Consider the following 115343-nt stretch of genomic DNA (forward strand, 5'->3'; position numbering starts at 1 on the left):
AAAGTCGAGTTGGTGATTGTGGGTTAAAATCAAATAGGCGGTATATGCTCGCGCCCGCTTGGCTTGTTCAACCGGCTCTTCGTCAACAATTTTTGTTACGTTGGCTGGTAACTGCTGTGGAAACACCTCCGCCCGACTGTCTATCCAGCGTATGCGAATCGGCAAGTGCGCTAAAACATTAACCAGCGCTTGGGCAACATGGCCAGCACCATAAATATCTAAATTCATGTGCTGCGACATCATGACTTCAAACATAATGACGGTAGCACCGCCGCAGCACTGGCCTAAATTTGCCCCTAAATGAAACTGCTCAGCCACTTGCACCGCTTCACCCTGCACAAGCAATTGGCGAGCTTTTTCAATAACTTTAAACTCCAAATGACCACCACCTAAGGTGTCGTAAATTTGCTCGCCAGTGATCACCATTTTGCTGCCTGATGCTCTTGGCGTTGAGCCAGAAGTACCAAGCACGGTCGCGATAACATAATCATTGCCCAAGCGACTTTGCTCGGCTATTGCCTCAGACCAACTTTGGTGATGGAAGCCTTGAAACGACTGGTTTAACGGGTGACTCACCGCTTGTTCATCATGCCCATAGTTACTTGAGTTGGAACTATTCATACGTCACCTCCTCGCCTTTTTTCTTAGCCTTTAGCGACTGGCTTTGCTGCGATTGGTTTAGTTGCGATTTATCTAGCTGCGATTGACTTGCATCAGTTTGACTAAATGCTTGCGCCGCCTGCACTGCCGCCAGCACTCGCTCAGGTGTTGCAGGAGTGTCTAGCCTTGGCTTACATTGGTAGTTAGCGACACTGCTCACCGCATCACGAATAGCACTCCAAACACTAATGGCGAGCATAAATGGTGGCTCACCCACCGCTTTTGAGCGAAACACCGACGTTTCTGGGTTCGCTGACTGATAAAGGCTAACATTAAATTCCGCAGGCGTGTCGCCAATCGCTGGGATTTTATAGGTCGCAGGGTTAAAACTGGCTAGTTGGCCTTGCTTATTCCAAACTAAATCTTCGGTGGTTAGCCAGCCCATACCTTGCACAAATGCCCCTTCAATCTGGCCAATATCCAAAGCTGGATTTAGTGAGTGACCAACATCGTGCAAAATATCGGCACGAGTGACGGTGTTTTCTCCGGTTAAGGTGTCGACCTCCACTTCCGTAAGCGCAACACCATGGGCGTAGTAGAAAAACGGGCGACCTTTGGCTTGTTCGCGATCGTAGTGAATTTTCGGTGTCGCGTAATAACCGGTCGATGACAGCGAAATACGATTTAAATACGCTAAGCCCGCCAATTCGTCAAAGCTCAGCTCACCTTTGTCGTGGTATACAGTGTTATCGCTAAAGCGGATACTGGCTTGCTCCACCAAAAAATGCTTAGCGATAAATTCAGTTAATCTCGCTTTAATGGTATTTGCGGCATTAAGCGCTGCCATACCATTTAAATCTGTACCGCTTGAGGCCGCCGTTGGCGAAGTATTCGGCACTTTGTCGGTACGTGTGGCAGTAATACCCACCTTGTCTAAATCAACACCAAAGGCATGTGCCACCACCTGCGCCACTTTAGTATTAAGCCCCTGCCCCATTTCAGTGCCGCCGTGATTTAGGTGAATCGAGCCATCGGAGTAAACATTTACTAAGGCACCGGCTTGATTTAAGTGCTGTACGGTAAATGAGATACCAAACTTTACGGGGGTTAATGCCAAACCTTTTTTGATGATCGGCGAGGTTTGGTTAAACGCTTTAATGTCTGCTTTACGCTGCCAATAATCGGCCTGCTGTTCAACCTGCTCAATCATATCAATCAATACATGCTGCTCAACTTCTTGATGATAAGGGGTGGTTGAGCGACCTTGCTGATACAAATTGGCTTTGCGCACAGTGAGTGGGTCTTTGCCCAGTGCTGCGGCAATATCATCGACAATTTGCTCTGCAACCATCATTCCCTGTGGCCCACCAAAGCCGCGAAAAGCGGTGTGGCTTACGGTATTCACTTTGCAGCGATTACCGCTAATTTTAGCCGCGGGATAATAATACGCGTTATCGGCATGGAACATGGCACGGTCAACAATGGCATCCGATAAATCAGGCGAATAGCCGCAGTATCCATTCACTTCAATATCTGCGCCCGCAATAACACCTTGCTCATCAAAGCCAACTTTATAGCGGTTAAAAAATGGATGACGTTTGCCAGTTAAACGAAAATCATCCGCCCTAGCCAAACGCAGTTTTACCGCGCAGTTTAAGTGATAACTGGCTAATGCAGCTAAACATGCCCAAGGCGCGGCTTGTGTTTCTTTACCGCCAAATGCCCCGCCCATTCGGCGCATTTCCACCGTGACAAAATGAAATGGCTGAGCCAATACTTTAGCAATTAAGTGCTGAACCTCAGTTGGGTGTTGGGTTGAACATTGAACAAATATACCACCATCACCATTGGGCTGTGCCATGGCTACTTGCCCTTCCAAGTAAAAGTGTTCTTGGCCGCCAATATGCATTTCACCGCTTATTTCATACTGTGCCTCAGCTATTGCCGCTTGAGCATCGCCTCTGGTCAGTGCATGCGGTGGTCTGACCCAGTTTTTATCAGCAATCGCCGTTTCAATGTTGGTTGTGGCCTCTTGCTCTTGAAAATCAAATTTCACTAAGCGAGCGGCTCGGCGTGCGGTTTCATAGCTGTCTGCAACCACCAGTAGCACTGGTTGGTGGTGAAACTCGATTTCATCGCTGGCGAGTAGTAAATCCCCTGCAAAAATAGGCCCGATATCAATTTTCCCCGGCACATCTTTGGCCGAGAATATGCGTTTAACGCCAGCTATAGCTTCCGCTTTGCTGGTATCAACGCCCTTAATGACGCCTTTAGTAAAAGGCGCTGTGACAGGGTAGGCGTGCAAGCAGCCGGCGGGCTCAGGGTTGTCGTCAATATAATTGGCAGAGCCACATACTTGCTTAATGGCACTATCATGATGTTTCGATTGGCCAATAGCACCGCGTTGACTATCTGAACGAGTGGTTTCAAAGTGACGCATGGGCAATCCTCGTTGCTGTGTTTTCTGATGGAGGTAGCGGCGCGGAATCTAGTGCCGCTTCATTGGCTGCGATCTTAGTAACAGCAATCGCCTGACAAAACTCAATACCGATACGGGTTAACAAGTTCTGGCTAACGGTTAAGCGATAATCGCTGCTGGCTCTAACATCTGACATTGGCGAGAAATCTTGCGCAACGACAGCACCCGCTTGTGTAAAGCTATCGGCAATATAAGGCTGGCCAATTAACGCTTGTTCAATGTGACTTGCCCGCGCAGGAACGGCAGCCATACCGCCCATGGCGCAACGTGCTGAGTTGATTTGTGTTTGTTCAACATTAAGGGTTACCGCTAGTACTAAACAAACAGTTGAAATATCATCCTCTAAACGTTTAGACACTTTGTGACAGGCGAGTTTCATTTCCGCTGCCCGCTTAGGCACAATCACTTTGGTAATTACTTCATCAGGCGCTAACACTGTTGTCCGGTAACCAGTAAAAAAGTCTTCTACCGCGATTGTTCTTGTGCCTTGGCTTGACTCCAGCTCCATGGTCGCATTAAGCGCAATCAGCAGCGGCGCGGGATCACCAATAGGCGAGGCATTACCTAAACTCCCTCCTAATGTGCCAGCACTGCGCACTTGCTTGGAGCCCAAGCGCTCAAATAACTCTTTCGCCTCTGGGTATTCGTGGCAAAAGGTATCAACAAACTGACGATAAGGCAGTGCCGCACCTATTTCTAAAGCGTCTTCAGTGATGTTCAATTGCGATAACTCGGCGGCTTGGCTAACCGAAATCACAATTTGAGGTTGTACAAGTTGCTGGCTTAGCTCTATCGCATAATCTGTTGCACCTGCCACCAACTGAGCTTCTGGATACTGTTTTTTTAGCGCGACCAGCTCAGCAGCCGTTTGTGGCAAATAGAAAAATCTTTGCCCATTTTTAGATAATTGGTTCTCAGTTAGCGAGCTGTCAGATAAAGGCGCACAAAGAAATGGCGTTGACTCACTGCTTTCCAAATGAAGCTCTATTTGCTCCATTTGGCTGTGCCATAGACGTTCAACTCTTGGGTATTGGTACATCTTCTCGGCAGCGTCCAGAATTGGACGATAGCCCGTACAACGGCATAAATTACCGCCCAAGGCGTGAATAACGGTTTGCTTGCCTGGGTAGTTTTCATGATTCAGATACAGCGCCATCAAGCTCATCACCACACCTGGGGTACAAAAGCCGCACTGAGAACCGTGGCATTCAACTAAGGCACGTTGCACAGGGTGCAGTTGCTCTAGCTTAGCTTCCACCAATGGCGATAGCTGTTCCGTTAACGCCTCGACGGTAACAATGTGCTTACCATGGGCATTACCCACTAATAATAAGCAGCTATTAATTGCCTGATATTGCCAAACACGCTCACCCGATGCGTTATTTACGTATTGGCCAGCTAATACCGTACACGCACCGCAATCACCTGTTGCGCACCCTTCTTTAGTGCCAGTTTTCCCCACTTTGGTGCGAAGCCAGTCCAAAACGGTGAGACTTGGTGCACATTCTTCCAGTGTTATTGGTGTGTCGTTAACTAAAAACCGAATCACATTATCTTCCTTCATTCTATCAAGCCCTTTATTTTCAGTGGCTTGTGATTATTTTTAATTTTTTTCAGAGCAAAACCTTCAAGAAAAAAATTAATTATTGGTCAAGTTATTGCACAACCCATACCAAACATGACCGATCGGTCAATATTAAGTATTAGGCAATTGACTAATTTTGCAAATCAGTCTGCTACTGGGTGTTAAACATGAAGAACGAGAATCGGCTATTAATGCAGGGAATTAGCAAACAATACCCTGGCTGCAAAGCTAATGACGATATTGAACTGCAAATAAAGCATGGTGAAATTCATGCCTTGCTCGGCGAAAACGGTGCTGGCAAAAGCACATTAATGAAAATTCTTTACGGTGTGGTCAAACCTGACCAAGGTGAAATTTTATGGAATGGTCGAGTAGCATCGATCAATGAACCTGCTGACGCGCGCGCTTTGGGTATCGGTATGGTGTTTCAACACTTTTCATTATTCGAAAGTTTAACCATCGCTGAAAACATTGCCTTAGCGCTCGGTGAGCAAGCGGGTCAACCGGCAACCCTTGCCAGCCGCATTAAAGCAACATCGGAGCAATATGGCATGCCACTCGATCCTGAGCGCCGCATTTCCACCTTATCAACAGGCGAGCGCCAGCGTGTTGAAATTGTCCGCTGTCTATTACTCGACATTCAGCTACTCATTTTAGATGAACCGACATCCGTACTAACGCCACAAGAAGTTCAAGCGCTTTTCAAAACGCTACGTCAACTAAAACAGCAAGGTTGTTCTGTACTCTTTATTAGCCACAAACTACATGAAGTTGCAGAGCTATGTGACAGCGCCACCATTTTACGCGCTGGCAAGGTCAGCGGGCATTGCTCCCCCAAACAAGAAACACCAGAAGCCATGGCCCGCATGATGGTGGGTGATGACACGCCGATCAGCAATGATAAGCAACGCGCCCAACTGAGCGCTGATGTTGAAGATTTTGTTAGCGTCAGCGAATTATCAACAACGCCTGAGGGCTTATTTGATATTGCCCTGCAAAACATCAACCTCAGTGTCAAACCTGGTGAAATAGTGGGTATTGCAGGCGTGGCGGGCAATGGTCAAGAAGAGCTATTGAAGGCGTTATCTGGTGAGCAAACTAACGCTAAATCTTCTGCCATTCGCTTTGGCAATCAAGTTGTTGATGCCATGTCTCCCCTTAAGCGCCGACGTTTGGGCCTTGCCTTTGTACCTGAAGATCGCTTGGGGCGAGGTGCCGTGCCAGAAATGGATTTATGCCAAAATGCCTTACTGACCAATTTTGACCATGGTTTAGTGGGTAAAGGGTTATTCGACAAAGGCTTACTGAAACAAAACAAGATCAAAGCACTCGCCAACAAGATTATCGACAAATACAAAGTGAAAGCCGCAGGTAACCATAACCAAGCAGTGAGCTTGTCTGGCGGTAATTTACAAAAATTTATTATCGGCCGTGAAATTGAACAAGCCCCTAAATTTTTATTGATGTCGCACCCTACATGGGGTGTGGATATTGGCGCTCAAGTTGCCATTCATCAAGCAATTATCAAGCTGCGTGATCAAGGCTGTGCGGTATTAGTGATTTCTGAAGACTTGGATGAGCTATACAAGATTTGCGATCGCCTTGGCGCCATTTGTGATGGCAAGCTCTCCCCTTTTCTGCCAACAGACGAAGTACCGCTACCTTTATTAGGCCGTTGGATGGCCGGAGATTTTGGCATGCCAACAGCAGCACAATCGGCAGCACACGTATCTGATGGCAAGGTTGTTCCTTTGCCAACCAAGCCACAAACTTCATCAGGAGCTAGTTTATGATCCGCCTAGAAGCCCGTGTTCAGCATTCTACTGTTTGGGGCTATAGTTCACCATTACTTGCCGTGCTGCTAACCCTGCTCACTGGCTATATTTTATTTGCCGCACTAGGCCAATCACCAAGTGAAGCCTTATACACCTTTTTTATCGCGCCAATTGCTGACTGGTATGGCATCAGCGAGTTGCTGGTTAAAACCATTCCTATTTTACTGTGCGCTTATGGCCTAGCGCTGTGTTTTCGGGCCTCGGTGTGGAATATAGGTGCCGAAGGCCAATTACTGATGGGCGGTGTCGCCGCTTCGGCGGTAGCAACCTTATTCGTGCATTCCGACAGTATTTGGGCCATGCCGTTAACGCTACTCGCTGGTATTGCAGGCGGCATAGGTTGGGCAGCGCTGGCCGCCTTTATGAAGTTGCGTTTAAACACCAATGAAATTCTTGTCACTATCATGATGAATTACATTGCGTTGAATATTTTGTTGTGGGCAGTGCATGGGCCACTTAAAGATCCGGATGGCTTTAACTTCCCTGAAAGCGCCTTGTTTGGCGACAGTACTTTATTACCTGTGTTATTTGCCGACACCCGATTGCACTTAGGTCTTGTGTTTTGTGCTATCGCGATGGCGCTTAGCTGGCTATTTATTAGTAAGAGTTTTCTGGGTTTTCAAACCCAAGTGTTAGGGCAAGATCCGTCGGCAGCAAAAATGGCCGGTTTTAACCAAACCAAGCTCGTCACCCTAGTGTTGTTAGTGTGCGGGGCCTTAGCAGGTTTAGCGGGTGCAGGCGAAGTGGCGGGGCCAATCGGTCAGCTAGTCCCGCAAATTTCACCTGGCTATGGTTATGCGGCCATTATTGTCGCGTTTTTAGGGCGCTTGCACCCAGTTGGCATAACCTTAGCTGGCCTGTTAATGGGGCTCATCTATATGGGTGGTGAAATGGCGCAAATTGAGCTTGGTCTGCCCAATGCTATCACCGGAATTTTTCAGGGACTTATGCTGTTTTTCTTACTGTCTTGCGATGTATTGATCCGCTATCGCGTCCGTTTTAAACGTTTTGACAAAAACAACAACGCAGGCAACACCTCATCTTCTCTTGCTCCACAAGCTCAGGAATAACCGTCATGGATATCGAACTAATTACCAATATTTTATATGCCACTATTCGCACTGGCACACCACTACTCTTGGTTGCTTTAGGTGAAATCATCTGTGAAAAGAGCGGCGTGCTGAACTTAGGCCAAGAGGGCATGATGCTACTCGGCGCCGTTGCCGGCTTTATTGCCATGTACCACAGCGACAGCTTTTTAATTGGCTTTGGCGCAGCGGCGCTGACGGGGGTGCTGATATCGCTCGCCTTTGCCTTTATTGCCCTGCATTTAAACGCTAGCCAAGTAGCCGCAGGCCTTGCCCTAACTATTTTAGCGACTGGCTTGTCGGCTTTTATCGGCGCCGATTACGAAGGTAAAACTGTGACCGCCTTACCTGCATTAACCATTGACGGTTTAGCTGCTATTCCATTGATTGGTAAAGCCCTGTTTGCACAAGATGCCATTGTCTATCTCAGTTGGGTATTAGTGATTCTTGCTTACCTTTTCTTTAAGCACCACAGAGCCGGGCTTGCTGTCCGTGCTGTAGGGGAAAACCCAAATGTTGCCAGTAACTTAGGCTTGCCAGTGATGAGTATTCGTTATTTAGCTGTGATGTTCGGCGGCGCGCTGGCCGGTATCGCTGGCGCCTACTTATCATTGGCTTACACCCCACTTTGGACGGAAAACATGACCGCAGGTCGCGGCTGGATTGCGCTGGCCTTAGTGGTATTCGCCAGTTGGCAAGTTGAGCGCGTTATGCTTGGTGCTTACCTGTTTGGCTTTGCCAGCATTATGCACTTAGTTGCACAAGGCTTAGGACTTTCAGTTGACGGTAATTTACTTGCCATGATGCCTTACCTTGCCACTTTAGTTGTGCTGATCATTCTCAGCAGAGACCCTCAAAAACTGCGGTTATTCGAGCCGATGTCGCTGGCTAAACCTTGGCATAAAGGTCACTAGCACTCCGCGCTGCTTAGCCCCAACGCAAAAAGCAAAACAGAACAGAACAGAAGAAAAAAGTTAAAGAACAAAAATTTCACTACAATGGAGCAGTAAAAATGAAAAAAGTGATGAAGAAGTTAGCCGTAGCCCTGAGCATTGGTATTGGGTTAAACGCCAGCTTAATGTCGAGCAGCGCTATGGCTGCAGACGACAACGTTAAAGTAGGCTTTGTTTATGTTAGCCCAACCGGAGAAGCAGGTTGGACATATACCCACGACGAAGCTCGCCTTTATTTAGAGGAAAAATTTGGCGACAAAATCGAAACTAGCTTTGTCGAAAATGTTGCCGAAGGCGCCGATGCACAGCGGGTGATCACTCAAATGGCGAAAAGTGGTCACGACTTAATCTTTACCACCTCATTTGGCTATATGAACCCAACGATTAAAGTGGCAAAGCGCTTTCCGAAAGTAAAATTTGAACATGCAACAGGTTATAAACGCGCTAAAAATGTTGGCACCTATTTCGACCGCATTTACGAAGCCCGCTACTTAACCGGTGTTATCGCTGGTCATATGAGTAAAACTGATACTATAGGTTATATCGGTGCGTTTCCGATTCCTGAAGTTGTACGTGGTATTAATGCCTTTACCTTAGGCCTACAATCGGTCAAACCCGATGCCAAAGTCAAAGTGGTTTGGGTAAATAGCTGGTTTGACCCAGGTAAAGAGCGCGAAGCTGCCGATAGCTTAATTGACCAAGGTGCCGATGTAATTACCCAACACACCGACTCACCTGCGCCATTACAAGCCGCTGAAGCCGCAGGGATTTACGCCATTGGCTACCATTCGGATATGAGTGAATACGGTAAAACTGCCCACTTAACTGCTGCGGTGCACAATTGGAAAGAGTTCTATGCTAAACGTGTGCAACAAGTGTTAGACGGCACATGGCAGTCAGAAGATGTGTGGCGTGGAATGGATGCGGATATGACTCAACTAGCGCCACTAAGCTCAGCGATTCCAGCTGATGTAAAAGCCAAAGTTCAAGCCTTATCAGCGCAAATCGCCGAAGGAAAACTGCACCCGTTTACAGGCCCTATTGTTAACCAACAAGGCCAAGAAATATTAGTTGATGGGCAAGTTATGGACGATAACGCATTGCGTAAGATGGATTACTATGTTGCTGGCGTTGAGGGCAAGTTAAAGTAGCGCTGCGCCCCTAACTAGATTCTTAGCTGCGCTACTAGCTGTGTTCATATTCATTGTGTTCATAATCTTTGAATTCTAGTGCAGCGAATCAGACTCAATAAAGCGGATAGGTCAATTGGCTTGTCCGCTTTTTTAATAGCCGCCCTTAGTTACAGCTAGTTACGGCTAAATGCTAACTAGACTTTGTAGTTGATATAGCTCGTAACTCATAGAGAAATCATTCAGTTACAATATTTTTGAGAATCCCTCTTCCGATAACCTTAATTAGCCTCTAGTCTATCCAACAGGAAAAATAACAAAGCTCAAGCTAATGAAACGGACACTGTTAGTACTAACCACCCTATTTTTAACCACTTGGCAAACGGATGCCTTTAGCGCTGAGCCGAGCACAGAACAAAAATCGACACTTGCCACATTGCCCTACCAATCTTTTGCGCAATCCAAACAAACCAAGCAGGTGTTTGATCAGCTAGTGCAGCAAGCAAGATCACCTTTTTCCCTTCCATTTGGCACTTCTATTGCCGTCATCAAAGGCGACCAAGTTATCTATCAAGGCAGTTTTGGTTATCAAGATATTGCTGCTGAACGTATCGTTGAGCCAAATACAAAATTTTATATCGCCTCTGTCACTAAACCCATATTTGCGTTGAATGCACTGCTTAGTGAACACCAAGGAGAGTTAAACACGAAAGCCACATTGGCAGCCTTATTTCCCACATTGAAATTCTCTCAAATAGACACGACTAAAGTTAATACGCAACATTTGTTATCGCATACCTCCGGCCTTGATGGTAATTCGATGGTGTGGCCGTTAGCCTATACAGGGCTCCATAATAGTGAGTTGAGGAAATTATTGATTGCTCAAGTTAGCGCCAGCACCGAAAGTCAGCTAGGAGAATTTGATTACACTAATCTTGGCTATACCATGCTAAGCCAATGGTATGAGCAAACACTTAAAACGCCATGGCAAGAATCACTTAACCGTCAAATATTCACGCCACTTAAAATGACAGCATCGAGCGCTACGCTTGCAGACAATCCTCCAAACAAAAAGCCCTACGCACTGCCTTACTCTAGCAGCGCGGCGATTCCTGAGCAGCCAATTTACTTAATGAAAACAGCGCAAACAATGCATGCGGCTGGCGGCGTAATTTCGAGTACGCAGGATTTAGCAAGATTTGTGATTGCTCAGCTAAATCAAGGACAAATTGATGGCCAGCAAGTATTTCCACCTGAGGTAATCAGTAAATCTCACCAACCGCTAGTGCAAGTCCCAAACCCTAAAAATAAACAGCGAGTTTTCAGTCGAGACGCTTATGGCTGGGGTTGGTATATAGGCAAGTACCAAGCAGGCGAGCAGACTTTCCAAGTGTTGCACCACAATGGAGGCTATCCAGGAGCTTCAGCACACCTTTCTTTTCTCCCTGAGCAAAACCTTGGCGTTGTTATACTCAATAACGAAGGGCGACTGGGAGATGCATTAAACAAGCATATTGCGGATGCCATTTACCGCTACTTACTCAGCGGTCATGCAGAAGAGCGCCTTGCAATTCTAAACGATTTACACACTAGCATTCAAAAACTGGCAAGCGCATTTAATGGTTTTGTCGATAAGGTCAGCACAACAAGACAAGCTCGGCAATCTCAGCCCTTAAAATTAACTTTGCCGTTAGCCAGCTATGCTGGTACATATCATCACCAATTAGCTGGTGACATTGAGATAAAAGTTAAGAAAAATCGGTTAAACGTCTCTTGGGGTATTCTTCACGCCAATGCTGAAGCTTATGACAAAGCCAATTCTGTACGTTTAGAGCTAGTGCCTGAAATGGGAAAAGTGATGCAATTTTCGGTTAACGATAAAAAGGTGAGCCAGCTAACTTTTGCCGATATGCAATTTACTAAAATCTAAGTTAAGCAAGGTTTACCTTGAGTAAAAGCAAAATGATATAGGGGAAAGTATTACACTTTCCCCAAATAAACATACATGCGTATATAAATGAACATCAAATGGAATCAGGCTGAAACCATTGCCATGCGACTTTATATGATTACATTAGCCTTGCTAATGCTCAGCTTTTCTTTTTAACTTTTATATTTTACTGAGCAGCCATATGGCGCAGTTACTTTTTTGTCGACTGGCTCGCCTGTCATCAAACTTCTCATGCTGACCTCAACATAGTTGGTTGCTTTGACAATATCTGCTGGATTTGCAGATTTAATACTGTCAATTGCACCTGCATAACGCAGCGTCCCCTTAGGGTCAATAATGTACATATGTGGTGTCGTTTTCGCGCCGTACAGCTTGCCGACATCACCACTTTCATCAAACAACACGTGACTTGGTGACGCCTTGCGATCTATCGTCAGCTCGTCGGCTTTGGTAGCACTGACATGACCTTGTTTACCGGGAGCTGATGAAATAATTGATAACCAGACCACACCTTGCTCAGTGTATTTACGCTGTAAGCCCTGCATATTGTCGCTTTCATAATGTTTTTTAACATACGGACACAAGTGATTAGTCCATTCCAATACCACATATTTACCAGCAAAGTCGGCTAACTTAACCGTTTCACCTTGCGTGTTGACTAATTGAAAGTCTGGCGCTGCGCTGTCAACCTTAATAGCAACTTTTGCAGCAGCATTAGCTGGCGCTAAAAACAACACCAGTGCTGAACATGTGATGGTCGCTACGAGTCGTTTTTTAATATTTTGCAAGTAGTTAAAGAGATACATAATTAAGTTCCTGTTGTGCTTGTTGTATTGCCGTAATTACAATATTAGGGGTTAAAATTTGTGGTAACACTTGCCCTTTCCCACCGCCCGCATAAACAACATACAAAGGCACACCAGAGCGCTGATACCGCGTTAAATAGGCCAAAATTTCACTGTTTTTGTTAGTCCAGTCACCGACTAGGTAATGCACAGTTTCTTGTGCGAGTGTTTGCCGCAAGTCACTATCGGTAAAAGCGACTTGCTCATTCACTTTGCAGGTAATACACCAATCTGCTGTCATATTGACCACCACAACTTGGCTAGTATTGCGCAATGCCGCTAATTTTTGTTCGCTAAATGGCTGCGCTATTTGTTCATATTTATTATTAGTGGATTCTGCTGAATGAGTACCAACTTGTTCGCTGCCTTGGTAACTCGCATAACTGGCGATAAAGAGTGCAACCACGACAGAGGCATAAGAAGTTTTGCCCGCCATTTTACTCGCCAGCCACAAGCACAATGCAAACAGCAACAAGCCTGACAGCAGCCATAATTGCCCTAAGCTATTGGTTTGCCCCAAAAACACCCAAAGCAGCCAAATCACTGTGGCGAGCATAGGAAACGCTAAGAACTGTTTAAAGGTTTCCATCCACGCACCGGGTTTTGGCAATAATGCGGCAAAACGAGGCGACAGGCTTAGCAGTGTCATCGGCAGTGCAAAACCCAATGCCAATGCAGTGAAAATCAATACGGTATGCACTGGTGGGCTGACCATCGCCACGCCTAAAGCAGTCGCCATAAAAGGTGCGGTACAAGGGGAAGCGACAATAACTGCCAATACACCGGTAAAAAACTGACTAGCAAAGCTATTACCTTGTGTAAGTTTTTGACCAATATCTGAGAAGCCCGAAAAGCCCAAGATACCTGCGCCATTTGGCACGACATCTAGCAGCATTAACGCGATAAAAACAAATAAGAAACACAGCGCCGCAATCACCAAAGGTTGTTGCAAATGAAAACCCCAGCCGATGGCCTCACCACTCGCTTTTAATACGAGAATTAAAGCGGCAAATAACCAAAAACTCACTAAAATACCAAGCAAATAGCTCCAATAATTGCCTGTTGGTGAGTGCTTTTGATGCTTGTCACTTGCGAGCGCTAACGCTTTAAGCGATAGTACAGGCAGCACGCATGGCATAATGTTGAGTATTAGACCGCCAATAAAGGCAAAGATAAGCATCAACCCAATGGAGGTATCCAGCTCACTCCCCATAGCAGGCACACCATCAAGCCCAGTTACAGAACCAACGACAGCCACATCATTCAACTTTGCCTTTACGTAAAAGCCTTTGGCACCGTCGGTTAGCAGAAAATTAACCGTTGCTTCAGAATTGCTAAAATAGTCCGACTTTTTTAACAACACATTGGCATCAGCATCATTTTCAGCCAGTAACCATTGCTGTTGGCTATTGTGCTGAATAAGATCGCTGCGAAACGGCAACAGTTGCCAATTTGATGCATAAGGCAAGCTAGTAGCCAAGGTTAAGTAGTCGTCGGTAATTTCATATTGCGCCGATAGCCAATTGGTATCTGGCAGTGTTGCCCGTGTTTTTGAGAATAGAGGCGCGTGGGGTGACAGCAACGATGGGTCATTCGCAGGTTTATCGCTAACAGGCAGCTCAATAGTCAGTGTTGCCCAACCGGGAATGCAGTCTTCCTTACAAACTAACCAAGACAAATCAGCGATAACTTTAACGGTTTCAGGCAGGTCGGCTGAATTTTTAATAGTAAATGGCACCATCAATAAAGTGTCAACGCTGTAGCCGTAATTTACTAAGTGAGCAACCGGTATTTGCTCAGGCATTGGCCACTGAATTTCGCCAAATTCAATCTCGGCATTGCTTTGCCATTGCACGCTTGGCGGTTCGCCGGAATCCCCTGCATTGCGCCAATAGGTATGCCACTCATCCTCAGGAGCAAGCAAAATTCCTAGCCATTGAGCATTAGCGTCGCTTGTCGCCCAAATACTTTTATATTCACTTAGCAGCGCAACTTGGATATGAGGTCCTTGAGCTGTACTCGATTCCGGTAGCTTGGCGATATTAAATCGTTGCTCAGCGGCGCTTGCTGGCAAGCTAGGTAGCGCAAAAGCAGCATTACTAATTACAGTAAAAGCCGCAATAAAAGCGAAACTAAAAACCAAGTTAAAGGTTAAGCGATTCATAAATTAACAAGCGCGAAGCAATAAAGACTATTGGTTAAATTTACACCATCATAGCCTACACCTTTACCCTAATTGAAGATCAAAATGAGCTGATTAGGCTGTCGCGCCGTAATCACGTAACGTAACTGCGAATTTGCACGTCTATTCAGACCGCATAAAGATAATCAGCGCACAACTAAGCAGAGCAAAACTAAAAAAACAAACTTCAAAATTAAGGTGAACATTATGCTCACAAAGTCACTAACTACAGCAGTACTTTTGCTTACCATAGCGCTGTCTCTAACTGCCATAAACGTAGTGGGCTTTGAAGTAGACAATCCAAAGCATGTAACGAAAAAAAGTACCGATACAAAACAATTCAGCGACTTTTTATGGCAAAAACGCCTGATATTGATCCATTCTGATACTCAACCACCACTAACGCCGTTTATGTGGGAACTTGACTACGAAAGCTTAACCGAGAGAAAACTTGCAATTTACGCGCTTATCAATGAACAAAGCTTTCAACTGCTCCCCAATACCGTAATGAGAAGAACACCAACAATGGATCAAGTATTGATGCAAAAACTAACAGAGCATCAAGTGATGGGCAGCAATAGCGCTATTTTGATTGGCTTAGACGGCGATGTAAAAGCGACATATCAATTAGCTAACTTGAGCTATGAACGCATTAAAGCACTGATTGACACTATGCCGATGCGACAAGCTAAATTGCGATAAAAATGCCATTCTCTTAGATATATGCAGTTGTTTATTTGTCCCTCTGATCTAAACACTGTTAATTCCCTTGAATAAAAGACAAGGTATCTAGTTATCGAGAACATCTTTAACAACATAAATCTAACTCGATAACTTTTCATTTACTCGACAATTAGCCGTTAACAACAAACAAAGTAGAAGTTAATCACACATGGAAAGTGTCTTTCCACTATAAAAGATAGCTAACCCACTAATTAGAAATAACTTTTCAAAATCTGTAGCTGACCAAATTGATGCAACTGACGAATTTACGCACAGCACTAGTGCAATTATTCTACAAATTGTGAGTTGATGATTATGCAAAGGTAGAAGTCAACACATGGTCAAGCAAGTTAACACGTTGTTTACAAAAGATTTTAAAATCGTTCCTAACCGATCGGTTCATGTTGGCTCAGGTGTTGCTCTGCTCATCAAAAGTAATGAAAACAAACTTTGATATTAAAAATAAAAAGGAACTACCATGAGCACTGAGTTACCTAGATTTGAACGTTTACCTATTGCCACGGCGATAATGGCGAGTTTAGCAGCAAGCTCGATACCTAGCGCCTATGCAGACAACTTAGATGATGACGCAGGGATCGAAGAAATTATCATCGTTGCGGAAAAGCGAAATGAAAGCCTGCAAGATGTATCACAAGCGGTAACCGCTGTGACAGGTGAAGATTTACTGGATAAAAATATTCTTTCATTTGTTGATCTTAGCGCTATTGCTCCCGGTGTCACCGTAGCGAAAAACGAAGGTTTTAAAACGATTATTTCAATTCGCGGTGTTGGTAATGAAGCTAACCAAAATATCGTCGCCAACCCTTCAGTTTCCTATCATATGGACGGTATTTATATCGCTTCACCTTTCGCCCTACAAACTGACTTTATTGATGTTGAGCTGATTGAGGTGCTGCGTGGTCCACAAGGCACTTTATTTGGTCAAAACTCGACAGGTGGTGCCATCAATGTGATCAGCAAGCGCCCTGAACTAGGCGAAACCAATGGTAAGTTTGACTATACCTTTGGCGAGCATAGCCTGAGCCAATTGCGTGGCTCTGTAAATATACCCATTGGCGATAGCGCCGCACTGCGCACCTCTGTATCTAAATACGATCGCGATGGTTTTTCAAAAAACGTACTTAATGGCCAAGACTTGGATGATGCCGATAACCTTACCATTAAAACCGATTTCTTCTGGCAAGCCACGGATAACACTAACCTTCGCTTGATTGGTCAATTCTTCGAAGCTGACAGCAATGGTGCGGCAATTAAAGGTATCGACGATCCGACACCCGGTGCGCGCAACCTAGCCCAAGATACTGAATCAAAATTCGAGTTAGACTCAAAACTTGTTGGCCTGATCGTAGAAAGTGATTTGGGCTTTGCGACTGCAAAATATTTAGGTAGCTGGCAAGAAGATGAAATTTTAGTGCAACGTGACAACGACCGCCACGCCTACAGCACGAACCCTGAATACACGATTAGCGCCTTCTTACCCGAAATTAATAATGTTGAAACTTTCACCCATGAAATTAACTTAATTTCCAATGATCCAGCTTTTGGCAAGCTCGATTGGATTGTTGGTGCCTTCTATTTGGATACTGATATCGAAGTGACCATACGTGAAGAGTTAGATGCTAATGGCAACGGCGTATTAGATGGCTATGTGCCATCTTTCCCAGACGTATTTGCCGGTGATGTCGGCTTTATTTCGGATGCCACGCCAAGTCGAGAATCGTTTTCAATATACGGTCAAACAACTTATAACTTCAACGACACGACACGCTTAATTACCGGTCTGCGCTATACCAAAGACGATGTTGAAAGTGCAGTTTCTAACTTCTTTGCGCCTGAACCTACGTTAATTGAGGCGTCGGTTGAAGAAGTAACAGGCCGAATTGCCGTCGAATTCGATATTAGCGATGATATTATGGTTTACGGCTCTTACACACGAGGCTTTAAACCGGGCGGCAGTAACTTAACCTTTGGTTTTGAACCTGGCGAATTCGACTTTATTAGCGGCGCTATTGATAACTCTGAACCTTTGGTATTCCCAACGTTTGAAAATGAAACGATTAACGCTTACGAGCTAGGGATTAAAGCCGAACTATTGGATAACCGACTGCGCACTAACTTAGCCACTTTCTTCTACGACTATCAAAACCTGCAATTCCAAGCAACCGATCCTAATGCCTTCCAAGGCGGTGTGGCGAATATTCCGGAAGCGGAAATTACCGGCTTAGAGTTAGAGTTGATTGCGCTACTTACCGACGATTTAATTTTAGACGTGAAAATGTCGGCGTTAGACTCAGAAATTACGCAAGATTACTTCGCCCTTGATAACGTGGTAGCCGATGGCCTAGGTTTTGTCCCTGGTGACGATGTACTGCGCTCTGAATTAGCTGAAAATGTTAAAGGCAATGAGCTTGCTAAAGCACCGGGTTTTACCATGGACGCTAGCCTAGAGTACACCACTAATATTGCTAGCCACGAATTCCGCTCGGTACTGCAATACACTTACCGCGGTGAATTTGAGCAACGAATTTTCAACAACCCGGCGATTGATCAAGTAGATGATTACGAGGTGGTTAACTTACGATTCTCACTTGATTTAGATGACGACACATGGGGCTTTGACTTGATGGCGACCAATGTTTTCGACAAAGATGGGGTCAACTCACGAATGTCTGATGTTTTTGGTGTTAACGCCACAGGTGAAGAGCTGATTGCGCCGCGCCAAGTGATGGCGAGAGTAAGATATAGTTTTTACTAAGCTGATAACGATTTAGCAAGATCAAAAATGCCTGCAATTGCAGGCATTTTTTATTGGGTTTTCTATCTTTTTATGCGGTTTCTGGGCGCTTTTAGGAGAAAAGTCTACGCAACTATTCGCTAAAAGCGTTTAACGCCTTGGTGTTTAAGGATTGGTATAGCACCGCTAAAGCGTTAATAACGTCACCGTCAATTACCGCTTCATCTGGGTGATGGCTAATACCACCGGGGCTGCGGATAAACAGCATACCCACTGGGCAAATATCGGCAATGGCCATGGCGTCATGACCAGCACCAGAAGGCAGCACAACAGCATAGTCAGTTACTTGCTGGCATGCCTTTGCGAATAACTGAATAATCTGATCATCACATTGCACCGCAGGGGCTGCATGCGTCCACTGCCAGTTTAGTGTTAACTGACGTTTTTCAGTAATACCAGACGCAGCTTGTTCAATATCAGTGACCAGCTTTGCCAGTGCACCATCTTCCTGCGCTCGTATATCAATGCTTAATTCGGTTAACCCTGCAATAACGTTAGTAGCCCCCGGCTTAGCAGCAATACTACCTATGGTCGCTACTTGCCCTTGTTGACTACTTTGTGCCGCTGATGTGGCCAACTGTTCAACAGCAAGCGTAAACTCTGCCGCAGCAGCAAGGCTGTCTTGGCGCAGGTTCATTGGCGTTGTCCCTGCGTGTCCCGCTTGCCCAATAAACTCAATAACCGCGCGTTTAGCACCAGCAATCGCGGAAACAACACCTAGTGGTTGCTGCTGTGCTTCCAATACTGGGCCTTGCTCGATATGGGCTTCCCAATAACCTATCACTTCTTCTGGTGATAGTGCTGCCTTTTGCTTTGCAGCACGCTCAGGATCTAAGCCAAAATCTAACATGGCTTGGCGCATATTGATGCCCTGCCTGTCTTCGAGCGCTAGCCAATTCGGATCAAACTGGCCAGCGAGTGCTTTTGAGCCAATTAAGGTTGTGGCAAAGCGTGTACCCTCTTCGTCGCAAAAACCGACAATATCGAGATGAAATGGCAAATTAAGCTTATTTTGCTGAGCTAAAGCTGCAACCTCAACCCCTAACATCACCCCTAAAATTCCGTCGTAGGAACCAGCATAGGGCACAGTATCTAAATGTGAGCCAATGATCAGGCGTTTAGCATTGGGGTTAGCACTGGTAAGTCTGCCCCATTGGTTACCAACCGCATCTTGCCATGTTTCCATCCCCGCTTCGCTCATCCACTTGGCAACTTGTTGATTGCACGCTTGGTGCTCAGGGGTTAAATACTGGCGTAAAATGCCATCGTCAAGCTCACTTATTTGGCTTAGTTGATGGCAACGCTCAATTGCGCGCAGGCCATATTGGCTGACGAGCTGCGTAGACAAATCATCCATTTACAACCTCTCCCTAGCTTTGCTGTCCATACCTTCGCTGTCCATGCCTTCTCTGCCCATGCCTTCTCTGTCCATGCCTTCTCTGTCCATGCCTTCTCTGTCCATGCCTTCACTGTCCATGGTAGTAGGCTAATGCAGCTAAAGTCGCTTCACCGCTCGGGCCTTTGTAACCATTAGCCTGCAAACAGGCATCTAAACAGGCGAGTGTTTGCAGTACCGCATCTTTACGAGCGTTATAGCCCATGGTGCCAATTCGCCAAATTTTGCCATGCAGTGGGCCAAAGGAAGTGCCAATTTCAATACCAAAATCATTAAGCATTTGGTTACGCACCTGATCGCCGTTGACTTCGCTAGGGATATAAACGCCGACCACGTTATTCATTTTGTAATTAATATCGCCGAAAACTTTTAACCCTAAAGCCTGCACACCAGCGAGCATAGCGTCGCCATGTAACTTGTGTCTGGCGACACACTCATCAACTCCTTCTTCTAAAACAATACGAGCACACTCAGAGGCACAATAAAGCATGCTGGTTGCTTCAGTGTGATGATTTAGGCGCTCTTCGCCCCAATAGTCCATGATCATACCCAGGTCAAAATAATTGGAGCGAATAAAGGGCTCAATGCCGTCTTGATGATCTGCTGTGCGAATACCAGCTTCGACTTTTTTGCGCTGGCGTATCCAGTCAACACACCTGTCACTGAGCGTAATGGGTGCAGAGCCAGAGGGCCCCCCCAAACACTTTTGTAACCCAACAGTTAGCGCATCCACTTGCCATTCATCAGCCGGTAAGTCATTACCGACAATTGATGCGGTAGCGTCACAATAAAACAATACGTCGTGCTGTTGGCAGATAGCGCCGATTTCACCCAGTGGTTGATTCATCGTTGTGGACGTGTCACCTTGCACCATGGCAAGCACACGTGGTTGCACCCGTTTAATCGCCGCTTCAATTTGCTCGGGTTGAAATACTTCGCCCCACGCCACTTCAATAGTATGTACGTCAGCTTGTGCGCGTGTCGCTATTTCTGCCAGCAAGTGACCAAAACGCCCCATAATCGGCACTAACACTTTATCGCCCGGTCTTAACATTGAAAGCAACGCCGACTCGATGCCTGCCCGTGAAGTACCGTCAATTAAAAACGTCCACTCGTTGTTGGTTTTAAATATTTGGCGATAACGCGCCATGGTTTCGTTCATAAACCCTGTCATCGCTGGGTCGTATTGACCAATTAGCTGTGCTGACATGGCTCTCAGTACCCTTGGGTCTGCGTTAATCGGCCCTGGGCCCATCAGCAAGCGCTGCGGCGGATTGAGTGTTTGTTTATCTGTCATTATCCTTCTCCTAGCTAATCCTAACTAAAGCTAGTTACCTAGCGCTTGCATTAACATACGAATACCGGTCAGCATTAACACCACAGCAAATGCGCGTTTTAACTGCTTTGGCTCAAGTTTACTGCCCAGTTTTACGCCAATAGGGGCACATAAAATAGTAAGCGGAATAATCAGCAGAAAAGCGGGAATATTGACTAGGCCAAAGGTGCCAAGTGGCGCATCCACTGGCGTTTGTGCAACCGCAAGTAAGGTTAATACACCCGGTAAGGCAATGATTAAACCAAATACTGCGGCAGTGCCAACGGCAACATGAGCGCGTACATTAAATGCCGACAGTAAAGGTACGCCAATGGTGCCACCGCCGATACCTATCATCACGGATAATCCCCCCACGGTTGAGGCCATAATCCCCTGCCCAAAGCGACCCGGTAGCTCATTTTTTAATGCTGGTGCACCCGCGCGAAACAGCATGTTTAGGCTCACCATAATCGCGATAGCTGCAAACATTACGGTTAGCGCCTGACCTTGCACATAGTGTGCGAACAAGCTGCCAACAATTGCCATGGCAAGGATAAAACCTGTCCAGTATTTAACGATATCAAGGTCAACATTACCTTTAGCGTAATGTGAACGAATAGAGGAAACTGAGGTTGGCACTATGGTCGCAAGCGAGGTTGCCGTTGCAATCATCATGGCTGATTCGGCACTAACCCCAAATCCTTGTAGTAAGAAATAAAGCACTGGCACAATAACAATGCCACCACCAACACCAAATAAGCCCGCTAATAAGCCAGCGAAAATCCCAGTCGCGACCAGCGCGATCATAATTGGCCATTGATTGGCCAATTCATTTAACAACTCTGTCATTTATTTTCCTAATTTTTACCTAATTCTTATCTATTTTTTATTACGTTATTCACTGGCTTGGCGAATCGGTGAAGCCGACAAGTGCAGCGCCATCTGAGCGGGGATCTGAAGCTGCGGCCAGCTCAGTGTCACTATCTAAAATTGCACCAGCATGACCCATCATTTCATTGTTATCGTCTACAGATTGCCATTTGTGTTTTAAGCGATCCAATTCAGTGCCTAGTTCTGAGGCTAGTGTCTGCTCCACTTTTAAGTTAGTACTGGTATCACCCCATGTGCGGCCTAACAACCAACGCGGCGCAGCAACGGCTTCACTAATGGTGCGATTTCGCCATGTATAATCGGTAAATACTTTTGCTTGAGTTTGCGGCTGACCTTCACCGCCCATAGTGCCATAAGCTAGTCGTCGACCGTCATGATAACGGGCAAAAGCTGGGTTTAGGGTGTGCGCAGGCTTCTTATTTGCCGCCAAACAGTTAGTGGTGGTGCTATCTAAAGAAAAACTAATACCACGGTTATTCCACGTAAAGCCACCGTCTTTCATCACAACGCCTGAGCCAAATTCCCAGTAAATACTTTGGATAAAGCTGACCATTTGACCACGTTGATCTCGCGCCGCTAGCCACACGGTATCACCGGGTGAAGCATTAAACGGCCAAGCTTCCGCTTTTGACATGGAAATATTATTCGCCAGTTCGCTAATTGCCGGGGTTTGCAATACTTGCTGATAAAGCGCTGTCACCGCATTAGGGTCTGCCCACAATTGCGGGCGTAAATGGAAGCTTTGCTTGGTAGCCTCAACAATTAAGTGCAACCAATCAACATCTTCACTCGCTTGACTGCGCAACTGATCAACAATCGATAATATAATCAAGGAGTGAATACCTTGTGTTGGCGCAGGCAGGTTATAACAATCAACCCCCTGTAAACTGGCTTTTAGCGGCGTGACCACTTGCGCTTGCGTCGCATTAATATCTGCCAACTTGATTTGACTGCCAGCAGCCGCCAAATCCGCAGCAAAGCTCTGTGCTAATTCTCCTTGATAAAATGCTTGTAAGCCATTTTTTGCAAGATATTCAAAGGTATTGGCTAACGCCGGGTTGGTGAAGTGTTCCCCTTGTTTTAACGCTAAGCCATTGGGTTCATATAGCGCTTTAAAGGCATCGTTGCGTTTATCAACCGCATATAGCTTATCGCTTGCCGTTTGTAAGCTCGTGGTGACCTCAAACCCAGAGCGCGCCGCTGCAATTGCCGGTGCCAGGATTTCACTCAGTGGCAACTTAGCATTTTCGTCAGCATTAAGCGCTGCTTGCCAGCCACTAATGGTGCCTGCTTGGGTAATCGCACTTAGCCCGCCGCGCTCTGGAATAGCATCAAACTCTTGGTAAACCGCTAAGTTTTGGCAAGCAGCGCCGCAGGCATCAATGGCAATTGGTGCATCGCTGCCTGGGTTGTCAATCAGCCAAAAACCATCGCCACCAATAGAGTTCATATGGGGATAAACGACGCTAATGGTCGCCGCTGCAGCAACCATAGCCTCGGTAGCTGTGCCACCTTGACGTAGAATCGACATGCCCGCTTCTGTTGCTGTTTTATGCGGGGCGGTAAACGCTATATTCTCTTTCATTGTTATTTCTCATATTTTAATGCTTTGCCAGCCAAGCAATTAAGCTCTGCGAAGCCTTAAGCTCAAAACCTTAAGCTAGTACCTTGAACTAGCTAGCTTGGCTGGCCTTACTTACTAAGATCGCAAGCAAGGTTAAGTAATGTTCGATCGTTATTGGCTGCCATAAGTAGCGAATAGCCATAAGGTGCTAACGACTCACTATCGTTTTGCTCAGATAAATTACTATCGATTGGTATAGATATATCAGGCAAATGCAACTGCGTAGCGCCAGACAATCCTGCCATGGCGGTTAGCGTAAGTATTTTTGCGCGCAACGCACTGGTGTCAGCGCCCAGCTTTGGGGCCACTGTAGGGGTTGTCGGTAAAAATAGCGCACTGGATGACGTTAGCTGTTGCATCAACTGTTGCCAACGTTGCTGCACCTGTTTAGCTTGCGCTTCTTCAGCTGCCGTTAGCGCTAGCGCCATTTCAAAGCGCGCACTTATTGCTGGTGCGAAATGGGTACTAAAATCAGGCGACAAACTTGTTAGCCATGGTTCATGTGTACGAGCGATTTCGCGCCCTTGTAAAATGCGAAAAACATCGGCAAGCTCGTTTAATATGCCTGTATCGCCAAGTTTAAATTCTTGGACTTTGGCAAAATAAGGGGAAATTTCATCTAACTTATTGCTCAGCGCGTTAGCTAGCTCTGGCTCAATCAAATCGAAAAGTGACTGACAAACCAATAACTTTTCCACTTTGTAAATAGGCTGCTTGGGCAGCAAAACATCGCCAACCTTTGCCAGTAGCTCTGCACTGTTGGTTAGCCAGCCTGTCGTATCAAATGCTGGTGCCAGTGGCAATAAACCCTGAGCGCTAATGACGCCATGACTTGGGCGAATGCAGAATAAACCACAATAGCTTGCGGGCACACGAATAGAGCCGCCTGTATCAGTACCTAAACCGATATCGGCTAAATCAGCCGCAACGGCTGCCGCAGAGCCCATGCTGGAGCCGCCACAGCTGTGACCTGCGAGTTTCGGGTTTTCCGCTGCACCGTAATGATGGTTATTTCCCTCTAGGCTATACGCTAGCTCGTCAGTATGCGTAAAGCCAACAAACTGACAGGCTTGCATCATCAACTTATTCACACTATCAGAAGTTTCTGTTGCCGCTAGCGCTTGTCGAAGCCACTCTGGATTACCAGCGCTATTTACATGCCCCTGAACCGTAAATAAGTCTTTGACCGCAAGGCGTAATCCAGCCAGCTTCCCTTTATCACGCGTTTGCCAATCTTTAGGGCCATGGTTGCAGAAAATTGCCGAATCCTGCTTCACTGTAATGCTATTCCTTTTATTTTTCTTTTAATGAACTTTTACCGCAGTGCTTATACCTGCAATTTGCTACCTGCTATCAGCTTAACGCGTTTAAGTTTGGTAGAAGTGGAGTAAAATAAATTATTAACTAGCTGGCCTTATTGGCCAGCCTAGCGTTTATATCGACTAAGTACTGCAAGTCTAGTGCCATAAAACGACATTCTTATCCGATCGGTCAGGATTAAGGGTGTAATGAAAATTTACCCTAAAACCCACTGAGAAAAAACAACCAATTTGAGTGTTTTTACTCACCAATTTGGTGCTTTTGCACCTTAATGATCAGATTTTTTGAAACTTGTCGTTTAAGAATAATGCCTAGCGTATAGGTCACAAGAGGATTTGATTTATGAAGGAAAGGGCTATATGAGCAACTAAAATGCAAAAGCGCCCACTAGTGGCGCTTTTGCATTTTTTTGAATTTGTTGAATTTTTATACCGAATCAGGCATTGCTAAACCAACGCCGTTAATAATGATTTTGGCAACAGAAGCGGTTATCTCATCAATATCACTTTCTTCGTATTCAAGCTTGTTTTGCAACAGCAAAACCTCTGCTTGGAAGTCGGCATAATATTGTGTGCTTGCCCAGATGGTAAACAATAAATGTACAGGGTTAACTGCCTGCATTTTACCGGCATCTATCCATGCTTGAAAAAGCTGACACTTAGCACGGAACCAAGGGCGGTTTTTATCTCGCATGTAATCTTGCAAACAAGGAGCGCCACGAAGGATCTCAGAAGCGAACAAACGAGATTGCATGGGTTGGTGTATCGATAAGGCAATTTTACTGCGAATATAGTGATACAACACTTGCGCCGGATCATCATCAACACTGGCGTTATCTAAGCCGATATTCCAGGTTTCAATAATGCCGTTGAGCACTTCTTCATAGAGGTTGTCTTTATTTTTAAAGTAATAGAGCACATTGGCTTTGGCTACCCCTGCTTCGCTGGCAATCATGCTCATGCTGGCACCGTCGTAACCTGATTGCGAAAACAGTTTTTCAGCAGCAGCGAGAATTAGCTGCTGATTCTTTAATCGAGTAACTTCCTTTTTATTTTGCTTTTCTCGAATTGTCATTATTAGCTTTGTATTCTCTTTTTTTTCTAAAATGTAGCGTTATTGCTCTTGCGTTCTTAACCATTTGGTCAAGCAAAATTCTCGCCATATTTAAATAGTATCATATATGTGGGATAAGTGATTGCCCACACGTAACATAAACACCATATAGGCCGATGCTAAAACGGCCCAAAAATGGGCCGCTTTTTCTAAATTTCACACTATCGAGTGCTACGCACCTTCGTTATGTAGGTCGATAATTGAATCGGCGTTTTTGTCCGTTTGCTCTTTGCTTTCGTTATTGCGCGCCGCATCTAACTTTTCCAAATAGCCTTGGTCAATATCATTGGTAATATATTTCCCATCGAATACTGAGGTCTCAAAACGCTTCACTTCTGGGTTAAAGGTACGAGCAGCCGCGACCAAGTCTTCAATATCTTGGAAGATCAGCTCGTCAGCACCGATAAGCTGACAAATATCGTCCACTTCACGACCATGAGCAATCAGCTCATTGGCACTTGGCATATCAATACCGTAAACATTCGGGAAACGAATTTCAGGGGCAGCTGAAGCAAAGTAAACCTTCTTTGCACCAGCAGCACGTGCCATTTCAATAATTTGCTCAGACGTTGTTCCACGTACTACAGAGTCATCTACCAATAAGACATTTTTGCCTTTAAATTCAGTGCCGATCGCGTTTAATTTGCGGCGCACTGACTTTTTACGCATTTCTTGGCCAGGCATAATAAAAGTACGGCCGATGTAACGGTTTTTCACAAAGCCTTGGCGATATGGGATGTCTAGTTGCTGTGCAATTTGCAGGGCGATATCACAAGAGGTTTCAGGAATAGGAATCACCACATCAATATCAAGGTCGTCCCATTCACGAGCAATTTTTTCACCCAGCTTTTTCCCCATTTCAACGCGGGTTGCATAAACCGACATTTTATCAATGGTTGAATCTGGGCGGGCAAAATACACAAACTCAAAAATACATGGGCTATAGGTTGGTGCGTCCGCACATTGCTGGCTATACATTTTACCGTCCTCGGTAAAGTAAATCGCTTCGCCTGGCGCAACGTCGCGAACAAACTCAAAATCACAAGCATCTAGTGCTACCGATTCTGAGGCAACCATGTACTCAACACCCTGCTCAGTTTCACGCTTACCAAAGACCAATGGACGAATACCGTTAGGGTCGCGAAATGCCACCATGCCGTGGCCAATGATCAATGCCACTGTCGCGTATGCACCGCGAATTCGTTTGTGAACATTGTTGACCGCTTGGAAAATATCTTCAGGAGTTAATTTTAACGCCTGAGATTGCGCTAATTCATGACCTAGAATGTTAAGTAATAATTCTGAATCTGAAGTGGTGTTAACGTGGCGGCGAGCTGTGTCAAATAGCCAAGTTTTTAGTTCGTCAAAGTTGGTGAGGTTACCGTTGTGGGCAAGAGCAATGCCGAAGGGAGAGTTAGCATAAAAGGGTTGGGCTTCTGAGGAACTTGAAGTGCCTGCGGTGGGGTAGCGAATATGCCCAATGCCGATGTTGCCTTGGAGTCGATGCATATGCCGTGTGTGAAACACATCCTTGACCAACCCATTTGCTTTTCGTAATCGAAACATATTGTCATTAATGGTGACAATACCAGCAGCATCCTGTCCCCGATGCTGCAACACCGTTAACCCATCATATAAAGACTGATTGACAGCTGAATTACCAACTATACCAACAATACCACACATAAACCTGTTCTCCGACGAGTGTGTTTTACCAAGTGAATTAAGTTAAAAAACTTGAAGATTGCTTGAGGTACTCAAAAAACCACTCTATCACTAAGGTAAACTCTGGGATCAGGGTCGAACTTTGCCACCACGGCGTAGACGACGAAGCCGTAAATGCGTCCATAAAGAACAACAAGGCACTGACAATTAACACCCCTCGCAATCCACCAAATGCCAAGCCAAGCACGCGATCAGTGCCAGACAAACCAGTTTTTTGCACCAGCTGACTAACAACATAATTGACTAAGGCACCAAGAATTAAGGTGGAAATAAAGAGAATAGCGATAGCTGCGGCGTTGCGCAGGAGGTGTTCAGAGATATTAGTGAGTAAGGCAGCGAGGTTAGGATAAAAAGAGCTGGCGATAAAGAAGGCGCCAATCCATACCACAAGTGAGATCGCTTCTTTAACAAATCCACGAACCAAACTAATTAAGGTTGATATGCCAATAATAGCTAGAATGGCATAGTCTATCCAAACCATATGCTGAGTAATCTCAAGAAATTAGTGGCGCGCATTCTAACAGATGAACACCAGTGATAATATATTTTTATTTATTTAACCTTAGGTTTGGATAAAAAATAGTGAGTCATCAATAAAAGCATACACTTAAATTTATCATTTCCTTCTAGCGAGAAATTTTTGCTGATATCAAGGAAAATTTGCGCGTCAATAGCTAGCCTATTGCAAGTAAATTTAACGCTGACAGCAGTAAAAATAGCCGCTAGAAGCACATTAGTTATCCAATTCTAAGGTTATTTAGTCACTTTAAATTTGGCAATTCTGCCTTGCACGCTGGTTAAGCTTTTCAACTTAGGGATGGCTTTTTCAAGCTCTGCTTTGTGCAAGTTAGGGCCAATAATCACTTTCGTCAATGTACCTTTTTGCGTTTTAATTGGCTGGGTAAAGGCGGTGTAACCAGCGCCTTTTAGTTTTGCCATTAAATCGTCGACATTCTTTTTATGTTTAAAGCTACCCAAGTGAATTACCCAAGCATATTGGTCTTTCTTCACTGGTGGCAATTTAGGCGTTGATCTAGGCATTTCTTTAGACACTGTCGAAGCATTCATCGCAATCTTAGCTTCTTTCTTGGCGGGCGTTGCTACCGTTGTGTTGTTTTTACTAACCTGCGACGTATTTGAATCACTCTCAATGCCGTTAGTAGCTTGCTCGGTATTTGCTGTATCTACGGTTGCCTGAGTTACTAGCTGATCATCTATCGGCTCTTCATCGCTAATACTCGGATTAGGTATTGCTGCCAGTTTTTCTTCAGGAAAGGCTTTATGTGCTATCGCACCCTCAAATTTTGGCGCTTGCGGGATCGCCTCAAAATCAGCCTGATAGCTTTCTTTCTCACCATCAAGAATATCCGGCAAGAAAATGATCAGTGCTGCTGCAACGATTATCGTGCCAACCAATCTATTTTGAAACGGGGTAGACAAGCGCAACTCCTCTGGCTAATTCAACAACTCTTATCGATTGTCTGCTTTTAATCAATCACCACTGCTTCGATTTAACCAACCAATAATGGTCTTATTTCAGCAACGGTAAAAAAGGAACCAAACACTAATACCAACTCATCGGCATTAGCCTTGTTTTTTGCCATTGTAAAGGCATGTTCAACATTGTCAAAACAATTACCTGTTAGAGCAAGTTCATCAACTAAGCTGTTGATTTCTTGAGCGCTTGCCGCTCTTGGGCCAGACAACGATGCAAAATACCAAGCACCAACACTTGTCGTCAGCTCTGCTAGTGTTGCACTAATATCTTTATCTTTTAACATACCAACCACAGCATGTACTTTGCTATAACCAAGGCGGTTAACCGTTTGCGCTAGATGTTTTGCCGCGTGAGGGTTATGCGCGACATCAAGCATAATATCGCCTTTGAAATCATCATCCTCCTTGCCCTTAAACACCTCTGTACGCCCTGCCACTTTGGTTTGTGCGATAACTTGATTGATCCGCCCAACATTAAGCTCGACATTTAGCTCTGTCAGCACCATTAGCCCTGTCGCAACATTATCTAGCGGAATATGTGGTAATTGCAGGTCGTCATAAACGCTGTCAGCGCTAATTTGCTGCCATCGCCAGCAGTTTTCCTGTTTGCTGATATCAAACGCGACACCTCGGGCAAGTAGCTCAGCGCCAATATCCTCGGCATGCTTAGCCACGGATACAGGCATATCAGGCTCACCAACAATCGCAGGTTTATTGCTGCGGAAAATGCCCGCTTTTTCAAAGCCAATGGCTTCGCGTGTGTTCCCCAAAAATGCTTGATGGTCTAAATCAACAGAAGTCACCACAGCAATATCGGCATCTATCATGTTAGTCGCATCAAGACGACCACCTAAACCAACTTCCAAAATAATGTAACTTGGCTGTTGTTGCTGCAAAATAAGCAAGCCCGCTAAAGTGGTAAACTCATAGTAAGTGAGGGAAATTTCCGCTCGTGCTTGCTCCACCGCGGTTAATGCTGCGATCCAAGGTTGATCGTCAACATCCACTTTATTGATGCGCAAACGCTCATTAAAGCGCTCGATATGCGGTGAAGAGTATACGGCGACTTGCTGTTGCAGACTCAGTAAGTAGTTCTCGATAAAGGCGCAAGTGGTTCCTTTGCCATTGGTGCCAGCAACGGTGATCACTTTGGCGAAGCTTAAATCGATGTTGAGGCGCTCGGCCACTTGGCTAATACGGGCAAGTCCAAGATCTATCTCTTGGTTGTGAATGGTTTCTAAATAACAAAGCCATTGCGACAACGACCAGTTATCACAATGGCTTTCAGATGATTTTATACTCATTATGTAACGCTATCAAAATCTGAGGTATTTCAATACCGCTACCTTAGCATGCCCTGCTGGCAAGTTGAATCAAGCTACAGAGCAAATCAGCTATTTAGTGTAATAGCGTTAGTAAAAAGCATCAGCAAAACAGTTTTTGTAAAACTACGAGTTACTCTGCTTCTGGTTCTTCTATTTTTGGCTGCTCTACAGAGCTACTATCAGCTTGCTCAAGGCTTGGCTGACCCGTAAATTTCGCCAGCATACGGCCCAGAGTTGCACGCATTTCACGGCGGTCAACAATCATGTCAATCGCGCCCTTCTCTAACAAGAACTCGCTGCGTTGGAATCCTTCAGGTAGCTTTTCGCGTACCGTTTGTTCGATAACACGCGGGCCTGCAAAACCAATTAGTGCTTTCGGCTCAGCAACGTTAATATCGCCTAGCATTGCTAAACTCGCCGAGACACCGCCCATGGTTGGGTCAGTCAGTACAGACACATAAGGCAAGCCTTTCTCACTCATTTTGGCCAACGCTGCACTGGTTTTCGCCATCTGCATTAATGAGAACAATGCCTCTTGCATTCGAGCACCGCCACTGGCAGAAAAACAAATCAACGGCAGGTTGTGCTCTAAACAGTATTCTGCAGCTTGCACAAAACGAGCACCAACAACAGATGCCATTGAACCGCCAAGGAAAGAGAATTCAAATGCGGCAGCAACAACAGGCATGCCATTAAGCTCACCACGCATTACCACTAAAGCATCTTTCTCACCGGTTGATTTTTGCGCCGATGAAATGCGATCTTTATAGCGCTTAGAGTCTTTAAACTTAAGAATATCTTGTGGCTCTAGCTCTGCACCAATTTCAACGCGCTCGCCTTGATCAAGGAAGCTTTCAATGCGTTTGCGCGCAGAGATGCGCATATGATGATCACACTTTGGACAAACAAACTGCTGACGTTCTACTTCAGCTTTATACAGTACGGCGTTACAAGCACTACATTTTGTCCACACGCCTTCTGGAATGTTTCTTTTTTGTGTTCCCTTTGCTTTTGGGAGAATCTTTTCTATCCAGCTCATAAATTAACTGTGCCTATTGCAATGAAATCAGGACGGTTGGTCGCACGGCATTTTGCCTATGCTGAGTTAACCGATAGTTAACCAATTTTGCACCAAGCGCCTATAAATAACTAGTGAATCGCAGGATTAAACCATAGAATCATGCAGATAGTTATAAAAAACTGGTCTGGTTTGTTAGACAAATAGCGGTTTTTATCCTAGCTAACGCTTGAATACGGTTTCGTGTACCAATAAAGCTCGCTTTAAGTGCTCGCCAGTAAGCAGTCCAGCAAGTAATAGTCCCGCAAGAAATAGTGGATATGGTTAATCTGGTAAAAAGAGTGGCCCAAGTGGGCGTTTTGGAATAGCAAACTGCTCTGGATAATCCACGTCCACAAAGTATAAGCCACCAGCATTTGCCGTCATGCCAGCGACACAACGATTTTTAGCCGCCAGTACTTCTGCTATCCAGTCGATGGTTTCTAAGCCGCGACCGACACGCATTAAACTACCGGCAATATTGCGAATCATATGATGCAGAAATGCATTGCCTTTTACGTCTAACACTAGAAAATCACCGACCCGCGTAACATTGCAATGGTACAAGGTACGCACGGGTGAATTGGCTTGACAATGTACAGTGCGGAACGAAGTAAAGTCATTCTCGCCAACCAATACTTGCGCCGCTTGATGCATCGCTTTTTCATCCAACGGGTGGTGACAAAAGGTAACACCAGTTGAAAGAATTGCTGGTCTAAATGGTGAGTTATTGATGACGTAGCGATAGCGTCTCGCGGTTGCGCTAAATCTGGCGTGAAAATCTTCATCGACTGATTTAACCCAACGCACAGCGATATCTTTTGGTAAGTTAGTATTCACCCCAAGCGTCCAAGCAACATCTTTTCGAGTTTTGCTTGTGTCAAAGTGAATCACTTGATTGGTGGCATTAACCCCAGTATCAGTGCGACCTGCACAAACGACTTCTATTGGTTCATCGGCGATACGTGACAACGCTTTTTCTAGTGTTTCTTGCACACTAGGTGAGTGATTCTGTTTTTGCCAACCACAATATTTTGTGCCGTCGTATTCTATACCGAGCGCGTACCGCATGCTTGCCTCCAAATAATTTGGCGCGCATTATCCTAGATTTAAAAGCTGATTGCCATAGTGGATAGCCCTTTGCCAAAGACATAAAAAAAGTCGCTTTTTATTAAGCGACTTTTTATGTCTTTGGCTGCCCCGCCTTAGATAAGGTTAATCAATTATTTGAGATTTTCCAACAATTGCTGCGCCTCGTATTGCTGTTGAGCATCACCATTATCAACGACATCCATTAGGATGACTTCAGCATTTTCATTGTCACCAATTTCTAAATAAACCTTAGCGAGATCTAATTTAGCGGCAATTCCGTTATCGTCGTCATCAACGTCAATATCATTCACGTCGTTGGTAAATTCTGGGAATTCACTTAAACCGACGTCGATATTAGTTTTTTGATATGGCTCACTCGAGCTTGGCTGCAAGCTGTCAGATAACAGAGAATCAACGGAAACAAAGTCATCGTCCTTATTTTCATTTGATTGTGACGTTTGACTTGTATCATCAAGCAGATCAATTTCTAACTCATTTTCCAGCTCATCTGCTAACGGGTTATCATGCGCTGAACTATCTTCAATCACAAGTTCATCACCAATATCTAACTCATCAGATAAATCAAAGCCACTGTCGTCATCAGATGATGTTGACTCTTCTTCAATGTTGGCCAGTAGTTCATCAAAGTCTAAGCTATCAAGCTCTTGTATATCGTCAATCTCATTCGCTTCAGTGACTTCTTCTCGCTCAGCTTCGCCTTCAGCTAACAAATCGGCAAGTACGTTGCTGTCAGTAAAGTCTGGCGATAATTCCACTGTCGCATCAACGTCTTTTTCGTCATTGAGCAATTCTGACAGGGTTGATTCATCAAAGTCAGTTGCTAAATCCGCAGTTATATCACCTTGGCTATCTTGCAATGCTTCAGTACTTTCGATGTCCAGCAAGTCATCAGTAGCTGCTTCAAGTTCTTTATCTAAATCAGAACGCTCAGTTTCTGCCGCTAAATCACTAGTTTCTATACCTGATAATAAGTCATCGCCAATATCTAGCTCATCGTCAGCTTGTTCTTCATCAAGATCCGCCTGAACATCGGCAATAAGGTTGTCGATATCAATGTCATCTGACATTTCATCTGCAGCTATTTCTGCTTCAGCTTGCACTTCAGGCTCTGTCACCTCTAGTTGAGCTTCATCAACCGTGTCATCAGTAGCAGAAGGCTCCGACATAGCATCAGTTTCACTTTCAGTATCAGCTTCATCGACAAGCATGTCGCTAAAGTCGGCATTTAAAAATGGTGCTACATACTCTTCGGTAAATGCCTCTATTTGCGCGTGATGTTCAGATAGCTCTTCTTCATCTGAATCTAACAATTGGTCGATATCAGCAGCATCGTTTACATCAATATTTTCTGACAATTGATCGGCCGCTAATTCAGCGTCGCCAGCATCAGAGTCTGCACCACTATCACCCGTTTCACCGTTGATGCTGTTAAGCAATGCATCAATATCGTCCGGATCGGTGATCTCCATATCACTGTCGTCAACTTGTGATACTTGCTGCGTCTCACTGTCGCCATTAATGCTATCTAAAAGCGCATCAATATCGTCTGGGTCGGTAACATCAGCGCCATCTGGAATTTCATCAGTAGCACTTGCCTCGGTCGCCGCTGGCGCATCGCCATTAATGCTATCTAAAAGTGCATCAATATCGTCAGGGTCGGTAACATCGGCGCCATCTGGAATCTCATCAGCAGCACTTGCCTCGGCCGCCGCTGGTGTATCGCCATTAATGCTGTCTAAAAGTGCATCAATATCGTCTGGGTCGGTAACATCGGCGCCATCTGGAATCTCATCAGCAGCACTCGCCTCGGTCGTTTCTGGTGCATCGTCATTGATACTATCTAAAAGCGCATCGATATCGTCTGGATCGGTAACATCAGCGCCGTCTGGAATCTCATCAGCAACACTTGCCTCGGTCGCTTCTGGCGTAACAGGTGCATCACCATTAATGCTATCTAAAAGCGCATCAATATCATCAGGGTCGGTAACATCAGCGCCATCTGGAATCTCATCAGCGGCACTTGCCTCCGGCGCAGCTGGTGCATCGTCATTGATACTATCTAAAAGCGCATCGATATCGTCTGGGTCTGTAACATCGGCGCCGTCTGGAATCTCATCAGCAGCACTTGCCTCCGGCGCAGCTGGTGCATCGGCATCAGCAACATCATCAGTCGCACCAGAAAGTAATGCGTCAAGGTCATCTTGTCCCAGTTCACCATCAGCTAACGGCTCACTATCTTCTTCTAGAGCAACTAGATCGTCAGCTTCATCTTCAGCTGAGCTTTCATCATCAGCGCCAAGCCCCGAAAGCAGATCGTCAAGATCACTTTGATCTAGTTGACCACCATCAAGTGCCTCGCCTTCCTCTTCTACCTTATTATCTGCGTCGCCATCCTCGCTACCATCATCACCCGAAAGCAGATCATCGAGCATGCTTTGATCGAGCTCACCACTTTCTAGCGGCTCACTTTCTTCTTCAACTTTTTCCAAGTCATCATCAAGCGAAATATCTTCTAGGTCATCTAGTTCATCTAGCTCATCGTCTAAATGAATAACTTCATCGCTTAAATCATCATCAAGCAAGTCATCACCAAGATCGTCGATATCGTCAGAGAATAAATCATCTGTTTCATCGTCCGACTCAGTTAGATCAATGGAAAGCTCATCATCAAGCGACAGCTCGCCATCAAGCGATAAGTCTTCCTCTATTGCTTCACTTGCTACTTCTGGCGCTGAAGCTTCTGGTGGCGTTGCTGGTTTTTCCAGCGTCATTTCTTCGACTGGTTGTTCTTTTGTTTGCTTTTTGCGGCCAATAAAGAAGGCAATTACGCCAGCGATTAATAGCGCTGGCAAAGTACCCATTAGCACTTTGAACCACAAGCTCGACATCCAATTTTGCTGCTCAAGCTCGGCTTGCTGCTTTTCTAGCAACAATTGGCGTTCGCGCTCTTCAGCTTTAGCTAACAACTCTTTTTGCAGCTGCAGCATACTATCCATTTGTGCCTTAACTTCTTGCCCTTTTGCCACTTCACCTTGCATTAAGGTTAATTGGTCATTGAAGTTGGCAAGTCGCTGACGCAGCGCCTCATTTTCTTGCAAAATCGCTTGAAGGCCATCAATCGAGTCTAAAACATCACGTTGAATAGTATCGAGTTTTTGACGCTGCTCGGTGTCATAGGTTTGTAGTTGTTGATTAATTTCGCCTTTAGCTGCGTCTAGATCTTTCTTTTTAACAACCAATTCTTCCGGTTTGATTGGCACCACTGGCTCAGCTTTTTTGGCAATTTTTCCTTGCCACTTTTTGTCGTCACTTACCGCACTATTTTTGGCGATATAAGGGTCAATCAGACGAATTTTTTCAATGGGTGGAACCAGTAAATACTGGCCATTAATTAAGTGATTACGGTTGTTATCTGCAAAGGCGTTTGGGTTCATCTCATACAAGGCTTGCATGACTTGATAAACCGTCACTGAAGGGTCTGGTCGGATCGCTAACGCGATTTTCCATAGTGTATCGCTGCTGGTTATAGGCCCATAGCGGTCATGAGGAAAAACATCTGTGCTTTTGGGCCCGCGAATTCGAATTCCGGCATCTTGTGCTGAAACCGAAGGCGTACTCGCCAATAAAAGTCCAACGATTAACACCTGCAATAAGCACAGGCTAAGTAAGCGCAGCATTAAGTCTTTCCTAATTATTCTAATAAATTGCCAAAAAACTGGCGGTTCCACCCAGCTAGAGCAAAGCAAAGTTTATTCCAAGTCTCGGCTAACGTCCATGCTAGCGATAAATAGATATGCGTAGCAAGCGGTAAAACCCTGTCCTTGATCAAGAAATTAATCACTTTCTACCAAGAACAGCGTAAATAAACGGCAACAAAAAAAGGGTTAACCGCTAATGTTAACGGCTAACCCCTCTATTTCTTTACGAATTTTTGTAATGTGTATTACAAGTATTCTTTAATTAATAACTCAGCAATTTGAATACTGTTTGTTGCCGCCCCTTTGCGCACATTATCTGCCACAACCCATAAGTTAATGCCATTCGGGTGGCTAATATCTTCGCGAATACGGCCAACAAAAGTTTCGTCTTTACCGCTCGCATCACCAATTTGTGTTGGGAAGTCTTGGTCGTCTTCACATAACACCACACCTGGTGCTTGGCTGAGTAAGGCTTTTACTTCTTCAGCTGAAGTTTGTGTGCGCGTTTCAATGTGAATAGCTTCGGCATGGCCATAGAATACTGGTACACGTACAGCGGTTGGGTTAACCAAAATATTTTCATCACCAAAAATCTTTTTAGTCTCCCACACCATTTTCATTTCTTCTTTGGTGTAACCATTATCTTGGAACACATCAATTTGCGGGATCACATTAAAGGCAATTTGACGTGAGAAGCTTTTACTTTCAACCGGCTTGCCACTTAACAGGTCAGCACATTGTTTGGCTAACTCATCCATTGCTTCCTTACCAGCACCAGAAACTGACTGATAAGTACAAACATTGATGCGATCAATACCAACAGCGTCCTGAATTGGTTTTAACGCCACCATCATCTGAATGGTTGAACAGTTAGGGTTAGCAATAATATTGCGGTTACGGTAATCAGCTAGTGCACCAGGGTTTACTTCTGGTACAACTAACGGAATGTCTGGTTCATAACGAAATTCTGACGTGTTATCAATCACGATGCAGCCTGCATCACCTGCCATTGGGGCATATTTTGCTGACGTAGCACCACCTGCTGAGAAGAAACCAATTTGCGCTTGGCTCCAATCAAAATTGTCAGCATCAAGCACTTCAATGCTTTCACCGTTAAATTCAATAAACTGACCAGCAGAGCGCGCACTCGCAAGTGGATAGAGTTTGTTTACGGGAAAGTCACGTTGTTCAAGAATTTCAATAATGGTTTTACCCACCAGTCCCGTTGCACCAAGTACACATACATCATATTTTTGCGCCATGCTATTTCTCTTCCTCTATCTTACGTTTATCTTATTTTTGCTAATATTTAGGCGTTATCAGTCAGCCTATTAAAGCCCAGTTGAACCAGCGTATTCAATGAGCTGTTTTCGCCTGAAATTGCCAACGAAGAAAATTCCCGACGTACTGGGTAATTTTTTCGGATATGGTCAAAGCCAAAGCGAGAGAGTTGTTGACGAAAGATGCCATCGTCACGCCTGACATCGTATACCATTTTTACCAACTGGTTTAGCAATATTTCATCAAATTCCTGATTTCTTTTTCCATCTGGATTTAATTTAACACTGCCAATATTTGGCTTAGGTAAAAAGTCGGCTAACTGCTTATTACCTTCAATTTCTAGCATTCGACATACTGCCTGATACAACATTTGTGTACCACGAGCTTTTCCTTCTAAGCTATAACCAGCAATATGGGCACTTGCTATATCAGCAAAAGGGATAAGGTCCTTTAACACATTTGGCTCGCCTTCCCAAACATCCATGACTAAGGTGAGCCCATGGCCTTGCTGTTTGAGAGCTAACAATGCTTGGTTATCAATCACCTCGCCACGACAAGCGTTAATAAGAATTTGCTGCTCGTTAAAAGCACGCAATTTTACTTCATCAAGCAAATGAAAGGTTGGGTGTTCGCCGCTGCGAGTCAGTGGCACGTGCAGTGACACAATATCGCAGGCTAACGCCTCGTCTAGCGAGACAAACTCACGATTATCGCCAGCATCCGCCAATAGTGGATCGCACAACTTATAACGAATCCCTAAAGCAGTAAGCTTTTCAGCAAGCCTAGAGCCGGTATTACCAGCCCCGACAATGCCAACCGATTTATCAGATAATGACAATTGGTAGCGCTCCGCCAGCACCACCAAGCTACTGATCACAAATTCCGCTACAGAAATAGCGTTGCAGCCAGGTGCCGATGAAAACTTAATGTCACGCTCAGCTAAGTACTTCTGATCAACATGGTCAACGCCAATTGTTGCTGTACCCACAAACTTTAATTGCTGGGCGTCAGCAAGCAATGCCTCATTCACTTTTGTGATCGAGCGAACAAGCAACACATCCGCATCAATCAACTGCTGAGCATTTAGCTCGCGGCCTTTAAATGGGACCAGTTGATGTTGCTCGCCACCAAGCTCGGAAAAAAACTCACGTGCGAACGGCATATTTTCATCGAAGAATATTTTCATAATTTGTCACAAGTACATTAAATACGATAATCGCGGCATTCTACCCCAAATAAAGTGGTTGCAGTTTGATTTAACTTGTTAATTCTTTTAACTAATCTACTAACTATGCACTATTGCGTTCACCTGCAATCAGAAGTAACGACTAAATTATTGTTTTTACTATTTTAAAAATAACAAACCCAAATTATTCAACATTTTTTTGCGCTTTAGACAGCGCTTTCTAATTTACTTTTTTATTATCTCAATCGTACTCAACCAAGGAGATAGAAATCATGTCAACAATCGACACAATCAAAGATAAAGTAAACCAAGCTGAAGAGTTAGCTCGCAAAATCTGGTTAGCTGGCATTGGTGCATACGGTAAAGGTTTTGACGAAGCGCAAGGCCAATATGAAAAGCTAAACACTGAAGCAACTAAAATGTTCAACGAACTTGTTGAAAAAGGTGAGAAGTTAGAAGCGGACGCTAAAGAAAAGTACAAAACCGAGAAAGAAAACGTTAAAACAAACGTTGAAACTCGCGTTAGCGAAGTACGTGCTAAGTTAGGCTTAGACAACGACGACACCAACAAAAAAATCGAAGAGCTTTCAGCTAAAATTGACACCTTAACAGAAGCGTTAGGTAAGCTTGAAAAGTAAATTTGTTTAAGAACTGACCGCCTAGGCGGTCAGTTCTTGTCATTTTAGGAGTCTAGTATGAGCAAAATAAAGGATTTAGAAAAAGCGAGTCGTCAAGCGCTTTACGCTACCGTTGGCGGTTACGCCAAAGGCTGGGAGTATATTTCCAACAAAGTGGCAGTAACCTTGGACGACACCAACAAGTTTGTAAATGACTTGATTGAAAGCGGCGAAAAAATCGAATCGGATTTAAAAGAGAAAGTTAAAAGCAACAACCAGCTTGACGAGAAAATTGCAAGCTTAAAAAGCAAGCTAGGCATTGATTCAGATGCTGATACAAAACTTGCTGAGTTAGAAGCAAAAGTTGATGCCTTGACTGAAGCTATCACTAAACTGGTCGACGCTCGTTTAGCAGAAGTCACCGCTGCACCGAAAACAACAACTAAAGCAGCAACTGCAAAAGCAACGCCTGCGCCAGCAACAAAAGAAGCTGCGACAAAAGCTGATGTAGAACCTGCTACAAAAGCAACTCCGCGTAAAACAACCGCGAGAAAGCCAGCTACTGCGAAAAAAGCAACCACAACCAAAAGAGCAACGCGAGCTTCAACCGCAAAAGCTAAACCGGTTACCGAATAGTAAACACATTACTATTTGAAAGCTTAGTAAATGCTAACGAAACTTGTTCTGCAGCTATGTATTACCGTAAGTTGTGTAACTAGATTGAAAATCAAGCGATTATGGCAAATTTATGGTCATTCACAGTGTCACCATTCAATGCCAATGGGGTGCAGTTTTGGGTAAATCAGCATTAATTTACTGAAATATTGTGCTAATCAGCAAGTGCAATATTGCCCAATATCCCCCTCTTTTTTATTTGTAGAAGTCCACGTCCAGCTCCCACTTAAGTTTTAGCCTTTTACAAAAGGTGACTGCTAGTCAGCAAAATAGACTTTAACCTAAAGTATCACCCATATTGCTAAATACTAATATTTCACCTCAATGATCTCCCGCTAAAGGTAGTTATGAGGTTTTATCCCATTGTTATCAGCAGATGGACATTACTGAAACGTCTACTTAATATACTGCTCTATCTTTATAGAAAGTTTGGCATTCATGGCCAATTACAGTCGTCTGACGTAAAGGTGACGTAACAATGTCGTATACAAAATAGGAATTTCTTAACAAGATAAAGCTCAAATCTTTTCTTGAGAGAAATAAAAAATGGAAATGAAGATTAACTCTGAAAAAGTTGTAAAAGAGAGAAAAGCTAGAGCTTGGAGCCAGCAACATTTGGCTGATGCAAGTGCCTTGAGTTTAAGAACGATTCAAAGAGTTGAAAATAATGGGACAGGTTCTCCTGAAACAATCAAAGCGTTGGCATCATGTTTAGAGATAAAGCTAAGTGAACTATTTCACTCAGAACCAGAAAAAACCAAAAGCTACTTCAAAGCGAAAGTTGCAGCGCTCTTATCACTTTTTGTAACGTTAGGAAGTGGCTTGTTCTTAACATCTGCGTCAATTGCCTCAGATATTTCTATCTCTGCAAAAGAAATGGAAGCTCTAACAAATGAAAGTATTCAAATATATCGTAATAATGTTGAGATCTTTGTTCCTAAAAACGTTCCTTTAACCGTTTCAACTGAGTCAATATGGGAAAATGAACTGGCTTCAGTTGCTGAAGGGAGTGTTGAGGTTAAGTTAGAAGACTTTACTGTACTTGCTAATAAAGCGATCATTGTGAAAATGGAAAAAGGCATCAGAATTACAACGGATTATGCAGAACAACATTTCCATAAAGCAGAGTAACATTCAGCAAGCAATGCATATGAGTTAAACGTGTGACAGTTGGCTGAAACTCATTTTTGCTCGGCAATTTTAGACAACTCATACTTAGAGCGTAACGCCTCTTTCCCACCAGCTATTGGCAGAAAATGTGACTGTCAGATTTAATTGAGTCCGATTAATCAAATCTGACAGTTCAAGTTAAGACGTAGTTAGGTTAAGCCTGCGGCGGCATGCTTGGCCTTTCACCGCCTTGATGACTCCAATGCAGGCGCAGTTTTTCCTGCTCTCTTAGTTGGTTTAGGTACCCTCTAAATGTTTTGCTGATCCGCGTGCTGCGCTCAATTAATGACAATTGTCGCCATGTCGCACGTTCTGCCATATGAGTAAGTGCGTCTATGCTTTCCACGGTTGGGTTCATCAGCAAGTGCTTTAAGTTAGCAATTTTACGGCCAGGCAGAATATTAATATCACCAACGTACTGCTGCTCTACTACCGATCTCACCTTGTGGATTGCCATTTTAGCGGTACGACCTGAAACCATGTTTTCAACCACGTCACAGGCATAAATACTATTAGTTTTAACCATATTCGCGACATGGCGCTTAGTCACCGCAAAAATCCCTTTACTATGCTGCTTAGTGCGCGGTAGGAATGGCACTGCTAGCGGGTTAATTTGGCTTACAATACTGTGATTCACACCGTACAAACGAGCTAACCGATTAAAGGGCATATCTGCCATTACCGAGCCGTCGGCAAACTTGCGATTAGGAATATAAGGCACAATTTCACCCGCGCGATTTTTGGCTTTTAATTGCACTGGTGAGAACAAAAATGGTACGGCACAAGAAGCACGCACAGCTTGGGTGATAATTGCATTGGGTGACGTACGAGCATTTAATAAGCGTGAATATTGATGCAAGTCAGCAGGTGAAACCGTCACGCTTACATGACGCCCTGTTTTTAAATAAGCTTCTTCAAACGTGGTTAAATCGAACAATTCAATTAACGCGTTTTCTAAGTTAGTGCTATCAAACAGCGAATCTTTTAAAAAGCCCTGCCATACGCCCCACTGATGAAAGCGCTCGTAAATAGACTCTGAAGTTAAAATATCGAGTAGTTCATCATCGGTACGCGTGGCGATTAGCGACGCCATAATCGAACCCGCACTAGCACCCGATATTACATTTGGCATTAAATTGTGTTCAGTTAGCGTGCGAATAACGCCGACATGAAAGAAGCCTAAGCTTGCACCACCACTTAACATTAAGCAGCTTTGGCCGTAGGCATGGGCGGTTTCTTCAAAAAATGCCAGTTTATCGTAGAAGTCGACCTCTTCATCCTTGGCATTGAAAATAAACTCCATCGCAGAGCATACTTCATCCAAAAACTCTTCAATCAAGACTTTAGTGCCAATGCGTGCAAAGCGATTAAGCTCAGGGTTGGCAATGTTGCCTAAATTTCCATGAATACCTTCATGCAAAATAAACATTAATCCCGCAGAGTCTTTTTTTGCTTTTGCATCACGAATACGATTAACCCTTTTGCGAATTAAGCTGTAATCGTAAAGCTTACACGTTTCTTCTGCGCGCCACTCATCAGCCCCAGATAGTCGGTCATGCTCTAGGCTGGCCTCTTTATATTCTTGGTAGGTTTTAGCGTTTGCAATGGCAACTTCAACTTCGTTTAACTTTCTATTAGCCATAATACTCATTCGATATCGCTCATCCGCTTGTTAGTTACCCCGAAGTAAACGCGAATTTTCTAGAAATAACCACCTAATATTGGTTATTTTTACTGCGTAATCAGGGCTTTCGTGTGTGTAACTGAAACAAATAAATCTTATTTATGTCATTAATACGATATAAATAAGCTTAAAAATCAGCCATTAACATTAAATTAACTTAATCTCTTAATCAAACTCGCATGTAACGACTGTTTTATAAAAAGTTATTTTTAATCTGTTGTTTTTTATTGATTTAAATCATGGTTGAATAAAATTAACCTACCTTAATTGCAATACTAATAGTGGATATAATATATTTTTCGTTGACACTTCACGGCTGAAGTGGTTATGTATTACTTTGTATTTTAAATATGTTTGCAGTCGCAGAGTCAGGATGTACAGCACTTAAGCATGGAATGGATCATTGAGCACCAATTACTTTTATTAATCCCTATTGTCAGTGCGATTGTTGGTTGGCTTACAAATTATCTCGCCGTCAAAATGATGTTTTACCCCATTCAGTTTGTCGGCATCAAAGCACCTTATCTTGGCTGGCAAGGCCTCATCCCACAAAAACGCAAAGAAATGGCGGAAATATCGGTAGATTTACTACTCGGTAAGTTACTGAGTGTTGAAGACCTAGTTTCTCGTCTAGAGCCAGATAAAATCAGCCAAGCAATAGAGCGACGCCTCAAGCAAGTGCTGAGAAAAATCATTAATGATGTGATGCAAGAATCAGCACCTAAGGTCTGGGCATCATTACCCGCACAAGGCAAAAATTTAGTCTACGCTCGCGTTGAAGCAGACATTCCCAACGTGGTTGAAAAGCTAGTCAGAGATTTTCAACACAACGCAACTGAAATCCTCGATATCAAAGAGTTAGTCGTTGATTACCTAATCGCCCACCCTGCCCTTATCAACGAAATATTTTTAACCGCTGGCAACAAAGAATTCCCTTTTATTATACGTTCAGGTTTGTATTTTGGCTTCCTGCTAGGCATTCCGACCATGGTGTGTTGGTACTTCTTCCAAGATTGGTGGATTTTACCGCTTGGTGGGCTGCTGGTCGGCTACCTGACTAACTGGATCGCCCTACAAATTATTTTTGAACCGAAAGATCCCATAAAAGTTGGTCCTTGGAATCTGCAAGGGATGTTTTTAAAGCGTCAAGATGAAGTTGCTAAAGTGTACTCACATCTTATTGAGCGCAAACTGATGAATTCGGAAAACATCATCAGTACTGTGCTTTATGGCTCTGGCGCAGAGCAACTTTGGGAACTTGTTGAACTGCATGTCAATGACGCCATAGAACGCTATGTTGCTATCGGCCAACCTTATATTGGTCTTGGCTTAGGTGCTGATAATTATTTCAAAATGAAAGCGCTCGCGGTAAAACGCATTTTTGATAGCTCAGAAAAATTCTTGCTTTATATGCACGATTACGCCGATTCGGCACTTAATATTGGCGATGATTTACGCGAGAAAATGCAGTCGTTGTCTCCTGCAGAATTTGAAAATGTGCTGCGTCCGGCATACAAGCAAGACGAGTGGAAATTGATTGTCACTGGCTCTGTGCTAGGGGGCTTAGCTGGCGTAATACAGCTGATGTATATTTTTATGCCAACATAACAATGTAAGCTTATGCTCAATAAAGGATTTTGACCAGGGTAAGCATAAAATAAGGGTTCTGATAATGGATAAAGAACAATGAAAACAGCAGAAAAAATTCTGCTGACCAGCCTAGAGCTATTTAACCAGCAAGGAGAAGCGAATGTCACCTGTGTCGACATCGCGCTTGAGTTGGATATTAGTCCTGGCAATTTGTACTACCATTTCCGTGGTAAGGAAGTGATTGTCAGCGCCCTGTTTGATATTTATCTCGCTAAAACGAGTAAAATATTAGTTTCTCCCAGTAGCGACAAACTCACCATTGAAAGCTTCTTTTATTACCTATACCAATTGTTAGAAAGCGGTAACATTTATCGATTCATCTACCGCAACCCAACCGATTTAATTCTGAAATACCCAGCTATTTCGCGTAATTTCAATAAACTACTTAAAAGCAAAGAACAGGCAGTGGCCGCCATTCTCGATCATTTTCAAGAGCAGCAAATTCTCCAAGCTACACCTGAGCAGCGACGATCGCTAACGCAATTAATCACACTTATTTTCACCCAATCGCAAAATTATTTTCACTTAACCAGCAAAGACGTGGCGATGGAAGACGCCAGTATGCAAAGTCTTGGTTGGATTTATCAAGCGATTGCGCCTTACTTAACACTAAATGAACAAGAACGCGCTGATGCCATTGCCGCGGTTAGTCGGCAGGCAGCAAACTCTAGTGATGAACAGCAAGGCGAAAATTTGTTAGAGAAGCTCGCCACTTCTTGACCTGCTATTGTCATTCGTTAGGCGCCAGGTGCACCGATGATGAAGGTGGCAACGATTAATCGGCAAATAAATAGCAATTAGTAAAAAAGTAATTGGCAAACAAAAAGCATGTAGTAAACCCATAACTAAGAGGAAGTTATTATGGCAAAAAGATTATCCTTACTAGATCGCTCGTTTTGGCTCACCGAGACAACTGATAACCCTAAACACGTCGCGTGTTTACAAATATTAACTAAGCCAGAAGGAGCTGCTGACGATTATTGTCAGCAGCTCGCCAATAAGTTGCGGCAGCACGATCAAGGGGTTGCCCCTTATAATCAACGGGTTATTGCATTTGGTCATATCGCGCTTAGGTTTAAAGCGGTAACCAGCCTTAACATGGAATACCACGTTAAGTTCCATCAAGTTGAGGATATCAAAGACAAAGTCGCGCTGCACAATTTTACCGCTAAGCTACACGAGCCTATGCTTGATCGCGATAAGCCGTTGTGGCAACTGCATATTATTGAAGCACCAGACAGTCAAGAGTTTGCCATTTACTTCAAAATTCATCATATGTATGGCGACGGCGCATCGCTGATCACTTGGTTACAAGCAGCATACCCCAAAAGTGCCGAGGAAGAATTTATTCCGTTTTGGGCAAAACCACGAGAATCTAAGCCAAGAGTGGCACAAAATCCATTTGCTGTAGCGATCAAAGCACTTTGGCTCAGTTTAGTGACAGTTGTAAACTTAGGCATTATTACCTTCTTCTTGCTGCTGAAGATCTTGCGAATAAACCCTGTTTACATGCCCATCCCGTTTGCGGGCACTAAAACCATGCTAACTGGCCAAGTTACTGCTGGCAGAGTGGTAGCCACCACCTATTTAGACTTTACTGAGGTCAAGAAGTTGGCTATTCAGCTCAGGGCATCTGTGAATGAGGTTTTCCTCTGTTGCTTTGATATTGGCGTCCATAAGTTCTTAAAAGATCATGGTCAGCAATTTGGTCGACCACTGATCACGCAAATGCCGATCAACTTGCGCCGCCCCGGAGAGGCCGCTGGTGGTAATAAAATTGCCATTTTGCCAGTACAGCTAGCTTATGGCCAAAAAGACCCATATCGACGCTTACGTCAAATTATTGAAAATCACAGCATAGTGAAAAAAGTAGCACGCCGTATCAACCCAGCAGCGCTCACGGCTTACACTATCGTAATTCAAGGGTTTGCGTTAGTTTTTGAAGCGTTAAAGCTGTCAGATTTGCATCGCCCCATTGGTAATATTCTGATTTCCAATGTACCAGGCCCAAGACAAGACCTTTACTTTGGTGGTAGTCGCGTTAATAACTTTTACCCAATCTCGGTGTTAACGCCGGGTGGTGGCGTTAACATTACGCTACTGACTTACCGCGATAAAGCAGAAATAGGTTTAGTATGCTCTGACAGAAAAATTAAATCTCTCGAGCCGCTTGCTAGCTATTTTCAGGAAGCATTTGAACTCTTATCAGACAGTGTTAGCAACCCTGAGTTAACCACTGATGATCTCGGCGAGTTAGCTAGATTTGGCTCACAATGCGTGATTGAAGACGAATTTCAGGACAACAAAGTGAATGTAGCCTAACGGACATGCTACACGCAAATAACGCGCCTTATGTGCGTGTTATTTTGCATCACTGGCGTTGAAACCAAACAGGCATTCAATTTACCACTTCCTCTATTTGAAAGGGTTAACTTAGGTTAACCCTTTTTTATACCTATAGAATTAATGAACTGACCAATTATGGGGTGGGAAAAAGGTTTATAAACACAGGCTTTATGCTCACTGTAAAACCTAAGTAACTGCACCTATATAGGCAAGCGTGATTTTTTGGTAACTAGTTAGTTGCTCTAATTTCAAAAATAACAACCTAGCTAATGAGCGTTTTAACCTGTCACTAAGATTAAGTAATAATGAAATGGGTATTAGGGCGTGTTGATCTTTCAGGGTTGTTTTTGCAGCAGTCTGTTTGGGTTTTATACAAGGCGGCATTTATGCAGTGTAGTCATTCTCCATAAATAAGTGCCAACACAGTAGAAAATTCAAACAGACGCTGCCCTGCGGGTTCATCTAAACGCCTCCTGCTCTTTGTTGCTCGCTTTTTACATAGAACGACTATGCGACAAAACGAGCGCCGCGATCAGAAAGCGTTTAGATTGAACAAAATTCAATCTCGAAAGATCAACACGCCCTAGTCTAAATGAAACTTAAACACTAAGTGCCCATCTTCAACTGCAATATGTTGACCGTATTCAGCAAATATCTGCTCTTCAAAGTCACTTTCATCAAGCTCGTAAAACCAGTCTTCTTGCTCTACTTTATCGACCAAGGTGTTTTCTATTTCTGGTTTATGATAGTCGAGCACTCGTTGCTTACTGCCTGACGAGTATAGACTTAAGTAATTCAACAGGTCGTTAGGCACAACGCCTTTAAGCAGCGAAAATGTTAATTGCACTGTACTTAGCAACAAGTACTTAAACGGCTTTGGCATAAACAAGGTCACTAAGTCTGTCGTTGAGCCAATAAAAGCATAATCATCGTTGACTAAGCGTATTTCAGCCAGTTGCATGTCTCGAATTCGTATCACACGCTCTTCGGTGTCGAAATAAGGCAACACACTGCCTGTGGCGACTAAATGGGCGCGATAAATATCACGCTGCGCGACACTAATACTCATGGCACAAAGTAGCTGAATGTGAAGCTTGTCTTGCGCTAAGGGCATCGTAAGCTCAGCATTAAGTATTGTCAGCTCTCCCTGACTATTAGCGAAAGGTAATGGGATGGTTTGTGGAAAGTTGGCAGCGAGCAACTCATTTAACTCTTCTTGGCTATAACGAGCCGCTTTAAGCCACTTAAAACGCATCGCGAGCTTAATGGCCAGCCGAGTGAAATAGAGTTTGCATTTCTGCCAATGAGTTTGTTGTTCCTGCACAGTCCAACCGCTATCGAAATAAAACTAACCTCATGATACTAAATCAATTTTGATTCGGATATCGACAATCGAGTGATTTTCGGTATTTCTCTAGAAACAGCGACAATACAAACAAGGGCCTGTGTAGTTTGCAATAAATGAACAGAGCAAAAACTGCGCTTAATTTTGAGGGGGCGTTATTGTTAAAAAGCCCCGTAACCCATAAGAATTGGGCTAACGGAGCTTACGTTACGGTTTAATATCAATCTTAAGAACTATAAAATAAGCGACTAAACCGATGCTACCTTCACAGGTAAAAAGCTAATCCACTTATGACTGATATTTTTTCATCACAAGTGTTGAGTTTGTACCACCAAAACCAAAGCTGTTTGACATCACTAAGTTCAGCTCTGCATCTTGCGCTTCAGTAACGATGTTCAAGCCTTGTGCTTCTTCATCTAGGTTGTTGACATTGATTGATGGTGCAACAAAGTTGTTTTCCATCATCAAGATTGAGTAAATAGCTTCGTGTACGCCAGCAGCGCCAAGTGCGTGGCCAGTCATGGCTTTAGTCGCACTGATCATCGGCGACTTTTCACCAAATACTTGTTGAATCGCACCTAGCTCTTTCACATCACCAACAGGCGTCGAAGTGCCATGGGTGTTTAAGTAATCAATATCACCTTCAACATCTTGCATTGCCATTTCCATACAACGCACAGCGCCTTCACCACTTGGTGCCACCATGTCGTAACCATCTGAAGTTGCGCCATAGCCAACAATTTCAGCATAAATATGGGCACCACGTGCTAATGCGTGTTCCAGCTCTTCTACAACGACCATACCGCCGCCACCTGAAATAACAAAGCCATCGCGATCGGCATCATAAGTGCGAGAAGCTTGCTCTGGTGTTTCGTTGTACTTGGTAGATAAAGCGCCCATACCATCAAACATCATGGCAAGTGACCAATCTACTTCTTCACCACCGCCCGCAAATACGATGTCTTGCTTACCTAACTGAATAAGCTCCATCGCATGACCAATACAGTGCGCTGATGTTGCACAAGCGGAACTAATTGAATAGTTCACACCAAGAATTTTGAACGGTGTTGCTAAACATGCAGAAATAGTACTCGACATGGTTTTAGGCACAGCATAAGGACCAACACGTTTTACGCCTTTTTCACGTAAAGTATCTGCTGACGAAACCACGTTTGCCGAAGATGCGCCACCAGAGCCCGCAACAATACCAGTGCGAATATTCGAAACTTGTTCTGGTGTTAATTTTGCGTCTTCAATGGCTTGATTCATTGCAATGTATGCGTAAGCAGAGGCATCGCCCATAAAACGCATCGCTTTGCGATCGATGTGGTCTTTTAAGGTAATTTCTGGTTTGCCCCAAACTTGGCTGCGCAAGCCAACTTCGGCAAAGCTTTCTGAGCGAGTAATACCAGAGCGCCCTGTTTTTAATGATGTTAAAACTTCCTTGGCGTCATTACCTATACTTGATACAACACCCAATCCTGTGATCACGACACGTTTCATTTATCTAAACCATAATAATTTGTAAAAACGGGCATATCATAGCGAGTTTTTTTACTCAGGCTGGTCTATCCAGTGTACAAATGTACGCTGAATTATTTTCAACCATGAATAACGCACCTGCTCGCCAATTCACCCAGCGTATTCCAGCATAATTCATCACTGGTGCATTGTCGCTGTTTTTGACAATGACTTTGGCTGTTGTTACGCGTTAAAATATTAATAAGATCGATTCATTCTCATTAGTTCCTGTGACCCAAGCTAGCAACCATCACAACGACAACGCGTCTAACGACTCACCCAAAGACTTTCAAAATATAACCTACCAAGACAATGGTGCCCCATATTCATTACAGTTTGACGATATTTATTTTGATACTGAATCTGGCTGCCAACAAAGTGAGCAAGTTTTCCTGCGTGGCAACCAAATTAGTGAGCGCCTACTAGGGACAAATACCCCATTAATTATTGGCGAAACAGGCTTTGGCACTGGCTTGAACTTTTTCCTAACTGCCGCAAAAATGCAGCAGTTAATCGCTAAACTTGGTGGAGATAAAGTTACAGATGTGCACTTTATTAGTGTTGAAAAATACCCGCTATCTAGTGAGAGTATCAAGCAAAGCTTAGCCATGTGGACTGATTTACAACCACTAATAGCTAAAGTGCTAGCCCAATACCCTGAGCGCCCGCAGCAACGCTGTGATATTTCGCTATTTAACGGCAAGCTAAAACTAACGGTTTTATTTGACGATGCAACGCAAGGTTTTGCCAAGCTAAAGCTAGCCAAACACGCCAAAATAAACGCTTGGTATCTCGACGGCTTTTCACCCTCTCAAAACTCAGCGATGTGGAGTGAAGCATTATTCGAGCAAATCGCTCGCCTGTCGGCAGAAGATGCAACATTAGCTACCTTTACCGTTGCGGGGTTTGTGCGTCGCCGTCTTACCCACGTTGGTTTTCGCGTTGCCAAGAAAAAGACCGCAGGTAAAAAGAATCAAACCTTAGTCGCGAAGTTTCAACAGTCTCCAATTTCTGGCAAAGGGTACTTACTTAGAACCAATCAGCCCAAAGCGCAGCACGTGACGATTATCGGTGGTGGCATTGCCGCAGCTTGTTTAACTTATCAGCTTGCCCAGCAGGGGGTAAAAGTTAGCGTGATTTGCAAAGATGAAGCGATTGCACAAGGTGCTTCAAGCAATGCAATTGGCGCCTTGTATCCGCTTATTCATCTACAGCGTGACGAAATCAGTGAGTTCTATGTACACGCATTAGCTAGGGCTCGCGCCTTTTATGATGAACTAGTTGCTCAAGGTTACGAGTTTGCTCACGCTTGGTGCGGCTTACTTGAGCTTTCATACAAAGAGGCTTTACAAAAGCGCCAAGCAAAATTTTCGAGTGCACCTGTGTGGCCGCACGATATTATTCACAGTTTAGACGTGCAGCAAGCCTCACAAATTGCCGGTGTAACCCTCTCCAACGGCGGCATGTTTATTCCTCAGGCTGGCTGGATTGCACCCGCAGAGCTCGTTAGCGCATTGTTTAACGCAGCTAGCAAGATTGGCCAAGTGAAAATACGCACCAATACCAAGGTCGAGCAGTTAACCCAACTTGACGACCAGCGCTGGCAACTACAAACCAATAAGGGAGAGCTTATCGCATCGACATTGGTGGTTTGTGGTGGCGCTGATAGCGATCAACTCGCGCCAATTAGCCAATTGCCGCAATACCCTGTGCGTGGCCAAGTTTCTGAAGTCGCTATTGCGAGCCCCGATCATCAATTAAACACAGTGATCTGCCATAAAGGCTATATGACACCGGCTAATAACGAAAAATTCTGCATTGGTGCCACATTTGACAAAAACGACAGAGATATTGAGGTTCGCAGCGTAGATGATACCTACAATATCGAGATGATAAGCCAAAGCATGCCAGAGCTAGAAACAATTGCTCAAAGCAGTATCGTTGGCCAAAAGGCACGTTTAAGAGCAATGACGCCAGATCATTTACCGATTGCCGGCCCAATGCCGAAAACGGACGAGTACCCTGCTTTGTATGGAAAATTGGCACAAGATAAGAACTGGAAAATCAACTCGCCAGCTCCTTATTATTCAAACCTTTATGTAATGTCGGGACTCGGTGCTCGCGGGTTGTGTTCAGCACCATTAGTGAGCGATATGTTAGTGGCTGATTTATGCAACCAGCCCTACCCTTTGCCTAGTAAAATGCGTTTTAATTTAGCCGCCAACCGCTTTGTTATTAAAGATATTATCAAAGGTAAGTACGGTGCGAGCTAAGCGTTTAAAATTAGAAATTCTTAGAGCGAAAAACTCGTCAATAGAGACTGCCAATAGTTGCTAACGATCACTTGGTCTTGTGGCGAAAGCTCAGCTTTTGCTTTACCTAGCTGCTCTGTCACACTGGTTGCCAACTGACTGCTAAGCGGTTGTGACTCATCACCCGTTTCGCTCGCCACCAAAGCAATAAAGCCTCGAATATAGCTAGAGGCAAAAAGTGTATCGGCATCTGCATCACGCTCTGCCAGTTGGTCAAAATGAAGATATAATTCCGAAAGGTTAGCGAACGTCACGATTTGCTCCGAATAAAACTAAAATTATTAATGTTAAAGATTGAGAATAAGGCTCATTGAAATAGGTACTCTGCCGATCAAAGCGGGCTAGCAACAGGGTATAAAACTTGGTCACGATAGCCAGTAACAATCGGCAAATATCCCGCTAAGGCCTGATCGAGTTCATCATCACCAGTGTCAGCAATTAGCGGCCTTGCATTTAAGCTAGCTAGTTTCGTTTTGGTCGCCACAATAATAATATTGTCTTTCCCCACTGCCCTAATTATGCGTGGACTAAGCTGCTGATTACCTCGGCCAAAAATATGCCCTTGACCACCTATCACAGTAATCACCAACTTGATTGGCTCCTCACTCCTTGATTGATGTTGCTGAACAAACGCCCACAATTCCGGCTCAGTTAAATCACTAGCTACCACGGTTTCACTTTGAACTAGATCGACACCCAGTAATGTATTGTCGATTCCCATTTCATCCATAATGGCTGCGGTTGTTGAGCCTGAACCGATAACAGCGAGACTGTCGTCGAGTTCATCAATCACATGTGCCGCAATATCTTGTAAAACAAGCTCGTCTGACTCTTTGCCCCCCGCTTTAACGGCCTGTACATATCGCAGTTCCATCGGAATTTGCATTTCACCATAACGTTTAGCTTTGACAACACCGTCGCGAAACAAGCTTTCATCAATATCCATCACGTCAGCATCCGTTAACGTAACTAGCTGATTCGTTACCATCATCTCAACAACACGGCCTGCGGCTTTAGGCGTAACCGCATAAACACCGGAATGAATTTTACAACCGGCTGGAATACCCAGCACAGGTATATTGCGATTAGCTTGCAGAGCTTCAATTTGGTGGCAAATATTGCGCGCTGTACCATCGCCGCCGGCAAATAAAATCAGATCAACACCTTCAGCAACTAGTGCTGCAACCGTATTTTCCGTATCGCTAGCTGATGATTGCAGTGGCGCTTGGTAAACATTGGTAAAACTAAAACCCAATTCCCGAGCGCAGTACTCGCCCATATCACCACTAGCGGTAAATATTTGAATTTGCTCTTGGTATGGTTTTAGTACCGAAAGTGCAGTTGCCGCCCTTTGATTGGCTTTAGCTATCGCACCAAGTTGCAGCGCTTGCTGTGCAATACCTTCGCCATCACTGCCCTTTAAGGCGACGCTACCGCCAATACCCGCGATAGGATTAACAATAAAACCTAGCTTGAATGCTTGTTTCATAACTTCCTGCTTATGGTGATACCCTAACAAAATCTTGTTCACTGCTAGGCATATTGGTTTGATAGAACTCACATAAGGCTGCCATCAATTGCTGAGCACGAACAGGAAAGCCATCAACGAGATAAGCCTTAACTTGCTCAAACACAGAGTTTTTAAACCCTTGATAATCGGGCTCAGCGCCGTTGAGGTTATCTGCTGACACTCGGAAATTTTTACCCGCAGCAACACATAACGCCCACTCTACTGCTTGAGGCTTAACCTCAACTTTTTCAAATTCTTTTTGTTGCATTTCAGTTCGACCATCGGGTTCATACCAATAGCCAAAATCTTCCAACAATCTGCGCTCTGGGCCAGCGATGCACCAATGCGCAATTTCATGCAACGCGCTGGCATAAAAGCCATGGGCAAAAATAATGCGATGATGATCTACAGTGTCGTCAGCAGGCAAATAGATTGGCTCGTCTATACCTTTGACTAACTTGGTATTAAATGAATCAAAAAAAGTGTTGTTGAAAATTGAAATGATGTCGTCAATCTGGTGCATTAAACTTTAGGTCTAAAATACGAATACAGCGCTAGCAATATGTTGGAGAGTGAAATTTTCGGCTATTTTAACGAAAAAAGCCAAGGGGGTTAACCCTTGGCTTTACTTCAGGAAGTAATATTTTTAGTGACAGATATTACATTTTGTACGAGAACGTCATGTGGTAGAAACGACCGATGTTGTCGTAAGTCGCAGATGAGCGACCTGTACCACGTGTACCGCGCGGTAACTCTCTATCAAATAAGTTTTCAATACCAAACGAAACGCCTATGCCGTTTTCAAACTCGTAACCAACGGTCATGTCTGTTTTCACGTAAGTTGTAAATGTTAACAAATCACTTGGATTAGGGTTACGCTCGAAGTCTTGTGGTGTGTACAGGAACACTTCATCCATGTAACGAGTACTAGAAGTTACAGTCCAATCACCATGCGTATAACGCAGGCGCAACGAACCTTCTAGATCTGCGAAGCCAGCAGTACCTTCGTTATCGATGAATTGCTCAGTGTTGTCTTGGAACGGGAACTCACGGAATTTAAGTAAGCGAGTACCAAGCAAGGTTGTTGACATTTCACCACCAAACAAGTCGAAATCGTAACCAATTTCAAAGTCAATACCTTCAACATCACGACCTGCAACGTTTAATACTGAGTTTTGAATACGCGTGATTTCACTGTTAGCAGGGTTACGCGTGATTAAGTTACAGAATTGGTTGTCGATACCAGATTCACTATCTACACAGCGATCAAGAATCTCTTGTGCTGCAATAGTAGAAATTGCATCTTCCAATTCGATATTCCAATAATCAACTGTAATTGAAAGACCTTCAACATAATCTGGTTGATATACAATACCAACAGTTGTTGAAGTTGACGTTTCTTCCTTAACGTCCTCATTACCTGACACAACACCTGGTAACGTGGCACTGTCATAATCACTATCAAAATCAGTAGCAACACCTAAAGCAGCACAGTTAGCACGGCGAGTTGCGTTGTTGTCTGATTGCGCAAGTTCTGATGCTTTACATGGGTCATCAACGTTGTAGAAGGTTTGGCTTGGCGCACCAAAGATTTCACCAATGTTAGGAGCTCGCAATGCTTCTGATTTAGTCGCACGAACGCGTAAACCGTCTACGATTGTCCAGTCTAAACCTAGCTTCCAACTAGTTGCATCACCAATAGTGCTGTAATCAGCAAAACGAACAGCTGTTTCGAAGATTACATCTTCAGCAAGGAAGGTATCTGTAAGCACAGGTACTGACAATTCGAAGTATGCTTCTGTTACGTCAAAATCACCTTTATCTTCGCCAAGTGCGTTAAAGAATGTACCTTCTGCATTATCATCTTCAACCGATTCACTTTCTTCTTTTCGGTATTCAACACCTGCTGCAAAACCAACATCACCTGCTGGTAACTCATAAATTGAACCATTACTGATGTTTGCAGTAAATACCGTTTGCTCAATTTCAGAGGTACCTACTGATGTTGTAGTTAAGTAGTTTTTCAACTCATCTGAAGCAGTGTTATAGCGCGTCACATCAAACGGGACACAACCATTTGCGCGAGCTTCTTCGTCGGCACAAATAATATTGCCATTGCCATCATCAACTGCCGCAATAGCATTGTTGTAGTTGGCGATAATTAAGTTGGCGCCATTTACACGCTCAATTTCTGTTTTACCGTAGTTAAGTGAAACATCAAATGACCAATCATCACCAAAAATACCATCTGTACCTACAACTAATCGAGTTGTTTCACGGGTATTGTCTTCTACGCGACGACCAATGTCGTCATGCAAGCGGTTAAGTACAACAAAACCTGCACCAGCATCGATTTTTTCTTTAATTTCATCATTAAAGAAAGCATAAGAAGAATCTAAGAACGTTGGGATTGAGCCACCGCCACCAAAGCTAAACGCTGGTTGACCTAAACTTTCACCTTCAACGCGAACGTACTTAGCTTCTGCATAAACACGTAAATCATCAGTGATGTCATAGTTCGACTTTAAGTTGAAGTTACTACGTTCAAACTGCGGTTGAACTTCACTGTACTTGCCTAAGTTGAAGAAGTCACAATTATCACCAGCACACGTTAAGCCATCTGTAATCGTACCTGTATTAACTAAAACTAAGTTACCGTTGTCGTCAAATGTGTAAGGGTTATCAATTAGACCAAACGCACCGATTACACCACGGTCACTAATTGCCCAGAAACCTGCATTCTCATAAAAAATGTCATCAGGAAATGCAGGGTTATCTACATCATCTGCAGGTTGGTCAGGGTTGGCTAGCTCACGAGTTGAAGTTCTCGTCCATGGGTGATCTAATGCATTTAATGAGTCTTGTGATGCATACTCAAATGAAAATGCTACGTTACCGCGGTCATCATCAAAATTAGTACCGTACGATAGCGTAAACTTATCTGTTGAATAGTCAGAGTGTTGTGATTCACCGCGGTTAAATGAAACGTCTAAGCCTTCAACGTTATCTTTTAATACAAAGTTAACCACACCTGTTACCGCATCAGCACCGTATACCGCTGACGCACCACCAGTAATGATTTCTACACGCTCAATCCAAGCACTTGGAATAGTGTTAGTATCCACAGCTGCTTCACTAGCAACACTAGATACATGGCGCTTACCATTAACTAACACCAGTGTTCGGTTTGTACCTAAGTTACGTAAATCTAATAAGTTCAAACCTGAAGTACCGATAAAACGGTTTGAGTTTGAAAGTGAGAAAGTGCTTGCTAGCGCAGGTAAATCATTAAGTGCATCACCAATGTTTAGTGCACCGGTATTAACTAGGTCTGCACCTGAAATAACAGTAACAGGTGTTGGAGCAACAGCACCTTCACGCAGAATTCGTGAACCTGTTACTTCAATTCGTTCTACAGACTCCTCTTCAACATTCGCTTCTTCAGCAAATACTGGTGTAGAGACTCCTGCGGTTGCACCAACAACTAGCGCCAAGCGAATGGCTTTAGTTAGTTTATTAGAATACATGTACTTCTCCCTGGTCACATAGAGTGAATATTATTTTTAGAATTTTGAATAAATATTTGGATGGATTGCTACCAAACCAATCAGTAACAAATCAACTGACGTGTTAAATATATGTTAATCCAGAAACAAATATCAACAAAAAGTTACAAGTGATAAGAATTAGTTATAAATGTAAATGTGATGTGTATTTTCTGGTGAGGCACTTTGCTAAGTGTGGTCGTTTATTTAACGTATAAAAAACGGCGATAGTGATATCGCCGTTTTTTATTTGAGGTTTGTGATTTCGTTAGGTCAACTAGTTAACGGACTTAGTTAATCGACCAACTCCACGTTTAATGATCAAGTAACCCAATGTACCTGAGATAACTGAACCAATGATAATACCTAAACGATCTTGGTAAATCATATTTGCACCAGTTTGTTCAAAGGCAAGTGAGCCAATAAATAAACTCATAGTAAAACCAACACCACAAAGCAGTGCCGCACCGTATAGCAAGGTCCAGTTAGTGTTTTCTGGTAACTTAACTAAGCCAGCTTTAATCGCGATAAAACAGAAACCGAAAACACCTAGCTGCTTACCCACAAACAAGCCTAAAATGATTCCAAGCGGAACTGGCGACAATACATCATTCATTCCAACACCATCTAAATTCACACCTGCGTTAGCAAAGGCAAAGATAGGCAGGATAATAAAGGCCACCATGGCGTGTAAGTTATGCTCAAGCGATTTTAGTGGTGAAGGCTCACCCTCACGTCCTTTCATTGGAATAAACAATGCCAAAGTTACACCAGCTAATGTCGCATGTACGCCTGATTTTAGTACAGCAACCCACAACACAATACCGAAGAAAATATAAGGTGCGGTGTCTCTTACGCCGCGTTTGTTCAAAATAAACAGCACAACTAAAACGATAGCAGATACCACCAGCGAGGTAATCGATAACTGATCTGTGTAAAACAGTGCAATTACAATAATCGCACCTAGGTCATCGAATATAGCTAGCGAGGTTAAGAATATTTTTAACTGTAGTGGTACTTTACTACCCACCATGGCCAAAATACCCAAGGCAAAGGCAATATCTGTTGCGGTAGGAATTGCCCAACCATTTAACGCTTGTGGGTCTTGATAGTTTAATCCTGCGTAGATGAGTGCCGGCACCGCCATACCACCAATTGCACCGACGGCAGGTAGGGCTATTTGACCAGGCTTTGATAGTTCGCCTTCAAGGAATTCTCGCTTTAGCTCAAGACCAATCAAGAAAAAGAACATTGCCATTAAGCCGTCGTTGATCCAAAGTAATAAAGGCTTAGCAATTTCAAAGCTGCCAATCGCAACCACTACGGGGATGCTCAAGAACATGTCGTAATATTCATTTAGCGGTGAGTTGGCGAGAATAATGGCAATAACAGCGGCAATCATTAAAATAATACCGCTGGCCGCCTCAAGTTTTAAAAAGTCTTGTATCGCTTTTACTGTCATAGTTTACTTCCCTAATACATTTCAAGACATAATATGTCACCAAAAAGTCCATAAGCCAAATAATATTTCAATTTATTTGTATCAACTTCGAAATTAGTGAGCTATATTCGGAATTATTCCATTATTTAGATATTTGTTCTTATAAGACGAGGTTACAACGTCTGACGTATATAATTGAGCAAAAACTCTCGAAAGACAAGAACACAACACAGAGCTTAGACAATATTTTGAAAAAATTAGATGCTATCGACTTAAAAATATTAACAATTTTGTTTAATGACGCGGATATCACGAACAAAGAGCTCGCCGCGAAAATCAATATTGCCCCTTCAACCTGTTTAGAGCGTGTAAAACGTTTGAGGCAAGCGGGAGTGATCAAAAAGGCTTATGTGGATATCAACTTTAAAACCATTGGTGGCAACATTGAGGCAATCGCCGCTATTAAGCTGCAACCCTATTCAGAAGAAATAGTGAACCAGCTGCGCGATGACCTTTTGCTGCTGCCTGAAATCGTCAGCCTTTATCACATGGGCGGTATGTACGATTACTATATTCATATGTCAGTTAAAGATAGTGAGCACTTACGTAAATTTGTATTTGACGCAATTACTTCACGAGAAGAAGTGCAAACGGTTGAAACGTCTCTAGTATTTGAACATAGCCGCAGCGGCGTGTTGCCAAACTTTTCGGAAGAAAATTAAAGTCGAAGATTGGTAGAAAGAATAAAAAAGGTAGGAAAACTAACAATTGGTTGGATTAAATTTATGCAATGTTCTTCGTGCGACGCAGGCTTATAACCTTAAGTTATCACTTTAATTGCGTCGCACCTTAGCCAATAAATAGTACTTAGAACATCCAGAAACCCAGTCTATTTGCCCGCAAAGTCCTCTGTTTCATAGTAAAGCGGCTTCATCGTACCGCAGTTAAGTAGTTTAAATAGCACTTCATTTTCTTTGGCAACAGCACCAGATGTAGCAAACTTGGTTGGGCAACTCGCTTCAAGATCAACATAAACAATATGGTCGTAGCTTGGTGCTTGTTGAATGTGATGAACGTATAAACGTCCTGTTTTGCTTCTGTATTCAACAGCGCTGTATTCTTGAATATTGCTTGATGCTTGTAACTCGGTTAGCTCACGTACAAACAAATGCTGGTCGAAATCTAATGTCATCCCCTCGTAAACTAGCATGCCATCACGCTCGTAATGCCCGATATAAACATCACCTTTAACACTAATTTTTTCGCCGCGTATCAAGCGCTGTAAATTGAATGACTCAGGCTTTACGGTTACTAATTCATTGTGCTTAACCAACTGTACTAGATTTACGTCTTTTACTTGCAGCTTATAAAGAATTTGATAATTGCCAGGCTTTTCATACGTTGGCATATGTGAAGCAAAAATATTGGCATTTTTATTCATTAGTACAATACCGTGAACACCTTCAAAAGCAGGGTCTGGTGGTGGTAATGGTTGCTCTTCAGCAAGAAGCAGTGAACTTTGCAATAAGGCGAATAACGACAATAGAAGTTTGCGCATGTTACTTTCCGGAAAATAGGCCAGTGTTTTAAGACCACTTAGCAAGCAGTGTTATTAAAATTTCGCCAATTCTAATGTATGGCTGCAAAGCTTGTATAGTGACGAATTGTAACCCGATGATCTAGCTTAAGGTTTTCACTAAATAACGCGCCAAATTTAGCTTAGTTCACTTTAATCACGCTATTATTAATACTAAACAAGTAAACATTATGATTTAAAAAACGAAATAAACTTCGGCATACGTTGGCAATAATCGCGATAGGCTTGTTCATAGGGCTACCACATCCAAAGTCGATTGAAGTAATCACCCAAGCATAGCTAGCTTTAATGAGTTTGCTCGCTATACCCTGATTTTAAGAATAGTGCGGTCTGACTTAGATTACTCAAGCAACGTTCGTCAACATGGAACTATTCTTAATACTTCATTAATGTGTAGAAAAATTCACCTTGATCTGCGATTTGATCAGCAGTCGAATACGAACTTAAAAATCGACTCCATGGCGTTTGTAGCATACTGTTCATTACCCTTTGCCAGCTATAGCTCGCCAACTCCTTTCCTTTGGCTTCACAAACACCGTTTTTACAGATCACACTGGCAAGTTCTACTTCGTTAGCAAGCGAATGCAACGTCACAAAATCTTGAATTTTCATTTCTAGTTCAAAATCACGCTCTACTTGGTTGTTATCTGCTACGCCACTGTGAAGTGTTGAATACAAGTTTTTTGCTTCTGGCTCTAAAGTGCTAAGCATGTTGACATAAGGAGCCTCTGCTGATTCCAATAATTGTTCAAACGAGATATCTTGCACATGTAGCTGCTCGCCATCACCCTCAACCACACCCAGGCCTTCAGACTGATGATAAGTAGCTGAATGGTGTGGTGCTGTGGAATGTAGTTTATCGGTTAAAGCTGCTAGCTCTTGTTGTAGAAGAGCTATTTGCTTGTCTTTATCAGCGAGCACGTCTCTTAATTGTGCTTCAGTGTCTACATTAGATGATAGTGTTGCGTTGGATGGTTTATTCTCAGCAATCACATCATTGTCAGACTGTTCACCATAAGCGTTAATTGAGGGTATTGTCATGGCTTTGCCATTATCAATAAGCTCATCTGTTATTGGCAATGTTGATAGCCCATACCCCGTCGCAATGCCAAGTAGGCCAGCAAGAATAAATTTGATGTTCATCAGCAGCGTCCCTTCTATTGATAATGATACTTTCTTAATAGTTACCTAATCCCCTCAAATCATATTGCCTGCATTTTATTTCAAGATCAAAAATCCCGCCGAAGCGGGATTTTTAGAGAGTACTTGTTGAGGCTAGCAATTACGACTTAAGGTCGTCGAAGAACTTGCGCACGCCGTCGAAGAAACCTGTTTCTTTCGGGCTGTGTTTCTTGCTGCTCGCTTCCATTTTGCTATCTAACTGACGAAGTAAATCAACTTGATCACCCGTTAGGTTCACCGGTGTTTCGACCACAACTTTACACATCAAATCACCTGGGCCAGAGCTGCGTACAGATTTAACACCTTTACCACGCAAGCGGAACATTTTGCCGGTTTGGGTTTCTTTCGGTACTTTAAGTTTTACTTTACCTTCAAGGGTCGGTACTTCAATTTCACCGCCAAGCGCTGCAGTGGCAAAGCTAATTGGTACTTCACAGTATAAGTGGTTTTCGTCACGCACAAAGATTGGGTGATCTTTCACATTCACTTGGACATATAAGTCACCCGCTGGTGCACCGTGCTCACCCGCTTCACCTTCGCCAGATAAGCGAATGCGATCACCGGTATCAACACCTGCTGGGATCTTCGCGTTAAGAGTTTTGGTTTTCTGAACACGACCTTGACCATGACACGCATTACACGGGTCACTGATCACGCTACCTTTACCGCCACAGGTTGGACAGGTTTGCTGAACCGCGAATAAACCCTGGCGCATTTGTACTTGGCCATGACCGCCACAAGTGCCACAAGTTTTTGCTGACGTGCCTTTTTTCGCGCCGCTGCCGCCACAAGGCTCACAACTTGCGTAAGTTGGCACTTTAATTTCGACAGATTTACCTTTAACCGCTTCCTCTAGCGTCATTTCTAGGTTGTAACGTAAATCGCTACCACGACGAGCGCGTGAACCGCCACCGCCGCGACGACCACCGCCACCGAAGATATCACCAAAAACATCACCGAAGATATCACCAAAGTCTGCACCGCCGCCGAAGCCGCCACCGCCGCCCATACCACCTTGTTCAAAGGCTGCGTGACCGTATTGATCGTAAGCTGCACGTTTTTGGTCGTCGTTTAATACTTCGTATGCTTCTTTAATTTGCTTAAAGGTTTCTTCTTTTTCTTTGTCACCTTGCGTACGGTCTGGGTGGTACTTCATCGCAAGGCGTTTGTAAGCCTTTTTAATGTCACGTTCTGACGCGTCTTTTGATACGCCTAATAACTCATAATAATCACGTTTTGACATAGCTTTAATTCTTTACTGTTACTTCAAATTTTCGAAAATTAATTGGTTTATTGGCTTTGCTATTTAAACATCAAGTTTAATAAATGGGCCTAACCATCAAACAAATTAACTTTAGTTTTTAACAATCGTTAGTGGTTTAAACAAAACAAAGCGTCGAGTACCGACGCTTTGTGAAATCTCTAAGACGATTTAATTGAATCTGCTTATCATGCTCTCTGCTATATTTGCGAGAGAGCACATAAACAGTTCATGAATTACTTGTCGTCTTTAACTTCTTCAAACTCAGCGTCTACAACGTCGTCTTGAGGAGCTGCTGCTTCAGCTTCTGGCGCTGCGCCTTCAGGAGCTGCACCGCCTTGAGCTTGTGCTTTCGCTTGGGCAATTTCCATTAACTTAGCTGATGCTTCCATTAATGCTTGTTGCTTAGCTTCAATCGCTTCTTTGTCGTCGCCTTTGATCGCTTCTTCAAGTTCTTTGATTGCTGCTTCGATTTTCTCTTTGTCTTCTGCTGGTAAGTCATCACCTGCTTCAGTTACTTGAGTTTTCGTTGCGTGGATCATACCGTCAGCTTGGTTACGTGCAGTCACTAGCTCTTCGAACTTAGCATCAGCGTCAGCATTCGCTTCTGCGTCACGTACCATTTGCTCTACTTCATCATCCGATAAACCAGAAGACGCTTTGATAGTAATCTTCTGCTCTTTACCTGTGTTCTTATCTTTCGCAGACACGTGTAAGATACCGTCAGCATCAATATCGAAAGTAACTTCGATTTGTGGCATACCACGTGGAGCTGGGTCGATACCTTCTAGGTTGAACTGCCCAAGTGATTTGTTCACAGAAGCTTGCTTACGCTCACCTTGAAGTACGTGAACTGTTACCGCAGCTTGGTTGTCTTCCGCTGTTGAGAATGTTTGCGATTGCTTAGTAGGAATCGTCGTGTTTTTCTCGATAACTTTTGTCATCACGCCACCCATAGTCTCAATACCTAGAGAAAGTGGAGTAACGTCTAGTAGAAGAACGTCTGTTACGTCACCAGCAAGAACACCCGCTTGAACCGCAGCACCTGAAGCTACTGCTTCATCAGGGTTAACGTCTTTACGTGGCTCTTTACCGAAGAAGTCAGTCACTACTTGCTGAACAAGTGGCATACGCGTTTGACCACCAACAAGAATAACGTCTGTTACGTCAGAAGTTGAAAGGTCAGCATCAGCTAAAGCAGTTTTTAACGGCTCTAATGTTGCTTTAACCATGTCTTCAACAAGTGACTCAAGCTTGGCACGCGTTACTTTGATGTTCATGTGCTTAGGACCAGTCGCATCAGCAGTAACGTAAGGTAGGTTTACGTCAGTTTGCTGTGCTGAAGAAAGCTCACATTTTGCTTTTTCTGCAGCTTCTTTAACACGTTGCATCGCAAGTGCATCGTTTTTAAGGTCAATGCCTTGATCTTTTTTGAATTCGTCTACTAAGTAGTTAATTAAGCGGTTATCGAAATCTTCACCACCTAAGTGCGTGTCACCGTTTGTCGCTAATACTTCAAACGTGTGCTCGCCTTCTACTTCATCAATTTCAATGATTGAAATATCGAATGTACCACCACCAAGGTCGTATACTGCAACAACGCGATCACCTTGTTGCTTGTCCATGCCGTAAGCAAGGGCAGCAGCCGTTGGCTCGTTAATAATACGCTTAACGTCAAGACCTGCAATACGGCCAGCATCTTTAGTTGCTTGGCGCTGTGAATCGTTGAAGTATGCAGGAACTGTGATAACAGCTTCAGTCACTGTTTCACCTAGGTAGTCTTCTGCAGTTTTCTTCATTTTTTTCAGTACTTCAGCAGAAACTTGTGGTGGCGCAACTTTTTCGCCTTTCGCTTCTACCCACGCATCGCCATTGTCAGCTTTCTTGATACCAAATGGCATGATGTCGATGTCACGTTGTACTTCTTTATCTTCAAAACGACGACCGATCAAACGCTTGATTGCGAATAAGGTGTTTTCTGGGTTAGTAACCGCTTGACGCTTAGCTGGTTGACCAACTAATGTTTCACCTTCTGCAGTGTATGCAATGATTGAAGGGGTTGTACGATCGCCTTCTGCGTTCTCAATAACTCGTACGCTGTCACCATCAAGAACAGCTACACATGAGTTAGTTGTCCCTAGGTCAATACCGATAATTTTGCCCATCGTGAGGATCTCCGAAATTCTTTAAAAATTCATTTTTGCTTAGATGATTTACTTAGTGGGGTCGCGAAAAAGCATTTCAAGTAAAAAAATAAAAAAAGATCACTTATTCGTTGAATTCAGTTAAGGATTTCTTACTAGGCGGCTAATTCAAAGCGACGGGCTTATCTATCAAGTGAAAATATCAAACAAAACAGCCCTGCGCATCAGTAGAAAATTAGGTATGAAATGATAGGCATAAAAAAACCAGCCACTTGGCTGGTTTCTAATACGTAGGGCAATTAAAGCAATTAAGCTTGCGTATCAACAGCTGCCGCTTTAGATACCATTACCATTGCAGGGCGAATTAATCGACCGTTTAGCTCATAACCTTTTTGCATTACCGCGATTACCGTGTTTGGCGCAACACCCGGTACTTCTTGCATCGACATTGCTTGATGAAGTTCAGGGTTAAATGGTTGGTCTTGTGGGTTGACCGCTTTAACGTCAAATTTCTCTAACGTTGATAAGAAACTTTGTAGCGTTAACTCAACGCCTTCAAGCATGGCTTTTTGGCTTTCGTCTTCTTTGTCGAAAGACTCGATAGCTCGCTCTAAGTTATCAACTACAGGTAGTAAATCACCGGCAAATTTTTCTAACGCGAACTTACGAGCTTTTTCTACGTCTTGTGCGCTGCGGCGACGAACGTTATCAACCTCTGCTTTCGCACGAATTACTGAGTCTTTTTGATCAGCAACCGTTGCTTGAGCAGCAGCTAATGCTAGTTCTAGCTCGTTAATTTTTTCTTGCTCTTCGCTTAAAATTTCATGCGCGTGTTCGTGCTGCTCTTCTACTTGCTCTTCAGCTTGGGCAATAATCTCTTCAGCAGCAATCTCTTCGGCTGTCTTATTTTCGTTGATAGGGTTTTCGTTCGACTCAGTGGTCATGAAAATCTCTCCGGTAAAACATAATTGTTGCTAATTATGGGGTTTAGAATTTTGGTTTCAAGCTCCATTTTTCAAGATTTATTAAATCCCTGACTTTACAAGTGAAAATTTAAGAGCGACACTGCCGATAACAAGAAGAATTCAGGCATATAACGTCATGAGCCAGTTGTATAAAACCGTTGGCCTTATTGGTAAACCAAATCACGAAGGCGCAAGCGCGACCATCTCAACACTGCACCAGTATTTAATTGAAAATAACTACCAAGTATTAGTTGAGCGCTCGGTTGCATGCGCTATTGACGCTGACTGTGAACCAAATATTCAATCGTTAACCGATATTGGCGACCAGGCCGATCTCGCGATTGTCGTTGGTGGTGATGGTTATATGCTCGGCGCAGCGCGAGTGTTGTCTGGCTACAGCATAGGTGTTATTGGCGTTAACCGTGGCAACTTAGGTTTCTTGACCGACTTATCACCTCAAGATGTTATTCCGCCACTTGAAGCAATATTGCACGGTGAATCTCGCTCAGAGCAGCGTTTTATTATTGAAGCGGAAGTGTATCGCCACGGTAAACTAAAAAGCTCTAATAGTGCCGTTAACGAAGCGGTGCTGCATGCCGGCAAAGTCGCTAACATGATTGAGTTTGAAGTCTACATTGACGACAGCTTTATGTTTAGCCAGCGCTCAGATGGTTTAATTGTTTCTACGCCAACAGGTTCAACCGCTTATTCAATGTCGGCAGGCGGGCCAATTTTAACACCTAATCTAAATGCCCTATCGCTGGTGCCTATGTTCCCGCACACCTTAACCAGCCGCCCGATTGTGGTGGATGGTGACAGCGAAATTAAGTTAATTCTCGCTAACGATAACCACGAAAATTTACAAGTTAGCTGTGATGGTCACGTTATTTTAGCGGTCATGCCAGGTGATCAGGTAATCATCAAGAAAAGCCCTTATACCCTGCGCCTTATTCATCCATTGGATCACAGTTACTTCAACGTGCTTAGAAACAAACTAAGCTGGGGCAATAAACTCTATTAGTTTCAAACAGCTAGCATAAAACTTTTACAGCAAGATTCACTTTCTACTTGCACAACTGACGATTACTGTATAAATTGACAGCTAAACACTGTTTATTTATACATGACTATGCTGTTACAACTGACCATTCAAAATTTTGCCATTGTCAAAGCTCTGGATATCGACTGGCAACAAGGCATGACCACTATTACTGGTGAAACTGGTGCAGGTAAATCTATCGCAATAGATGCGCTTGGCCTTTGTTTAGGTGAGCGCGCAACCACAAACACGGTAAGGCCAGGGGCAAAAAAAGCCGACTTAGCAGCCACGTTTGATGTCACCAACAATACACTTGCCCAGCAATGGTTAGCGAGTCAGGAGCTACAGCAAAGTCAATCAGATAGCGATTCAACAAACGGCACTGTTGAATCACAAGAATGTATTCTTCGCCGTGTGATTTCTGCCGAAGGTCGCTCTCGTGCATTTATTAATGGCAGCCAAGTACCACTGGCACAATTAAAAGAGCTTGGCCAGTTACTGATCAATATTCATGGTCAACACGATCATCAACTTATCATTAAACCCAATGAGCAGCGCAAAATGTTAGATGCATTTGCTGGGCATGATGATCTTATCGACAACGTTAAGCACTATTATCAAAGCTATCGCAAACAAGTAGCAGAGTTAGAAGCACTAGAGCTTAGCCAGCAGCAGCGCGAAGCCAAAAAACAGTTATTGCAGTACCAAGTGCAAGAGTTGGATGAGTTTTCATTGCAAGCTGATGAATTTCAAACACTTGAAGCCGACTTCAAACGCTTTAGCCATAGTCAGCAGATTTTGTCTGACACCATGGAGTCACTGCACATTCTCTCGCAAAACGAACAGTTTAATGCGCTTGATGCACTGCAAAAATGTCACGATACCCTATCAACACTCGCCCATTACGATAGCGAACTCGCAAATATCGCCGCCATAATCAATGACGCAGTGGTGCAGCTTGAAGAAGCCAATAACGATCTACGCCACTACCACGATCGCCTAGAGCTAGACCCTCAAGCCTTTAGCATAATTGAGGAGCGTTACTCACAAGCCATTCAATTGGCGAAAAAACACCAAGTCGCGCCAGAGCAATTACCAGATTACCACCAACAATTAGCGTTGGAGCTGAACGGCTTAACGGGTGATGAAACTCGCTTAGCAGGGCTTGCTGATGAAATAGAGCAAACCAAGCAGCGATATTTTGAGGCCGCGCAAGTACTTACCGATTCGCGCATGGCAGCTGCGAAAATACTTAGCAGCGACGTGACTACCAGTATTCAGACGCTCAATATGCCGCATGGTCAGTTTGATGTCGCTATTACGCCACTTTCGTCAGATAAGCCAAGTGCTCAAGGGCAAGACGAGGTGTTATTCGTTGTCAGTATCAATCCAGGGCAAAGCTTAGAAGCCATGCACAAAGTCGCTTCAGGTGGTGAGCTTTCGCGTATTAGCCTTGCCATGCAGGTTATCCTTGCCGATAAAGTGGTTTCACCTACCCTTATTTTCGATGAAGTGGATGTTGGTATTAGTGGCCCAACAGCGGCAATGGTTGGAGCAAAACTGCAACAACTGGCGCAAAATACGCAAGTGATTTGTGTCACTCACTTACCGCAAGTGGCGTGCAAGGGGCACCAACAGTTATTCGTAGCGAAATTAACCGATGGTGAGCATACCGAAACCAGTGTTACGGAACTTAGTGAAGGTGCACGCGTCAAAGAAATTGCCCGCTTATTAGCAGGCAACACCATTACCGAGAGCAGCTTAGCGAATGCTCAAGAATTATTGGCAGGATAACAACAGCGTAAATTTATTGTGAATTGTTTTGTAACTATCAGTTCGCTTGGGTATTATCCTCTGTCACATGTAGTAGGATTTTAGTTTTTCATGTTAGCAAGAAGCATAATTTTAGCGCTTGCGCTGACCACCAGCGCATGTTCAAGCTGGGTATATCGTATTGATATCCCACAAGGTAACTACCTTGAACAAAAAGATATTGACCGCTTACAAGTGGGCATGACCAAAGAACAAGTAAAGTTTATTTTAGGTAGCCCAGTAGTGATTGACTCATTCGAGCAAGACACTTGGCACTATGTTTATCAATTCAAGTCTGGCAGAAATTCAGACTTTGATGCGCGTAAAGACTTTATCGTTAAGTTTGTTGACAACAAGCTAGTGTCTGCTGAAGGTGATTTTGAACTTTCAGAAAACTTCGACACACCATACGATAGTTAGAATAAGATAGCTAAAAAAGCGACTCACGCATTGCACTCATGAGTAACTAGTAACGTTGCTCAATTAGCGATAAGCGAAAACTAAAAAAGCAGCCTACTGGCTGCTTTTTTGATGTTTTTGTATTTAGTAAAACTAACTTAGTTAGCTTCTTATGAACTTACTAGCTTACCAATATACGAAGTAAAGCAAAACAAAGCTTCTATGATTTTGCACTAGCAAACATTTGTTGTTCGCTTTCAATACACTGCTTTACCATAGGAATACTGAAAAAACGCTGCTGGAATGCAGTAAGTTTCGGGTAGCTAGCGGCATCAAGCTCATAATCAGCATGAAGCAAATTCACTAACGCACCACCAATACAAACATCAGCAATACTTAATTTATCACCGACAAAAAAGTCACCTGTAAGCTGTGACTCTAAATAAGCTAGCTGAGGCGGAATTAACTCATTAATCACTTCCTGACAGCGATCTACATCCGTTGTGTGATTGAAAAAAGCTGGCCCAACAACACGCTGGAAATAAAGCGCGGCAGTAACTTCGGTTAGCTTAGTGTCGGCGTACTCTTCAAACCATAGTGCTTGCGCATAGTCATTAGCATCATCTGGGTACAATGAGTTGGTGCTATTCGTTTTTTCTAGGTAAGCAATCATCACAGACGAGTCAGCAAAGCTAAAACCATCATCAGTCACGTAGACAGGCACTTTGCCAAGCGGGCTAGCGGCTCTAAACGCTTCATCGTCAGAGCCTGGCATCATCATTTTTACTTCATATGGCATATTTTTGTGTTCATGCGCCAAAATCACTTTACGAACATAAGGTGAAGGTGGCACACCAAGAATTGAAGGCATATTGAATTCCTTATTATTTAAACGCCCAAATGGGTTGTGTTGTTATTCCCAAAACCAGACCTCAATTATAGGAATAAATTTTCATAAGATTTTAACTAGCTACCGAAATTGGAAGCCCAAAGAAGAAAATAATTGTGTCAAAAGTTGTCGTCACTGTGTTTAGAACCTCATTAGCAAAAGATTAAGTCCAGATAGTTTTACTTAGTATATTTTGCTAAAGCGACAATAAATTAGCTATCGTAGTTCATTACAACTAGTCTAAATCTTCACTATTCCAAATATTCACTGATAGAAGCGAACCAACTCTGAGAGTTGCTAATATCAGCAAAGCTCAAACTGACAACAAGACTCTCAGCCCGCAGATTTCATGTAATAAGAGAGCCAATGGAATATTAATTGCTATAACTTGAAAACGTCAAAATTCTGCTTGGAGCTACCAGTGAATACCTCTTTTTTTAAATGGAATCACCTACCAACAATTTTTATGTTGGTAACCATATTTTCGCTATCCAGTTGTTCAAAGAAAGATGAATTTTGCACGGTAATCGATGATTTCAGAAAAGTGGATACCATAAAGGTAGTGCACACGTTTGATGAGTCAAAAATAACCTATTTCGTAGACTTTCAGAATAGTTATCAAATATTGGTAAAGAGAAGCCAAGTTGAAGAAGCCTATAAAGTACTTGGCACCATAGGTATCAAAAATAGAAGTAAACTTCAAAGCACCTGCAAATTTGTTCATTAGCGCTACGAATAGCAACTATTGCCAAATGGTTTCGCATTATGGGAAATTATCAACCGCTCCATGCCTAATGCCGATGGTTAGTTCAAGTAGGTAACTCGAACCTAAATATTAGACAGGGAATATATCTGTGCAATTTAGCGAAGCTAAACCAGTTAAAACTATGGCTTAGCTCTTAGATTGTTAACTCGGCCACCGGTAACTTTATCTGCTCGGCCTTCTTCTTTCGCTTTTTCTGCGCGGCGTTTACGTACTTCTTTCGGGTCGGCTATCAGCGGGCGATAAATTTCAATACGATCCAAATCTTCCAGCTCATCGCTTAGCTTGGCGGCGCGGCTCCAAATACCGACTTTGTTTTTAGTCAGGTCGATATCGTCAAACATATCCATAATGCCCGACTCAATAATTGCCTGCTCTATGGTTGTACCTTTAGCAACAGGTAAAGCAATAAGCTCTTGACGAGTCGCCAAGCCATAGACCACTTCAATATGAATCTGCTCTGCCATTAGCCGTATACCTTTTTTGCTTGCTGAGTAAATGCTTGAACCATGTTATTGGCAATATTGTTGAAGATTTTACCAAATGCCAACTCTAGAACCTTGCTCGAAAATTCATATTCAAGGCTCAGTGTGACTTTACATGCCTCTTCAGACAGCACAGTTAAATCCCAGCTACCCGTGAGCTGTTTAAATGGTCCATCTACCAAGTTCAATACCACTTGCTCGTTTTCCACTAAGGTATTTTCTGTGGTAAACCACTTAGTTACCCCACCCTTTGAAATTTTAAGCGCAGCCGTCATTGAACCCTCATCTTGTGAGATGATTTTACTGTCGCTGCAATCTGGTAAAAATTGTGGGTAAGCAAGTACGTCATTGATCAGGTTATACATATCACTAACACTGTGCATAACCAAGGCACTACGATGAATTGATGGCATTAATTTCCCCCGTTAAGGGCGCAGATCATAGCAAATCGAATCTAAAAGCTCACTACTCGCACACTAAATTCAATAATTTTTCCTCTGGCGATTCAAAACTGCGGATTAGTCCGTATAATGTGCGCGGTTAACTGTGGAACGATTATGGCCAAGAAAAAATCAAAACAATCAAATAGCAATACCATTGCCCTCAATAAAAAAGCACGTCACAACTATGCACTTACCGACAAGTTCGAAGCGGGTATGAGCCTGCAAGGCTGGGAAATTAAGAGCATTCGCAGTGGCAAGGTCAATATTTCTGATTGTTATGTCATGCTTAAAGACGGCGAAGCCTACCTAGTCGGTAGCGAAATTCTGCCGCTTAATGCCGCCTCTAGCCATGTGGTTTGCGATCCGGTTCGAAGCCGTAAGCTATTGTTAAACCGCCGTGAGCTTGACCGTCTAATTGGTGCCGTTGAGCGCGATGGTTACTCACTTGTTGCCACTGCCATGTACTGGAAGCAGTGCTGGGTAAAACTGGAGTTTTACTTAGGTAAAGGTAAGAAAAGCCACGATAAACGCGCTGATATCAAAGATCGCGAATGGCAGATCGACAAAGGCCGTTTAATGAAAAACAAAAACCTTAATGGCTAACTAAAGCAAATAGCCTAGTTAAGGTATAGGTTGTGATTAAAACAGCGATAACTGGTTAAAAAATACCACGTTGTTTCACAACTCGAAGCGCTGTACAATGCGCGTATTGTAAGTGACTCACTTACCACAAACTTTGGGGCAGATTCAGGATTCGACAAGATTCGCGAAACCCAAGGTGCATGCCCAGGGGCGGTTGGCCTGGTAAAAAGCCGCAAAACTATAGTTGCAAACGACGAAACGTTCGCACTAGCAGCTTAATGCTAGCCATCCCCGCCAAGTTTTACCTGTAGACTAGCGGAGCGATGGTCATACTATACTAGGTTAGCGAGGGAACCTTGTCTGAGGGTGAACCGCGAAACAGTATCAGACTCACCAGAAAGTAGCCTGTCGTTCGGCGACTGACTGGTTAAATAATAGAACGACTAAGCATGTAGGACCGAGGATGTAGGTTTTTTGGACGGGGGTTCAACTCCCCCCTGCTCCACCACACACTAGTTCCAAGAGAACTCAAAAAGACCAGAAACGCCAATATAAATAAGGCTTTCTGGTTTTTTTATGTCTAATTCTCACTAAGATTTCTTCTGTAATCTAGCGTCGTTTTTATATTAGGCTGGTTTATCAACGTATAACTAGCGCTTTTATCTTGCGCATGATGCGGAATAGAAATGTTTTCTCTGAGGTATCCGGAAGACAATGTGGATCATATGTCATTCCTGCTTTGCAGACGATTAATGGCAAAGGTAACAATTCCCCGCGCTCGATGGCACGCACCTTTGACTTCTTTGATTGTTGGCTCTTTTCCATAAAAACTTGCACTAACTAGATTTTTTAGTACCACCTGAAGTACCACAAACACAAATGCTAGTTGGGCTGTGGTACTAAAATTACAAGTATAAATAACCAGTATGTAAGCTTAGCACTGCTTATTAACTTAGCATATCGCAAGTCTTAAGCTTTAAACTTAATGGTCTAAAAATGCTTTCCGCAATGATGGCAGCATGAAATATTATGATCAAATTAAAAGACGAGGCTCTTTGGAATACAAAGTTTTCGTATGTGTCTATGTTGCCAAGAATGCCAATTGCACCACTGGTAAAGCCAATTAAAGCACCTGCATACAGAAACTTAACTTGACTGCTATACAATTTTGCTAAGTATTGGGCTTGTACTCCCCCGACAAGTTCATCAGTAAATAAATACTTCAAGCCCTGTATTGATTTCAACATGCCATTGGTGCCAAAGGCGATCACTGTGGCCGCATATAAAAACAAAATTAAGAACAACCCTGATTGCACATCAATTACCAGAGATGCACTGCCTCCCAACACAACAAACATTGCAATAGCGCCAATTATGACCAGCAACGCCAGTAGGTTTTTCATAATAATTCTCCTCACCCAATTAACTTCAATTTCATTTGAGGTTGCCATCAATAATTGCGGGGATAAATTGAAAACTGAAGCTATGGCAAGGGTTGATTCAGCCGAGGCTTTACCATCAGACTCTATTCGTTGAATAGTTCTTACCGAAAGCCCTGACGCTTTAGCCAATACTTCTTGTGACCATCCATGCTCACTTCTTATTTTCTTTAATTTATCTGTTGAAAGTAACATCCAAATTTCCTACTAATCATTAACAACAACATGAAGAATTATGATGATTTCCTCATTCCAAGGTATACATATCACACGACACTTTAACGACAGACAACGACATTTCAGTAAAATCAAGGTGTTATGGAGTCAACGTTCCAGTCGATTTTTTATAAATATGAAGAGAAGTTTGGCTTTCTGCCTCTCTATTTTTATCAACATGAACAAAAAGTTTCTCATTTGAAAGAAGTTTTTAACACGTTTTGCAGTCGAAACAAGGCTCTCAATAACTTACTGTTTTCTATTCAATATCGTATTACTTACATGACGTTTGTTGATTAACCCCAATAAACTGCCAATTATAAAAAAACCCGCAATTTTGCGGGTTTTCTCACTTAGCAATTAGCTTCACTGCTCAGCGAAACTATTTTGGCAGTTCGCTAAAGCCCATATTAAACAAAGTAAACGCGTAAATATCAGCGTATTGTTCAATAGTTTTTGAGACTGGTGTGCCTGCGCCGTGACCAGCATTAGTTTCAATGCGGATCATAGTTGGTGCATTGCCTGCCTGCTTAGCTTGCAGTTCAGCAGCGAACTTAAATGAGTGAGCCGGCACAACGCGGTCGTCATGATCGCCTGTGGTTACTAGTGTCGCTGGGTAGCTTACGCTCGCTTTCACATTATGCACTGGCGAGTAGCCTTTTAAGTACTCAAACATTTCTTCGCTTTGTTCGGCTGTTCCGTAGTCGTATGCCCAACCTGCGCCAGCAGTAAAGGTGTGGTAGCGCAACATATCAAGTACGCCAACCGCTGGCAGCGCGACTTTCATTAAGTCAGGGCGCTGGGTCATTACCGCACCAACTAATAAGCCTCCGTTTGAACCACCGTTAACAGCTAAGTAGTCGCTTGATGTGTAGTTTTGGTCAATGAGGTATTCACCAGCGGCAATAAAGTCGTCAAATACATTTTGCTTTTGCAATTGTGTACCTGCTTTGTGCCATGCTTTGCCGTATTCACCGCCACCTCGTAGATTCGCAACGGCATAAATCCCCCCTTGCTCCATCCAAACCGCACGCGTCACGCTAAAGTAAGGCGTTAAGCTAACGTTAAAACCACCGTAACCATATAGGATGGTTGGATTTTTACCGTTTAGCTCTAGCCCTTTTTTATGGGTGATCATCATTGGCACTTTCGTGCCGTCTTTTGAGGTGTAAAACACTTGCTTAGACACGTAATTGTTGCTGTCAAACTTAGCACCTGATTCACGGTACACATCAACCTTGCCAGTGTCTGGCGTTAGCTTGTAAATCGTGCCGGGTGTTTTGTAGTTGGTGAAAGAGAAATAAAGCTCTTTGTCATCTTTTTTACCATCAATCTCACTAGCACTGCCTAGCCCAGGCAATGCAATCTCGCGAACTTTGTTGCCTTGATAGTCGTACTGATACACTTTTGAAATAGCGTCAACCATGTACTCAGCAAAGAAGTAACCTGCTCCTGTTGAAACCGTTAACACGTCATCAGTTTCAGCAATTAGGTTTTGCCAATGCTCTGGTGACGGCTTACTTGCATCAACCGTTACCACCTTTTTGTTTGGTGCATTTAGGTTAGTGACTAAGTAAAGCTTGCTGCCTTGGTTTTCAATCACATACGTGTCTGAATCAAAGTTATCTAAAATGGTAACCAGCGGACTATTAGGGCGTGTTAAGTCCTTTAGGTAAAGATCGTTACCTGACGTAGACGTTGCGCCGCTAATCAATAAGTAGTTGTCGTCTTCGGTGACATAACCAGCCACATAACGGCGCTTTTCATCTTGTGTTGCACCGAAAATAACAGGATCGTTCGCTTGTGGTGTGCCTAACTCATGGTAGTAAAGTTTGTGCTGGTCAGTTTTGGCTGAAAGCTCGCTGCCTTTTGGCTTGTCGTAACTAGAGTAATAAAAACCTTTGTTGCCAACCCATGAAATACCAGAGAACTTCACATCGACGAGTGGCGCTTCTAGCACTTTTTTCGTTTCAGCATCGATGATGATGATTTTTCGCCAGTCGCTGCCACCTTCAGAAATTGAGTAAGCGGCAATTAAGCCATCTTTAGAAAAGCTTAATTGCGCTAATGACGTGGTGCCATCTTCGCTAAAGCTGTTAGGGTCTAAAAACACTTCCGGCTCGCCACCTTCAACCATACGGTAAACCACGTATTGGTTTTGCAGGCCATCATTCTTATAGAAGTAGGTATATTTTCCTTCTTTGAAAGGCGCACCCACTTTTTCATAGTTCCATAAATCAGCCAAACGCTCTTTTAGCTGTTCGCGGTACGGAATTCGGTCTAAATAACTAAAGGTGACTTGGTTTTGCGTTTTTACCCAAGCACCTGTTTCTTCACTGCGATCGTCTTCTAGCCAGCGGTATGGGTCGGCAACTTCTTTGCCAAAGTAAGTCTCGACGACCTCGCCTTTGCGGGTAACTGGGTAGGCTTTATTGTCGAAACCAGAGTTATCAAAACTAGCGTTATCAACACTGCTATCAGCCTGAACTGTTTGCTTCATCACTTTTTCACTATTATCTAAACCCGAACAGCCTGCAATTAAGCCTGCCGTTAACACGCTCACTGAGACTAAGCTCGTGAATTGTTTGTTCATTTTTGCACTCCTCTGCAATTCGTCGACACTAGTCTACACAAAAACCATTGAAAGCAGAGAAAATTAACAAGTATTTTACATAACCTCTGCCAAGGGATATTTACACCAATACGTGTACATCTTGGTTTTTGCCTTTTATTTAGTAATCAAATTGCATAGCCACATTACATCACTACACAGCAAGCGATCACCAATCATTAGATAAAAATAAATACGATCATTAAATTTTATCTATTTTTATCTAATCTAAAAATTGGGCACGATAAGGTTAATTCTTTAACGGAGGTGACTATGAAGTGTTTTATCCATGCGAACAATATTGAGTTAACCAAAGGTTTTAGAGCCCAAATCGCCAATCGCGTTCAAAGTGCTTTTGCCCGCGTTGACGACAAAATTAAATTCGTTGTTGTCAGTTTTCAAGATATCAATGGTTTACGCGGCGGTAAAGACAAGCAGTGCAAGCTGAAAGTTGTTGGAGAAGGCATTAGCAATGTACAAATAATTGATGCACAAACTACCGCCCAAGCGGCATTTAGTCTTGCCTTAAGTCGTTCAAAACGCACCTTTACCGATCGCATTAAAAGACCGCTGCGACAATTTCGAAAAATGCGTTCAACAATGCGAGAAAGCTTTGAAGAACTTAGCGTCGAACCCGCATAGCCTTAGCAATTGGGTTTCACACGGTGGAACAGCCTTAGGAGCTAAGCCCAACTGAAAATAAGCTTAGCCAAAGCGTAAAGCCATACGAAAAGCCATATGATCGAATAGCAGCCAAAATTTTGGGCAATAAGTGGCTAACTTGTTGCCCATTTTTGTCCCCATGGTACTCACTGTATTTGCTAAAGCTTAATCGCTTGTTTCATCATTTCGCGCCCTTCTGTTTCTACATAATTTAGAAAAACATTCGCAATTGGCGATAAATGATGTGTTTTCGTCCACGAAAATGACCATTTAGATTTTATTGGCAAGCCCTCAACATTCAGCACTTTCACCCCATACATTTCACCAAATGCCAACGTATGCGCGGAAAGAATAGAAACCCCAAGTCGAGAGAGAACGGAATGAATGATGGCTTCATTACTGGCAATCGTCATTTTAACTTTAGGGCTAACACTTTGTTTGCTAAAGAATGATTCTGTTGCATAACGAGTGCCTGAGCCAGATTCCCTGATCAAAAAATCTTGCTGACAAAACTGCTCTAGCGAAACCCTTTTTTGCTTTGCAAATGGATGGTTCTGCTCGGCGATAGCCACTAAGTCGTTTGACATAAACTCAATAGTTTCAAGCTCCAGCCCTTCAGGAACATAACTAAATACATAGAAGTCATCTAGCCCCTGCTCTAGTCGTTCAATCACTTTCTGGCGGTTAGCTACGGTAAATTGAATATCAATACCGGGATAACGCTCGCAAAATGGCCCCAGCAAATGAGGAATAAAGTATTTAGCAGTAGTGGCGCTAGCAAGTCGCAGAGTACCAGACTTTAACCCTCGTAAGTCACTCAACTGCATATCTAATGCTTCGCAGCTCTGCAGTATTTGCTGAGCTGTTTTGACTGTTGCCAAGCCTGCATCAGTAAATTTTAGCTTGCGACCAACCTGATGATAAAGCGGCAACCCAATTGCTTCGCTTAACTTTTTGAGCTGCATGGAAACTGTTGGCTGAGTTAAAAATAGTGACTCTGAAGCTGCTTTAACACTGCCTCCTTGATACAAAGCGAGCAAGATTTCCAACTGCCTAAAGGTGCCGATATGGGCATGAAGTCTTGATGCCACAACCACCTCCTATAGATTTTTATCTATTTAATAATTAGTGATTATCTATTTTTATCTAACTTGATTGATTTGTAAACTAACGCTCATTCGAAATTGCTTAGCTTTTGTTCAAAACGCTTAGCAACAACTCGCTAACCCGCTCGATAAATTTCGAGCAATAGTGCCAAATGTGTCGGAGAAAATCGTGAGCAAAAGAACAACCTTACTCGTTATGATCACCAGTTTATTGCTGTTTGGGTTTTACTATACCAGCACAGTGATTGGTCATGAGCTCATCGCATTTGCATTGCTGGCCGCGGCGCTAATGACAATTGCATTGGTAAATACAGTAAAGTCGTTAGCATATTTCAACCGTGTGCGTACAAATGCTTTGGGATTAACTACCAAGTTAACTCCCCAAACACCTTCCAACATGCTCAGCGATAAATAAGCCATGATGTTAGACGCAGTTGTTGCATTTTTCATTTTAGGCATTGTTTGCCAATTACTTGGCGCCAAGCTTTCTTTTCCTGATGGCCTTTATAAAACGCTCAGTATGTTTTTGATGATTGCCATTGGCTTGAAAGGTGGCTTAGCGATGCAAGCACATGTTGACGCTAGCTTGCTGACCATGTCGTTAGTGGTTATCGCGTTTGGCCTAACCTTACCTTTGCTTGCCTACCCCTTACTACGATATTTCGGCCAACTGGATAAAGTCAACGCTGGTGCGGTAGCCGCTCACTATGGTTCGGTGAGCGTCGCAACTTATGCGGTAGCAGTCGCTTTACTCGAAGCAGGCAACATTAGTTATGAAGCTTACTTTCCGCTGTTTGTCGTATTGCTCGAAATGCCCGCTATTTTGGTCGGCCTTATGCTCGCCAAAGGCAACTTAAAAATAGTAAATGGCGAATTTATTAAGAAAGAACTTATCGCCAACCAAAGCATACTGCTAATGCTAGGCGGCTTGGTTATTGGTTATATAGGCGGCACCAGCGTGCAAAAGCTTTCGCCAATGTTTATTGACTTATTTTCAGGAGTATTGGCACTTTTCCTACTGAAAATGGGCATAGTTGCCGCCGAACAACTTTCAACATTGAAAAAGAACAGCATGTTTTTAATTAGTTTCGCGATATTAATGCCGATGATTGGCGGCTTGGCTGGCACCGGTTTGGGGCTAGTGATGGAACTAAGTGCAGGCGGCGTCGCGCTGATGGCAGTGTTGGGTGCAAGTGCATCATACATTGCGGTACCTGCGGCGATGAAAGAAAGCCTGCCAGAAGCAAATGCTGGTATGTCAATCACGGCTTCATTGGGCATTACCTTTCCGTTTAATGTGCTCATTGGCGTGCCGTTTTTTATCGCGCTGGGAAGCTACCTAGTGCAATAACCTTAGTGCTATAGGAAAGTAACGCTAGCGGAGTAGCACTAGCGGAGTAGCACTAGCGGAGTAGCACTAGCGGAGTAGCACTAGCGGAGTAACAGTTTGAAAAGCAGTTTAGCTATTGCCAACAATAGCTTGCATTATTACTTTTGGAGGAGGATGTATGATGAACTCAGTTGATTTAAGCCCACTCTATCGCAGTAGTATTGGCTTTGACGGGTTATCCGGCTTGTTAGATAACGCACTAGCTGCAACTAATGAGGTAAGCAGCTACCCCGCTTACAATATTGAGGTAGTCGCCGAAAATTGCTATGCGATTACCATCGCTGCAGCGGGTTTTGCTGACGATGAACTCAATATTCATGTAGAGCATGGTGAGCTAACGGTGAGTGGCGAAAAGCTGAAAAACGCGAATCGTCAGTACTTACATCATGGCATTATCACGCAAAGTTTTGAGCGAAAATTCACACTTGCAGAATATGTTGAAGTAACACGAGCTAAACTAAGCCACGGCCTTCTTGTTATTGAGCTGGTTAAAACACTACCTGAGTCAAACGGTGCAACTTGTATCGCAATCAATCACCCTTATAAATCAGCTAATGAAGAAGCTACTAAGCATAGTGCTAACGCGTTCGCTGGTGCCAATGCCAATGCCAATAAAAGTAAGCCAGCCCACAATAAACCTATTAACAATCGCTCCATCAACAATCGTCCCGTTAACCAAGAGGCTGTTCAAACGAGTTCAGAAAGCGCCACAGAACGGAACATAAATACGCGAACTAGTGTGCACAGGAATGCACAAAAAGATATTCTAAGGGGTAGCAAGCAGCAAATTACTTCTAATACTAGTGTGACAGAAATCACGGAAAAAAGTGATGCAGAGCAGCTTGTAGAAAAACCAATGTCCCGCGAACAGCTTAAGCAGCACGATAAAACAGCGGCAGAAGTTTGCTGGTTTAATGGCTAAAATCAGAAAACTAGATGTGAAGATTAGGGGAAACTTCTTCCCCTTTCTTCGGGTAAGTTTAAATTTAGACGTAAGCCTTAGTTAAAATCGCGATAATTGGTTGTGAATTATCAATAGAACTCAAGACTATCGCTTACACTAAGCTCTGGCAGACAACCCACTACTGTAATGCGTTTTAGCCATTACTGACGTTTTGCACGAGCGATAACTTCCTGCTCAACTTCAAAATTAACCATAACAGCAGTAAGACTGGCATAGAGCAGCCCAACAGGTAAGGCGTATAAAAAGCTCATCATGTATAAATCAAAAAACTCATTTATCGACTGAAAGTTTTGAATACTCGCGGTTGTGGTGAGCGCCATTATCGACTCTAAGATTAGCGTCATCACAATACCAATGAGTAAATTACGTAGCATCGCTGGCCATTTACCAAACACGCGGCCGATAAACTGATAGAGCGCTAAAAACATCAAACCGCCAATCGGTAAAACCGTAACGGTGGCAAAAAAGAACGCACGGCTCCAAGCTTCAAAAAAGCCACGAAGTGTTGATAAATTCACCCAGGTCATAATGGTGATAATGATGGCAATAAGCACCAGCACTGCAGGTAACAGCTTAAACACCTGCTTAACATTTGATTGCATATTTACTCTAAATTAGATGATTACTTGGATGGAAAAACGTCAAAGAATTGAATAATTTGGACAAGGTCTACTATAAAAAATGTTGGTTGACACTATCAACCAACTTTACAATTTGATGCATTTTTCGCTTAGCAAAATATGTGGAGTCGACATGGAGTTAAGCAACACGCTTTTTGAATTAATACATTTAGTGCGAATGAACATACTAACCAAAGTCAAACAGCTAGACTTTGATCTAGCGCCGATGCACCTTAAATCGTTGAAAGTTATTAGCAAGATAGATCTGTGTACTGGCCAAAAATTGGCAAACTTTATGGGTCGAGGTAAAGCCCAGATTAATCGACTAGTTAAAAAATTAGTCACTCAAGGCTTAGTCATTAAAAAAGACCATGCACAGGATAAGAGAAGCCAATTATTGGTTTTAACATCATCTGGACAAGCAATAGTGGCGGCATTTAAGCAAGCTGAACAAGAAGTGTTTGAGAAAATGCTAACCGATATACCTGCCTCACAAATTAGCACCTTTGCGCAGATTGCCAGTAAATTAAAAGCAAATTTGGAATAATCGCCTCTTTCGCGCAAGAGGCAATTGATACGAAGTGAAAATTCGTGACGTCTTATTGTTTCGGGAACAAGGTAATACGGTTTCGACCACCTTCTTTTGACTGATAAAGCGCGGCATCTGAGCATTCAATCCAAGCTTCGTAGGTGCTGATCCCCGGCGTGACTTGAGCAATACCAATACTAATCGTGTACTTCACATCAATATCATTGTATTTCACCACCGAAGCCTCGACTGTCTTGCGCATACGCTCAGCAAATATGTGGGCATTTTCTAAGGTCGTATCTGACAGCAAAATAGAAAATTCTTCACCGCCATAACGCCCTGACACATCGGTCTCTCGCACTTGTTGGCGCACAACATCTGCCAAATGTCGAATCACTTGGTCGCCTACCATATGACCATAGCTGTCATTAATATTTTTAAAATGATCAATATCAATCATGACTAAACAGCTTGGGTTTTGGCTACGCGTCCAACGTTTAAATTCAGCTTCTAAACAACGCTCCCAGTGAGTACGGTTAAACAGCTTAGTTAACCCGTCAGTTTGACTCAGTATCGCCAATTCTTGGTTAGCCGTTTCAAGGTCTTTCTTATGCACTGCGCTGTCAGTTACATCATAAACAATCAAACACAGGTGACTTACTTCCCCGTTGGCTGCCATAAGCGGGATAAAAGTGGTGTTCTGGTACATGTAATCGGCAGTACCCGTAATTGGGCGATAGTTTTGAAACTTAAACACATATGGGCGCTGCTCCCAAATGGTAAACGCTTTGTTTTTCAGTAAAAATACCGATTCTGCTTTACGAACAAACCAGTCTTGAGGAATTTCTTCAAACAAGCTAAATAAGTTTTTATCTTTAACCTCACGTGGCAGCAAACCACTATGGTTCTCCATAAAACCATTCCAAATCTGGATATTGTACTCACGATCAAGTACCACTAAGCCAACGTCAATGTTGTGCAACATTTCCATCAACCAATGTAATTCATTTAATTGTGATGCTTCTAACGACATAACTAATCCAGTAAATAGGAAATTTTATTGTTCAAGGTGCGCATTGACTCTTCAGTAAACAGCAACAACAAGTCACACTTTATTGAATAATTTTCAATGTTGTAGCTAATCTCAATGGCAAGCGTTTGGCGCCATTTTGCCGAATTAGTGGCAATTAAATCTTTAATATTGCGGTGTTGACCAAGCACAACGGGATGACCTTGGCTAAACGTCATATCAAGTTGCTCAGACACACCACTTAAACAGGCACCAATTAAGGTATTGGCCATGTCCATTAACAGTTCAAGTTCAGCACTTTCATCAATATCTTGGTGATAGTTCATCAAAGACGCGATTTCTTTGAAACTCGAATCATTGAGAATTAATAACGCTTCGCCGCTGACGCCTGCGCCAATAAAACCCTGACATACGCCCGATGTTGTCTCGTTAGTGGCAACTGACGTTAGTGCCATGCGAAGCTCGCTCACTTCAATCAAATTCACATTCGGAATTGGCAAGAGTACAAATACATCAAGCAAGCGTGCCAGCAAATCACCCGCTCTACCCATGGCTACATTGGCGATTTCTTGATAACAATCACGCAAATCTGGAGCTAAGGTAATTGGTTGGTATACGCGCTCTTTAACTTCCTGCGCCTTAGGCACTGGTTTGTTGATGGCAGGTAAATCTATTTTATCTTGTCGGCTTTTCGTTACGGCTTCTTGGTTTTCTTTACTCGTAGAAAGCTCTTCGCGAGTAAAAATACCGTAAGACAGTAAGATGTCGGTTAGTTTGTCTTTGTTGACAGGCTTTTGAATAAAGTCCAGTGCGCCCATACCAGTAACGCGCTGATGCGCTTCTGGCTGAATATCTCCGGAAATCACTACGGTAAGCGTTGGTAAATCTTCTTTGACGATGGTTTCAAGTACTTGATATCCATCCATAACTGGCATATTTAAGTCCAGTAGCAGCACGTCGCCTTTGCCAGCTTTAATCGCGGCAATCGCTTGTTCGCCATTTTCGGCAAAACTTACATCGACCTCCCAGTCTTCAGGCAGCGAACGTGCTACCTGCTTGCGCGCCATATTTGAGTCGTCGCATATAAGTAATTTGGTTGGCATTATCAGTAAACAACCTCTGACACTTCAATGGAAATGAAAGAGTGTAAGAAAGGCTACAAGCCCCTACCACACTCTATTGTTATATCGGTTAAATATCCAAGACCGGCCTTATTCATTAGCAATTTAATCAGGACGAAGGTAAGCTTGTATTACATACGATATCTATACGTACACTATATATGAAATTTTCAACTTTACTATTAACTAGTGCATTAAATTTTGCTGTTATTTCCTCTGCTTGCGCAGATTTCTTCACACAAGACTCACTGCCGCAAACCGACAATTTAGTCAAAGCTGGCAACAAGTTTGTCACCTTATTAGGCAACCAAGTAAAAGAAGGTGAAAAAGCACCAGACTTTAAAGTGGTCAATGATTCATTTGGGCCGGTATCGTTAAGCGACTTCGCAAACAAGCCGGTGCTTATTTCAGTGGTACCTAGCTTAGATACAGGCGTATGTTCATTACAAACTAAACGCTTTAATGAAGAAGTTGCTAACTTACCTAGCAATGTGGTGATGATGACCATTAGCAACGACTTACCCTTTGCACAAAAGCGTTTCTGTAAAACTGAAAACATAGACAAAATAAAAGTGCTTTCCGACGCGGTATGGCGTGACTTTGGCAGTAAGTACGGTTTGCTCATTAAAGATATGGGGCTGTTAACGCGTGCAATTTTTATTATCGATGAGCAAGGTAATATCGCTTACAAAGAACTTGTTGCAAACATTTCTCAGCACCCAAATTACGACAATGCCTTAGCAACCTTAAAAGCACTAAATTCAGCCGAAGCTTCAACCTCACCAACGTCGGCTGCTACGGATGGCGCTATCGCGGGTCACTAGATTTTTCGTTACTTGCGAGCTTTTCGAAGATTTCGTTATTTCGAATTTTTTAAAAGAGCCAACTGGCTCTTTTTTTGTTTCTGAACAAACAACAAAAATAAATCATATATTCAAACAGTTAACATCAAACCAAAAATTAATTTAAAAATTTTTTTAGTTTTTTCCTTGAAACTATTTTCATCAACCACATATAGAAATTGTAGTCGCCTGATAGGGACTACATTACATTAACCGCCCGTTCATTATGAAGGGCAGGCTTAATGAATTTAGCTTTATCTTGCAATGCAAGAAACGGCAACAATCGCGACAAACATAGCATTTAAGTGTCACTTTAGTGAGCTTTAACTAACTTGTTTTAGTCAAAGATGCTAGCTAGTCGGACTGCCCGCCACGGCCAAATTTTATTAAGCATTAACATATTGCTAAACAAATATAGGATATGACTATTATGCGTACATCTACAGATTTCAGCCCACTATACCGTTCATTCATTGGTTTTGATCACTTAGCTAGCCTAATGGATAAAGCCGCACGCAACGAGAAACAGCCTTCTTACCCGCCATACAACATTGAATCACTTGCGGAAGACAAGTACCGCATTACCATGGCCGTTGCTGGATTTGCTGAAGAAGAGCTTGATATTGAATCAAAGCAAAATCATTTAATTATTACTGGCACAAAAGCTAATGCAGCTGATAAAGCTGAACGAAAATTCTTACATCAAGGCATTGCCGAGCGTAACTTCGAGCGTAAGTTCCAACTTGGTGACCACGTCAAAGTTGTCGGTGCCTTTATGGAAAACGGTTTACTGCACGTTGACTTAGAAAGAGAAATACCAGAGGCCCTAAAGCCAAGAAAAATCGCCATTAATGGTAAAAGTTTATTAGAGGGTAATACCGAATAAACTTTTCAACGACATGTTTTCCCTGTTTTAGTTTTTGCCCGGTATCATTACCGGGCTTTTTTTGTGTTGACCTCTTCAGGCTTTACTCAGCACTTTGCGACGCACTTTTTGCTTGAGTCAATGCCGATTCAAACTGAGTAAACAAGTCTTGATAATGTGTCGAGCCCTTCACTTGTTCAACCTTGCCATAATAACGCTCGGCCTCTACAAGCTGACCTTGTGCTAAAGCAATTTCGGCTCGTCGGAAATTAATCAAGGTGTGATCGTTATCGCCAAATTTACCTAACTGTTCGGTCTGTAACAGAAAATCTAACGCCATAGGGTAGTTTTCTGCCATTTGATATGCACGAGCGACATTGTAAAGTGTTATCGCTACTTGGCTTTCATTGCCTGTTAACCTTGCCCACTTTAACGCTGAAAGACGATATTCTATATGCTCATCAAGTTTATTGAGTCGATATGCAAAATGCCCTAAATTTCCAAATAATTCGCTTTGAAAACGTGGCATATGTCGGTTTTCGTATTTGGCAACCAGCGGCAGCAGCATGTAATAGCCGCGCTGATATTCCTTTTGTTGATTCAAACTGTTGGCAATTTGTACCACAATCATCGGGTTGCGATTCACTTCACTGACTTGTTCAAGTAACTCAATTGCATTGCGCATATACTGATTAGCGATATCTTTATCGCTAGCCGGCAAAGTTTTAGCGGTATAAATTAGCACGCTGATTTTAAACTTCAGCGGAATATCGTCTCTAGAAATCCAAGGTTTAAGCTCACTTGCCAACTGTTCTAAGCGCTCTAACTCAAATAAGGCGTCAAGCTGATAATTCTTATATTGAAACCAACGACGGCTTTCATTAGGTTCTAGCCTCAACAACTGTTCAATATGCATTAAACATTGCTGTGGCGATTGTGCACAAACCGCATGGATATCAGTATCAGGACGAAGAGAGGTAGACTGAGCAGCCAAGGCTCCTTTTGCCATTATCACACTGATTAACAAAGTCGCGAGCAACCAGCCAATTGGTCTTGTTGCTTCAGCAAGCCTACTCACTAGCCTTAATTGAGCACCTTGAGTAAGCTTGCGACATGACATTCGGAATTGGTGTGAACTAATTATTCTCAGCATGTTGTTGAATAAAGTCAGCAATGATAGGTAATACTAACTCACCATGGCTAACTGGCGCCATATGTCCGGCTTCAACTTCCACACTTTTTACATTTGGTAGGCTGCCAATAATGGTTTCAGCTAAGCTGTGACTTAATTTCGGGCTGTATTTACCTGTTAAAAATAAAGTCGGCGCTTTAATTTCAGCAACATTAGCAAGAGAATAGCTAGCCGAAATTAACCCTTTAAAGTCGAGCGTCACCTTGGCCATATCATCCGCCATTAGCGCTTGCATCTTGTCGGGCAATGATTGAAAGAAGCCTTTCATATTCCAAAAGTCAGTAAATACTTCTGCTGCTTTAAACTTATCTTCAATATCCACGCGATTGGCAAATTCATCAGCGACATTACGCAGCTCACTACCTGCCGGTAATAGATTAAATGCTACTGGCTCAAAAAGTGACAAGCTAAGCACTCGCTTAGGTGCCTCAACCGCCAATTTAAGCGCTATCGCACCACCACAAGAGTGACCAACTAAGTGATAACTGCCATTGCCAATAACTTCAGTCAACGCTTGGTTAATGCGAGTAATTTCAACATCGAAGCTATAGTTGTCTGGATCACTTACGCGATCTGCACCACCATAGCCCAAAATATCAACGTTGATACAAGTAAAGTGATTTTCCAGCTGCTTAACCAGCGGTAGCCATTGACGGGAAGAGCTCAGTGAGCTGTGCAAAAATACGATGGCAGGGCCCGTGCCCGAAACATAAATCCCTTTTGCTATTCCCTTGGTTGTGGCCTCTTGCTTAACATCAGGTTCAACATAACTTTTCGAATCAGACAACGCATTTGCTGACATAAATACTCCACCAATCTAACAGGGTGTCAAATAAAAGATTGCTTATTATGAGAATCTCTACTCGATTGTCAAAAATATTTACTACGATACGCGATTAGTCTTGGATTTCGCTATTAATATTCGAGCCTAAACAATAACTCTGCTATGTCAGGCTGCCATTGAAACTCTTTTAGTTTAATGCGTGAACCGATCACTACCACTTGTTCATCTTGTAGGTGCTGTTTTTGCCGCTCAAATGACTCTGAGCCGACAGGAAAAGAGATTTTCCCTGCTGAATTTATCACGCGAAACCAAGGCACAGGCTGGCCTTGGTAACCTTCTTTTGGGACAAACCCCAATGACTTTCCAACGAGTCGAGCACGCCCCGGTAGCCCTGCTAAATCGGCAATTTGTCCATAACTGGCAACCTTACCTGCTGGGATCATCTGCACCGTGCGCCAAATTTTAAAGTAGCTTTCTTTCATTAAGTAACTAGGTCTATTTCGCTGTAACTGGGGTAAATACCAATTTCAATAAATACTTGATCATTCTAGCTGGTCAAAATGCTCATTAACCACGTTGTTATTTTTGAAATTAGAACAACTAGTTAACAATAAATAACGCCTTGCCTACATGGATATAGGTACTTAGGTTTTGCTGGGAGCATAAAACCTGTGTTAATGAACCTTTTTCCTGCGCGATCATTGTTCAACTAATTAATTCAATTGGTATAACTCGACACGTTTTAATATTACCAAGGTAATTGCTGACCATTTGAATGTCGAAACTGGCCGCTAGTCGCTAGCGTTAAGTCGTCCACCAACCCAATAATACGGCTTGCCGACTCGTTTGCAGAAATATCACCACGTCCGCCAACCATATCCGTTTGTACATAGCCTGGATGATAAATACCAACAGCAATTTCTTGCTCTGCTAAGTCATGGCTAAGCGACACCGCAGCAATATTTAACGCCGCTTTTGACATGCGATAGCCAAAGCGACCACCAGAAGTGTTGTCGGCAATTGAGCCCATACGCGAGGTGATCATTGCCACTTTAGCGCCCGCTTCAAGGTTTGTTTGCAATGCGTGAACGACGCGAAGCGGTGCTAAGGTGTTAACCTCAAACTGTTCGCGCATGGTATCAAGGTTAAAGTTCGTTAAGTTTTCATCACGCAAGATACCGGCATTACACACCAGTACATCAATTACTTGACCTGTCAGCGCCTGTGCCATTGTCGCCAAACCACTTTCATCGGTTACATCAACGCCTTCTACTACAGTTACGTCTAACGCATCCAGTGCAGGTGAGCTTTGGCGACAAACGGCATAAACGCTGTCGCCGCGCTCACTAAAAATTGATGCCATAGCCAAGCCAATGCCGCGATTAGCGCCGGTAATTACGATTGTTTTTGCCATTTGAATAACTCTCTTTTGTACCTGCTTTTACGTTGTCTTTATTTTGTACTGTCTATCTGTTGACCAGTACTGAATAGCAGTGTCATTATTGGGGAATAAAGTTAGGGGCTGTTGACCTTTGTTTAATAGTTCAGCTAAGCGATAAAATCGTTTTAATCAAGGCGAAAGTCATGTGGTTTAGTCAGCTAAAGCCATTACTTTCAACGCAGAGTTAAACGATTTTAGCCTTAGCCCGAAGGGCAATGTCTATTTTCCGCGCTAACGGCATTAGAATTCTCTCGTTTGGAACAAACAACACTCATTCTGCTTTGTTATCACGAAAAATAGCCTATTGCTGAAAATACAAACAAAGGTCAACAGCCCCAAGTATTTTTAACAGTATAGAGTGTAACACCAGTGAATAAAATGGACTTATCCTGCTTAACCCCTGCCAACTTATCGTTTCGCACTGAGCGTTTATCCATACGCGTTATGAATCAACATGATTTACAACATTTCAGTGCGATACAAACAGATCCTGAGTTGATGACTTATATTGGCGATGTACTTGAACCAGAAGCTTTTGAAGCTAAATTTCAAGCGAGAAATACGTGTTTTAACGACCATAGCCAATGGTTCACCTTGTTGATATTTGATCGCGCTAGCAGCGCATTTTGCGGTAGCGTCGGTTTCTTACTGGAAGATATTGATGCGATGCGTGTTGAAATTGGCTACTTACTGCTAAATGAACAGCAAGGCAAAGGCATTCTTACCGAAGCCGCGAAGCCAATGGTGGACTTTATTTTTACCTCTTTAGGGGCAAGAAAAATATTCGCCAAATGCGCCGTCGAAAACACGCCGAGTTGGAAAGTAATGGAAAGGTTATCATTAAAGCGTGAGGGCTGCTTAGCGTCGGATTTTTGTGTTGGCGACACTTGGTTTGATAGTTACTACTACGGTTTAATCAACCCTAGTTTGGCTTGACCACAAGCACTGATATTTAAACCTCTTATATTGTAAACATTAGCATCTAGACATGCGCTTTACACAAAACGGTAAGAACCCAGTAAAGCTCATAGGGCAAACTACAAATCCCAAACAATTATCAGGGAAGAATCATGACCAAGGTATTAGCACAACTCAATATTGCGACCGCACTCGCTCCGCTTGATAGCCCACAACTTGCCGATTTTGTCGATAATCTCGATCGCATTAATGGCGTTGCCGAGCAATCACCCGGTTTTATTTGGCGGTTAAAAGACGACACAGGCAATGCCACCGATATTCAAGCATTCGATAACCCCCAAACCATCGTCAATATGTCAGTTTGGCAAGATGCAGACGCCCTAAAAAACTTTATGTTTAAAACAGATCACCTGAGCTTTATGAAACGAAAAGCACAGTGGTTTGAAAAATCGTTGCAAGCCACTTATGTACTTTGGTGGATTGATGCAGAGCATAGACCAACAATTACAGAGGCCGTAGCAAAATTAGAATACCTTCGTGCACATGGTGAAACTCAAGCAGCCTTTAGCTTTAAGCAGCTTTTTCCGGCAATTTGAGCAAGCTACAATAGTTTGATATTAAACAAATAACAGCTATCAAACCCCAACAACGCAAATAACAATTATTTTCATTTATGTAAAAATTCGCTATAGTCTAGCTTTCTTAACAGCATTACCCAAAAGCAGACCTTAAATGAAAAAAATAGCCCTTGGTTTATCACTAGCTGCTAGCTTAATTTCAACACTAGCAAACGCGCACGCACATAAAACTGATCATTGGGATAGCTACCAGCATCTTGCCAAAGAAATTGCTGCAAGTGTAGACAGCGCGCCAATCGCCGAATTAGCAAAAAAAAGTGCTGAACTAACCACGTTATCAACAAAGTTGTTACCAGCGTTTGTTGCCAAACAACCGATTTGTAAAGAGTACTTAGGTGCCGCCTTGGCCGCAGCCAATGACATGATGACGCTTTCTTTGGACGAAATAGAGCGCGATTACCACGCTGACGGTAAATTACCAGCTGTAAAGTCAGCGGCTTGTTACCACGCTAAAGACTTATTAGTGCACCCAGCAACCATGGCTGTGATTGCCAAAACAGCGGAAGATTCAAAGGACACACGTGAGCAAATTGAGCATGAGCTAGAAGAAGTGTTAGAGCATTTTAGCCAAGTAAAACAAGCGGCAGGTCTTTAATAATAAACCTTTCCTTATTGCCATATAGTAAGTCTAACACTATATGGCAATACACCTCTCCCCATCGAACGTATCTCGCACCGATGAATCAGCTTGTTTACTTAAACCTCTATTACCCAACCTAATTTAACCTAAATTTGTATCCACCTTTCTGTGGTTTGTATAACGCATACTCACACGCCTTTTTAGATAATTGTTGTCACAACATCAAGCGACGCACGTCACATCGCAGCAAACGCAACTATGTACAACAAGGTAAGAGGTACACAAATGAAGTGGACAACTAGCAATATGCCAAGTCAGGTAGGAAAGCATTTTTTAATTACTGGCGCTAATAGCGGCATTGGCTTACAAGCAGCTAAAGAGCTTGCCATCAAGGGGGCAGAAGTAACATTAGCGGTTAGAAATCTGGCAAAAGGTGAAGCAGCTATCAAGAGCATTAGACAATCCGAACCTAACGCACAATTACAGCTAGTTCAGTTAGATCTATCTGATCTTCACTCTGTTGCCGATTGCGTTACACAACTTAATCAGGCAGGCAAAACCATAGATGTCCTGATCAATAATGCAGGCGTTATGCAATTTGATAGGCGTGAAGAATCGACTCAAGGTTTCGAGTTAATGTGGGCTACTAACCACTTAGGCCACTTTGCACTAACCCTAGGTTTGTTAACACTTCTAGAGCAAGCTGCCGAGCCACGGGTAGTAACGATTAGTAGCTTAGCCGCTAAGTTTAAAAGTGCTAATATTTACTATCAAGACCTAAACTTCGAACAAAAGCACGATAAAATGGCGGCCTACGCTCAAAGTAAGCTAGCAAATGTAATGTTTGCTGTCGAATTACAAAGCCGCCTTGCTGAATCACATAGCAAAATTATTTCTGTAGCTGCACACCCAGGTTACACGGCGACCAATTTGCAACAGTATATGGGCCTTTCAGGCGTAATCATGAATGCCTTGTTTGCCCAAAAAGTAGAAATGGGCGCATTACCGACATTAAGAGCGGCGACCGACACCAACTTAAAGGGCGGCGAATATATCGGTCCAATGAAAATGAGTAACTATCGCGGTTACCCTGATACAAATAGCTTACCTACTGCGGCAACACAGCAAAGTCAACGCAAGAAACTCTGGCAAGTTACCGAGCAAATACTTACCCAAGCAATACCCGACTTAGCACTTACCAAATGATAGTATTGAGCAAATTAAGTCACTAAAGCACAACAAGTTGAAAGGAAACAATACAGTGTCTGAGATCATTACACTAGATAGCGTTGCCCAAGCGACTATGCTATACACAGGCAAAAAACCAGCCCACCCGCTACTGCACGTAATTGATTTGTCAGACACCTATATTGATGACCAACTGCTCAATACGAAAATTTGCAACAACCTATATTGTATTTCGTTAAAGCAGAAATTTTGCGGAAAACTCAGGTATGGTCGTCAACGTTACGATTTTAACAGTGGCGTTATCACCGCCTACTCTCCAGGGCAAGTGATTCAAATTGAAGAAAAATACCAGCGCGGCCAACTTGATGGCTGGTCTCTAATGTTTCATCCTGACTTACTGCTAAAACATCCTCTTGCTCAACAGGTAAGGCAATTAGGCTACTTCTCATATGATATTTACGAAGCGCTGCACTTGTCAGAGCATGAACAGCAGATACTAGAAAACCTAGCACTTAATATCACAACCGAGCTTCAACAAAACCAAGACACTTTTAGCCACACCATAGTGATCTCTTACCTTGAACTAATGCTCAAGTACATCGACCGCCACTTTAACCGTCAATTTCTCACGCGTAAGCCTTTTGACGCTAATCAAGTGGAAACCTTTTTATCGCTAGTGGATAGCCACATAGAGCAAACACAGTTGGATGAAACAGGGCTACCTTCTGTGGCTAAAATTGCTGAAAAAATGACGATGTCACCCACTTATTTAAGTGATTTACTGCGCAGCCAAACAGGCAAAAGCGCTCAAGAACTTATTCACCAGCAGCTGATCGAAAAGGCAAAGTATTTGCTGCTTAACTCGAACGACAGCGTGGCAACCATTGCCTACAAGCTGGGGTTTGAATACCCTCAATACTTTAGCCGCATATTTAAAAAGAAAACGACACTGACACCTGCACAGTATCGAAACGTGCACTAATGAAAACTTAATACACCGAACTACCAAGGCTATTAAGTGTTGCAACAAAATTCATAACCAATTGTTATATAAATACTTTAATTATTAGAAGGCTAGGAGATAAGTAAATTTTATATAAAGTTAGATAGAAAACTGAAGTACTCATTAAAACTTAGTAAGGAGAATTATTCATCAATCAAACCCTTTCTCATAGTTCTTCGGTGGCGGTGTCCAGCCACGCTCAGCGCCATCATGTTTATCCATACGATCACGCTGCATTGCCTGCTTGATGCTTTCTTCCATTTGCATAAACAGTTTGCGGTAGTTAGGGTCAAACTTCTGCCCTTCACTACCACTTAGCCATTGTTGATAAAGTTGATTAGAAGCAGCTGCTTCCGTTTGGCAAAACGCGTATTTCTTCTGCTCCACTTCAAATGGATGAAAGCCGAGCTCAGTCATTGCTTCCGCGCCTAGCTCTAGCGCAGAGAAGTAGGTTTCGTTAACCGTATAGTCAGCGCCTACTTGCAGCAATTCATAGTTGTGACCTTTATCAAAAGCGCGAGCAAGAATTTTTACCTTAGGGTAAGTGTGTTTCACATATTTGATGAGCTCAATTGCTTGTTCGCGATTATCAATGGCGACTATTAATAGTTTGGCGTTTTCTATGCCTGCGGTGTGCAGTAAGTCAGGCCGAGTCGCATCGCCAAAATAGCTTTGAATTTCAATTTTTCGTAGGTTTTCCACTTGTGACGCTTCATGATCCAATACCACAGTTCTAACGCCATTGGCGACCAGTAAACGATTTACAATCTGCCCAAAACGGCCAATACCAGCAATAATCACACTTGCTGAATGACCAATATCATCGTACGACTTGTTGCTGGTATCCGCTTGATAACGCGGCATAATCACGTGTTCAAACAGGATAAATAACACAGGCGTTAGGAACATCGACAAGGCCACAACCAGTTGTAGAATAGTCGCTACATCGGTTGGGATCACATGCTGTTGTACCGAGAAGCTAAGTAAAACAAAGCCAAACTCCCCTGCTTGGGCAAGGCTTAATGAAAACAGCCAGCGATTGCTATTTTTAATACGAAACATCACGGCTAAGCCCCAAAGCACAGATGCCTTAACCACAATAACTGCTAAAGTAAGCAAACCAATAACTATCGCTTGATTAGCTAATATCTCGAAGTTGATGCCTGCCCCAACCGTAATAAAAAACAGGCCAAGCAACAAACCTTTAAACGGCTCAATATTACTTTCTAATTCATGGCGAAACTCACTGTTGGCAAGTACCACGCCAGCTAAAAAAGTGCCGAGCGCTGGCGATAATCCCACTAAACTCATCAATGCTGCAATACCAACAACAAGCAGCAGTGCCGTGGCGACAAATATTTCGCGCAAACCTGAACTTGCTACATAGTGAAATAAAGGACGAGACAGGAAATGACCGAGTACAATCACCCCGCCAATACTGGCTAGAATAGCAATGGCATAAGCCCATGTTGGCAAATGCGCGACTAAATTTAGCTGCTCATGATGCTCTGCGCTGCTTTGCAACCCCTCTGCCGCCGAGACTAAATCAGGTAGTGCCAACATAGGAATAAAAGCGAGCATAGGAATGACCGCAATATCTTGCATCAGCAATACAGAAAACGCATTGCGCCCTCCTTCTGTATTCGATAACCCTTTTTCGTTAAAGGTTTGCAGTACGATGGCGGTTGAAGAAAGTGAGAAAATTAAGCCTATAGCTAGCGCCACAGACCAAGGCTGCTCAAACAACAAGGCAATACCAGCAACTAAACCTGTCGAGATAACCACTTGCAGACCACCTAGCCCGAATAAACGATTACGCATTTGCCACAGCATGCTAGGGGCAAGCTCAAGCCCGACAAGAAATAGCATCATCACCACCCCAAATTCAGCAAAGTGTTGAATAGTTGCTGTTTCTTGCCCCACTAAATGCGTTACAGGGCCAATAATTACCCCTGCAATTAAATAACCCAGTACCGAGCCTAAGCCGAGTTTTTTAGCAATAGGTACAGCAATCACCGCAGCAGCTAGATAAATAAATGCCTGTAAGAAATATTCGGTCATAAATTAGCGCTCGTTAAACGGCCATGCTGGCCAAATTAGGCAATGCGGGTAAAGCATCATTGATGGTGGTCAGTTCGGCCACTTTGTCATCATTGATTAATTCAAACGACAGAGCTTCCAGTAACTTACGCCAGTTAGCAAGGTGTTGTTGGCGCTGACATTCGGTTGAACGGCTAGAAAATATTGCAAACGGTGGTAAGTAACGCATCCCAGTTAACCTAGCAGTTTGTTCTAATGGCTGTAGTAACTCACGGACAGTAAAGTGGTTATAGCCATCTGCTCGATAAGCTTGTTCTGCACCGCCCGCACTTAGCGCACAAATAAAAGTTTTTCCATGCAATACTGTGCCATCAGGACCGTAGGCAAAATTATATTCGAGCACCAAATCTTGCCACTCTTTCAATAATGACGGAGTGGAGTACCAATAAAATGGAAATTGAAAAATCACGATATCGTGGTCAATTAGGCGCTGCTGCTCACGATTAATATTGATATGGTGGCGCGGGTATTCGCTATAAAGATCAACGCAAGTAACAAAATCAAGTGACTTTGCCAATTCGAACATAGGTAAGTTCACTTCCGAGCGTTTTTGCGATGGATGAGCAAACAGTAATAAGATTTTTTTACGCACTTGGCTAGCAGACATAATATTTTGATTTTTTTAGTTATAGTAGAAGCTTTCTCGCAATATTTTTTAAGTGTAGCCAAGCTTTTTTAAGCTGTCGTTTTAACGCCAGAATTAGGCTTGGCTAAAGAGCAATAATGCAAGCTACCGCAAAACCAGCAAAATACTATGCGAAAGGCTCCCTTTTTTATGAGCCCAGCCGTTTATCTAGTTTAGTAATTTATCCAGCTCTGTAACTAAAGATAAACACTTAAGTTCATCAAGCGCGTCTGGATGAGGGTTGGCAAAACGTTCAATATCGTTATCAAAGTATTGACCGTTAGCATCATTAAATTCATCGCTAAGCGCTGCTCTATTTAAAATATCAGCACCTAAACGCAAGTCACCGCCGGCAACACCATAGGCCTCTTTCACCATCTTACTACCTAAGAATGACTTAGGGTTGATTGAAACATAAAGCGGCTCGTTGTCACCGCGTTTTGCCGCAAGGGCATTGGTCCACATAGTGATCGCTAACTTACTTTGAGCGTAGGCTGCGTTATCAGTCAAAGCGCTGCCGCTAAGCATACCTTGCACATTAACCGGCGCTTGTGCGGCAGAAGATAGGTTCACCACACGGCCATCTTTATTCATCACTGGCAACAATAGTTTAGTTAACAAATATGGCGAAAACGTGTTAACGACAAAACGAATATCAAAGCCGTCAGCCGTCATGGTTTCGGTTGTATGGAAAACACCAGCATTGTTGATCAGCACGTCGATGCTGTTGTGTTCAGCATTGATTTTTGCGGCCATCTCAGCGACATCGCTTAACTTTGATAAGTCGGCTTGATAGCTGCTAACACTGCCACCACTTTTTCCATCAACAGCAAGTAATTCAAGCTGCGCTTTTAGAGTTGTCAGTTTCTCGGCACTGCGACCATGAATTAATACGTGATGGCCTTGCTCGGCCAGCATAGTGGCGGTTACTAGTCCAATACCATCGGTTGCACCGGTAATTAAAATGGTCTTTTTCATCATCTCTATCCTATTTTTAGCCCAGTCTTGGTTTTAGGTCAGTCTTGGTTTTAGGTCAGCCTTGGTTTTAGGTCAGCCTTGGGCAGTGTCGTAATGGGTATATAAAACTGGCTGATACTTTATTTACTTTATAAAGCCTTGAGAATAGTCAATAGAATAGAATCTGTTTTAATTTTTTGTTAAGAATTGCCGTTTTACCAAAAAGTAATGAGAACAGGGAAATATTGAAAAAAGAGAAATATTGAGAAAAGATAAATAAGGCGAGCGTCACATGATTGTGACATTAGCGACTTGCTTAGCTACTGCCGAGCAGAGCTACTTCAGACCAGAGCTACTGGCGACTGCGGTAACAGTCATTGGCAGCTTCAACCACAATAGCATGACGCTCAGCCAAACGCTGGTGGTCTTTATCATAGCCACCACCAATTACCGTCGCGACCGGAATGCCAAGCGCTAAGCAAGTATCAATCACATAATGATCTCGCTGGTAAATACCTTGCCAGCTAATATCGAGCCGACCTAAGGCATCATTTTGCCAAACATCAACACCGGCATCATAGAGCACTAAATCTGGCTTTTGCTCTGCAATCAATTGCTCAAAGGTATCGCGCACAACCCCAAGGTAAGCTTGATCATCAAGGCCGATAGCTAGACCTACATCTAAATCACTGGCTGACTTTCGAAACGGAAAATTCTTTTCGCAGTGAATCGAACAGGTAAAAGCATTGGGTTCACTGGCGAGAATGCTGGCAGTACCATCCCCTTGATGGACATCTAAATCAAAAATTAAAATACGCTCGACGGCTTTTTCCGCCAGCAAGGTTTTCGCGGCGTAGGCAAGATCATTGACCATGCAAAAACCTGAGCCAAAATCATAATGGGCATGGTGAGTACCGCCCGCTAGGTGGCATGCTAGGCCAGTTTTTAGGGCGACTCTGGCGGTCAATAAAGTACCATTAGGTGCTGTTAAGGTACGAGTAATCAGCCCTTGGCTCCAAGGTAAGCCGATGCGCCGCCACGCCTTTTCATCTAGTCCGTTATCACAAAGCCCTTGCAAATATTGCTGTGCATGAACAATGCTGAGATCATCCACACTCGCTTGTTTTGGGCGAATAATATTAGATTTGGCGATACCGGATTTGACTAAGTGCTGATGCAACCGAGCAAATTTTGACATCACAAAGCGGTGCTCGGTTGGAAAGTCACACGAATAGTTATCGTGATAAATAAGGGGTAGCAATACGGTTACTCGGTAGGCTCTTGGCTAGCTCAACCCTTAGTTCGATAAGGTTGACGCATATGCTTGGGCTTTTGCTAAGTCTTCTGGTGTGTCGACACCTTCCACTGGCGTGCGGCTTTGCGCTACCGCCACGTGAATTTTTTCACCTTGCCATAGCACGCGCAGCTGCTCTAACGATTCTATTTTTTCTAAATCGCTTGCTGGCCAACTAACATAATCAGTGATAAAGCCCGCACGATAAGCATAAATACCAATATGGCGCAGGTAAAAATCACCGATTTCAGCTGGCAATTCGTTCGCGGCTTCTGAGTCTGCACTGGTGGCCAAAAAACGCTCGCGATCATATGGGATAGTGGCGCGGCTAAAATAAAGCGCGTAACCATCTTTATCGGTTAACACTTTAACTGCGTTTGGATTAAATGCTTCTTCAACATCGTGAATATGCACAGCTAAGGTTGCCATGCGCGCAGCTAATTGTTTCCCCGTAGACTGCGAAGCAAGGTTTTCTGCCACTTGTGCAATATTCTCAGCGGGAATAAATGGCTCATCCCCTTGCACATTCACAATCACTTGCTCTGGTGGAAATTGATATTGCTCAACCACTTCCGCTAGGCGCTCGGTACCTGACTGATGGTCGGCACGCGTGCGACAAACTTCACCGCCAAAGCCTTCCACTACCTTAGCCACTTCATCGTTATCAGTAGCGATAATCACCTTGTCTGCGCCACTAGCTTGCGCCTTTTCGGCAACCCATTGGATCATCGGTTTACCGGCAATATCGGCCAATACTTTACCCGGTAAGCGTGATGATTCGTAACGAGCAGGAATAATAACGACAAATGACATATGTAATCTCTAATTTATTAGCTTGAAGGTGATAGTTAACAGCAGTATTGCGCTAGCTATCCGTTGACTCTAGGCGGCGAGCTTCATTTTCCAGTAATACCGGAATATCGTTTTCTATAGGGTAAGCCACACGGTCAAACTTACAAATAAGCTCGTTGTTTTCTTTATCTAAAGTCAGCTTGCCTTTGCAAATCGGACAAGCAAGGATTTCCATTAATTTGATATCAAAAGCCATAATATTCTCTTAAATTTTAATACTTTATTTTTCTAATAAGCGCTTAAGTTGCAGCTGTAAAAACTCTGCACTCGTCGGCTCAAAACTGGCATTAACGGCCAAATACCACCAATTACCTTGTGCAAAGGCCTGGCATTTGACTGCATCTTTTTCTGTCATCACCAAAGGCAAAGAAGTTGATAGCTCATTTAGTTCCTGAGCACTAAATGCATGATGGTCAGCAAAGCCCTGCGCTTTATTTAACGTAAGTTTACACTGCTTAAGGGTGGTAAAAAAGCGAGCTGGGTCGCCAATGGCCGCTATTGAATTCACTTTCGAGTGTATTTGAATAAACTCGTCAACACCAAGAGCTTGACCTGTCGCCAAATTGATAAACTGACTAGGTGCTAAAGCCATCTCTAACACTGGTGTTTTAAGTCTTGAAGATCCAACTGCTTGTTGCTGGCTAGCGTTAGTGTCGGACTTGCCATTAACAATGATAAAATCAACCGCGTCTAAACGCCACTTACCTTCACGAAGCGGTCCTGCAGGTAACAATAAACCATTGCCAAATTGACGTTTTCCGTCAACCACAATCACTTCCGCGTTACGCTGCATTTTATAATGCTGCAAGCCATCGTCAGCAAGTACCAACTGACAGCCTTGCTCTGCCAATAACGCGATAGATGCAATGCGATCTGAGCCAACTGCAATAGGCACACCAGTGCGGTCAAAAATCATCTGTGGCTCATCACCTGCTTCAGCCGCCGTGCTATGCTCGTCAACTAAATAAGGGTAATGTGGCGCTTTACCGCCATAGCCTCTGCTGACGATACCTACTTTAATGCCAAGCTGTTGGCATTGCTCAATAAGGTACAGCGTTAGTGGCGTTTTACCATTGCCACCGATACCAATATTGCCAATCACCATTACCGGCAACGCAGGCTTAGTAGATGATTTAATGCCTAGACGATAAAGCACGCGACGAAGCAAGGTTATCAACCAGAACAAAGCCGATAACGGCAATAATAACGGTACTAAAGCCCATTTAGCGGGGTGACGGTAGAACCAGACTTTTTCAATTAAGCGCATAAAACTTAGCCTGCCCTACTTAGCCATTGTTGTCTTTGCATAGGCATTGTTATCTTTGCTTAGGCATAAGCCCAAGAAAGAACACAAGTAAAATACAGAGCAAAAGGAAAAGGCAGACATTAAAACATATCAATTGGATGAATCTCGCTATTGTAGCGACAATCAAACGCCTAACCAACTGATAAACCTTTAATCGCTCGCAAGTAACAACATCAACACCCCTAATTATTAAACCAATAGGGTGAAATATCGGCTCGATAAGTGCTAACTTGCCAGCCTTTTTGTTGATGGCTAGAGTTAGCCGACATAGAGAACTTCACCATGCCATCATGCGCAGTAGAAAAAACTTGCGTATTAGTCTCTTGATAGCGGGCAACAACTTGTTGGTTAGGCATTTTCCACTGATTTAAATACCCTGCGCTAAACACCACTGCCTTGGCATTAAGATGCTTGATAAAGTCTTTTGACGAAGAAGACTTAGAACCGTGATGAGGTGCTATCACAATATCAGAAGCCAAGCCTAAACCGGATGTGTCTCGAATAAGTTGGCGCTCTACTTTCTTAGTAATATCACCTGTGAATAATACCGAGGTCTTACCGTCAGAAATGCGAACGACACAAGAGTCATCATTATGCTCTGCGGCTCGCCTTTTCGGCCATAAAATCGTGAGTGTGAGCCCTTGCCAATCAAACGTTTGGCCTTGCTGACAAGGGTGCGCTTTGGTTGCTACTGTAAAGGGTAACTCGCCGTTAAATATAAACTTTGCTCCTGGATATGCGGTTACTACGTGTGGTGCGCCCGCAGCATGATCGCTATCGTCATGGCTGATAATGAAATAATCCAAAGTGAGCCCATGATATTTGAGATAAGGTAGAACAGCTTGCTCAGCCAAGTTCCAGCCACTGGGATAAGCGTTGCCGGTGTCGTATAAAATGGCCTTATCGCCTTTGCTGATAACAACTGCCAGACCCTGTCCAACGTCTAATACCGTCACTTGCCACTGGCGATTTGGCGTAGATACATAACCAGATAACAGCACAATTGCCCCCAGTGCCACACTCGTGGGTAGAATAGCGCTGCTTTTCGAGCTACTTTTCCCTTGAACACTATTGCGCCAATAGCCGCTGCTCGCCCGTTGAAACTTAAATACGGTCAGTAACGTCGCGATTAAAACAAGTAAACAAATCAGTAACGTCTGCTTACTAGACAAACTGAGCGAAGCACTAGGCATATAAGATAACCAGTACAAAAATAACCAAAGCCACTCCAATACTACATTGGCAATGCTTGCTACTAAGCTAAATAAAGATTCACCAAACACTAGCAGCAACATTGCAATAAACAATAAAGGCATAACAACAAGGCCAACAATGGGTAATGCAACGCTATTGGCTAGCACACTAATTGTCGATATTTGCCCAAACAACTGTGCCGTTACTGGCATCAACAAAATAACAATTCCTATCTGGATGAGCATAAAACCCGCAATGTTTTTAACGACTTTAGGGTACCTTCGCGGTACTTTGCCAAGCCAAAAACCAAAGCGCCAATAAACCAACATGATGGCAGCAACCGCAAGATAAGAAAGCCAAAAGCTGACGCTGTAAACACTCGAAGGGATCAGAATAATCGTCACTACAACACTTAACAAAACAAGCCGCGTTGGTGATAGGCGCATCGGTAACAATTGGCTAGCAACAAACAGCAGAAAAAAGATTAATGCGCGTACGGTCGGAATAGAAAAGCCAGCAAGGTAACAGTAAAACACGGTAACAAGCGTGCTAAAAGCGAGTAAAAAAAGCTGTGAATTACGCTTGGTCACTACCTGCCTAGCTCGCGCTGAGAGCCAGTAAAACGGAATAGCTCTTATCAGTATTTTTGCGAAACCATAAGCGATGGCGACAACTAAGCCAACGTGCAGACCAGAAATGGCAACAAGGTGCTGAGTCCCTGTTGCTTGCAGCACTTGCCATGTTTGCTCATCAAACAGTGAGCGTTCGCCAAACAGCAAGGCTAAAACTAACGCCTGTTGGCTTAAGCCTTGGGTAAGCAATTTAACACGCTGATAAAGCTGTTCTCGCACTGACTTAGCAACACTACGATCAACACTATGATGCGCAATTCCTGCGAATTGGCTTGGTTGCTTAGCTAAAGCTTTAGTCGCTTCGGCCTTTTTTAATACAATATAGCCTGTTGCATGAATGCCATTAGATCTTAGCCAGCGCTGATAATTAAAGCCCCCTTGGTTAGCTAGACCATGAGCGGGTTTAAATTTAATTTTGGTATCAATTACATCGCCTTGATGCAAAGCAATTGGCAGATTATCGAAACGATATTCAGTGCTTTTATTTCCATCGTGATGATGCTGGGCTTTGTTGTGTTGGACTTGATTGTTTTTGTGGCTTTGGCTTTGAGGTTTATAATTTTTAGGAAAGTATCGATTGTTTATCGACAGTCTTACTTTTATTGGCCTAGCCAATGGTTGTTGTTCAAGCTTTTTAATAAAGCCAGTAAAGCGTAGTCCTGTTTGGGTTGCTACTGGGATACCTTTAATTTCAACTGTAGCTTGATGTTGTTGCCGAAAAAACTGCTCAGAATTTATCTCGTTATCACGCCAAATACTATTGTAAGCATCTCCATGATTTAACACCCAAAAGGCACCAAAACACAGGCAAGCAAACACGCGCCATTGCTTAAACAGCACGCCGATGATGATTACAAATATCAACAAACATTCATAAAAAAGCGCTGGCACTGCTGGGGGCAAAAGTGACAAAATAGCACCCACGATGAAGCCGAGTAGCCACCTATCCATAGTGGTTAATCAAAAAATCCTTTAGTTGTAGTAAGTTATGCCCAAAAAAGTCATTAAACGTATCATGCCTGATCATCATACGATTAAGTCCAACAAACACTTAAAAATTTTTGGTGACCTCTTACACAATGCCAACTTGTGGCACTTAAACAGGCGTAGCGTCGCAAAAGCCTTTGCTGTTGGATTATTTTTTGCGTTTATTCCGGTGCCATTTCAGATGCTATTGGCAGCAGGTACAGCCATTATAGTACATTCCAATTTACCGCTATCTATTGGCCTAGTGTGGATCACGAATCCGCTGACCATGCCGGCGATATTCTACGGCTGTTATATTGTTGGTACTTGGGTTGTCGGTGCTCAAGAGCAAGCATTTAACTTTGAAGCCTCGTGGCAATGGGTTGTCGATAGCTTGCAAACCATTGGGCCAGCATTTCTAGTCGGCTGTGGCGTATTAGCTGTTGCCTTTGCCGTTATTGGCTATTTTGGTATTCAATTATTATGGCGTTATTCCGTGGCTAAAGAGTGGAAAAAACGGGCACAACGTTAGAAAGCTTTCTCTCGCGCTTTACTTCACAATCAAACGAAACCAATTTAAATTCCATAAAAGAAAAAGCCGTTAATCAAAGAATTGATTAGCGGCTTTTTCTTTTGTGAAGCTGTAATTGGTTCAAGCTACGCTTGCCCAAGTACCTGGGCAGGGTCTATTTTCGCCGCCTGCCACGCTGGATAAAGGGTTGCCAGTACACTTAACACCATAGCAACTCCGGCAGTTAAATACACTTCGTTAAGATTAAGTGCCGTTGGTAGGTAGTTTACAAAATAAACATCCCCTGAGAGGAATTTAGTGCCAAACACTTGCTCCAAACCCGAAACGATATCAGTTAAATAAAGCGCTAAATAGCTACCAAGTAATGCACCTGACAAAGCGCCAATAACGCCATTACTCATGCCTTGCATCACAAACACTGTCATGATCTGGCGGTGGCTAGCGCCCATGGTTTTTAAAATCGCGATATCGCCCTGCTTTTCTTTTACGACCATGATCAAAGTTGACACAATATTAAAGCTGGCAACCGCGATAACTAACACCATGACAATAAACATCACGGTGCGCACTAATTGTATATCGTTAAACAAGTGTCCTTGGGTGTACGTCCAATCGTAGATGTAAACATAGTGATTGAATCGATACGCTAGATCACGGGCAATATTATTCGCGGCAAACACATCAGTTACTTTAATGCGTAAACCTTGCACTGTGTCGCTATCATAGCCTTGCACTTTGGCGGCGGCTGCAAGCGGCAAATACGCTAGCGTATCGTCAATGGTACCGCCAAAACGAAATACCGCTTTTACTTCTACGTTAAGTCTTTTGGGTGCACTAAAACGTTGTCGATTACTTTGCTCACCCGCCTGTTGCGGTAATAACACCTGTAGCTTGTCGCCAACGTTAACGCCCAGCTGTTTCGCAACCCCCCCCCCAAGTACTATCGGTGTGCCTGAGCGCTGGCTAACTGAATGATTGCTATCTGAGCGTTGGTTATCGGACTCGGCCACTGAAGCGCCTGAGCCTTGATGCGTAAACCACTGACCATCAACAATGTAGTCGTCTATATCGCTTACTAAAGTCTCTAGCTGCGCATCAACTCCGCGTACTTCCACGGCTTTCAATGCCGCCTTATACTGCAACATTCCAGTTAATTTCATGACAGGCGCAACTGCAATTACTTCTGGATGCGTTTGCATTTGCTGTGCACCTTGCTGCCAGCGTTTTATCGGTTCATTAACCGAAATTAACTCGGCATGCGGCACAATTGACAACAACTTTTCAGCAAGTACTTTCTCAAAGCCATTCATAGCGGAAAGCACCATGATCAATACTGCCACGCCAATGGCAATACCGAAAGTTGAAGCAGCAGAAATAAATTTGGCAAAGCCTTTACCACGACGGCTGCGAATATAACGCAAGCCAACAAACAAACTCAGTGGCTGAAACAACGAACTATCCTCTATAATCCATGATAAATGCTGCTAGCCTATTTGGCTTGCTTGCTCTACTGGCGCAACCAATGACGCCAGTTTGCCGTGGTCTAAGCGCAATTGCCTGTCCATTTTGGCAGCCAGTGACAGATCGTGAGTGACAATCACAAAGCTAATCCCTAGTGAAGCATTTAGCGATTTGATCAGTTCAAAAATTTGTTGCGCCGTATCAAAATCTAGATTACCCGTTGGCTCATCAGCAAGCACTAACGCTGGCTCTGTCACTAATGCTCGTGCAATTGCAACGCGCTGACGCTCACCACCTGAGAGTTGCGATGGGCGATGACTAAGACGATGCTCTAAACCGACTTTTACTAGCATCGCCTTGGCTTTATCTTGTGCCGTTTTGGCAGATTCACCAGCAATCATCAATGGCATGGCAACATTTTCAAGGGCGCTAAACTCCATCATCAAATGATGAAACTGGTAGATAAACCCAATGTGCTGATTGCGAAATTTTGCTTTCTGCTTATCGGTTAATGAGAAAATATCAGTGCCCTGAATCATCACCTGCCCGCTGCTTGGTGAATCCAGCGCACCTGCTAAATGTAAAAACGTGCTTTTACCACAACCAGAGCTGCCGACAATCGCCAGTAGCTCGCCGCGTTTTACATCAAGCTCTAATCCAGACAAAACCGCAGTGCTCTCGCCTCCCTCTTGATAGGTCTTCGACAGGTTTAAACATTGCAGAACACTACTCATTTCGTAACACCTCAGCTGGAAGAGTTTGACTGGCGCGATAGGCCGGATAAAGGGTGGCGATAAAACTCATGATAAAAGCGCCAATAACAATAATGCCGACATCTTGCCAAGCAAGTACGATAGGCAATGTTTGGCTAACATAACCCGCGCCAAAAATATTAATGCCGAACACTGCCAGCATAGGATTTAATACCACAGTTAACAGCAAGCCTAGCGCAGTACCAAGTACTACCCCCCAAGCACCATTAACCATACCTTGGGTAATAAATATTTGAATAATACCCGACTTATCCATGCCCATGGTTTGTAAGATACTGATCTCACCCTGTTTGTCGTTAACCACCATAACCAGCGCCGAAACAATATTAAATGCGGCCACTGCGACAATGAGTCCTAACATTAGCCACATCATATTTTTTTCCATCTTAACGGCGGAAAACAAGGTGCCTTGGCTTTGCTGCCAAGTGGTTAATTCAAGGTTAGGCCACTTGGCTTGCAGCTTAGGTGTAACCAAGGAGACATCAAAAGCGTCATGCAAGTAAACCCGTAGCAGTTGCTCGTCACCACTTCGCTTACGCATAATTTTGCGCGCATCGCTGTGGTGTAAATAAACCACAGTATCATCGACTTGTGAGCCCAAGTTGAACACACCGGCAATGGTAAAGTTGCGCTGCATGGGCACGCGTCCCATCGGCGTGAACATAGTTCGACTCGGCAATATTAAACGCATTTTATCGCCAATGGAGACATTGAGCTGGCGCGCCAACGCTTGCCCTATCACCAATTGATATTTACTGGGTGCTAAGTCAGTCAAGCTGCCCGCAACCATATGTGAGGCGATGATCGAGTCTTGCTCTAAACTTGGATTAATGCCTTGAATCAAAATGCCTGACATTCCCGTTGCTGACTGCACCAAGGCTTCGGTTTCCTCGAGAGGGGTTACTCTAGCAACCTCAGGCAATGCCAACAAATCTTGGCGAATACTCTCGTCGTTCAGCTGAGTTTCAACCGTGATATGTGGCACAAGCCCAAGTACTCGGGTTTTCAACTCATTTTCAAAGCCATTCATTACAGAAACGACGGTGATTAACGAAGCGACACCCAATAGGATGCCAGCAATGGAGAAAAAGGTAATAAAAGATACAAAGCCTGTGCGACTTCTACTTTGGCTGTATCTCAGGCCAATAAACCAATTAACAGGCTTGAACATATAATTTTTTTGTGTCCATTTTATTTGTCTTCTTAGTATGTCGACGTTTGGTAAGTAACAAAATGAGTAAACTCAATACCAATTGGTAGTCAGTTGTTTGGTGCAGAGCATATCATACTGCTTCAAAGCAGCCTACCTAGCGACATTTAACCCTAATCGTGAGTGACAAATTACTCGAAAAAGTTCAATAAATATTGAATACTAATCCCTATCAGCGATAACTCACACCGCGCACAAGCACCATGCAATGCTAAAATGCAGGGCTTTGAATGTTGTTAGGTCAGCACCAGTTCGCGCAGTAAGGTAAACAAATGAGCACACAAATCACCCCGCCAGATTTACAAACTAAATTGCAGCAATTTGATGAATTTTTTTCGATAGAACATCAGTTCAGCATTAATTTGCAGCCGATTGCCGCATACCAAGCCAGTAGTTTTGACGCTTTTATGGCAGGTATGCCGCTGCCATTTAAAATGGCTAGCGATATGGTGTCTATTGACCAAGCTGCCATTCGCTCAATACAAGGCTTAGGTGGTGTTGCTACTCAGCTAACCGACTTCCTTAATCATCAAGCCCATAAGATCGACTTATTAGTTGGCTATATTCTGAGCCAACAAGACGAGCCCGCAATGCGTTATCAAGGAATTCGCTTTGGCGGTGGCGGCGTTATTTTTAACAGCGAGCAAACCTTTGCCGTTGGCCAACGCTTAGAAATGAAAATTTTCTTGTTAGAGGAAAATTGCGCAGTTTACTGCATTGGTGAGCTAGTTGAGGTGATGCCCGCCGACAGTATAGCTTCAGTCGAGACTGACGAGCTAGCGGAAAGCCAAGCTAACGACCAACCAAAGCAACATGCCTACAAAGTGATTTTTGAACATATTCGCGAAGAAGATCAAGAAACTCTGGTACGCCATAGCCTGCACCAACAATCAAAGCAACTTCAAGCACTTGCACAAAAGCGCCGAGAACAAGCGGGTGATTAAACCCGCCCAGAACATGCCCAGTTCATGCGCGAAACACACATAGCTCACGCGGTTAAAATTAGCATTGAACCTAAGCGCAAACAAGGTTAGTATTTTGTCGAAATTCTAAGCAATTCAGTGCGTTTTCGTAACTTTTGCATACAATTTGCGAATGTTAAAGTAGAAAAAAGCGCTGAATTGCGAGTTAACACAACGCTCTATTTTTTGCATGTTAAGGGACTAACACCATGCCGACTCAGCTGTTTGGCGTACTTTTCGCTTTTTTTACAATTTTATTCCTATCATTACCGGCCCAAAGCAAAGTTTACCAATGCACTGACGCCAACGGTTCAGTGGTGTTTCAAGGCACGCCGTGCGCAGAAGAAGCAAAAGAAACCGAGCTTTACAAAGCCAAACAAGGCAAGTTTGGTTTTCACCCATCATGGTTTGTCTCACCGCGGGTTGGTGGCGCTGTAGCGCGATGCACTGACACCGGCTGTGTGTGCAAAGGCAGCACCTATGAATATCAACAAAATTTAAATTCCCGACTGCTCAATGCAATGTCTTCCCTGCAAGGCGCTTGGCGCTATTACCAAACCAACTTTGATCGCTATATCGAAGTACAAAAGCGTGGCAACGCCGCGAACTTAAAAAAAATTGTTGGTGACGCCGCGTGCAAGGTGGCGATTCACCAAAAAACTATTGAGCTTTATTATCAAGAAGTTGCTGACACCATTATCAACGAGCACGAAATGGCATCCTCGGCGATGAATAAAATTGACGCGCAATGCAAACAACCCAATGAAACCGGATGGACGAATAGCGACCGAGCTAAGGCATGGGTGAAGTGTAAAGACCGAAATCGCAAAGCCCACAACCAAGCAAATCGACTTAAGCGCCAATATTCAAGCTACTACTATTCACTGATGCAAGAGCAGAAAAAACTTTTTAAACCGCGACAAGTTAATGGTTAACTCGTGCGGTTCTATTGACTTTCACTAAGAAAAAACGAGGAATAATAATGCTAAAAATAACAATCATCCTCAGCCTAATGGTCATTGCACCATGGCAAGTTAACGCGCAAATCTATAAGTGGGTCGACAAAGACGGGAATACTCACTTCTCACAAACGCCACCGCCAGATCTCAATGAAGAAATGGAAGAGCTTAAGATTGGTGTACAACCGAAAAAAGCAGGGCAAAGCAGCGTCGACACTCACCTTGATGGCGCTTGGTGGTCAATGACCTCTAAAGGTGTTCGCACCCTATTTTTGCGCGACAACGGTTTGTTCAACATTCATCAATGGTCAGCTCGTCACGGCCAACTTGATACCCTATTTAGTGGCCGCTGGCGTGAAGAAGGCAAAGACATTATTTTAACCTACACCCGCGACAGCAAAAATCCACAAAATAGCGCTATGGTAGGCGTTTCAGAAAAGCTAAAGGTTAGTTCATTAAGTCACACACGTATGAGCGTGATTGACCCAGACAATCGCACACAAGACTATCTGCGCGTTAATGGCGACAAATTTGCGAAAAGCTATCACAAAGAACTGATGATGGGCGATTGGTACGATACTAAAGGTAAGCGACTAGAGCTGTCTTGGGGTGAATTCAAAGTAGCAGAGCACAATCACAGTAAATCATTGGCTGAAGGCAACTGGGACCTAATCAATGGCGAGCTAACCTTAGAGTACGTTTTTGATTTTGAAAAATACCCACAAGGCAAAATTGGTACTAAACAATCATGGCGCGTGGAAACACTCGATGAAAACAAGATGATACTGCGCCACGCTCACAACCCCATACTTTGGCACTTTACTAAAAAGTCTTAATTTCAAGTGCTTTGAGGGCGTTTCCTTTCGTTCGAGGAAGCGCCCTATTCATCTAAGCTGCTCAATTAGCAAATTTCTGTAGGCAATTACTACGGTAAAGATCTAACAACATAATTTTTAACCTTGGAGTTAGCATGTGGAAAGTTTTAGCGTTCGTTTTTTTAATAATACCAGCCGCTGCAAATGCAAAAGTTTCACTAGAAAAATCACTGGAAGGAGACTATTACACTTACTTACCTCGCACAAAACCTAGGGATATTTTAGTCATTGCACATGGTATGCTGTCAAAAGAAGATAATGCACATAAAGCAGCTAAAACATACCTCTCACGTTGGATACCTTACGCTAACAAACATAGTTTGCTACTGATCGTTCCAGTTTTTGATACTCCTCGTTTCGGCAACCTAGGCGGTGGCTATGGCGGTTATCGCAACCTATTCGGAAAACACGTAGCTGCAGATATATTTGTAAACAAGTTGGTAGATCGCTATTCATTCCGCACTAGCTCAGCTAGCAAGCGTTTTTATTTGTATGGGCATTCCGCGGGAGGGCAATTTGTTAACCGTTATGTAGTCACACACCCCAATAGGGTTATTCGCGCAGTGATTAGTGCAGCTGGCAGGTATAGCTACCCAACAACTTCTGAGCAATGGCCGTATGGTGCAGGAGCACTTTCGAAAACTCTATTATGGAAAGATGGTACTAAAAAAAGAGCTAATATCACTAAATCTCTTCGAAATTACGCACTCGCGACCCAAAAAGTATCCATTATTATCGGTAGTAGAGACACTAAACCTCAACCCCAAAGGCCTGCGCATGTTGGTCGAGATCGCATTCAACTAGCTAAAAGCTGGGCAAAACAAATGAACAAAAATGCGCTGCGACACGGCATTTCAGGACAAATTGAGGTACAGATAATCCCTAATATTGGTCATAGCTCTTCTGCGCTAACTCCCCACTGTGTTAACGCGCTATTTGAAAATTAAGGTACTTGTGCTTGAAAACCGAGATATATGTATCTGAAGACCAAAGTACTTGAGTAAACTAGACTTCCTTGCCGCTCTCTGATTTACCACTTTCTAATCAGCTAATGATTAACGTAACTAGTTCGGTATAACATCAACATAAATCATTACCAAACTAATTCTAACCAAGACAAGCTAATCTCCGCTTTACTTTTGTTACGTTGTAACATTACAATAATTCCAATAATATTCGCACCCTATTTTTAGTTAACCCTAAAAGCAAGTGTTATACACAAGCATTGTAAAATTAACGAATAAAACACGTATAACGCGGCTAGGGAAAGTGAAACACCTTTATGGTGAATAGAGATAAAGTAACAGGTAAGATTATGAGTAACCTCGCCACATCAATGCCAGTAGAAACGCCATCGCACGCTCTAAAATCTGAGGTCGTGGCGCTATCACCAAAAGCTGAGCCTAAAAATCCTATACGCAAAGCGTGTTTTGGCGATCTACCTGCAATTTTCACCGATATTTACCAAGACGATATTAATATCGCGGTGTGGCAAAACGCCATTTCATCGAGCATTAGTGAAGAAGCTAAGCAACTATTGAAAGACGCTGCAAACTTGAAAGTCGTGATGACGACCGATGCCGACAATGTCGTCGAGAATTTACTTGAGCAATCGGCTGAGTTAAATGCAGCACCAGAGCTTTGTCAGCATATTGCGCTACTGGTTGATATGTTTTGCACCTTATTTGAATTAAAGCGCGTGGGGTTAAGATTAACGCATTTGACCCATGCCATGTGTCCTAAATTCCATGTTGATAAAGTGCCCTGTCGGTTGGTAACAACGTTTACTGGCAACGCAACAGAGTGGTTGCCCAATAACGCGGTGGATCGTACTAAGCTTGGTTTTGGTAGCAAGGGATTACCAGATAATAGCTCAGGTGTTATTCGTGACCTTAACCATGTTAACCAGTTAGCTGCTGGTGATGTTGCCTTGCTAAAGGGTGAATCTTGGTACAACAACGAAGGAGGCGGCATTGTTCATCGCTCGCCTAGCCTAAGTGACAATGAGCAGCGGTTATTACTGACCCTAGATTTTAGTGATTAATAGGCTACGTTAGTGAATAACCTAGTGACTACCTTGCAACCAACACAAGACTCAGGGTTTGATTTAGGCTTTGACTCAGTTTCTGCCTATCTCCATTGATATGAATTCCAGTTTATTACCCAGAATTTTTCTCGTTTTTGCCAGCCTTTTTTATGTTTTTCATATTGCGGCAGTGCATGCCAGCGAGCATAACCATAACAAGGCAGGGGCTCGTCATCACGATCATCATGCCCATTCGCCAAACCTACAGGCACATGTCCATGGTATGGCAGAATTAACTGTGGTCGTTGAGGACCAGCAAGTTCAAATCAACCTTATTGCACCGGCAGAAAGTATTGTTGGCTTTGAGCATCGCGCCCAAGATGAGCAAGAACTCGCTCAGGTTAACAATATCAAACAGCAACTAACAAACACAGAGCAGGTTGTGAAATTTGCAAACGTAAAATGCCAACTGGCAGAGCAATTCACCAATGTGCAAAGCCTAATGCCTAAGCCTGACACTCATGAGAACAGTCACGGTGACAGTCATAATAAAAGCCATGGTGGCAGCCACCAATCCGAACACGCCGAAGTATCAGCAAGTTACCGGTTTAATTGCCAGCAAGCGTATTCGCTAGAATCGCTAACTATCGAACTCTTTAAACACTTTAGCCGCTTAACCAAGGTTCGTGCAATTTGGTTAACCAGAACACAGCAAGGTAGCGCAATGCTCACACCTGCCAACACAGTGCTTGAGTTGAGGTAATATAATGAAGAAATGGCAAATTCACATCGAGCAAGCAGAGCAAAGTTGTCGCCACAGCGGTGAACGCTTAACGAAAAAACGCAAACAAGTATTAAGTGTTTTGCTTCAAGCAGATAAAGCCGTATCCGCTTATGAACTGATTGAGTTATACAGCGAGCATTACCAGCAAACACTGGCACCAATGTCGGCTTACCGTATTTTAGATTTCCTTGCCTCAGTGCATTTGGCACATCGTTTAAACATTGCCAACAAATACGTCGCCTGTGCCTACATCGGCTGTGAACATTCACACGAGTTGCCACAATTTATCGTTTGTCAGCAATGTCAGCGAGTTGATGAACTCAGCGCCTGTTCTACCAACTTGGCTGCGCTAACCGATGAAATTAAGGAAACGGGTTATCAACTAAATTCACCACAAATTGAGCTAACCGGCACATGCCAAGCGTGTGCAATCAAATCGGAAAAACAATCCGATAAGGCTCAATGCAAGGAGGAAGCTACTGGTGCCGAAACGCAGGTTAACGAGGTGGTTTATAACCAAGCGCTTGTCGATAGTTTATCGCCAACGACTAATAGCTTGTCGCCAGCGGCTAATAGCCGGTAATTGGCAGCCAATATCTAGCGGCCAATAACTGATAGCAGACAAAAGCTAGCTAATAGCTTACTTAAAAGATTTTTATGAAAACTTGCTAGATGCGCCAACAATAAAAAGCACAGCTAGCTACACTAAAATAATAAGGTTTACTCAATGAAATTATTATCACTTTATGCCGACAAACTAGCGATCAGCCTCTCTATGCTTTGTGTCCTGCATTGTTTAGCGCTTCCGTTATTACTGGTCATCGTTCCTAGTTTGGCGGTTTTACCTATGGCACAAGAGTCGTTTCATTTTTGGATGGTCATGGCAGTGTTACCCACCAGTATTTATGCACTTACCTTAGGCTGTAAAAAGCATCGCAATTATACTGTGGTAAGCTACGGCCTAGCAGGCCTTGCAACACTGTTGGCTGCCGCACTATTCGGGGAGCACTTACTTGGTGAATTTGGTGAAAAATTATTAACTACAGTAGGTGCAACCATTATCGCGGTCGCTCATGTGAAGAACTTTAGTCTGTGTCGCAGCCACGATAAGTGTGCATGTCCGTCAGAGCAAGCGGGCTAAACTGTTAGCTTTGTGATGGCTTGTGCTTAACTTAGTCTTGATTTAATTTTGACTTTGCCTTGACTTAGTTTTGAATTGATACAAGCCTCTACTCCACATGAAAGCATAACTAGTTCGCGAAGGTATAACTAGCCCGCGAAAGCTTAATTTGGTCGTAAAAGCTTAATTTGGCCCTAGAAATTGAGCGCCGCAACAATGGGCGCCGCTATACGTAAACCAAGATTTTTACTCTGCAGTACAAGAGCAAATTCATGACTCAAAAAAACGATAAAATTCTCGCCGTTCCAACGAATATCATCACGGGTTTTCTTGGTGTAGGAAAAACATCTGCGATCATGCACTTACTCAAGGAGAAACCCAGTCATGAGCGTTGGGCAATCTTAGTCAATGAATTTGGTGAAATCGGCGTTGATGGTAGTTTATTTCAAGGTTCATCGGCAGCTAACCAACAAGTATTTATCAAAGAAGTGCCAGGAGGCTGCATGTGCTGTGCATCTGGGCTGCCCATGCAAATTGCACTTAACTTGCTGCTCGCAGAAGCCAAGCCTGACCGCCTATTAATTGAGCCAACAGGCTTAGGTCACCCAGTTGAAGTACTGCAATTGCTGTCGAATAACTACTACAGCGAAATTTTGGATTTGCAGAAAACCGTCACGCTCGTTGACGCCCGTAACTTAGCCGATAGTCGCTACACCGAACATGCGACATTTAACCAACAAATCGCAATTGCCGATATTGTGGTTGGCAACAAAGTAGATTTATATTCAGATATTCACCAGCAAGCATTAGCCAGTTATATCAGCAACCAACAAGTTCAAGGCCGCCCTGCGCAGCAATTACTATTTGCAGAGCACGGTAAAATAGAGCTCAGCTGGCTTAGCGGTAAAACGGAACATGTACCTAATGTTCATCACCATCATCATCACGAACAAGCCTCAGCAGCGCCAATTGTAGCCGAACAGCCCATGCCAACATCAGGTTATTTAAAAGCCATGAATCAAGGCGAAGGCTTTAGCAGTGTCGGCTGGCGATTTGCAACTGATAAGGTATTTGATCGCGCAAAGCTCGTCGCACTATTAACCAGTATTAGTGCTGAGCGGATTAAAGCCGTATTTATCACAAGTGATGGTATTTTTGGCTATAACAGCACCCGAGATGGCCTTACCGAAGCTATGCTAGATGAGTGCCTTGAAAGCCGAATAGAAATCATCTGCGATGAAGATAAAGTAAAAGAAAGTGCTTGGGAGCAAGCATTAAAGCAGGCACTTACCGACGAAGCTCGTTCATAATCGCCTTGGTGTAATTAACAAGGCTTAGCTAACACTACAAAGCTAACAAGATGTAGCCAATACCCAGTTATTGGCTAAAACTTGTTTATGCAACCGCGATAAAACTTATACCAATTGAATTAACCATCATATTTTTCAATATGCGTAAGGCGCATTGTGTA

Annotated in this window: 99 protein-coding genes and 1 other RNA gene (2 of these 100 cut by a window edge); 42 read left to right on the plus strand and 58 right to left on the minus strand. The window is 43.4% G+C overall.

The window, feature by feature from the left end:
* The 3 genes in view from xdhC to xdhA are tightly spaced (each overlapping or abutting the next) and all read right to left on the minus strand, a layout consistent with a single transcriptional unit that may run on beyond the window.
* Nucleotides 1-621, minus strand: partial view of a xanthine dehydrogenase accessory protein XdhC gene (gene xdhC, locus ACSLUR_RS11710; protein ID WP_448554720.1) — the 5' portion only. The gene continues 459 nt to the left of window position 1, outside the view; the window shows 621 of its 1080 coding nt (coding positions 1-621); its start codon is at nt 619-621; its stop codon lies off the left edge, out of view.
* Nucleotides 614-3040: a xanthine dehydrogenase molybdopterin binding subunit gene (xdhB, locus tag ACSLUR_RS11715; protein ID WP_448554722.1), complete on the minus strand. Its 2427-nt coding sequence runs from the start codon at nt 3038-3040 to the stop codon at nt 614-616. The genes xdhC and xdhB overlap by 8 nt, the downstream gene beginning before the upstream one ends.
* Nucleotides 3027-4628: a xanthine dehydrogenase small subunit gene (gene xdhA, locus ACSLUR_RS11720; RefSeq protein WP_448555114.1), complete on the minus strand. Its 1602-nt coding sequence runs from the start codon at nt 4626-4628 to the stop codon at nt 3027-3029. Before xdhA ends, xdhB begins: the two co-directional genes overlap by 14 nt.
* Nucleotides 4629-4831: 203 nt before the next feature.
* Here xdhA and ACSLUR_RS11725 point away from each other — a divergent pair, with 203 nt between their 5' ends.
* The 5 genes from ACSLUR_RS11725 to ACSLUR_RS11745 all read left to right on the plus strand — a co-directional run bounded on the left by ACSLUR_RS11725 (nt 4832) and on the right by ACSLUR_RS11745 (nt 11600).
* Nucleotides 4832-6457 carry an ABC transporter ATP-binding protein gene (locus ACSLUR_RS11725; protein WP_448554724.1) on the plus strand — a complete coding sequence of 542 codons (1626 nt, stop codon included), beginning with the start codon at nt 4832-4834 and terminating at the stop codon, nt 6455-6457.
* A complete protein-coding gene (locus ACSLUR_RS11730) occupies nt 6454-7569 on the plus strand; it encodes an ABC transporter permease (RefSeq protein WP_448554726.1) in 1116 nt (371 codons plus the stop codon). The genes ACSLUR_RS11725 and ACSLUR_RS11730 overlap by 4 nt, the downstream gene beginning before the upstream one ends.
* Nucleotides 7570-7574: 5 nt before the next feature.
* A complete protein-coding gene (locus ACSLUR_RS11735; protein ID WP_448554728.1) occupies nt 7575-8501 on the plus strand; it encodes an ABC transporter permease in 927 nt (308 codons plus the stop codon).
* Between the two features lie 98 nt (nt 8502-8599).
* Nucleotides 8600-9691 (plus strand): BMP family ABC transporter substrate-binding protein, encoded by a 1092-nt coding sequence (locus ACSLUR_RS11740; protein ID WP_448554730.1) that lies wholly within the window; start codon nt 8600-8602, stop codon nt 9689-9691.
* Between the two features lie 310 nt (nt 9692-10001).
* Nucleotides 10002-11600, plus strand: coding sequence for a serine hydrolase domain-containing protein (locus ACSLUR_RS11745; protein WP_448554732.1), 1599 nt, complete (start codon nt 10002-10004; stop codon nt 11598-11600).
* A 173-nt stretch (nt 11601-11773) separates the two neighbouring features.
* Here ACSLUR_RS11745 and ACSLUR_RS11750 read toward each other — a convergent pair whose 3' ends face one another.
* Both ACSLUR_RS11750 and ACSLUR_RS11755 read right to left on the minus strand, forming a co-directional pair.
* A complete protein-coding gene (locus tag ACSLUR_RS11750; protein ID WP_448554734.1) occupies nt 11774-12427 on the minus strand; it encodes a thioredoxin family protein in 654 nt (217 codons plus the stop codon).
* Nucleotides 12414-14630, minus strand: a complete 2217-nt coding sequence (locus ACSLUR_RS11755; RefSeq protein ID WP_448554737.1) for a protein-disulfide reductase DsbD family protein — start codon at nt 14628-14630, stop codon at nt 12414-12416. Before ACSLUR_RS11755 ends, ACSLUR_RS11750 begins: the two co-directional genes overlap by 14 nt.
* 225 nt (nt 14631-14855) lie before the next feature.
* Here ACSLUR_RS11755 and ACSLUR_RS11760 point away from each other — a divergent pair, with 225 nt between their 5' ends.
* On the plus strand, nt 14856-15350 hold the full coding sequence (locus tag ACSLUR_RS11760; RefSeq protein WP_448554739.1) for a DUF4174 domain-containing protein: 495 nt from the start codon (nt 14856-14858) through the stop codon (nt 15348-15350).
* Nucleotides 15351-15849: 499 nt separating this feature from the next.
* Nucleotides 15850-18147, plus strand: coding sequence for a TonB-dependent receptor (locus ACSLUR_RS11765; protein WP_448554741.1), 2298 nt, complete (start codon nt 15850-15852; stop codon nt 18145-18147).
* A gap of 112 nt (nt 18148-18259) precedes the next feature.
* Here the strand turns inward: ACSLUR_RS11765 and ACSLUR_RS11770 are convergent, their stop codons facing one another.
* The 15 genes from ACSLUR_RS11770 to ACSLUR_RS11840 form a co-directional block, all read right to left on the minus strand.
* Complete coding sequence (locus tag ACSLUR_RS11770; RefSeq protein WP_448554743.1) at nt 18260-19543, minus strand: allantoate amidohydrolase; 1284 nt, start codon at nt 19541-19543, stop codon at nt 18260-18262.
* Between the two features lie 109 nt (nt 19544-19652).
* Nucleotides 19653-20879: a (S)-ureidoglycine--glyoxylate transaminase gene (gene pucG, locus ACSLUR_RS11775; protein WP_448554745.1), complete on the minus strand. Its 1227-nt coding sequence runs from the start codon at nt 20877-20879 to the stop codon at nt 19653-19655.
* A gap of 30 nt (nt 20880-20909) precedes the next feature.
* Nucleotides 20910-21746 carry a sulfite exporter TauE/SafE family protein gene (locus ACSLUR_RS11780; protein WP_448554747.1) on the minus strand — a complete coding sequence of 279 codons (837 nt, stop codon included), beginning with the start codon at nt 21744-21746 and terminating at the stop codon, nt 20910-20912.
* A 49-nt stretch (nt 21747-21795) separates the two neighbouring features.
* Complete coding sequence (locus ACSLUR_RS11785) at nt 21796-23373, minus strand: gamma-glutamyltransferase family protein (RefSeq protein WP_448554749.1); 1578 nt, start codon at nt 23371-23373, stop codon at nt 21796-21798.
* A 107-nt stretch (nt 23374-23480) separates the two neighbouring features.
* Entirely contained in the window at nt 23481-24689 is a 1209-nt protein-coding gene (locus ACSLUR_RS11790) for an amidase family protein (RefSeq protein ID WP_448554751.1), read from the minus strand.
* A gap of 469 nt (nt 24690-25158) precedes the next feature.
* Nucleotides 25159-25806, minus strand: a complete 648-nt coding sequence (locus tag ACSLUR_RS11795) for a TetR/AcrR family transcriptional regulator (protein WP_116017783.1) — start codon at nt 25804-25806, stop codon at nt 25159-25161.
* A gap of 210 nt (nt 25807-26016) precedes the next feature.
* Complete coding sequence (gene purF, locus ACSLUR_RS11800) at nt 26017-27531, minus strand: amidophosphoribosyltransferase (RefSeq protein ID WP_448554754.1); 1515 nt, start codon at nt 27529-27531, stop codon at nt 26017-26019.
* Between the two features lie 37 nt (nt 27532-27568).
* Nucleotides 27569-28051, minus strand: a complete 483-nt coding sequence (locus ACSLUR_RS11805) for a CvpA family protein (protein WP_116000884.1) — start codon at nt 28049-28051, stop codon at nt 27569-27571.
* A gap of 272 nt (nt 28052-28323) precedes the next feature.
* Complete coding sequence (locus tag ACSLUR_RS11810; protein ID WP_448554756.1) at nt 28324-29010, minus strand: SPOR domain-containing protein; 687 nt, start codon at nt 29008-29010, stop codon at nt 28324-28326.
* A 71-nt stretch (nt 29011-29081) separates the two neighbouring features.
* The gene (gene folC, locus ACSLUR_RS11815) at nt 29082-30371 is read right to left on the minus strand and encodes a bifunctional tetrahydrofolate synthase/dihydrofolate synthase (RefSeq protein WP_448554758.1); all 1290 of its coding nucleotides are present in this window, start codon (nt 30369-30371) and stop codon (nt 29082-29084) included.
* 151 nt (nt 30372-30522) lie between these two features.
* The gene (gene accD / locus ACSLUR_RS11820) at nt 30523-31431 is read right to left on the minus strand and encodes an acetyl-CoA carboxylase, carboxyltransferase subunit beta (RefSeq protein WP_116000887.1); all 909 of its coding nucleotides are present in this window, start codon (nt 31429-31431) and stop codon (nt 30523-30525) included.
* A gap of 303 nt (nt 31432-31734) precedes the next feature.
* Entirely contained in the window at nt 31735-32520 is a 786-nt protein-coding gene (gene truA, locus ACSLUR_RS11825) for a tRNA pseudouridine(38-40) synthase TruA (protein ID WP_448554760.1), read from the minus strand.
* Between the two features lie 152 nt (nt 32521-32672).
* Entirely contained in the window at nt 32673-36239 is a 3567-nt protein-coding gene (locus ACSLUR_RS11830) for a FimV/HubP family polar landmark protein (protein WP_448554762.1), read from the minus strand.
* Nucleotides 36240-36505: 266 nt separating this feature from the next.
* Nucleotides 36506-37522 (minus strand): aspartate-semialdehyde dehydrogenase, encoded by a 1017-nt coding sequence (locus tag ACSLUR_RS11835; RefSeq protein WP_448554764.1) that lies wholly within the window; start codon nt 37520-37522, stop codon nt 36506-36508.
* A 47-nt stretch (nt 37523-37569) separates the two neighbouring features.
* On the minus strand, nt 37570-38727 hold the full coding sequence (locus tag ACSLUR_RS11840; protein WP_448554766.1) for a 4-phosphoerythronate dehydrogenase: 1158 nt from the start codon (nt 38725-38727) through the stop codon (nt 37570-37572).
* A 272-nt stretch (nt 38728-38999) separates the two neighbouring features.
* Here ACSLUR_RS11840 and ACSLUR_RS11845 point away from each other — a divergent pair, with 272 nt between their 5' ends.
* The 3 genes from ACSLUR_RS11845 to ACSLUR_RS11855 all read left to right on the plus strand — a co-directional run bounded on the left by ACSLUR_RS11845 (nt 39000) and on the right by ACSLUR_RS11855 (nt 41150).
* Nucleotides 39000-39365, plus strand: a complete 366-nt coding sequence (locus tag ACSLUR_RS11845) for a phasin family protein (RefSeq protein WP_116000892.1) — start codon at nt 39000-39002, stop codon at nt 39363-39365.
* A gap of 57 nt (nt 39366-39422) precedes the next feature.
* Nucleotides 39423-39980 carry a hypothetical protein gene (locus ACSLUR_RS11850; RefSeq protein ID WP_448554769.1) on the plus strand — a complete coding sequence of 186 codons (558 nt, stop codon included), beginning with the start codon at nt 39423-39425 and terminating at the stop codon, nt 39978-39980.
* A gap of 585 nt (nt 39981-40565) precedes the next feature.
* Nucleotides 40566-41150: a helix-turn-helix domain-containing protein gene (locus tag ACSLUR_RS11855; protein WP_448554771.1), complete on the plus strand. Its 585-nt coding sequence runs from the start codon at nt 40566-40568 to the stop codon at nt 41148-41150.
* Between the two features lie 193 nt (nt 41151-41343).
* On the opposite strand, the gene ACSLUR_RS11860 is transcribed toward ACSLUR_RS11855, so the two are convergent.
* On the minus strand, nt 41344-42831 hold the full coding sequence (locus tag ACSLUR_RS11860) for a DUF3336 domain-containing protein (protein ID WP_448554773.1): 1488 nt from the start codon (nt 42829-42831) through the stop codon (nt 41344-41346).
* 432 nt (nt 42832-43263) lie between these two features.
* Here ACSLUR_RS11860 and ACSLUR_RS11865 point away from each other — a divergent pair, with 432 nt between their 5' ends.
* From ACSLUR_RS11865 to ACSLUR_RS11875, 3 genes are all read left to right on the plus strand, one after another.
* Nucleotides 43264-44481, plus strand: coding sequence for a DUF445 domain-containing protein (locus tag ACSLUR_RS11865; protein WP_448554775.1), 1218 nt, complete (start codon nt 43264-43266; stop codon nt 44479-44481).
* Nucleotides 44482-44559: 78 nt separating this feature from the next.
* Nucleotides 44560-45243, plus strand: a complete 684-nt coding sequence (locus tag ACSLUR_RS11870) for a TetR/AcrR family transcriptional regulator (protein WP_448554777.1) — start codon at nt 44560-44562, stop codon at nt 45241-45243.
* A gap of 141 nt (nt 45244-45384) precedes the next feature.
* On the plus strand, nt 45385-46845 hold the full coding sequence (locus tag ACSLUR_RS11875; protein ID WP_448554779.1) for a wax ester/triacylglycerol synthase domain-containing protein: 1461 nt from the start codon (nt 45385-45387) through the stop codon (nt 46843-46845).
* Between the two features lie 607 nt (nt 46846-47452).
* Here ACSLUR_RS11875 and ACSLUR_RS11880 read toward each other — a convergent pair.
* Together ACSLUR_RS11880 and fabB are read right to left on the minus strand one after the other, a co-directional pair.
* A complete protein-coding gene (locus ACSLUR_RS11880; RefSeq protein ID WP_448554781.1) occupies nt 47453-48193 on the minus strand; it encodes a hypothetical protein in 741 nt (246 codons plus the stop codon).
* Nucleotides 48194-48502: 309 nt separating this feature from the next.
* Nucleotides 48503-49717, minus strand: coding sequence for a beta-ketoacyl-ACP synthase I (gene fabB, locus ACSLUR_RS11885; protein WP_116000899.1), 1215 nt, complete (start codon nt 49715-49717; stop codon nt 48503-48505).
* A gap of 248 nt (nt 49718-49965) precedes the next feature.
* On the opposite strand from fabB, the gene mnmC reads away from it, so the two are divergent.
* The gene (mnmC, locus tag ACSLUR_RS11890; protein ID WP_448554784.1) at nt 49966-52008 is read left to right on the plus strand and encodes a bifunctional tRNA (5-methylaminomethyl-2-thiouridine)(34)-methyltransferase MnmC2/FAD-dependent 5-carboxymethylaminomethyl-2-thiouridine(34) oxidoreductase MnmC1; all 2043 of its coding nucleotides are present in this window, start codon (nt 49966-49968) and stop codon (nt 52006-52008) included.
* 20 nt (nt 52009-52028) lie between these two features.
* Here the strand turns inward: mnmC and ACSLUR_RS11895 are convergent, their stop codons facing one another.
* The 5 genes from ACSLUR_RS11895 to nhaA all read right to left on the minus strand — a co-directional run bounded on the left by ACSLUR_RS11895 (nt 52029) and on the right by nhaA (nt 58564).
* Nucleotides 52029-52301, minus strand: coding sequence for a YfcL family protein (locus tag ACSLUR_RS11895; protein WP_448554786.1), 273 nt, complete (start codon nt 52299-52301; stop codon nt 52029-52031).
* 77 nt (nt 52302-52378) lie between these two features.
* Nucleotides 52379-53536 (minus strand): ATP-NAD kinase family protein, encoded by a 1158-nt coding sequence (locus ACSLUR_RS11900; RefSeq protein ID WP_448554788.1) that lies wholly within the window; start codon nt 53534-53536, stop codon nt 52379-52381.
* A 10-nt stretch (nt 53537-53546) separates the two neighbouring features.
* Nucleotides 53547-54080 (minus strand): elongation factor P hydroxylase, encoded by a 534-nt coding sequence (locus tag ACSLUR_RS11905; RefSeq protein WP_448554790.1) that lies wholly within the window; start codon nt 54078-54080, stop codon nt 53547-53549.
* Between the two features lie 136 nt (nt 54081-54216).
* Nucleotides 54217-57084 (minus strand): TonB-dependent receptor domain-containing protein, encoded by a 2868-nt coding sequence (locus ACSLUR_RS11910; protein ID WP_448554792.1) that lies wholly within the window; start codon nt 57082-57084, stop codon nt 54217-54219.
* 295 nt (nt 57085-57379) lie between these two features.
* The gene (nhaA, locus tag ACSLUR_RS11915; RefSeq protein WP_448554794.1) at nt 57380-58564 is read right to left on the minus strand and encodes a Na+/H+ antiporter NhaA; all 1185 of its coding nucleotides are present in this window, start codon (nt 58562-58564) and stop codon (nt 57380-57382) included.
* Between the two features lie 227 nt (nt 58565-58791).
* On the opposite strand from nhaA, the gene ACSLUR_RS11920 reads away from it, so the two are divergent.
* Nucleotides 58792-59265 carry an Lrp/AsnC family transcriptional regulator gene (locus ACSLUR_RS11920; RefSeq protein ID WP_448554796.1) on the plus strand — a complete coding sequence of 158 codons (474 nt, stop codon included), beginning with the start codon at nt 58792-58794 and terminating at the stop codon, nt 59263-59265.
* Nucleotides 59266-59432: 167 nt separating this feature from the next.
* Here the strand turns inward: ACSLUR_RS11920 and ACSLUR_RS11925 are convergent, their stop codons facing one another.
* The 5 genes from ACSLUR_RS11925 to grpE all read right to left on the minus strand — a co-directional run bounded on the left by ACSLUR_RS11925 (nt 59433) and on the right by grpE (nt 65671).
* Entirely contained in the window at nt 59433-60101 is a 669-nt protein-coding gene (locus ACSLUR_RS11925) for a hypothetical protein (RefSeq protein ID WP_448554798.1), read from the minus strand.
* A gap of 414 nt (nt 60102-60515) precedes the next feature.
* Entirely contained in the window at nt 60516-61283 is a 768-nt protein-coding gene (locus tag ACSLUR_RS11930; protein WP_448554800.1) for a hypothetical protein, read from the minus strand.
* 139 nt (nt 61284-61422) lie between these two features.
* Nucleotides 61423-62565: a molecular chaperone DnaJ gene (gene dnaJ / locus ACSLUR_RS11935; RefSeq protein WP_116000907.1), complete on the minus strand. Its 1143-nt coding sequence runs from the start codon at nt 62563-62565 to the stop codon at nt 61423-61425.
* A 254-nt stretch (nt 62566-62819) separates the two neighbouring features.
* Nucleotides 62820-64748 carry a molecular chaperone DnaK gene (dnaK, locus tag ACSLUR_RS11940; RefSeq protein ID WP_448554803.1) on the minus strand — a complete coding sequence of 643 codons (1929 nt, stop codon included), beginning with the start codon at nt 64746-64748 and terminating at the stop codon, nt 62820-62822.
* Between the two features lie 287 nt (nt 64749-65035).
* On the minus strand, nt 65036-65671 hold the full coding sequence (gene grpE, locus ACSLUR_RS11945; protein ID WP_116000909.1) for a nucleotide exchange factor GrpE: 636 nt from the start codon (nt 65669-65671) through the stop codon (nt 65036-65038).
* A 157-nt stretch (nt 65672-65828) separates the two neighbouring features.
* On the opposite strand from grpE, the gene nadK reads away from it, so the two are divergent.
* From nadK to ACSLUR_RS11960, 3 genes are all read left to right on the plus strand, one after another.
* Nucleotides 65829-66713 carry an NAD(+) kinase gene (nadK, locus tag ACSLUR_RS11950; protein WP_448554806.1) on the plus strand — a complete coding sequence of 295 codons (885 nt, stop codon included), beginning with the start codon at nt 65829-65831 and terminating at the stop codon, nt 66711-66713.
* Between the two features lie 108 nt (nt 66714-66821).
* Nucleotides 66822-68525: a DNA repair protein RecN gene (recN, locus tag ACSLUR_RS11955; protein ID WP_448555116.1), complete on the plus strand. Its 1704-nt coding sequence runs from the start codon at nt 66822-66824 to the stop codon at nt 68523-68525.
* Between the two features lie 90 nt (nt 68526-68615).
* Nucleotides 68616-68963, plus strand: coding sequence for an outer membrane protein assembly factor BamE (locus ACSLUR_RS11960; RefSeq protein WP_448554808.1), 348 nt, complete (start codon nt 68616-68618; stop codon nt 68961-68963).
* A 199-nt stretch (nt 68964-69162) separates the two neighbouring features.
* Here ACSLUR_RS11960 and ACSLUR_RS11965 read toward each other — a convergent pair whose 3' ends face one another.
* The 3 genes from ACSLUR_RS11965 to ACSLUR_RS11975 all read right to left on the minus strand — a co-directional run bounded on the left by ACSLUR_RS11965 (nt 69163) and on the right by ACSLUR_RS11975 (nt 71492).
* Nucleotides 69163-69813, minus strand: coding sequence for a glutathione S-transferase family protein (locus ACSLUR_RS11965; RefSeq protein WP_448554810.1), 651 nt, complete (start codon nt 69811-69813; stop codon nt 69163-69165).
* Between the two features lie 903 nt (nt 69814-70716).
* On the minus strand, nt 70717-71061 hold the full coding sequence (locus ACSLUR_RS11970) for an RnfH family protein (protein ID WP_116017727.1): 345 nt from the start codon (nt 71059-71061) through the stop codon (nt 70717-70719).
* Entirely contained in the window at nt 71061-71492 is a 432-nt protein-coding gene (locus ACSLUR_RS11975; protein WP_116000915.1) for a type II toxin-antitoxin system RatA family toxin, read from the minus strand. Before ACSLUR_RS11975 ends, ACSLUR_RS11970 begins: the two co-directional genes overlap by 1 nt.
* A gap of 144 nt (nt 71493-71636) precedes the next feature.
* Here ACSLUR_RS11975 and smpB point away from each other — a divergent pair, with 144 nt between their 5' ends.
* Nucleotides 71637-72125, plus strand: coding sequence for an SsrA-binding protein SmpB (smpB, locus tag ACSLUR_RS11980; protein ID WP_116008732.1), 489 nt, complete (start codon nt 71637-71639; stop codon nt 72123-72125).
* Nucleotides 72126-72260: 135 nt separating this feature from the next.
* Nucleotides 72261-72612: a transfer-messenger RNA gene (gene ssrA, locus ACSLUR_RS11985) on the plus strand.
* Nucleotides 72613-73051: 439 nt separating this feature from the next.
* Here ssrA and ACSLUR_RS11990 read toward each other — a convergent pair.
* Both ACSLUR_RS11990 and ACSLUR_RS11995 read right to left on the minus strand, forming a co-directional pair.
* Nucleotides 73052-73738, minus strand: coding sequence for a helix-turn-helix domain-containing protein (locus tag ACSLUR_RS11990; RefSeq protein WP_448554813.1), 687 nt, complete (start codon nt 73736-73738; stop codon nt 73052-73054).
* Nucleotides 73739-74141: 403 nt separating this feature from the next.
* Complete coding sequence (locus ACSLUR_RS11995; RefSeq protein ID WP_448554816.1) at nt 74142-76352, minus strand: prolyl oligopeptidase family serine peptidase; 2211 nt, start codon at nt 76350-76352, stop codon at nt 74142-74144.
* A 291-nt stretch (nt 76353-76643) separates the two neighbouring features.
* Between ACSLUR_RS11995 and ACSLUR_RS12000 the strand changes: the two genes are divergently transcribed.
* Nucleotides 76644-77012, plus strand: coding sequence for a hypothetical protein (locus ACSLUR_RS12000; protein ID WP_448554818.1), 369 nt, complete (start codon nt 76644-76646; stop codon nt 77010-77012).
* Between the two features lie 179 nt (nt 77013-77191).
* Here ACSLUR_RS12000 and ACSLUR_RS12005 read toward each other — a convergent pair whose 3' ends face one another.
* Nucleotides 77192-78124, minus strand: a complete 933-nt coding sequence (locus ACSLUR_RS12005; RefSeq protein WP_448554820.1) for a LysR family transcriptional regulator — start codon at nt 78122-78124, stop codon at nt 77192-77194.
* 184 nt (nt 78125-78308) lie between these two features.
* On the opposite strand from ACSLUR_RS12005, the gene ACSLUR_RS12010 reads away from it, so the two are divergent.
* The 3 genes from ACSLUR_RS12010 (at nt 78309) to ACSLUR_RS12020 (ending at nt 80451) form a co-directional block, all read left to right on the plus strand.
* Nucleotides 78309-78554, plus strand: a complete 246-nt coding sequence (locus tag ACSLUR_RS12010) for a hypothetical protein (protein ID WP_448554822.1) — start codon at nt 78309-78311, stop codon at nt 78552-78554.
* Nucleotides 78555-78557: 3 nt separating this feature from the next.
* Complete coding sequence (locus ACSLUR_RS12015; RefSeq protein ID WP_448554824.1) at nt 78558-79490, plus strand: sodium-dependent bicarbonate transport family permease; 933 nt, start codon at nt 78558-78560, stop codon at nt 79488-79490.
* A 157-nt stretch (nt 79491-79647) separates the two neighbouring features.
* The gene (locus tag ACSLUR_RS12020) at nt 79648-80451 is read left to right on the plus strand and encodes an Hsp20 family protein (protein ID WP_448554826.1); all 804 of its coding nucleotides are present in this window, start codon (nt 79648-79650) and stop codon (nt 80449-80451) included.
* A 182-nt stretch (nt 80452-80633) separates the two neighbouring features.
* On the opposite strand, the gene ACSLUR_RS12025 is transcribed toward ACSLUR_RS12020, so the two are convergent.
* Nucleotides 80634-81095 (minus strand): hypothetical protein, encoded by a 462-nt coding sequence (locus ACSLUR_RS12025; protein ID WP_448554828.1) that lies wholly within the window; start codon nt 81093-81095, stop codon nt 80634-80636.
* Nucleotides 81096-81246: 151 nt separating this feature from the next.
* Here ACSLUR_RS12025 and ACSLUR_RS12030 point away from each other — a divergent pair, with 151 nt between their 5' ends.
* Nucleotides 81247-81660 (plus strand): MarR family winged helix-turn-helix transcriptional regulator, encoded by a 414-nt coding sequence (locus tag ACSLUR_RS12030; protein WP_448554830.1) that lies wholly within the window; start codon nt 81247-81249, stop codon nt 81658-81660.
* 52 nt (nt 81661-81712) lie between these two features.
* On the opposite strand, the gene ACSLUR_RS12035 is transcribed toward ACSLUR_RS12030, so the two are convergent.
* Nucleotides 81713-82675 (minus strand): sensor domain-containing diguanylate cyclase, encoded by a 963-nt coding sequence (locus tag ACSLUR_RS12035; protein ID WP_448554832.1) that lies wholly within the window; start codon nt 82673-82675, stop codon nt 81713-81715.
* Nucleotides 82676-82677: 2 nt separating this feature from the next.
* Nucleotides 82678-83775, minus strand: coding sequence for a response regulator (locus ACSLUR_RS12040; RefSeq protein ID WP_448554834.1), 1098 nt, complete (start codon nt 83773-83775; stop codon nt 82678-82680).
* A gap of 179 nt (nt 83776-83954) precedes the next feature.
* Here ACSLUR_RS12040 and tpx point away from each other — a divergent pair, with 179 nt between their 5' ends.
* Nucleotides 83955-84617: a thiol peroxidase gene (tpx, locus tag ACSLUR_RS12045; protein ID WP_448554836.1), complete on the plus strand. Its 663-nt coding sequence runs from the start codon at nt 83955-83957 to the stop codon at nt 84615-84617.
* Between the two features lie 448 nt (nt 84618-85065).
* Nucleotides 85066-85521, plus strand: coding sequence for an Hsp20 family protein (locus ACSLUR_RS12050; RefSeq protein ID WP_116002434.1), 456 nt, complete (start codon nt 85066-85068; stop codon nt 85519-85521).
* 82 nt (nt 85522-85603) lie between these two features.
* On the opposite strand, the gene ACSLUR_RS12055 is transcribed toward ACSLUR_RS12050, so the two are convergent.
* The 4 genes from ACSLUR_RS12055 to ACSLUR_RS12070 all read right to left on the minus strand — a co-directional run bounded on the left by ACSLUR_RS12055 (nt 85604) and on the right by ACSLUR_RS12070 (nt 88890).
* Nucleotides 85604-86620: a tetratricopeptide repeat protein gene (locus ACSLUR_RS12055; protein WP_448554839.1), complete on the minus strand. Its 1017-nt coding sequence runs from the start codon at nt 86618-86620 to the stop codon at nt 85604-85606.
* Between the two features lie 16 nt (nt 86621-86636).
* Nucleotides 86637-87494 carry an alpha/beta fold hydrolase gene (locus tag ACSLUR_RS12060; protein WP_448554841.1) on the minus strand — a complete coding sequence of 286 codons (858 nt, stop codon included), beginning with the start codon at nt 87492-87494 and terminating at the stop codon, nt 86637-86639.
* Between the two features lie 113 nt (nt 87495-87607).
* Nucleotides 87608-87958 (minus strand): MGMT family protein, encoded by a 351-nt coding sequence (locus tag ACSLUR_RS12065; RefSeq protein WP_448554843.1) that lies wholly within the window; start codon nt 87956-87958, stop codon nt 87608-87610.
* A gap of 266 nt (nt 87959-88224) precedes the next feature.
* Complete coding sequence (locus ACSLUR_RS12070; RefSeq protein WP_448554845.1) at nt 88225-88890, minus strand: SDR family oxidoreductase; 666 nt, start codon at nt 88888-88890, stop codon at nt 88225-88227.
* A 405-nt stretch (nt 88891-89295) separates the two neighbouring features.
* Here ACSLUR_RS12070 and ACSLUR_RS12075 point away from each other — a divergent pair, with 405 nt between their 5' ends.
* The 5 genes from ACSLUR_RS12075 (at nt 89296) to ACSLUR_RS12095 (ending at nt 93223) form a co-directional block, all read left to right on the plus strand.
* Nucleotides 89296-89853: a GNAT family N-acetyltransferase gene (locus tag ACSLUR_RS12075; RefSeq protein WP_448555118.1), complete on the plus strand. Its 558-nt coding sequence runs from the start codon at nt 89296-89298 to the stop codon at nt 89851-89853.
* Between the two features lie 134 nt (nt 89854-89987).
* Complete coding sequence (locus tag ACSLUR_RS12080; protein ID WP_448554847.1) at nt 89988-90431, plus strand: DUF3291 domain-containing protein; 444 nt, start codon at nt 89988-89990, stop codon at nt 90429-90431.
* A gap of 136 nt (nt 90432-90567) precedes the next feature.
* A complete protein-coding gene (locus ACSLUR_RS12085; protein WP_448554849.1) occupies nt 90568-91068 on the plus strand; it encodes a hypothetical protein in 501 nt (166 codons plus the stop codon).
* Nucleotides 91069-91338: 270 nt separating this feature from the next.
* Nucleotides 91339-92259 carry an oxidoreductase gene (locus ACSLUR_RS12090; protein WP_448554851.1) on the plus strand — a complete coding sequence of 307 codons (921 nt, stop codon included), beginning with the start codon at nt 91339-91341 and terminating at the stop codon, nt 92257-92259.
* Nucleotides 92260-92314: 55 nt separating this feature from the next.
* Nucleotides 92315-93223 carry a helix-turn-helix domain-containing protein gene (locus ACSLUR_RS12095; RefSeq protein WP_448554853.1) on the plus strand — a complete coding sequence of 303 codons (909 nt, stop codon included), beginning with the start codon at nt 92315-92317 and terminating at the stop codon, nt 93221-93223.
* A gap of 171 nt (nt 93224-93394) precedes the next feature.
* On the opposite strand, the gene ACSLUR_RS12100 is transcribed toward ACSLUR_RS12095, so the two are convergent.
* The 8 genes from ACSLUR_RS12100 to ACSLUR_RS12135 all read right to left on the minus strand — a co-directional run bounded on the left by ACSLUR_RS12100 (nt 93395) and on the right by ACSLUR_RS12135 (nt 103116).
* A complete protein-coding gene (locus tag ACSLUR_RS12100) occupies nt 93395-95305 on the minus strand; it encodes a monovalent cation:proton antiporter-2 (CPA2) family protein (protein WP_448554855.1) in 1911 nt (636 codons plus the stop codon).
* Between the two features lie 13 nt (nt 95306-95318).
* Complete coding sequence (locus tag ACSLUR_RS12105; protein WP_448554857.1) at nt 95319-95951, minus strand: NAD(P)H-dependent oxidoreductase; 633 nt, start codon at nt 95949-95951, stop codon at nt 95319-95321.
* A gap of 186 nt (nt 95952-96137) precedes the next feature.
* The gene (locus tag ACSLUR_RS12110) at nt 96138-96947 is read right to left on the minus strand and encodes an SDR family NAD(P)-dependent oxidoreductase (protein ID WP_448555120.1); all 810 of its coding nucleotides are present in this window, start codon (nt 96945-96947) and stop codon (nt 96138-96140) included.
* 331 nt (nt 96948-97278) lie between these two features.
* Nucleotides 97279-98124, minus strand: coding sequence for a histone deacetylase family protein (locus ACSLUR_RS12115; RefSeq protein ID WP_448554859.1), 846 nt, complete (start codon nt 98122-98124; stop codon nt 97279-97281).
* 99 nt (nt 98125-98223) lie between these two features.
* Nucleotides 98224-99033 (minus strand): 3-deoxy-manno-octulosonate cytidylyltransferase, encoded by an 810-nt coding sequence (gene kdsB / locus ACSLUR_RS12120; RefSeq protein WP_448554861.1) that lies wholly within the window; start codon nt 99031-99033, stop codon nt 98224-98226.
* Between the two features lie 52 nt (nt 99034-99085).
* Nucleotides 99086-99268, minus strand: a complete 183-nt coding sequence (locus ACSLUR_RS12125; RefSeq protein ID WP_116000941.1) for a Trm112 family protein — start codon at nt 99266-99268, stop codon at nt 99086-99088.
* A 24-nt stretch (nt 99269-99292) separates the two neighbouring features.
* Nucleotides 99293-100339 carry a tetraacyldisaccharide 4'-kinase gene (gene lpxK / locus ACSLUR_RS12130; protein WP_448554863.1) on the minus strand — a complete coding sequence of 349 codons (1047 nt, stop codon included), beginning with the start codon at nt 100337-100339 and terminating at the stop codon, nt 99293-99295.
* Nucleotides 100340-100560: 221 nt separating this feature from the next.
* Complete coding sequence (locus ACSLUR_RS12135; protein WP_448554865.1) at nt 100561-103116, minus strand: DNA internalization-related competence protein ComEC/Rec2; 2556 nt, start codon at nt 103114-103116, stop codon at nt 100561-100563.
* Nucleotides 103117-103192: 76 nt separating this feature from the next.
* Between ACSLUR_RS12135 and ACSLUR_RS12140 the strand changes: the two genes are divergently transcribed.
* A complete protein-coding gene (locus tag ACSLUR_RS12140) occupies nt 103193-103702 on the plus strand; it encodes a DUF2062 domain-containing protein (RefSeq protein ID WP_448554867.1) in 510 nt (169 codons plus the stop codon).
* Nucleotides 103703-103827: 125 nt separating this feature from the next.
* Here ACSLUR_RS12140 and lolE read toward each other — a convergent pair whose 3' ends face one another.
* Genes lolE through ACSLUR_RS12155 form a run of 3 tightly spaced genes read right to left on the minus strand, consistent with a single transcriptional unit; the run spans nt 103828 to nt 107107 of the window.
* Nucleotides 103828-105153, minus strand: a complete 1326-nt coding sequence (gene lolE / locus ACSLUR_RS12145; RefSeq protein ID WP_448554869.1) for a lipoprotein-releasing ABC transporter permease subunit LolE — start codon at nt 105151-105153, stop codon at nt 103828-103830.
* A gap of 33 nt (nt 105154-105186) precedes the next feature.
* The gene (gene lolD, locus ACSLUR_RS12150) at nt 105187-105897 is read right to left on the minus strand and encodes a lipoprotein-releasing ABC transporter ATP-binding protein LolD (protein ID WP_116000946.1); all 711 of its coding nucleotides are present in this window, start codon (nt 105895-105897) and stop codon (nt 105187-105189) included.
* Nucleotides 105890-107107, minus strand: a complete 1218-nt coding sequence (locus ACSLUR_RS12155) for a lipoprotein-releasing ABC transporter permease subunit (RefSeq protein ID WP_448554871.1) — start codon at nt 107105-107107, stop codon at nt 105890-105892. The genes lolD and ACSLUR_RS12155 overlap by 8 nt, the downstream gene beginning before the upstream one ends.
* 311 nt (nt 107108-107418) lie before the next feature.
* On the opposite strand from ACSLUR_RS12155, the gene ACSLUR_RS12160 reads away from it, so the two are divergent.
* The 9 genes from ACSLUR_RS12160 to ACSLUR_RS12200 all read left to right on the plus strand — a co-directional run bounded on the left by ACSLUR_RS12160 (nt 107419) and on the right by ACSLUR_RS12200 (nt 115182).
* Nucleotides 107419-108090 carry a PilZ domain-containing protein gene (locus ACSLUR_RS12160; RefSeq protein WP_448554873.1) on the plus strand — a complete coding sequence of 224 codons (672 nt, stop codon included), beginning with the start codon at nt 107419-107421 and terminating at the stop codon, nt 108088-108090.
* 227 nt (nt 108091-108317) lie between these two features.
* Nucleotides 108318-109043, plus strand: a complete 726-nt coding sequence (locus tag ACSLUR_RS12165) for a DUF4124 domain-containing protein (protein ID WP_448554875.1) — start codon at nt 108318-108320, stop codon at nt 109041-109043.
* Between the two features lie 47 nt (nt 109044-109090).
* Nucleotides 109091-109903, plus strand: a complete 813-nt coding sequence (locus ACSLUR_RS12170) for a DUF4124 domain-containing protein (protein WP_448554877.1) — start codon at nt 109091-109093, stop codon at nt 109901-109903.
* A gap of 134 nt (nt 109904-110037) precedes the next feature.
* The gene (locus ACSLUR_RS12175) at nt 110038-110889 is read left to right on the plus strand and encodes an alpha/beta hydrolase (protein WP_448554879.1); all 852 of its coding nucleotides are present in this window, start codon (nt 110038-110040) and stop codon (nt 110887-110889) included.
* Nucleotides 110890-111257: 368 nt separating this feature from the next.
* Complete coding sequence (locus ACSLUR_RS12180) at nt 111258-111986, plus strand: DUF1826 domain-containing protein (RefSeq protein ID WP_448554881.1); 729 nt, start codon at nt 111258-111260, stop codon at nt 111984-111986.
* A gap of 70 nt (nt 111987-112056) precedes the next feature.
* Nucleotides 112057-112731 (plus strand): ZrgA family zinc uptake protein, encoded by a 675-nt coding sequence (locus ACSLUR_RS12185; protein WP_448554883.1) that lies wholly within the window; start codon nt 112057-112059, stop codon nt 112729-112731.
* Nucleotides 112732-112735: 4 nt separating this feature from the next.
* A complete protein-coding gene (locus ACSLUR_RS12190; protein WP_448554885.1) occupies nt 112736-113335 on the plus strand; it encodes a Fur family transcriptional regulator in 600 nt (199 codons plus the stop codon).
* Between the two features lie 144 nt (nt 113336-113479).
* Complete coding sequence (locus tag ACSLUR_RS12195) at nt 113480-113893, plus strand: MerC domain-containing protein (protein ID WP_448554887.1); 414 nt, start codon at nt 113480-113482, stop codon at nt 113891-113893.
* A gap of 251 nt (nt 113894-114144) precedes the next feature.
* Nucleotides 114145-115182 carry a CobW family GTP-binding protein gene (locus ACSLUR_RS12200; RefSeq protein WP_448554889.1) on the plus strand — a complete coding sequence of 346 codons (1038 nt, stop codon included), beginning with the start codon at nt 114145-114147 and terminating at the stop codon, nt 115180-115182.
* A gap of 119 nt (nt 115183-115301) precedes the next feature.
* On the opposite strand, the gene ACSLUR_RS12205 is transcribed toward ACSLUR_RS12200, so the two are convergent.
* Nucleotides 115302-115343, minus strand: the 3' end of a protein-coding gene (locus tag ACSLUR_RS12205) for a DUF3299 domain-containing protein (protein WP_448554891.1). 813 nt of this gene lie beyond the right edge of the window; only the last 42 of its 855 coding nucleotides appear in the window; the start codon falls outside the window, past its right edge; it ends in the stop codon at nt 115302-115304.

The sequence above is a fragment of the Thalassotalea montiporae genome (assembly GCF_053485855.1).

Bases quoted from the DNA above. Each gene is read 5' to 3' on its own strand.
- xdhB (WP_448554722.1), bottom strand. From the start codon at position 3,040: ATGCGTCACTTTGAAACCACTCGTTCAGATAGTCAACGCGGTGCTATT.
- ACSLUR_RS11725 (WP_448554724.1), top strand. From the start codon at position 4,832: ATGAAGAACGAGAATCGGCTATTAATGCAGGGAATTAGCAAACAATAC.
- ACSLUR_RS11730 (WP_448554726.1), top strand. From the start codon at position 6,454: ATGATCCGCCTAGAAGCCCGTGTTCAGCATTCTACTGTTTGGGGCTAT.
- ACSLUR_RS11735 (WP_448554728.1), top strand. From the start codon at position 7,575: ATGGATATCGAACTAATTACCAATATTTTATATGCCACTATTCGCACT.
- ACSLUR_RS11740 (WP_448554730.1), top strand. From the start codon at position 8,600: ATGAAAAAAGTGATGAAGAAGTTAGCCGTAGCCCTGAGCATTGGTATT.
- ACSLUR_RS11745 (WP_448554732.1), top strand. From the start codon at position 10,002: ATGAAACGGACACTGTTAGTACTAACCACCCTATTTTTAACCACTTGG.
- ACSLUR_RS11750 (WP_448554734.1), bottom strand. From the start codon at position 12,427: ATGTATCTCTTTAACTACTTGCAAAATATTAAAAAACGACTCGTAGCG.
- ACSLUR_RS11755 (WP_448554737.1), bottom strand. From the start codon at position 14,630: ATGAATCGCTTAACCTTTAACTTGGTTTTTAGTTTCGCTTTTATTGCG.
- ACSLUR_RS11760 (WP_448554739.1), top strand. From the start codon at position 14,856: ATGCTCACAAAGTCACTAACTACAGCAGTACTTTTGCTTACCATAGCG.
- ACSLUR_RS11765 (WP_448554741.1), top strand. From the start codon at position 15,850: ATGAGCACTGAGTTACCTAGATTTGAACGTTTACCTATTGCCACGGCG.
- ACSLUR_RS11770 (WP_448554743.1), bottom strand. From the start codon at position 19,543: ATGGATGATTTGTCTACGCAGCTCGTCAGCCAATATGGCCTGCGCGCA.
- pucG (WP_448554745.1), bottom strand. From the start codon at position 20,879: ATGACAGATAAACAAACACTCAATCCGCCGCAGCGCTTGCTGATGGGC.
- ACSLUR_RS11780 (WP_448554747.1), bottom strand. From the start codon at position 21,746: ATGACAGAGTTGTTAAATGAATTGGCCAATCAATGGCCAATTATGATC.
- ACSLUR_RS11785 (WP_448554749.1), bottom strand. From the start codon at position 23,373: ATGAAAGAGAATATAGCGTTTACCGCCCCGCATAAAACAGCAACAGAA.
- ACSLUR_RS11795 (WP_116017783.1), bottom strand. From the start codon at position 25,806: ATGACAATTCGAGAAAAGCAAAATAAAAAGGAAGTTACTCGATTAAAG.
- purF (WP_448554754.1), bottom strand. From the start codon at position 27,531: ATGTGTGGTATTGTTGGTATAGTTGGTAATTCAGCTGTCAATCAGTCT.
- ACSLUR_RS11805 (WP_116000884.1), bottom strand. From the start codon at position 28,051: ATGGTTTGGATAGACTATGCCATTCTAGCTATTATTGGCATATCAACC.
- folC (WP_448554758.1), bottom strand. From the start codon at position 30,371: ATGAGTATAAAATCATCTGAAAGCCATTGTGATAACTGGTCGTTGTCG.
- accD (WP_116000887.1), bottom strand. From the start codon at position 31,431: ATGAGCTGGATAGAAAAGATTCTCCCAAAAGCAAAGGGAACACAAAAA.
- truA (WP_448554760.1), bottom strand. From the start codon at position 32,520: ATGCGGTACGCGCTCGGTATAGAATACGACGGCACAAAATATTGTGGT.
- ACSLUR_RS11830 (WP_448554762.1), bottom strand. From the start codon at position 36,239: ATGCTGCGCTTACTTAGCCTGTGCTTATTGCAGGTGTTAATCGTTGGA.
- ACSLUR_RS11835 (WP_448554764.1), bottom strand. From the start codon at position 37,522: ATGGCGCAAAAATATGATGTATGTGTACTTGGTGCAACGGGACTGGTG.
- ACSLUR_RS11840 (WP_448554766.1), bottom strand. From the start codon at position 38,727: ATGAAAATATTCTTCGATGAAAATATGCCGTTCGCACGTGAGTTTTTT.
- ACSLUR_RS11845 (WP_116000892.1), top strand. From the start codon at position 39,000: ATGTCAACAATCGACACAATCAAAGATAAAGTAAACCAAGCTGAAGAG.
- ACSLUR_RS11850 (WP_448554769.1), top strand. From the start codon at position 39,423: ATGAGCAAAATAAAGGATTTAGAAAAAGCGAGTCGTCAAGCGCTTTAC.
- ACSLUR_RS11855 (WP_448554771.1), top strand. From the start codon at position 40,566: ATGGAAATGAAGATTAACTCTGAAAAAGTTGTAAAAGAGAGAAAAGCT.
- ACSLUR_RS11860 (WP_448554773.1), bottom strand. From the start codon at position 42,831: ATGGCTAATAGAAAGTTAAACGAAGTTGAAGTTGCCATTGCAAACGCT.
- ACSLUR_RS11865 (WP_448554775.1), top strand. From the start codon at position 43,264: ATGGAATGGATCATTGAGCACCAATTACTTTTATTAATCCCTATTGTC.
- ACSLUR_RS11870 (WP_448554777.1), top strand. From the start codon at position 44,560: ATGAAAACAGCAGAAAAAATTCTGCTGACCAGCCTAGAGCTATTTAAC.
- ACSLUR_RS11875 (WP_448554779.1), top strand. From the start codon at position 45,385: ATGGCAAAAAGATTATCCTTACTAGATCGCTCGTTTTGGCTCACCGAG.
- fabB (WP_116000899.1), bottom strand. From the start codon at position 49,717: ATGAAACGTGTCGTGATCACAGGATTGGGTGTTGTATCAAGTATAGGT.
- ACSLUR_RS11900 (WP_448554788.1), bottom strand. From the start codon at position 53,536: ATGAAACAAGCATTCAAGCTAGGTTTTATTGTTAATCCTATCGCGGGT.
- ACSLUR_RS11905 (WP_448554790.1), bottom strand. From the start codon at position 54,080: ATGCACCAGATTGACGACATCATTTCAATTTTCAACAACACTTTTTTT.
- ACSLUR_RS11910 (WP_448554792.1), bottom strand. From the start codon at position 57,084: ATGTATTCTAATAAACTAACTAAAGCCATTCGCTTGGCGCTAGTTGTT.
- nhaA (WP_448554794.1), bottom strand. From the start codon at position 58,564: ATGACAGTAAAAGCGATACAAGACTTTTTAAAACTTGAGGCGGCCAGC.
- ACSLUR_RS11925 (WP_448554798.1), bottom strand. From the start codon at position 60,101: ATGCGCAAACTTCTATTGTCGTTATTCGCCTTATTGCAAAGTTCACTG.
- ACSLUR_RS11930 (WP_448554800.1), bottom strand. From the start codon at position 61,283: ATGAACATCAAATTTATTCTTGCTGGCCTACTTGGCATTGCGACGGGG.
- dnaJ (WP_116000907.1), bottom strand. From the start codon at position 62,565: ATGTCAAAACGTGATTATTATGAGTTATTAGGCGTATCAAAAGACGCG.
- dnaK (WP_448554803.1), bottom strand. From the start codon at position 64,748: ATGGGCAAAATTATCGGTATTGACCTAGGGACAACTAACTCATGTGTA.
- grpE (WP_116000909.1), bottom strand. From the start codon at position 65,671: ATGACCACTGAGTCGAACGAAAACCCTATCAACGAAAATAAGACAGCC.
- nadK (WP_448554806.1), top strand. From the start codon at position 65,829: ATGAGCCAGTTGTATAAAACCGTTGGCCTTATTGGTAAACCAAATCAC.
- recN (WP_448555116.1), top strand. From the start codon at position 66,822: ATGCTGTTACAACTGACCATTCAAAATTTTGCCATTGTCAAAGCTCTG.
- ACSLUR_RS11960 (WP_448554808.1), top strand. From the start codon at position 68,616: ATGTTAGCAAGAAGCATAATTTTAGCGCTTGCGCTGACCACCAGCGCA.
- ACSLUR_RS11965 (WP_448554810.1), bottom strand. From the start codon at position 69,813: ATGCCTTCAATTCTTGGTGTGCCACCTTCACCTTATGTTCGTAAAGTG.
- ACSLUR_RS11970 (WP_116017727.1), bottom strand. From the start codon at position 71,061: ATGGCAGAGCAGATTCATATTGAAGTGGTCTATGGCTTGGCGACTCGT.
- ACSLUR_RS11975 (WP_116000915.1), bottom strand. From the start codon at position 71,492: ATGCCATCAATTCATCGTAGTGCCTTGGTTATGCACAGTGTTAGTGAT.
- smpB (WP_116008732.1), top strand. From the start codon at position 71,637: ATGGCCAAGAAAAAATCAAAACAATCAAATAGCAATACCATTGCCCTC.
- ACSLUR_RS11990 (WP_448554813.1), bottom strand. From the start codon at position 73,738: ATGTTACTTTCAACAGATAAATTAAAGAAAATAAGAAGTGAGCATGGA.
- ACSLUR_RS11995 (WP_448554816.1), bottom strand. From the start codon at position 76,352: ATGAACAAACAATTCACGAGCTTAGTCTCAGTGAGCGTGTTAACGGCA.
- ACSLUR_RS12000 (WP_448554818.1), top strand. From the start codon at position 76,644: ATGAAGTGTTTTATCCATGCGAACAATATTGAGTTAACCAAAGGTTTT.
- ACSLUR_RS12015 (WP_448554824.1), top strand. From the start codon at position 78,558: ATGATGTTAGACGCAGTTGTTGCATTTTTCATTTTAGGCATTGTTTGC.
- ACSLUR_RS12020 (WP_448554826.1), top strand. From the start codon at position 79,648: ATGATGAACTCAGTTGATTTAAGCCCACTCTATCGCAGTAGTATTGGC.
- ACSLUR_RS12025 (WP_448554828.1), bottom strand. From the start codon at position 81,095: ATGCAATCAAATGTTAAGCAGGTGTTTAAGCTGTTACCTGCAGTGCTG.
- ACSLUR_RS12030 (WP_448554830.1), top strand. From the start codon at position 81,247: ATGGAGTTAAGCAACACGCTTTTTGAATTAATACATTTAGTGCGAATG.
- ACSLUR_RS12035 (WP_448554832.1), bottom strand. From the start codon at position 82,675: ATGTCGTTAGAAGCATCACAATTAAATGAATTACATTGGTTGATGGAA.
- ACSLUR_RS12040 (WP_448554834.1), bottom strand. From the start codon at position 83,775: ATGCCAACCAAATTACTTATATGCGACGACTCAAATATGGCGCGCAAG.
- tpx (WP_448554836.1), top strand. From the start codon at position 83,955: ATGAAATTTTCAACTTTACTATTAACTAGTGCATTAAATTTTGCTGTT.
- ACSLUR_RS12050 (WP_116002434.1), top strand. From the start codon at position 85,066: ATGCGTACATCTACAGATTTCAGCCCACTATACCGTTCATTCATTGGT.
- ACSLUR_RS12055 (WP_448554839.1), bottom strand. From the start codon at position 86,620: ATGTCATGTCGCAAGCTTACTCAAGGTGCTCAATTAAGGCTAGTGAGT.
- ACSLUR_RS12060 (WP_448554841.1), bottom strand. From the start codon at position 87,494: ATGTCAGCAAATGCGTTGTCTGATTCGAAAAGTTATGTTGAACCTGAT.
- ACSLUR_RS12065 (WP_448554843.1), bottom strand. From the start codon at position 87,958: ATGAAAGAAAGCTACTTTAAAATTTGGCGCACGGTGCAGATGATCCCA.
- ACSLUR_RS12070 (WP_448554845.1), bottom strand. From the start codon at position 88,890: ATGGCAAAAACAATCGTAATTACCGGCGCTAATCGCGGCATTGGCTTG.
- ACSLUR_RS12075 (WP_448555118.1), top strand. From the start codon at position 89,296: ATGGACTTATCCTGCTTAACCCCTGCCAACTTATCGTTTCGCACTGAG.
- ACSLUR_RS12080 (WP_448554847.1), top strand. From the start codon at position 89,988: ATGACCAAGGTATTAGCACAACTCAATATTGCGACCGCACTCGCTCCG.
- ACSLUR_RS12085 (WP_448554849.1), top strand. From the start codon at position 90,568: ATGAAAAAAATAGCCCTTGGTTTATCACTAGCTGCTAGCTTAATTTCA.
- ACSLUR_RS12090 (WP_448554851.1), top strand. From the start codon at position 91,339: ATGAAGTGGACAACTAGCAATATGCCAAGTCAGGTAGGAAAGCATTTT.
- ACSLUR_RS12100 (WP_448554855.1), bottom strand. From the start codon at position 95,305: ATGACCGAATATTTCTTACAGGCATTTATTTATCTAGCTGCTGCGGTG.
- ACSLUR_RS12105 (WP_448554857.1), bottom strand. From the start codon at position 95,951: ATGTCTGCTAGCCAAGTGCGTAAAAAAATCTTATTACTGTTTGCTCAT.
- ACSLUR_RS12110 (WP_448555120.1), bottom strand. From the start codon at position 96,947: ATGAAAAAGACCATTTTAATTACCGGTGCAACCGATGGTATTGGACTA.
- ACSLUR_RS12115 (WP_448554859.1), bottom strand. From the start codon at position 98,124: ATGTCAAAATTTGCTCGGTTGCATCAGCACTTAGTCAAATCCGGTATC.
- kdsB (WP_448554861.1), bottom strand. From the start codon at position 99,033: ATGTCATTTGTCGTTATTATTCCTGCTCGTTACGAATCATCACGCTTA.
- ACSLUR_RS12125 (WP_116000941.1), bottom strand. From the start codon at position 99,268: ATGGCTTTTGATATCAAATTAATGGAAATCCTTGCTTGTCCGATTTGC.
- lpxK (WP_448554863.1), bottom strand. From the start codon at position 100,339: ATGCGCTTAATTGAAAAAGTCTGGTTCTACCGTCACCCCGCTAAATGG.
- ACSLUR_RS12140 (WP_448554867.1), top strand. From the start codon at position 103,193: ATGCCCAAAAAAGTCATTAAACGTATCATGCCTGATCATCATACGATT.
- lolD (WP_116000946.1), bottom strand. From the start codon at position 105,897: ATGAGTAGTGTTCTGCAATGTTTAAACCTGTCGAAGACCTATCAAGAG.
- ACSLUR_RS12155 (WP_448554871.1), bottom strand. From the start codon at position 107,107: ATGTTCAAGCCTGTTAATTGGTTTATTGGCCTGAGATACAGCCAAAGT.
- ACSLUR_RS12160 (WP_448554873.1), top strand. From the start codon at position 107,419: ATGAGCACACAAATCACCCCGCCAGATTTACAAACTAAATTGCAGCAA.
- ACSLUR_RS12165 (WP_448554875.1), top strand. From the start codon at position 108,318: ATGCCGACTCAGCTGTTTGGCGTACTTTTCGCTTTTTTTACAATTTTA.
- ACSLUR_RS12170 (WP_448554877.1), top strand. From the start codon at position 109,091: ATGCTAAAAATAACAATCATCCTCAGCCTAATGGTCATTGCACCATGG.
- ACSLUR_RS12175 (WP_448554879.1), top strand. From the start codon at position 110,038: ATGTGGAAAGTTTTAGCGTTCGTTTTTTTAATAATACCAGCCGCTGCA.
- ACSLUR_RS12180 (WP_448554881.1), top strand. From the start codon at position 111,258: ATGAGTAACCTCGCCACATCAATGCCAGTAGAAACGCCATCGCACGCT.
- ACSLUR_RS12190 (WP_448554885.1), top strand. From the start codon at position 112,736: ATGAAGAAATGGCAAATTCACATCGAGCAAGCAGAGCAAAGTTGTCGC.
- ACSLUR_RS12195 (WP_448554887.1), top strand. From the start codon at position 113,480: ATGAAATTATTATCACTTTATGCCGACAAACTAGCGATCAGCCTCTCT.
- ACSLUR_RS12200 (WP_448554889.1), top strand. From the start codon at position 114,145: ATGACTCAAAAAAACGATAAAATTCTCGCCGTTCCAACGAATATCATC.